The 83,495-nt window shown below is 57.3% G+C and carries 85 protein-coding genes, 4 tRNA genes and 1 other RNA gene (1 of these 90 only partly in view); 46 read left to right on the top strand and 44 right to left on the bottom strand.

The features are described 5' to 3' along the window. Positions 1 to 138 precede the first annotated feature (138 nt). The gene (gene lepA / locus DXY30_RS00760; protein WP_115092953.1) at positions 139 to 1,956 is read left to right on the top strand and encodes a translation elongation factor 4; all 1,818 of its coding nucleotides are present in this window, start codon (positions 139 to 141) and stop codon (positions 1,954 to 1,956) included. Positions 1,957 to 1,981: 25 nt separating this feature from the next. Here the strand turns inward: lepA and DXY30_RS13455 are convergent, their stop codons facing one another. From DXY30_RS13455 to DXY30_RS14625, 6 genes are all read right to left on the bottom strand, one after another. Continuing rightward, positions 1,982 to 3,754 carry a hypothetical protein gene (locus tag DXY30_RS13455; protein ID WP_206749514.1) on the bottom strand — a complete coding sequence of 591 codons (1,773 nt, stop codon included), beginning with the start codon at positions 3,752 to 3,754 and terminating at the stop codon, positions 1,982 to 1,984. Between the two features lie 170 nt (positions 3,755 to 3,924). Further along, positions 3,925 to 4,572: a Tfp pilus assembly protein FimT/FimU gene (locus tag DXY30_RS00750; protein WP_137006756.1), complete on the bottom strand. Its 648-nt coding sequence runs from the start codon at positions 4,570 to 4,572 to the stop codon at positions 3,925 to 3,927. Then, a complete protein-coding gene (locus tag DXY30_RS00745; protein ID WP_170951069.1) occupies positions 4,535 to 5,050 on the bottom strand; it encodes a hypothetical protein in 516 nt (171 codons plus the stop codon). The genes DXY30_RS00750 and DXY30_RS00745 overlap by 38 nt, the downstream gene beginning before the upstream one ends. A gap of 124 nt (positions 5,051 to 5,174) precedes the next feature. Further along, positions 5,175 to 6,827, bottom strand: coding sequence for a hypothetical protein (locus DXY30_RS00740; protein ID WP_115092949.1), 1,653 nt, complete (start codon positions 6,825 to 6,827; stop codon positions 5,175 to 5,177). Continuing rightward, positions 6,824 to 7,327, bottom strand: a complete 504-nt coding sequence (locus tag DXY30_RS00735) for a type IV pilin protein (RefSeq protein ID WP_115092948.1) — start codon at positions 7,325 to 7,327, stop codon at positions 6,824 to 6,826. Before DXY30_RS00735 ends, DXY30_RS00740 begins: the two co-directional genes overlap by 4 nt. 564 nt (positions 7,328 to 7,891) lie before the next feature. Beyond that, a complete protein-coding gene (locus DXY30_RS14625; protein WP_305791153.1) occupies positions 7,892 to 8,446 on the bottom strand; it encodes a type IV pilin protein in 555 nt (184 codons plus the stop codon). A 54-nt stretch (positions 8,447 to 8,500) separates the two neighbouring features. Between DXY30_RS14625 and DXY30_RS00725 the strand changes: the two genes are divergently transcribed. Next, positions 8,501 to 9,790, top strand: coding sequence for a sensor histidine kinase KdpD (locus tag DXY30_RS00725; RefSeq protein ID WP_115092946.1), 1,290 nt, complete (start codon positions 8,501 to 8,503; stop codon positions 9,788 to 9,790). On the opposite strand, the gene DXY30_RS00720 is transcribed toward DXY30_RS00725, so the two are convergent. Further along, complete coding sequence (locus DXY30_RS00720; RefSeq protein WP_115092945.1) at positions 9,759 to 10,472, bottom strand: response regulator transcription factor; 714 nt, start codon at positions 10,470 to 10,472, stop codon at positions 9,759 to 9,761. The genes DXY30_RS00725 and DXY30_RS00720 overlap by 32 nt on opposite strands. A gap of 117 nt (positions 10,473 to 10,589) precedes the next feature. Between DXY30_RS00720 and DXY30_RS00715 the strand changes: the two genes are divergently transcribed. Genes DXY30_RS00715 through DXY30_RS00700 form a run of 4 tightly spaced genes read left to right on the top strand, consistent with a single transcriptional unit; the run spans position 10,590 to position 12,420 of the window. After that, positions 10,590 to 10,961 carry a hypothetical protein gene (locus tag DXY30_RS00715; RefSeq protein WP_206749513.1) on the top strand — a complete coding sequence of 124 codons (372 nt, stop codon included), beginning with the start codon at positions 10,590 to 10,592 and terminating at the stop codon, positions 10,959 to 10,961. Further along, on the top strand, positions 10,958 to 11,365 hold the full coding sequence (locus DXY30_RS00710; RefSeq protein ID WP_115092943.1) for a hypothetical protein: 408 nt from the start codon (positions 10,958 to 10,960) through the stop codon (positions 11,363 to 11,365). Before DXY30_RS00715 ends, DXY30_RS00710 begins: the two co-directional genes overlap by 4 nt. Continuing rightward, the gene (locus DXY30_RS00705) at positions 11,355 to 11,882 is read left to right on the top strand and encodes a Tfp pilus assembly protein FimT/FimU (protein WP_115092942.1); all 528 of its coding nucleotides are present in this window, start codon (positions 11,355 to 11,357) and stop codon (positions 11,880 to 11,882) included. The genes DXY30_RS00710 and DXY30_RS00705 overlap by 11 nt, the downstream gene beginning before the upstream one ends. After that, a complete protein-coding gene (locus tag DXY30_RS00700; RefSeq protein ID WP_115092941.1) occupies positions 11,875 to 12,420 on the top strand; it encodes a prepilin-type cleavage/methylation domain-containing protein in 546 nt (181 codons plus the stop codon). Before DXY30_RS00705 ends, DXY30_RS00700 begins: the two co-directional genes overlap by 8 nt. Here the strand turns inward: DXY30_RS00700 and DXY30_RS00695 are convergent. Continuing rightward, the gene (locus tag DXY30_RS00695) at positions 12,417 to 12,770 is read right to left on the bottom strand and encodes a hypothetical protein (protein WP_115092940.1); all 354 of its coding nucleotides are present in this window, start codon (positions 12,768 to 12,770) and stop codon (positions 12,417 to 12,419) included. The two genes, DXY30_RS00700 and DXY30_RS00695, sit on opposite strands and share 4 nt — an antisense overlap. Further along, positions 12,767 to 14,224 (bottom strand): HAMP domain-containing sensor histidine kinase, encoded by a 1,458-nt coding sequence (locus DXY30_RS00690; protein WP_115092939.1) that lies wholly within the window; start codon positions 14,222 to 14,224, stop codon positions 12,767 to 12,769. Before DXY30_RS00690 ends, DXY30_RS00695 begins: the two co-directional genes overlap by 4 nt. 24 nt (positions 14,225 to 14,248) lie before the next feature. Between DXY30_RS00690 and DXY30_RS00685 the strand changes: the two genes are divergently transcribed. Further along, positions 14,249 to 15,070: an ABC transporter permease gene (locus DXY30_RS00685; RefSeq protein WP_115092964.1), complete on the top strand. Its 822-nt coding sequence runs from the start codon at positions 14,249 to 14,251 to the stop codon at positions 15,068 to 15,070. Positions 15,071 to 15,089: 19 nt separating this feature from the next. Continuing rightward, positions 15,090 to 15,305, top strand: coding sequence for a hypothetical protein (locus tag DXY30_RS00680; protein ID WP_115092938.1), 216 nt, complete (start codon positions 15,090 to 15,092; stop codon positions 15,303 to 15,305). A 2-nt stretch (positions 15,306 to 15,307) separates the two neighbouring features. Here DXY30_RS00680 and DXY30_RS13770 read toward each other — a convergent pair whose 3' ends face one another. Both DXY30_RS13770 and trmH read right to left on the bottom strand, forming a co-directional pair. Next, positions 15,308 to 15,481 carry a hypothetical protein gene (locus tag DXY30_RS13770; RefSeq protein WP_166016831.1) on the bottom strand — a complete coding sequence of 58 codons (174 nt, stop codon included), beginning with the start codon at positions 15,479 to 15,481 and terminating at the stop codon, positions 15,308 to 15,310. Between the two features lie 63 nt (positions 15,482 to 15,544). Next, positions 15,545 to 16,234, bottom strand: a complete 690-nt coding sequence (gene trmH, locus DXY30_RS00675) for a tRNA (guanosine(18)-2'-O)-methyltransferase TrmH (protein ID WP_115092937.1) — start codon at positions 16,232 to 16,234, stop codon at positions 15,545 to 15,547. Positions 16,235 to 16,432: 198 nt separating this feature from the next. Here trmH and DXY30_RS00670 point away from each other — a divergent pair, with 198 nt between their 5' ends. Together DXY30_RS00670 and DXY30_RS00665 are read left to right on the top strand one after the other, a co-directional pair. Further along, entirely contained in the window at positions 16,433 to 16,774 is a 342-nt protein-coding gene (locus DXY30_RS00670) for an MGMT family protein (RefSeq protein WP_115092936.1), read from the top strand. A 3-nt stretch (positions 16,775 to 16,777) separates the two neighbouring features. Continuing rightward, positions 16,778 to 18,115, top strand: a complete 1,338-nt coding sequence (locus DXY30_RS00665; protein ID WP_170951067.1) for a 16S rRNA (cytosine(967)-C(5))-methyltransferase — start codon at positions 16,778 to 16,780, stop codon at positions 18,113 to 18,115. Positions 18,116 to 18,124: 9 nt separating this feature from the next. On the opposite strand, the gene DXY30_RS00660 is transcribed toward DXY30_RS00665, so the two are convergent. From DXY30_RS00660 to DXY30_RS00650, 3 genes are read right to left on the bottom strand one after another with little or no spacing between them, the layout of a single operon-like run. Beyond that, positions 18,125 to 20,179, bottom strand: coding sequence for a transglycosylase domain-containing protein (locus tag DXY30_RS00660; protein WP_115092935.1), 2,055 nt, complete (start codon positions 20,177 to 20,179; stop codon positions 18,125 to 18,127). Next, positions 20,176 to 21,129 (bottom strand): chlorophyll synthase ChlG, encoded by a 954-nt coding sequence (chlG, locus tag DXY30_RS00655; protein WP_115092934.1) that lies wholly within the window; start codon positions 21,127 to 21,129, stop codon positions 20,176 to 20,178. The genes DXY30_RS00660 and chlG overlap by 4 nt, the downstream gene beginning before the upstream one ends. Before the next feature lie 11 nt (positions 21,130 to 21,140). Next, positions 21,141 to 21,356 carry a DUF2862 domain-containing protein gene (locus DXY30_RS00650; protein WP_115023814.1) on the bottom strand — a complete coding sequence of 72 codons (216 nt, stop codon included), beginning with the start codon at positions 21,354 to 21,356 and terminating at the stop codon, positions 21,141 to 21,143. A 56-nt stretch (positions 21,357 to 21,412) separates the two neighbouring features. Between DXY30_RS00650 and hisF the strand changes: the two genes are divergently transcribed. The 5 genes from hisF to DXY30_RS00625 all read left to right on the top strand — a co-directional run bounded on the left by hisF (position 21,413) and on the right by DXY30_RS00625 (position 25,201). Continuing rightward, positions 21,413 to 22,183: an imidazole glycerol phosphate synthase subunit HisF gene (gene hisF / locus DXY30_RS00645; protein ID WP_115092933.1), complete on the top strand. Its 771-nt coding sequence runs from the start codon at positions 21,413 to 21,415 to the stop codon at positions 22,181 to 22,183. Further along, complete coding sequence (ubiE, locus tag DXY30_RS00640; protein WP_115092932.1) at positions 22,180 to 22,881, top strand: bifunctional demethylmenaquinone methyltransferase/2-methoxy-6-polyprenyl-1,4-benzoquinol methylase UbiE; 702 nt, start codon at positions 22,180 to 22,182, stop codon at positions 22,879 to 22,881. Before hisF ends, ubiE begins: the two co-directional genes overlap by 4 nt. Positions 22,882 to 22,960: 79 nt before the next feature. Next, complete coding sequence (locus DXY30_RS00635) at positions 22,961 to 23,311, top strand: hypothetical protein (protein WP_115092931.1); 351 nt, start codon at positions 22,961 to 22,963, stop codon at positions 23,309 to 23,311. A 132-nt stretch (positions 23,312 to 23,443) separates the two neighbouring features. Continuing rightward, the gene (locus tag DXY30_RS00630) at positions 23,444 to 24,670 is read left to right on the top strand and encodes a site-specific integrase (RefSeq protein ID WP_115092930.1); all 1,227 of its coding nucleotides are present in this window, start codon (positions 23,444 to 23,446) and stop codon (positions 24,668 to 24,670) included. A 327-nt stretch (positions 24,671 to 24,997) separates the two neighbouring features. Beyond that, positions 24,998 to 25,201, top strand: coding sequence for a hypothetical protein (locus tag DXY30_RS00625; protein WP_115092929.1), 204 nt, complete (start codon positions 24,998 to 25,000; stop codon positions 25,199 to 25,201). Positions 25,202 to 26,017: 816 nt separating this feature from the next. Here the strand turns inward: DXY30_RS00625 and DXY30_RS00615 are convergent. Together DXY30_RS00615 and DXY30_RS13450 are read right to left on the bottom strand one after the other, a co-directional pair. Continuing rightward, positions 26,018 to 26,692 (bottom strand): hypothetical protein, encoded by a 675-nt coding sequence (locus tag DXY30_RS00615; RefSeq protein ID WP_115092927.1) that lies wholly within the window; start codon positions 26,690 to 26,692, stop codon positions 26,018 to 26,020. Positions 26,693 to 27,535: 843 nt separating this feature from the next. Then, positions 27,536 to 28,336: a dethiobiotin synthase gene (locus DXY30_RS13450; RefSeq protein ID WP_137006755.1), complete on the bottom strand. Its 801-nt coding sequence runs from the start codon at positions 28,334 to 28,336 to the stop codon at positions 27,536 to 27,538. A gap of 265 nt (positions 28,337 to 28,601) precedes the next feature. On the opposite strand from DXY30_RS13450, the gene serC reads away from it, so the two are divergent. From serC to DXY30_RS13445, 3 genes are all read left to right on the top strand, one after another. Next, positions 28,602 to 29,669: a 3-phosphoserine/phosphohydroxythreonine transaminase gene (serC, locus tag DXY30_RS00610; RefSeq protein ID WP_115092926.1), complete on the top strand. Its 1,068-nt coding sequence runs from the start codon at positions 28,602 to 28,604 to the stop codon at positions 29,667 to 29,669. A 1,804-nt stretch (positions 29,670 to 31,473) separates the two neighbouring features. Then, positions 31,474 to 31,776: a hypothetical protein gene (locus DXY30_RS13765; protein ID WP_115092924.1), complete on the top strand. Its 303-nt coding sequence runs from the start codon at positions 31,474 to 31,476 to the stop codon at positions 31,774 to 31,776. After that, positions 31,742 to 32,542, top strand: coding sequence for a hypothetical protein (locus DXY30_RS13445; protein ID WP_137006754.1), 801 nt, complete (start codon positions 31,742 to 31,744; stop codon positions 32,540 to 32,542). Before DXY30_RS13765 ends, DXY30_RS13445 begins: the two co-directional genes overlap by 35 nt. A gap of 386 nt (positions 32,543 to 32,928) precedes the next feature. Here the strand turns inward: DXY30_RS13445 and DXY30_RS00590 are convergent, their stop codons facing one another. Then, complete coding sequence (locus tag DXY30_RS00590) at positions 32,929 to 33,459, bottom strand: hypothetical protein (RefSeq protein WP_115092922.1); 531 nt, start codon at positions 33,457 to 33,459, stop codon at positions 32,929 to 32,931. A gap of 240 nt (positions 33,460 to 33,699) precedes the next feature. On the opposite strand from DXY30_RS00590, the gene glyQ reads away from it, so the two are divergent. The 3 genes from glyQ to DXY30_RS00575 all read left to right on the top strand — a co-directional run bounded on the left by glyQ (position 33,700) and on the right by DXY30_RS00575 (position 36,604). Next, complete coding sequence (glyQ, locus tag DXY30_RS00585) at positions 33,700 to 34,590, top strand: glycine--tRNA ligase subunit alpha (RefSeq protein ID WP_115092921.1); 891 nt, start codon at positions 33,700 to 33,702, stop codon at positions 34,588 to 34,590. A 60-nt stretch (positions 34,591 to 34,650) separates the two neighbouring features. Then, on the top strand, positions 34,651 to 36,492 hold the full coding sequence (locus tag DXY30_RS00580) for a ComEC/Rec2 family competence protein (RefSeq protein WP_244281182.1): 1,842 nt from the start codon (positions 34,651 to 34,653) through the stop codon (positions 36,490 to 36,492). A gap of 25 nt (positions 36,493 to 36,517) precedes the next feature. Then, positions 36,518 to 36,604, top strand: a tRNA-Ser gene (locus DXY30_RS00575). A gap of 66 nt (positions 36,605 to 36,670) precedes the next feature. Here DXY30_RS00575 and DXY30_RS00570 read toward each other — a convergent pair. Both DXY30_RS00570 and DXY30_RS00565 read right to left on the bottom strand, forming a co-directional pair. Further along, complete coding sequence (locus DXY30_RS00570) at positions 36,671 to 37,225, bottom strand: hypothetical protein (protein WP_137006753.1); 555 nt, start codon at positions 37,223 to 37,225, stop codon at positions 36,671 to 36,673. A 162-nt stretch (positions 37,226 to 37,387) separates the two neighbouring features. After that, complete coding sequence (locus tag DXY30_RS00565; RefSeq protein ID WP_115092962.1) at positions 37,388 to 37,663, bottom strand: hypothetical protein; 276 nt, start codon at positions 37,661 to 37,663, stop codon at positions 37,388 to 37,390. A gap of 65 nt (positions 37,664 to 37,728) precedes the next feature. Between DXY30_RS00565 and DXY30_RS00560 the strand changes: the two genes are divergently transcribed. Together DXY30_RS00560 and DXY30_RS00555 are read left to right on the top strand one after the other, a co-directional pair. Continuing rightward, complete coding sequence (locus DXY30_RS00560) at positions 37,729 to 38,958, top strand: glycosyltransferase (RefSeq protein WP_115092918.1); 1,230 nt, start codon at positions 37,729 to 37,731, stop codon at positions 38,956 to 38,958. Between the two features lie 31 nt (positions 38,959 to 38,989). Then, on the top strand, positions 38,990 to 39,748 hold the full coding sequence (locus DXY30_RS00555) for a sugar transferase (RefSeq protein WP_115092917.1): 759 nt from the start codon (positions 38,990 to 38,992) through the stop codon (positions 39,746 to 39,748). A 21-nt stretch (positions 39,749 to 39,769) separates the two neighbouring features. Here DXY30_RS00555 and cbiB read toward each other — a convergent pair whose 3' ends face one another. The 5 genes from cbiB to DXY30_RS00530 form a co-directional block, all read right to left on the bottom strand. Beyond that, positions 39,770 to 40,789, bottom strand: coding sequence for an adenosylcobinamide-phosphate synthase CbiB (cbiB, locus tag DXY30_RS00550; RefSeq protein ID WP_244281181.1), 1,020 nt, complete (start codon positions 40,787 to 40,789; stop codon positions 39,770 to 39,772). Between the two features lie 119 nt (positions 40,790 to 40,908). Further along, on the bottom strand, positions 40,909 to 41,904 hold the full coding sequence (gene ilvC, locus DXY30_RS00545) for a ketol-acid reductoisomerase (RefSeq protein ID WP_115023782.1): 996 nt from the start codon (positions 41,902 to 41,904) through the stop codon (positions 40,909 to 40,911). Between the two features lie 62 nt (positions 41,905 to 41,966). Next, the gene (locus tag DXY30_RS00540; RefSeq protein WP_115092915.1) at positions 41,967 to 42,569 is read right to left on the bottom strand and encodes an ATP-dependent Clp protease proteolytic subunit; all 603 of its coding nucleotides are present in this window, start codon (positions 42,567 to 42,569) and stop codon (positions 41,967 to 41,969) included. A gap of 67 nt (positions 42,570 to 42,636) precedes the next feature. Continuing rightward, on the bottom strand, positions 42,637 to 43,305 hold the full coding sequence (locus DXY30_RS00535; RefSeq protein WP_115024307.1) for an ATP-dependent Clp protease proteolytic subunit: 669 nt from the start codon (positions 43,303 to 43,305) through the stop codon (positions 42,637 to 42,639). A gap of 24 nt (positions 43,306 to 43,329) precedes the next feature. Further along, a complete protein-coding gene (locus DXY30_RS00530; RefSeq protein WP_115023779.1) occupies positions 43,330 to 44,487 on the bottom strand; it encodes a PIN/TRAM domain-containing protein in 1,158 nt (385 codons plus the stop codon). Between the two features lie 39 nt (positions 44,488 to 44,526). On the opposite strand from DXY30_RS00530, the gene hemW reads away from it, so the two are divergent. After that, complete coding sequence (hemW, locus tag DXY30_RS00525) at positions 44,527 to 45,738, top strand: radical SAM family heme chaperone HemW (RefSeq protein ID WP_115092914.1); 1,212 nt, start codon at positions 44,527 to 44,529, stop codon at positions 45,736 to 45,738. Positions 45,739 to 46,207: 469 nt separating this feature from the next. On the opposite strand, the gene DXY30_RS13760 is transcribed toward hemW, so the two are convergent. Next, a complete protein-coding gene (locus DXY30_RS13760; protein ID WP_170951066.1) occupies positions 46,208 to 46,366 on the bottom strand; it encodes a hypothetical protein in 159 nt (52 codons plus the stop codon). Between the two features lie 183 nt (positions 46,367 to 46,549). On the opposite strand from DXY30_RS13760, the gene DXY30_RS00520 reads away from it, so the two are divergent. Further along, positions 46,550 to 46,786, top strand: a complete 237-nt coding sequence (locus DXY30_RS00520) for a DUF3104 domain-containing protein (RefSeq protein WP_115092913.1) — start codon at positions 46,550 to 46,552, stop codon at positions 46,784 to 46,786. 482 nt (positions 46,787 to 47,268) lie between these two features. On the opposite strand, the gene panB is transcribed toward DXY30_RS00520, so the two are convergent. Further along, entirely contained in the window at positions 47,269 to 48,078 is an 810-nt protein-coding gene (gene panB, locus DXY30_RS00515) for a 3-methyl-2-oxobutanoate hydroxymethyltransferase (RefSeq protein ID WP_115092912.1), read from the bottom strand. A 43-nt stretch (positions 48,079 to 48,121) separates the two neighbouring features. On the opposite strand from panB, the gene ffs reads away from it, so the two are divergent. Further along, positions 48,122 to 48,218, top strand: an RNA gene (gene ffs / locus DXY30_RS00510) — signal recognition particle sRNA small type. A 42-nt stretch (positions 48,219 to 48,260) separates the two neighbouring features. Here ffs and ftsZ read toward each other — a convergent pair. The 5 genes from ftsZ to miaB all read right to left on the bottom strand — a co-directional run bounded on the left by ftsZ (position 48,261) and on the right by miaB (position 53,253). Then, complete coding sequence (ftsZ, locus tag DXY30_RS00505) at positions 48,261 to 49,370, bottom strand: cell division protein FtsZ (RefSeq protein WP_115092911.1); 1,110 nt, start codon at positions 49,368 to 49,370, stop codon at positions 48,261 to 48,263. A gap of 117 nt (positions 49,371 to 49,487) precedes the next feature. Beyond that, entirely contained in the window at positions 49,488 to 50,270 is a 783-nt protein-coding gene (locus tag DXY30_RS00500) for a cell division protein FtsQ/DivIB (protein WP_244281180.1), read from the bottom strand. Between the two features lie 50 nt (positions 50,271 to 50,320). Further along, positions 50,321 to 50,731 carry a hypothetical protein gene (locus DXY30_RS00495; RefSeq protein ID WP_115092909.1) on the bottom strand — a complete coding sequence of 137 codons (411 nt, stop codon included), beginning with the start codon at positions 50,729 to 50,731 and terminating at the stop codon, positions 50,321 to 50,323. Positions 50,732 to 50,754: 23 nt separating this feature from the next. Continuing rightward, positions 50,755 to 51,807: a D-alanine--D-alanine ligase family protein gene (locus DXY30_RS00490; RefSeq protein WP_115092908.1), complete on the bottom strand. Its 1,053-nt coding sequence runs from the start codon at positions 51,805 to 51,807 to the stop codon at positions 50,755 to 50,757. 51 nt (positions 51,808 to 51,858) lie between these two features. Continuing rightward, entirely contained in the window at positions 51,859 to 53,253 is a 1,395-nt protein-coding gene (miaB, locus tag DXY30_RS00485) for a tRNA (N6-isopentenyl adenosine(37)-C2)-methylthiotransferase MiaB (RefSeq protein ID WP_115092907.1), read from the bottom strand. 74 nt (positions 53,254 to 53,327) lie between these two features. On the opposite strand from miaB, the gene DXY30_RS00480 reads away from it, so the two are divergent. Further along, positions 53,328 to 54,413: a dipeptide epimerase gene (locus DXY30_RS00480; RefSeq protein ID WP_115092961.1), complete on the top strand. Its 1,086-nt coding sequence runs from the start codon at positions 53,328 to 53,330 to the stop codon at positions 54,411 to 54,413. Positions 54,414 to 54,453: 40 nt separating this feature from the next. Beyond that, positions 54,454 to 55,536, top strand: coding sequence for a DUF1611 domain-containing protein (locus tag DXY30_RS00475; protein ID WP_115092906.1), 1,083 nt, complete (start codon positions 54,454 to 54,456; stop codon positions 55,534 to 55,536). Between the two features lie 5 nt (positions 55,537 to 55,541). On the opposite strand, the gene DXY30_RS00470 is transcribed toward DXY30_RS00475, so the two are convergent. Next, a tRNA-His gene (locus DXY30_RS00470) sits at positions 55,542 to 55,614 on the bottom strand. 42 nt (positions 55,615 to 55,656) lie between these two features. On the opposite strand from DXY30_RS00470, the gene DXY30_RS00465 reads away from it, so the two are divergent. From DXY30_RS00465 to DXY30_RS00455, 3 genes are read left to right on the top strand one after another with little or no spacing between them, the layout of a single operon-like run. Further along, a complete protein-coding gene (locus DXY30_RS00465) occupies positions 55,657 to 56,088 on the top strand; it encodes a DUF4359 domain-containing protein (protein ID WP_371638449.1) in 432 nt (143 codons plus the stop codon). Further along, the gene (locus DXY30_RS00460) at positions 56,085 to 57,365 is read left to right on the top strand and encodes an amidohydrolase family protein (protein WP_115092905.1); all 1,281 of its coding nucleotides are present in this window, start codon (positions 56,085 to 56,087) and stop codon (positions 57,363 to 57,365) included. Before DXY30_RS00465 ends, DXY30_RS00460 begins: the two co-directional genes overlap by 4 nt. An 18-nt stretch (positions 57,366 to 57,383) precedes the next feature. Then, the gene (locus DXY30_RS00455) at positions 57,384 to 58,733 is read left to right on the top strand and encodes an FAD-binding oxidoreductase (RefSeq protein WP_115092904.1); all 1,350 of its coding nucleotides are present in this window, start codon (positions 57,384 to 57,386) and stop codon (positions 58,731 to 58,733) included. Positions 58,734 to 58,736: 3 nt separating this feature from the next. Here the strand turns inward: DXY30_RS00455 and DXY30_RS00450 are convergent, their stop codons facing one another. The 5 genes from DXY30_RS00450 to murA all read right to left on the bottom strand — a co-directional run bounded on the left by DXY30_RS00450 (position 58,737) and on the right by murA (position 63,106). Next, positions 58,737 to 59,225, bottom strand: coding sequence for a pentapeptide repeat-containing protein (locus DXY30_RS00450; protein ID WP_170951070.1), 489 nt, complete (start codon positions 59,223 to 59,225; stop codon positions 58,737 to 58,739). Between the two features lie 53 nt (positions 59,226 to 59,278). After that, positions 59,279 to 60,493 (bottom strand): folylpolyglutamate synthase/dihydrofolate synthase family protein, encoded by a 1,215-nt coding sequence (locus DXY30_RS00445; RefSeq protein WP_115092902.1) that lies wholly within the window; start codon positions 60,491 to 60,493, stop codon positions 59,279 to 59,281. Further along, on the bottom strand, positions 60,494 to 61,675 hold the full coding sequence (locus DXY30_RS00440) for an aspartate aminotransferase family protein (protein WP_115092901.1): 1,182 nt from the start codon (positions 61,673 to 61,675) through the stop codon (positions 60,494 to 60,496). Positions 61,676 to 61,688: 13 nt separating this feature from the next. Next, a tRNA-Leu gene (locus tag DXY30_RS00435) sits at positions 61,689 to 61,771 on the bottom strand. Between the two features lie 33 nt (positions 61,772 to 61,804). Further along, a complete protein-coding gene (gene murA / locus DXY30_RS00430) occupies positions 61,805 to 63,106 on the bottom strand; it encodes a UDP-N-acetylglucosamine 1-carboxyvinyltransferase (RefSeq protein ID WP_115092900.1) in 1,302 nt (433 codons plus the stop codon). A gap of 150 nt (positions 63,107 to 63,256) precedes the next feature. Here murA and DXY30_RS00425 point away from each other — a divergent pair. The 6 genes from DXY30_RS00425 (at position 63,257) to DXY30_RS00400 (ending at position 67,573) form a co-directional block, all read left to right on the top strand. Further along, positions 63,257 to 63,340, top strand: a tRNA-Leu gene (locus tag DXY30_RS00425). 35 nt (positions 63,341 to 63,375) lie between these two features. Continuing rightward, entirely contained in the window at positions 63,376 to 63,624 is a 249-nt protein-coding gene (locus tag DXY30_RS00420) for a hypothetical protein (RefSeq protein WP_115024300.1), read from the top strand. 71 nt (positions 63,625 to 63,695) lie between these two features. After that, on the top strand, positions 63,696 to 64,484 hold the full coding sequence (locus DXY30_RS00415) for an RNA methyltransferase (RefSeq protein WP_244281179.1): 789 nt from the start codon (positions 63,696 to 63,698) through the stop codon (positions 64,482 to 64,484). Beyond that, positions 64,481 to 65,923, top strand: coding sequence for a dihydrolipoyl dehydrogenase (gene lpdA, locus DXY30_RS00410; RefSeq protein WP_115092898.1), 1,443 nt, complete (start codon positions 64,481 to 64,483; stop codon positions 65,921 to 65,923). Before DXY30_RS00415 ends, lpdA begins: the two co-directional genes overlap by 4 nt. A gap of 40 nt (positions 65,924 to 65,963) precedes the next feature. Continuing rightward, a complete protein-coding gene (gene trpC, locus DXY30_RS00405) occupies positions 65,964 to 66,848 on the top strand; it encodes an indole-3-glycerol phosphate synthase TrpC (RefSeq protein WP_115092897.1) in 885 nt (294 codons plus the stop codon). A 56-nt stretch (positions 66,849 to 66,904) separates the two neighbouring features. Further along, the gene (locus tag DXY30_RS00400) at positions 66,905 to 67,573 is read left to right on the top strand and encodes a hydantoin utilization protein A (RefSeq protein WP_115092896.1); all 669 of its coding nucleotides are present in this window, start codon (positions 66,905 to 66,907) and stop codon (positions 67,571 to 67,573) included. Here the strand turns inward: DXY30_RS00400 and sodX are convergent. From sodX to DXY30_RS00380, 4 genes are read right to left on the bottom strand one after another with little or no spacing between them, the layout of a single operon-like run. Further along, complete coding sequence (gene sodX, locus DXY30_RS00395) at positions 67,556 to 67,888, bottom strand: nickel-type superoxide dismutase maturation protease (protein WP_115092895.1); 333 nt, start codon at positions 67,886 to 67,888, stop codon at positions 67,556 to 67,558. The two genes, DXY30_RS00400 and sodX, sit on opposite strands and share 18 nt — an antisense overlap. A gap of 50 nt (positions 67,889 to 67,938) precedes the next feature. Then, the gene (gene sodN, locus DXY30_RS00390; protein ID WP_115092894.1) at positions 67,939 to 68,412 is read right to left on the bottom strand and encodes a superoxide dismutase, Ni; all 474 of its coding nucleotides are present in this window, start codon (positions 68,410 to 68,412) and stop codon (positions 67,939 to 67,941) included. 42 nt (positions 68,413 to 68,454) lie between these two features. Then, positions 68,455 to 69,054 carry an FKBP-type peptidyl-prolyl cis-trans isomerase gene (locus DXY30_RS00385; RefSeq protein ID WP_115092893.1) on the bottom strand — a complete coding sequence of 200 codons (600 nt, stop codon included), beginning with the start codon at positions 69,052 to 69,054 and terminating at the stop codon, positions 68,455 to 68,457. Between the two features lie 51 nt (positions 69,055 to 69,105). Next, complete coding sequence (locus DXY30_RS00380) at positions 69,106 to 69,435, bottom strand: phasin family protein (protein ID WP_115023741.1); 330 nt, start codon at positions 69,433 to 69,435, stop codon at positions 69,106 to 69,108. 53 nt (positions 69,436 to 69,488) lie between these two features. Here DXY30_RS00380 and lnt point away from each other — a divergent pair, with 53 nt between their 5' ends. Beyond that, positions 69,489 to 70,904 carry an apolipoprotein N-acyltransferase gene (gene lnt / locus DXY30_RS00375; protein ID WP_115092892.1) on the top strand — a complete coding sequence of 472 codons (1,416 nt, stop codon included), beginning with the start codon at positions 69,489 to 69,491 and terminating at the stop codon, positions 70,902 to 70,904. Here the strand turns inward: lnt and mnmA are convergent. After that, a complete protein-coding gene (gene mnmA / locus DXY30_RS00370) occupies positions 70,856 to 72,007 on the bottom strand; it encodes a tRNA 2-thiouridine(34) synthase MnmA (RefSeq protein WP_115092891.1) in 1,152 nt (383 codons plus the stop codon). The two genes, lnt and mnmA, sit on opposite strands and share 49 nt — an antisense overlap. 51 nt (positions 72,008 to 72,058) lie before the next feature. On the opposite strand from mnmA, the gene DXY30_RS00365 reads away from it, so the two are divergent. Together DXY30_RS00365 and DXY30_RS00360 are read left to right on the top strand one after the other, a co-directional pair. Beyond that, positions 72,059 to 73,582 (top strand): NAD(P)H-hydrate epimerase, encoded by a 1,524-nt coding sequence (locus DXY30_RS00365; RefSeq protein WP_115092890.1) that lies wholly within the window; start codon positions 72,059 to 72,061, stop codon positions 73,580 to 73,582. A 174-nt stretch (positions 73,583 to 73,756) separates the two neighbouring features. Continuing rightward, positions 73,757 to 74,698 carry an RpoD/SigA family RNA polymerase sigma factor gene (locus DXY30_RS00360; protein WP_115023736.1) on the top strand — a complete coding sequence of 314 codons (942 nt, stop codon included), beginning with the start codon at positions 73,757 to 73,759 and terminating at the stop codon, positions 74,696 to 74,698. Between the two features lie 46 nt (positions 74,699 to 74,744). Here DXY30_RS00360 and pdhA read toward each other — a convergent pair whose 3' ends face one another. After that, the gene (gene pdhA, locus DXY30_RS00355; protein ID WP_115092889.1) at positions 74,745 to 75,830 is read right to left on the bottom strand and encodes a pyruvate dehydrogenase (acetyl-transferring) E1 component subunit alpha; all 1,086 of its coding nucleotides are present in this window, start codon (positions 75,828 to 75,830) and stop codon (positions 74,745 to 74,747) included. A gap of 101 nt (positions 75,831 to 75,931) precedes the next feature. Here pdhA and DXY30_RS00350 point away from each other — a divergent pair, with 101 nt between their 5' ends. The 6 genes from DXY30_RS00350 (at position 75,932) to DXY30_RS00325 (ending at position 83,288) form a co-directional block, all read left to right on the top strand. Next, positions 75,932 to 77,914 carry an ARC6/PARC6 family protein gene (locus DXY30_RS00350; protein WP_115092959.1) on the top strand — a complete coding sequence of 661 codons (1,983 nt, stop codon included), beginning with the start codon at positions 75,932 to 75,934 and terminating at the stop codon, positions 77,912 to 77,914. 55 nt (positions 77,915 to 77,969) lie between these two features. After that, positions 77,970 to 79,457 (top strand): signal recognition particle protein, encoded by a 1,488-nt coding sequence (ffh, locus tag DXY30_RS00345; protein ID WP_115092888.1) that lies wholly within the window; start codon positions 77,970 to 77,972, stop codon positions 79,455 to 79,457. A gap of 79 nt (positions 79,458 to 79,536) precedes the next feature. After that, complete coding sequence (gene rpsP / locus DXY30_RS00340) at positions 79,537 to 79,929, top strand: 30S ribosomal protein S16 (protein ID WP_115023731.1); 393 nt, start codon at positions 79,537 to 79,539, stop codon at positions 79,927 to 79,929. Positions 79,930 to 79,937: 8 nt separating this feature from the next. After that, positions 79,938 to 80,933 carry a PhoH family protein gene (locus DXY30_RS00335; protein ID WP_115092887.1) on the top strand — a complete coding sequence of 332 codons (996 nt, stop codon included), beginning with the start codon at positions 79,938 to 79,940 and terminating at the stop codon, positions 80,931 to 80,933. A gap of 68 nt (positions 80,934 to 81,001) precedes the next feature. Next, positions 81,002 to 81,733: a Bax inhibitor-1 family protein gene (locus DXY30_RS00330; RefSeq protein ID WP_115092958.1), complete on the top strand. Its 732-nt coding sequence runs from the start codon at positions 81,002 to 81,004 to the stop codon at positions 81,731 to 81,733. Positions 81,734 to 81,869: 136 nt separating this feature from the next. Further along, positions 81,870 to 83,288, top strand: coding sequence for a sugar porter family MFS transporter (locus DXY30_RS00325; RefSeq protein ID WP_371638463.1), 1,419 nt, complete (start codon positions 81,870 to 81,872; stop codon positions 83,286 to 83,288). A gap of 9 nt (positions 83,289 to 83,297) precedes the next feature. Here the strand turns inward: DXY30_RS00325 and DXY30_RS00320 are convergent, their stop codons facing one another. Beyond that, a protein-coding gene (locus tag DXY30_RS00320) for a hypothetical protein (RefSeq protein WP_115092885.1) crosses the window boundary here: on the bottom strand, positions 83,298 to 83,495 show its 3' end. It continues 324 nt past the right edge of the window; only the last 198 of its 522 coding nucleotides appear in the window; its start codon lies beyond the right edge, outside the window; the stop codon is at positions 83,298 to 83,300.

The following is an 83,495-nucleotide window of genomic DNA, read 5'->3' as shown; positions in this document are numbered from 1 at the left end:
GCAGACAAGAGGTGCCGATGACTTCGGCGCTGATTGCCAGCAGCAGCAACGTCCAGGGATTGCTCATGCGCACTGGTGCCGCTCCTTAGGATTGTGGCAACGACGCTTTCTGGACCCGAGACGGGATTCCGCCGCTGCATGACCGACGCCCCCGTCTCACGGATCCGCAACTTCTGCATCATTGCCCACATCGACCACGGCAAGTCGACCCTGGCCGACCGGTTGCTGCAAGACACGGGCACCGTGGCCAACAGGGATATGCAGGAGCAGTTCCTGGACAACATGGATCTGGAACGGGAGCGGGGGATCACGATCAAGCTTCAGGCCGCCCGGATGAATTACACCGCGGCTGATGGCGAGGAGTACGTCCTCAACTTGATCGACACCCCTGGCCACGTCGACTTCTCTTATGAGGTGAGCCGCAGCCTGCAGGCCTGCGAAGGTGCGTTGTTGGTGGTGGATGCCAGTCAGGGCGTGGAGGCCCAGACCCTGGCCAATGTCTATCTCGCGCTGGACAACGATCTCGAGATCATCCCGGTTCTCAACAAGATCGATCTTCCTGGTGCGGATCCCGATCGAATCAAGGAAGAGGTTGAGGCCATTATCGGCCTCGATTGCAGCAATGCCATCTCCTGCTCGGCCAAGACCGGCTTGGGTGTGCCCGAAATCCTGCAGGCCGTGGTCGACCGGGTGCCGCCGCCGAAGGATGCGGTGGAAGAACCCACCAAGGCCCTGATCTTCGATTCCTATTACGACCCCTATCGGGGTGTGATCGTTTATTTCCGGGTGATGAGTGGCCGGATCAACTGCAAAGACAAAGTGCTGTTGATGGCCAGCAAGAAGACCTATGAGCTCGATGAGATCGGGATCATGGCGCCGGATCAGAAGAAGGTGGATGAGCTCCACGCTGGTGAGGTGGGCTATCTCGCGGCCTCGATCAAGGCGGTGGCTGATGCCCGGGTCGGCGACACGATCACCCTGGTGAATGCGCCGGCGGATGAGGCCTTACCCGGATACACCGAGGCCAAGCCGATGGTGTTTTGCGGCCTGTTCCCCACTGAGGCGGATCAGTACCCAGACCTGCGTGATGCTCTCGACAAACTGCAGCTGTCTGATGCAGCGCTGAAGTACGAGCCTGAAACCAGCAGTGCCATGGGCTTCGGTTTCCGCTGCGGCTTCCTTGGCCTGCTCCACATGGAGATCGTGCAGGAGCGGCTTGAGCGCGAATACGACCTCGATCTGATCGTCACCGCGCCATCGGTGATCTACAAGGTGAACATGATCGATGGTTCAGAGGTGATGGTGGACAACCCCGCCACACTTCCCGATCCGCAAAAGCGTGAGTCGATCGAAGAGCCCTACGTGAAGATGGAGATCTATGCACCGAATGAATACAACGGTGCCTTGATGGGCCTCTGCCAGGAACGGCGCGGTGAGTACATCGATATGAAATACATCACCACCGATCGGGTGACGTTGATCTACGAGTTGCCGCTGGCGGAAGTGGTGACCGACTTCTTCGATCAGATGAAGACGCGTACCCAGGGCTATGCCTCGATGGAATACAGCTTGATTGGTTATCGCAAGAATCAGTTGGTGCGCCTTGATGTGCTGATCAATGGCGAGCGAGCTGACGCCCTCACCACGATCGTCCACCAAGACAAGGCCTACAACGTGGGCAAGGCATTGGTGGAGAAACTCAAGGAGCTGATTCCCCGCCAGCAGTTCAAGATTCCGATTCAGGCTTCCATTGGTAGCCGGATTATTGCCTCTACTAGCATCAGTGCCATCCGCAAGGATGTGCTTGCAAAGTGCTACGGCGGTGATATTTCACGGAAGAAGAAACTGCTGAAGAAGCAGGCCAAAGGCAAGAAGCGAATGAAGGCTATGGGCAAGGTGGATGTGCCGCAGGAGGCCTTCATGGCGGTGCTCAAGCTGAATGATGGTGGTAGCTAACATCTAATGCGTTAATCACAGTCAATCAAGACTTGTTTTCTAGATCCTGCTTGCAGTGATCGAATGTGGAACTTGGGTTTGATGAATCACAGCTATCAGTATTATTGCCATGCCCGTTGTTGCTCATTATTTTTTGGGTATCTACAAGGTTGTGTTTTCCTCCTGTTTCGCTAGATAGATGTTCCATCCAGTTTGATTCCAGGTCGATTGCAATGGTGTGAATTTTCATTTTATTGCGGCTTGGCCTCTCTTTGTTTTGGTTGATGTAGTAGGTAGCGATGCGGTCCCAGTCGTTATAACTTGTTTGTGTTGTAGTCCAGCATTTTTCTCCCCACCAACGTCTCGGCCAACGTGTGGAGTAATTGATTGGATCATCATTCTTCCACCATCGTGTTTTGCACCGATTGCCGGATATATCCCATGCTGCAAAGAGTTCTGGGTAAACCGATCTTCTACTTTCAGGTTTCGATTGATTGCTTACGTTGAATTTGGGCTCACCATCGGAGAGTAGGAATAGTGTTGTGGTCTCATGATCATCAAGAGCGTTATCCATTCCATCCCAAGGCTCAGTCCAGCCTTCTGGTTGAATGCTCTCGATCAGCATCTCTGCATCAGCTAGAGCTCCTTCTCTACCAATCACAACAAGTTGATTGTCATTCCCACTGTCTGTATCACCGTAAGTCCAAACCATGTGATTGCGGCCTTCACGGTGGCTAAAAAAGCTGATTCCTACTTTCGTGTATGGGGCAATATTTTTCAGGTCGGTTAAGATCTGTACGAGTTCGTTTTTTACTGACTCCATCCGTGTTTTTTTGCAAGCACCGTTGGCTGTAATCATGCATTCGCGCATTGAGCCAGATGCATCAACAACAAAACGTACAGTATTGCCAATCTTTGCATTGAAGTAAACCCCATTTAGAGTTAATCCATCGAGATTTTTGCGTACCAAACGCTTGTCTGCACGTGCAAATGCTGTCATGTAAATCTTTTGATTTGAATTCTTCGTGGCCATAAAACTCATGTCCACTAGATTGCCTGGATCTTCATCCTCTGTGCTTAGCGCAGGGTCTTCAAAGGCCAAGACTTTTCGATTATGGTCAGTTTTGAATCGAATTGCTGGTTCTTGGAATGTTCGATAAGGCGTAAAAGCATCTGGCTCTGATGAATTATTTGCTGATATAAAATCAACATCTAGATCAGCCAATATTTCTGCCTTTAATTTCATTCTTTCTTCTTTGGTGGCCTCGTCAACTGTCTTTAAGGCTTCGCAGCTGTTTTCATTTTTGAGGCAATATAGAGGGGCAATGTCATCTAAAACTAAACTGATATATGGTGATGCTGTCTTGTCATACTGTCCATTGATATCAAGTGGCAAGCCACAACGAACAAGCGCATATCCGTAACTATCTCCGCCACGAAGGCGTGAGTAGTTTGTGCTAAGTCCATAAACGATAGGATTCGCTAGTTCTACCATCTTAATTCCAAAAACAACCTTAAAAAATCTTCCATCTTCTGTCGCTTTGTTTTCGCAGTAGCTCACGATGCCATCATCAGGGGTAATCGTTCCCTCTAAATTACTGACGTGATTTGCTAAATTACTTTCAGGTAAATGACTTGGTGTCTCACCAAACACAAGCAGATTCATACTTCTCTCAACTTCTGATCGCAATAATTTAATTCCGTTGACTGAATTTTGTCTTGCATTGGCTTTCTCTGCTGAGTTACTAATAGCTCCAGACATGCTCCTCAGGGCGACACCACTGCCTGTTATGAGCAACGATCCTGCTAATACAGCCATCATAAATTCAGGCAGTGTAAAGCCTGAACTAGAATGATTCTTGGATTGTGCGACATGCTTCGCGGTGTGCATTGTCGGTACTTCCGTCTACTAATATTCTCTTTCCTCCCTTATTCTTGTATATAAGAAAAGGGAAGGAAATTGATTAGAATAATCTGAGGATGTATACATCAGCGTGTTTCGCAACGTCCACTCTCCCAGTCCCCCATCCTGCTTAGGCCATTGGGACTAAATTCAACACATCGTATTGGCAGCTCTGGTTGAAGCGAGGCATGTTGTTTCGCGCGAACTAGGATGACGAGGGACCCACCGTCATCGGATGTGCCTGGTGGTGAAATGCTGAATTGAGAGCGTGAGAATGAGAGTTCCACATACTCCGTGCCAGGACCTTGTTCGCTATCCAGGAATCTAAATCTTTGATTGATCATTGGGTCGTCCGAGCAGTTCAGACGGTCTTTCTTCTCATCTGTTGTGAGTTTTGCTACCTCGATTGTCGTTTCAGGAGATTTGAATTTGGATATTGATGTTGGCCCCACTGTTGTTAATGCATCGCTGGGAAAATTCATTTCGCAGCCTGTCTTCACAACTGCTTGCTTCATCCGTAGAGCTTGCAACCCTGCCTCTATACGCAGAACGTAGTTGTTCAATGATTGTCGTATGAGTTGTCTGCGTAAATTGGGAATGCTCCATCCAATGGCAACACTAATTAAGATGACTACAATCAAGCATTCAACCAAGGTAAAACCTTTGCTATGTTTATGGTGACTGTCTAAATTCATTTCAAGGCGATACTCCGAGGTCGAGACAGTCGGCAGCAAAAGTCGGATTCAACTCAAGGACTCTTCGTTCGATACCAACTGAATTCTCTGGCCCATCAAAGCCGTACTCTATTCTCATAATCCCTGGATTGATTGTCGATACACTTATTGTGCGATTGATACTCTTCGGTGGATCTACAAAATATTCCGTACTGTTGTTTTCTATTTGTTCTTTTGCATATTGGGCAGGATTACTGCAAGCCGTTTGTTGATCACCAAATATCTTGACAACTTCCCATGTAAGACGTGAGTCTTGCTGTTGTATTTTTTGCATATTATCCATGATTCTGCTCTCAAGTCTGTTTCGTAATTCTTGATTGCTTCCACTTGTCATGGCTGCCTGTGTAAAGCGCCCTACGGATGTCATGACAAACAGCAGTATCACGCCAGCTATCAAGACTTCGACGAGACCAAAGCCATCGGCTTCGATCATTGATAGATCACGTCTTGCAACTTTTGATGAGCTGTCCAATAACATCTCACGTCTCTACTGAGCTAATGTTCCTTCCTCTAGTATCTTTGATTTTTTTCTCCTTGGATGAGTGTTCCATGAGTCTCGCCAGTGAGTTATCAAAGTTTTTCGCAGGATATAAGTGTACTTTCTAGAATTTCTCGAACAGATCCATTCCGGACCCACGAATACCTCGAATTGTCTGTCGACCATTTCCACCCCATAAATTATTTTCTCGCCATTTCCAAGCTTTTTCGGTGTCTTGAATAACTTCTGCTGAATCAATGATCAATTTATTGTTGTTCCCACAAATATTCTGTGCCCAGATCAGTCCTCGTATAGATGCATCTTGGTCGATACTTACAGTCCCACTTTGGAGGGTAAGGAGTGCTGCAGGAAGATTCTGTCTGCCAAAGCTCAATCTGCCTTGCGTTGAACTACACCCATTCTGATAGTCTCCATCGTTTGGTCCATTTACGATGACTAGATGCTCTGCTTTATTATTGCATTCAGAAGAATTTGTGTTCACTCCGCAAAGCATGCTGCCATCTTTGAGTGCAATAGAGCCGGTGCTAATTGATGAAGGTGACGGTGCACTTGTGTTTGGGGAAAGCAGATGAATAACAATCGGTCGCTCTTCATTTTCGATTAAAAGTTTTGTGTTATTGAGGTTAAGATATTCGATATTGATATGACAAGGAGATCCTGGCTCGCCTTCATCGCATAGGCCATTCTCTTTTAAGATGATTGTGTTGTTGGAACTATCTTGAATGATAGAACCTGTCGAAGACGCACTGATAAAGCTGTCATTTGATGTTTGACTTTCCTTCCGAACGCAGGCAATTTCGGCACAATTGCTACCACGATCGAGAAGGCCAGAGTCATCAAAACTCCATACCCTGATTTCGTTGTCTACTGCATCGTCCTGCCGTTGCTGCTCATAAAGGACTGGGCCTGGAATACCCCTCTCTCTAACCGGCCAAATCAAAGGAGATGTAGAGCCATATACATTAAAAGCTATATCATTTTCTAATGATTGTTGGTTACAATTTTTTTCCCAAAACTCGCTCTTATTTACTAAAATAATTCCCTCTCCTTTGATTTCTAGTCTTTCGATATCTTTGAATAATGTAGCATTGACTATTGCCCAGTCTGCGTTGGTGGCGACAACAAACTTGATATCTAGTGAACGTGTCAGAAGTGTACGAGCTAAAACTGCATCCTCTCGTTTGATTAGCCCCTCAATGCTGAATACTCCAGTCGCTTGGTCGCTAGCAAAACTGCTGTCAAATTCTCTCAGTCTGTAGTAAGCCATAACAGGTTTGCTTCCGTCATCGCGTAGTGTGAATTCGGCATCTGAAGTGTTATTTGCTAAAGGTAGTAAATCAATTGGCCAAATCTTTCCTTTCTCTGGATGTTCGGGCAATGCGGCGCTTCCTAGGGTTGGTGTGCATATTTCTTCTAGTTCGATTGCCTTTGATGTTTCTGTATTGTTAATATTTATCCATTGCAGATCGCCTTTTGGGAAATTATCTACTTCGTAGAGATATCCTTTGTATTGTGTTGGGGAAGGATTATTGAGTTGGCTCAGGATATGGTTAAATCCACTGATCGCAGCATTTTCTGCCATTTGTTGATAGCTTGCAAATGCTCCCACCTTTCTCTCTACAAGTTTTCTTACCAAGAGTGCACTTGATCCTGTGATTAGTAGGAAGCCCATCAGTAGAACAAGTACTAATGCAATGCCTTGTTCGCCTTCTTGGTGCATCTGCATCAATTTTTTGAACGCTTGAGGATATTTCATTTGCAAATCAGATCGCTCGTTTCCACTTTGGTGGATGTCTTCGAATGAACGATCCCTAACTTGACATCGCTTGCTCCAGTGCTGAGGTCTATGCATCCAAGAACATTTCTTTCTGGGCTTTGTGACACAGTCGACTCGAGAATGAAATAGTTCTCATCCGTAAGATCGCCAATTCGTCTTGTAGAATAGTTTCCATCGGACAGAGCTATTTCTTTCTCAAGACTGCCTTCATCATCTGAAATGGGGCCTGATATTGTCATGATAACGGCTTGGTTGCTGAGGTCTTTCCATGTTTTAGGGGGTAAGCCAATTTCTTCTTTGGAGCTGATTATTCGTATCAAGAGTTGCTCCATGGACGCTGCCATGCTGTTTTGTTTGGTCCGCTCCATTTGGTTTGAATAATTTGGGATTGCTATCGCACTTAAAATGCCAACGATGCTCACAGCTGCCATAAGTTCGGTCAGGGAGAATCCGTTGATGTTTCTTTTAGGCGTCTTCATGACTTAGTTATGATCTTATTAGTCTGGCACCTTGTTGCTGGTTCTTCCTTGGAGATTAGTGAGTGTTGATTGAAGGATCTCTATATTTCTAAGTGTTGCGATTGGTAATTTTTTGCAAGTTGCATTGGAGTTTTTGATTTTGTTTCATTGCCTTCAGCTGGTGCCTGCCGCCCCATTTAGTATTGATAGTTTAAGTGAATTGTATGGAGTTTATGCTTTTATGGAGGTCTTGGATCTGTAATTTGTTTTTGACATGCAGGAATGGGGTCTTGAGTTCTGCGCCACGATTGTGAGGCTTTGATCTATTTGGACTGTTTTGGTAATTGATCCAATCCTTGTCTTTGAGAGTGAAGAGTCTTGCCAGTCTGGGAGTTCTTGGTTGTTCTGGACGCTGTTTTCTGCTTGTCGTGTTAGTTTATGCGGTAAAAATAATTATAATGATACATTCTTTCTTGGCTTAATTTTCCTAGTTTGTGCTTAATTTTTTGGTTTGAAGTCAGATCTTTGCTGGCATGAGAAAAGGCGGCTGCGAAGCCGCCTTTCTGTTTCTTGTTTTCCTATTTATTAGCAGGTTGGTGCAGTCGGCGCAGTGCCTGTCGTGCTTGTTGCTGCGCCCTTCTTGCCAGTGGCATAGTTCACGCAGAATGCTCCGTCGTATTTTCCTGCGAGGTCTGAGCCTGTTTTTCCTGTTGCGGTCAGCTTGTAGATATTCGACGATGCGTCTCCTCCTGACGTGAAATCACAGAGATCAGAGTTTGTATCCGCTTCAGTTACCAAAGCGGTTAAGGCTGCATTTCCAGCGGCTTCGCTCTGTAGGGCTTCTGCTGCAACAAGACCCATGATGTTACCGCCCTTGGTGGTGCATTCTGTTGCTTTGGCTTTTGCTGTTTGATTCAAGAAGTTTGGAAGTGCAACGGCTGATAGAACGCCAACAATCACGATGACGATCATCAGCTCCACAAGAGTGAAGCCCTTTTCGATTAGATTCCTGCCCTTCTTGCGATTGAGCAGTGCCAGCTGAAGCTTGGAATTGAGTGAAGTCATTGCTAGATGTTTTGATTGTTGATGTGCACCGTTGGTGCCGACATGACAACCATGACGCGTTCCGTTGGCGCGCAAAGAAGCCCTGGCTAAAGCTTCCCTAAGAACGCTCTTAGGTTTTCTCTCAGATTCGTGGCGTTGCGCTCTCTCCCTTCCTTGCGGGTTTGGTTGCAGTCCACCTCGTTGCTGGTGGTGGTGGCTGGATATGTGGCGCTTTTTGCTTTTGGCTCTTCTCTAGCGGAAGCGGAACGTTTGGACCGTCATCAGCGGCTTGTGGCCCAGATCCGCAGTGGCTTCCAAAACGGTTCGCTCTCGCTGCCCTTATCCCCGGGCCTCGGTGTTGAAGCTGCCTTGGTACCTGGGGAGTTAGGCCAAGAAGGTCCCACGCTTCATTTCATTGATGGGGCCTCTTGGCTGGCCAGCCGTAGCTCTCTGACGTCGCTTGCTTCAAGCTATGTGCTGTTGGAGGTGCGGCAAAACATCACTGCATCGGTTCAAAGCCAACGGCGCGATCAATTGCTGCTGATTGCCGCAGCGGGGATGTCGCTGTTGCTGGTGTCGTTGCTGTTTCGACTGGTGCTGTGGCGTGGCTTGATCAAGCCGTTGCAGTCGCTGACTGGTGATCTCTCGCGTCTGAGTGCCGATTCCCTTGGCCAACGGACGTTGGATCCTGTTGGACAGTCGCGCGAACTGCAGCCCATCGTCGAGGCCTTCAACCAACTGCAATCACGCCTGGCAGAAGCATGGCAGCGCGAACGTCGCTTTGTTGATGGTGTTGCCCATGAACTGCGCACGCCGATAACCGTGATCTTTGGTCATGCTCAAAGCTTGCAGCTTGAGCTACCCGCTGCGAGCCAGGCCAAGGTCGCCCTGATTGCGGCTGAAGCTGAGCGCCTTGGGGAGTTGGTCATGGTAATGCTCGATTTGGCCCGCTGTGATGCCGGTCGACTCACTCTTGAATTGGAAACCCTGGATCCCGAGCTTGTGGTGCTGGATGCCTATGAGCGCTTGCAAGCTTTGACTCCGGATCGGCTGCGTTTGGCACCGCCGTTAGAAGTCGAGATACCTCGTATTACGGCGGATGACGAACGGCTGCAGCAGTGCCTCGCAGCCCTTGTCGACAATGCCTTGCGTTACTCAAACGGTGCGGTGCAGCTGGCGGTCACGGCTTCAGTTGAAAGCGTGATTTTGCATGTCCGGGATCAAGGCCCCGGCATCCCAGAAGCTGAACGCGGCCAGGTGCTGCAGAGGTTTGTGCGCGGCAGCACCTCGATCGGCACTCGCGGTAGTGGCATTGGTCTTGCCACCGTGAATTTGCTGATGGAAGCCATGCATGGCGAGCTGCTGATCGGTGATGCCCCGGAGGATGGAGCCGACATGCAACTGTGCTTCAAGCTTTCGGCGCGCCCACCCGCGCCATGAAGCCAACGCCGCGCACGGTGTGCAGCAACTGCGCTTCCCCTTTGACTTCCACCTTTTTGCGCAGGTAACCCATGTAGACGTCAAGGGTGTTGGGATCGCCAACGAAGGGTGCACCCCATACGGCATCAAGAATCGTTTGGCGCGATTGCACCGCATCCGCATTCTTCACCAGGAACAGCAGCAGCTCAAATTCACGCTGGGAGAGGGCAATGCTGCGTTCTCCCCGTTGCACGCCGCGTTCGATCGGATCCAGCAGCAAATCACCGAGTTCAATGCCGCTGGCTTCGCCGCGTGCGTCTTGTTCGTAACCACCGCGGCGAAGCCGGGCCCGTACCCGGGCGTGCAGTTCCTTGAGGTTGAACGGCTTGGTCAGGTAGTCGTCCACCCCTGCGTCGAGGGCCTGAACCCGCTCGTCCACATCGTCGCGGGCGGTGAGCATCAACACCGGCGTGGTGTTGCCGCTGCTGCGCAGACGGCGGCACAGCTCCACACCAGAGAAGTCCGGCAGCGTCCAGTCGAGCACCACCAGATCGAACTGTTCTTGGCGCCAACGCAGCAGAGCGTCCTGGCCGTTGTCGCAGCCGGTGCAGTGGTGGCCGGCGTCGCTGAGTTCCTCCATGAGGAACCGCAGCAGTTCTGGGTCGTCATCGACGATCAGCAGCTGGCTCGCCTCCGGGCTCACGGGCTGGGTGCAATCACTTCAGGCTAAGTCGGCACACCAGAGGGGAATGCTTCATCCAACGTTTGTCGAGCTTGGATGCGATTGCCTGATCCACATCAGCAGGGTTTTGCCCTGCCCTTGGCGCTCACCACCTCGGCGCTGCTTCTGCTCAGCAGCTTGTCGTTGCAGACCTTCGCCATGCACACGCGTCAGCGCAGTCGTCAGGCGCTGGCCACCGTGCAGACCCGTGATGCCGAGCGTTCGGTGGCGATGGCCTTTCAACAGCAATCCGTTGGCGAAAATGCCTGCCTTTTGGCGATGCCTTCCGGTGCGTGGCCAGCCTCAGAGCATTGTTTTGGATCGAATCCTTCAGCCCTCAAATCAGGCCGCGTCGCTGATCGCGCCTGGCAGCTGTTGCATTGGCAACCGCTTGGCGCGATGGCTGGAACCCTGCAGCTGCGCTGGAGTGATGGCCGTCAGAGCCGTCTGGATCTGGAGCTTCTGCCATGACCCTCACGGAAGTTGTCGTCTCTGCTCTGATCCTGGGGATCTGCAGCCAGGTGTCGCTCCAGGGTTGGTCGCGTACCAATCAAGCCGCAGCCACGTCGGCCCGCACCGATCAGCAGGTGCGGTTGTTGGAGCAACGGCTCCTGGCTAGTCGTCGTGTTTTGTCCAGCGCTCCAATTGCTGATCAGGCCTGTCGTTGGGATCGTGATGCGGTGGTCGGGGTTCTGGAGGGCTTGTCCGAAGACTCCCATCCCGCGACATCATGGCGTTTTGACGCCGCGGGGGTTGGCCTCTGGCTCGATGTGGAACTGATGGGCTCGAAGGCTGCGCAGTCCATCAAGCGGAGTCAGTTGTTCACCCCGGCCGGACTGGGACATTGCCCGCGGGAGGCCAACGATGAGTTGTGATCTGATGTTCGGGGATCGGGATGGTGGCTTCAGCCTTGCAGAGTGTCTTGTGGTGGTGGCGCTGCTGGGGATCCTGGCGGGCTTGGTGATTCCCAGCTCCAGTGCCGTGCAACGGCGGCTGGCACTGGACAGCGGTCTGCGCCGATTGCGAGTGGGGCTCGACCGGGGTCGAATGGCCGCTGAACGGGACCGCCAGCCCTGTGCTCTGCATCTCAGTGCGAATGGTTGGCAACCGCCGCCGGCGGGTGATCTGCCGTCCTGCCGTGGGGGCCTGACGCTTTTGGCTGAGACCGGTGCAGGTGCATTGCAGGTTCGTAGCAACCTGCCAGACGCCGTTCGCTTCAGCAGCAATGGATTGGTGCTTGATGACGGTCTGGTGGTGTTGTCGCAACACAGCCAAGCCCAGGCCTTGTGCCTGGTGATCGGTTTGCCCCTGGGCATCAGCCGCAGCGGTGTCTATCGGGGTGATCCAGCCGCCTCCCTGAGCAGTGCCCTCTGCTTGCCCACTGATGCGTAGGCCCCGCCCTGCTCCAGGCTTCACGCTGGTCGAGTTATTGCTGGCAGCCCTTGTGGGCTGTCTGCTCTGCAGTGTGGTGGTTCAGCTTTTGTACGCCGAAACCTGCCATGGCGGTTCGTTGGCCGAAAGCTTCCAGCTGAAGCAATGGCAACGGCGCACGCTGGAGCTGCTGAAAGGCGATCTGGAGCGTGCATCCAGCTGGCAGATCGACCCAGATCCGTCCGGGAGTTGGCCCTGTGTGTTTGCCAACCGGCAACCCAAGCTCGCCATCACCCCAAGAGACGGCTCAGAACCTGTTGTGTACAGCCTCGGATCAGCGCCATCGGCGATCTGGCGTGGTGATGTGTTGATGCGCTGCGGCCCTGCCTTTGGCTTGCAGGGCGAGATCCGCAGCGGCAGCCGCTATCAGAACCGTGTTGTCTTGGATGGTGTGGACCGTTTTCAGCTTCATCAGCCCTCGGGTCTCCCGGTGCTGCAGATGCTGCTCGAGCAACGTACCTGCCGTGGAGGCAGGGTTCGCTCCCGGGGAGTGGGTTAGGTCTCGGTTATGGGCTCAGGTTCCGGAGCCATCAGGAAGAACATCGTCAGTGCCAGCTCTGATAGTGCGAGGAGCAGATGGTCCAACCAGCCCAGCTCGACTCCCATCCCCATGACAGTGATCCAGCTGTTCACAACAACCATCACCACGGCGAAGATCGCTAGCACCAGTGCCAGCAGCGGCTGCAGTGAGCGGCGTTGATTCCAGATTGCCCAGAGCAAGGGAATCAACACCACGGTGCAAACACCATGCAGGATTCTCATCGAGACTTCGCTGTGCATGTGTGGGGTGATTGCAGCCCAGATGTTGACCGGGACCAGCAGTGAGCACAACACCAGAAACGCGATCATGACTTCAGATGCACGGTGAAGCGGCTGCCTTCCCCAAGGCGGCTCGCCAACTCAATTCTGCCTCCCATTCCTTCAACAAACAGCTTGACCAAAGACAGCCCCAGCCCTGTTCCTGTTTTGTAGGGGGCATTGCTAGCGCGTTGGAAACGTTCAAACACTGTCTCCAGCTCTTCAGGGGGAATCCCGATGCCATGGTCAATAACATCGATGGCTGGACCTTCGGTGTCTTCGCGCAGCACGAGCTCGATCGGTGCTTCCTCCGGAGAGTACTTGTCAGCATTTTCGATGAGATCTAACAGCACTTGTTGAAGTCTTGCTGGATCGGCTTTTGCAATTAAACGCTTTCGTTCTGGAAATTTTATCCGGAATGTGCGAGGAATGGTGTTTCGAGCAAGCATGGCAACTCGCTCCAGCCTTTCACTCAAACATACGTCTTCATTGGTGATGGATAGTCTGTCTGAATCACTTCGAGATAGATCTAAAAGGTCATCAAGAAGGTTTCTCATCCGAATTGTTTCTTCGTTTGCTGTTTGTAAGCCTTTGATCTCTGCTTCTGTGAGATTTTTACTTCGCTTTATTGTGCGGTGAAGATAGCCCTGAACGATTGTTAGGGGCGTCCGCAATTCATGGCTAACGGCGCTGACAAACTGCTTTTGCTGGCTCCAGGATTGGGCTAAACGTTCGACAAGGGAATTAAAAGTGTCTTGTAGATCTTCGATTTCAGTCGGGGCTTGATTAAGTTGTAAGCGCGTGTCTGATAGGTTTTCGGCAGTCAGGTCGGCTGTGGCTAGGTTGAGTTGATTGAGCGGCTTGACGATTCTTCGTACCACCCAGCTGACAGTCAGCAAAGTAATAGAAAGGCAGCTTCCCCAGATCAGGATCATCATCGCCAAGTAATTGCTAAGAGCTTTCAGGCTGGCCTCTGTATTGCTCATCATCCATAGTCGTGCGCCAGAGGGGAATTCCTTGACCAGTTCAACGATGTGCTGAGAGTTGTTGACCTCAACAAAACTTTGAAGCCCAGCTTTTTTCTGAGGATTCGCTTCCATCGCTTTGTTGAAAACTTCTTCGCTAGCCGTGCCATGAATCTCTGCATAAAATAAATCTCCGTTTTTGTATTCGACCCAAAGTTGGTTGTTGATCCCTGAATGAAAGAGGAGTTCCTTTTCTAAGAGTCCAGGGTTTCCAGTCAGGCTCTCGATTGCGTGCTTACATTCTTCGACGTTGGCTCTGGCTAACCGGCGTTCATTGGAGAACACGTTGCGTTGACCCAAGTACAGGCCCACCGATGATGCTCCGGTGAAGCCAACAAAAACCACCAAATACGTTGCCAACTGCAGCTGCCCCTGCAGGCTGCCCAGCAAACGTTCTCGCCAGGGATGAGAGGAGCGCATGAGTCCATTCTCATCAGTTGGGCGGAGAATGCCATACGTATCAACCTGAATGTTTTCCATATGACCCGCAGCCTCTCCACCCGCATGGCCCGCTGGGGCCTGGTGATTGTGGGGATTTACCTGCTGGTGGCCTTGATCACGCCGTTGTTGGTGAGTGCTGGCATTCTTCCGGACGCCAATGCCGGCCTAGAGAACCCGATCTACTCCGGTCCCAGCTGGACTCATTGGTGCGGTACCGACCGTCTCGGCCGGGATGTGTGTGTGCGGACCATGGCCGGCAGTGGAGTGGCGCTTCAGGTGGTCTTGCTGGCGGTGGGCTTGGCCTTGGTGGTCGGTGTACCCCTCGGGATGGTGAGTGGTTACTTCGGTGGCGCTGTCGATCGTGTGATGGTCTTGTTGATGGACACGCTCTACACCCTGCCGGTGCTGTTGTTGTCAGTGGTGTTGGCGTTTCTGTTGGGCAAGGGAATTCCCAATGCCGCCGCCGCACTCTGTGTGGTGTACGTGCCGCAGTACTTCCGGGTGGTTCGAAACCAAACCGCCCAGGTGAAGAGCGAACTGTTTGTTGAAGCCGCCCAGAGCCTGGGGGCGGGGCCGCTCTGGATCCTGCGGCGTTATTTGTTCCGCAACGTGATCACTTCCGTGCCGGTGCTGCTCACCCTCAATGCCGCTGATGCGGTGCTGGTGCTGGGGGGGCTTGGGTTTCTCGGCCTGGGCCTGCCGGAGACCGTGCCCGAATGGGGCGGTGATCTCAATCTGGCGCTGGCTGCGGTGCCCACTGGGGTGTGGTGGACCGCGCTGTTCCCAGGCCTGGCGATGTTTGTTCTTGTGCTCGGTCTGTCCTTCCTTGGGGAAGGCATTGAGGCTTGGGTGAGCGGCGGCGAAGCCCGCCCCGCGTCAGACTGATCCCATCAGCTCGCATTTGATGGCCTGGTGGATCAGCCTGATTTTGCTGAGCATGGCAGCGCTGCTCTGGAAGAAGAGCTGCGACAGCATGGACGATGTGATCGCTTTGCTCGAGCGGATCTTGGCCACCACCTTGCTACTGGTGGTGGTGCTGGTCAGCCGCAATTTGCTGCTGGAGGCAGCGGTGTTAATCGCTGCGATTCAGTTGCCTGGAGTGCCGCGGCGGCCGCGTTGAACTCAGGCCTGTTTCGGGGCCTTCACCTCTCGAATCGAAATCCGGCAGGAGCTCGGGAAGATGGCATGGGCTGCTTCCACGGCATGGCTGAGATCATCGGACTGGAGCATTTCCTCGCCCCACTCGTGGCCGCAGTGATACGTGACCGCGTACTGGTGCAGCTGTTTGTTGTCCATTGCTGACAATCCGCTGCTTTGGTTATGGCCCAGGGTTCGCGGAGATACAAGTGTTTTGTCGGATCAGCAGCGCAGCTTCACAGTCCGAGGCAGCTCTTCCATCAGTTCGCCTTCCTCACTCAGGGCGGGGTAAGGCCGTTGCTGCTCTTGGCACCAGCGGGCCACCTCGGGATAAGACCATTCGAACAGCAATTGTTGGTACTGCTCCGGCTTAAGCCCTTCGCCTTGGGTCGGCGCCAGGCTGGCCACCTGGCGTTGGCGCAGCGCCTCAAACAGCAGGGTGGCGGTGGCGACCGAGACGTTCAACGACTGCACCATGCCGCGCATGGGGATGAACAGCGCTTCATCCATCAGATCCCTGGCCTGGTCGGTCAGCCCCCATTTCTCCGCGCCGAGCACGAAGGCGGTGGGTCCGGTGAAGTCGCACTCTCGATAGTCCTTGGCATTGACTCCGAGGTGGGTTCCGTAGAGACGGAACCCCCGCTCTTTTAAGCAGCGGATTGCTGTTTCGGTATCGGGGTGGTCGTGAAGAGGCACCCATTTCTGGCTGCCTTGGGCCGTGCTGTTAAAGGTGCGCGGACGCCCGTCGAAACTCACCGCGTGGGCTTCAAGCGCCCCGACGGCATCGCAACTGCGCAGGATGGCGGAGAGGTTGTGGGGTTTCTCCACGTGTTCGAGCAGCACCGTGAGGTCCGCCATGCGGTGGTTCAGCACGGATTTCAGCCGCTCAAATCGTCGCGGCAGCAGGGGCATGGGCGATGAATCGGGTTAGAGCAACAGTTGGGGGCCCTTCCATACTTGGAAGCCTGGCAAGACAATCAAGAAGTCTGTGCTTCTGTCGCCATCCAGATCCTGCTCAAGGATCCCTCTGTTGAACCGTACGTCTCCGGCGGCACCGGAGATCGTCTGGGTTCTGATGCATGAAAGCTCCCATCAAAGCCACGCAGATTGATGGAGACGTCCTCATCCACATTTAATCAGCGTGTCTGGAGCGAGGTGGCTCGTATCCCCCACGGTCGCTTGGCGACTTATGGCCAGATCGCTGATTTGATCGGTGCCTACGGCTGCGCGCGACAGGTTGGCTGGGCGCTGCGTCGCCTCAAGCTCCCATCCACCGTTCCCTGGCACCGCGTGGTGAATGCACAAGGGCGGATCGCGATGAGCCTCAGCCGTGAGGGAAGTGACTGGATGCAGCGGGATTTGCTGATGGCAGAAGGCATTCCGGTGGATGTGGAAGGACGCTTGCCCCTACGCCAGTTCCTCTGGCACCCGGAGACCCATGCTGGAGCTTGATGCGTGGTGTTCTTGTCTGATTCGGCTCCGATTGGACTGCTGCCGCGCCGCCTCGCCTGGGATGTGTTGCAGGCAGTTGCGGCTGGGGCCTATGCCGATGTGGCGCTGGAGCGGTTGCTGCGGGAGAGGGACCTCAAACCCTCGGATCGAGGCTTGGTGACCGAGCTGGCCTATGGCGCCATCCGTCAACGCCGCTACCTCGATGCCTGGCTGGATCGGCTGGGCAAAGTTCCCGCGTCGAAGCAGCCGCCCAAGCTGCGCTGGCTGTTGCACGTGGGTCTCTATCAACTGCTGCTGATGGAGCGGATTCCAGATTCAGCAGTGGTGAACACCGCCGTTGAATTGGCCAAAACCAGCAAGGGGCTGGCACGGCTGGCTCCCGTCGTGAATGGGGTTCTGCGGGCGGCGCTGCGGGCGCGGGATGCCGGCGAAACCCTTGAGCTGCCGAATGATGAGGCGGCTCAGCTGGCCCAGGCCCATTCCCTTCCAGATTGGTTCACCCAGCTGTTGCTCGACTGGCGCGGTTCGGAGGGAGCCGAGGCAGTGGCGAGCGCCTGCAACCGGGTGCCGGATCTGGATTTACGGGTGAATCGGCTGCGCTCGAGCCCGCAGCAGGTGCAGCAGGCCTTGGCAGCGGCAGGAATCAGCTGTGAACCCATCGTTGATTGTCCTGATGGCCTTCGCATTTCCGGTCACAGCGGCGACCTGCGCCACTGGCCCGGTTATGCGGAGGGCCATTGGTGTGTTCAGGATTGTTCGGCGCAATGGATTGCGCCTCTGCTGCAACCCCAGCCTGGGGACCGGATCCTCGATGCCTGCGCTGCCCCGGGCGGGAAAGCCACCCATTTGGCGGAATTGGTGGGAGATCAGGCTGAGATTTGGGCTGTGGATCGGTCTCCTGGACGGCTCAAGCGCGTCGCGGCCAATGCAGCTCGGCTAGGCCTTACTTCCATTAATGCGCTTGCAGCGGATGCCACCAACCTGTTGGAAGAGCATCCCCAATGGCGTGAATCTTTCCAGCGGATCCTGATCGATGCTCCCTGCTCTGGGCTTGGCACCTTGGCCCGTCACCCCGATGCCCGTTGGCGGGTGACGCCGCAATCCATCCGCGGCCTTCTGCCCCAACAACAGGCTCTCCTGGATGGGCTTGTGCCATTGCTGGCTCCCGCTGGATCGTTGGTTTATGCCACCTGCACCATTCATCCAGATGAAAATCATGCTCAGGTGCAGGCCTTGTTGAAGCGTCACCCCTCGCTGCGATTGGAGGAGGAAAGCCAGCGCTGGCCGGATCAAGCCAGCGGGGGGGATGGGTTCTATTCCGCTGTGCTTCAGCGGGTTTAGGCCGTTGGATTAATCCCGGGTCCAGCGGCGTCCTTGGCGATCAACGTTGTCGTCTTGCGAGCGGTTTCTCCATAGGTAAGGCGTCTGGCGACGCGGAGGTGCCACGGGAGTGGGGTTCAGCAGTTCCAGTTCCGTCTCTGCAGTCGGTTGAGGTGCTTCAGGCTCGGAGGTGGCCTTCGGCTCTTGTTTGGGTTTTGTCTTGGGCGGTTTGGCGATCGTTTTTGGATCGACCGCCAGACGCACTTTTCGTTTCAGCTTGGGTTTGTCAGGGAAGGCGCGGACGGGAATCTCGTCCTTGATCTGAAGCATGAATTGTTTCCAAGCCCATGCGGCCTCGCCGCTCGTACTTTTGGTGGCTCGATCGTCGTCGTATCCGAACCAAACACCAGTTGTGAGCTGAGGAATTGAGCCGATAAACCAGAGATCGCGGGTGTTCTCTGACGTTCCTGTCTTTCCGGCAACCTGCCGATCATCGAGTTTCGCGGCGATGCCTGTGCCGCCGGTCACGACCCGCTGCAGCATCCAGTTCATGGTGTCGGCGACATCACTATCAACAGCGCGTCGTCCTCTGTTTCCACTCAATCGCCGACTCCAAAGAAGCTCATTCTTGGGTCCGCGGATTTCCTCAAAGGGGCTTGGTGTGAAAAACACACCGCGATTGGCCATGCCTGCGTAGGCCGCAGTCATGTCGAGGATGGTTTGCTCGTAGGCCCCGATGGCCATGGGGTAGTACTTGCCGAGAGGACGCTCGGTGCCAATGTTGAACTTGTTCGCAATGTCAATGACGGCATCAAACCCAACGATGTCTTGCAGTTGAACTGCCACCGTGTTGAGTGAATTCTTCAGGGCATCGGCAAGGGAGATGTTTCCGTAGTACTTGTTCCCAAAATTTTTGGGGCAGTAGCCATTCCAGCAACGCTTTGCGTCAAACACCTTGGTTTCGGGTTTCATTCCCCGATCAATGGCTGCTGCATAAGGAAAAAGCTTGAAGGTTGAACCTGGAGAGCGCAGCGCCATGATGGTGCGGTTGAACTGACTCTTGGAGAAATCCTTTCCACCCACCATCACTCTCACCAGTCCGTTGCCGGGATCGATCGAAACCATTGCCCCTTCAGTGTCGAATGGTGCATTGGCTCGAACAACCTGTTGAGCTTTCTTTTGCCAATCGAGATTGAGGCTGGTGCGAACTTTGACCCCACCAACTTCAAGTTGTTCGGGAGTTAAAAGTTTGGGCAGTTCTTGGGCAATCCAAGTGGTGAAGTAGGGCGCTGCACTGTTGAAATATTTTGGTGTTGCAGGCTTAAGCCCCAGGGGGCTGTTGCGACCGCGCTCCGCTTCGCTGGTGGAGATGAACCCGGCCTGCGCCATCCGATCGAGAACGATCGAACGCTGTTCCCTCGCTAGATCAGGGTTGACCAGGGGGGAATAGATCGATGGTGCCGGGGGCAGCCCAGCGATCATCGCCGCTTCCGGAACCGTGAGCTGATCTGGGGTTTTAGAGAAATAGATCCAGGCCGCGTCGGCGACGCCATAGGCGCCGGATCCCAGGTAGACGTAATTGAGGTATTGCTCGAGGATCTGTTGCTTGCTCAGCTGGCGTTCCAGCTTCATCGCCAGAGCCGCTTCCTTAAGTTTGCGTGTGATGGTGCGGTCTTGGCTCAGGAAGACGGTTCGGGCCAGTTGCTGGGTGATGGTGCTCGCCCCTTCCCGGACAGCGCCCTGGCGGACATTGGTGACGATGGCGCGGGCAATGCCCCAGCCATCCACGCCGTCATGCTGATAGAAGCGCCGATCTTCCGCGGCGATGAAGGCTTCAGCCACCGTTTGCGGCATCGCACCGGGCTTAACCTTCTCGCGGGTCGCTGGCCCCAGCTTCTGGATCACCTGGCCGTTGGTGGACAGCAGGGTGATCGTTCCCGGCCGATTGAAGCTGGCAATTCCCCGGGCATCCGGAAGAGTTGCATCCACAAGCTCAGTCAGAGCTCGCGTGCCCAGTGCCGCTCCCACTCCCACCGCAGCTGCAGTGCCAGCGATCAGAGCCCATTGCAGGCGGGAACGGTTCACATCACCTGGGTCAGGGGGCTGTGGCCCACAGCCAAGGCGGTCACCAGCATTCCGAGCACCAGGAACGGTTGGGCGCTGGCTTGATATTTGACGTCAAAGGCCACGGGGTCTCTCAATAACCAGATGTCTTGGAAGGTGATCTGAGGAACGATCAAGAGAACCAACAGAACAGCTGCGAAATGTTGGCCGATCCCAATCAAGACGGCAACCATCGCCAGCTGAAAAATATCAATCATTCCGGCGCTGATCCAACTGGCACGTTCGATCCCGAAGACCACAGGCAAGGATTGAAGGCCGAGCTCGCGGTCGCCTTCGACGCTCTTGAAGTCGTTGACAACAGCAATGCCGAGACCAGCGAGGCTGTAGGCGAGGGTGAGGAGCGCTGTGCCCCAGGTGAGTTGACCGAACAGGGCCTGACCGGCCCACCAGGGAAGGGCGATGTAGCTGGCCCCAAGGGCGTAGTTGCCCAGCCAGCCGTTCTGTTTCAGCTTCAGCGGAGGTGCTGAGTAGATGTAGCTCACAAAAGAGCCACCAAGGGCAAGGAGAAACACCACTGGGGTGCTGTGCCCAGCCCAGCGGTCGAGTCCGTAAGAGACCCCCAGGCCTGCCAGCAGCAACACCCAGACCTGCAGCTTGACCTGGCCCAGAGGAATCGCTCCCGAAGGAATCGGCCGATAGGGCTCGTTGATCGCGTCGATCTCGCGGTCGTAGTAATCGTTGATGGTTTGGGTGAAGCCCGCCAGTAGGGGGCCGCTCATCAACATGCAGGCGAAGGCTGCAAGCATGTGATCCAAACGCCACTGATAGTTGCCGCTGGCGGCGGCGCCACAGATCACGCCCCAAATCAGAGGGATCCAGGTGACCGGTTTCATCAGCTGCAGTCGCAGCTTCCAGATGTTGGTGGTGCCGGAGGCACCTTTCATCCCAAGCAGCTGACGCGCGTCGCTCACGGAGACTGTCCTCAGGAGGCGGCGATTTCGTCTTCGAAGAACCAGCTGGTGGAACCATCACTGAGCTCGACCACCACACCGATTCCCTTGCCGTCGACGGTGCGGAAATCCTTCACTGTGCCGTTGGCGTCCTTCTTGAGAAGGTCCACCATCGCCTGTGGAATGCGATCCCGCACTCGGGTCACGCGAACCTTGGAGCCGATCGAGATGACGTCACCCTGGGACATGGCCTGCGAGGCTTGGATAGTGGCGCAACCTTAACAGTCGCTTTTGCGCCGAATCGATGGTTGCTCTGCGTCTGATTCCCTGCCTCGATGTCGCCCGCGGACGGGTGGTGAAAGGTGTCAATTTTGTTGGCCTGCGCGATGCCGGTGATCCGGTGGAACTCGCCTGCCGTTACAGCCGTGCAGGGGCTGATGAATTGGTTTTCCTCGATATCGCGGCCAGCCACGAAGGGCGTGGCACCCTGATCGACATGGTGCGTCGCACCGCTGAATCGGTCACGATTCCTTTCACAGTGGGCGGTGGGATCAGCACCGTTGAGGGGATCACCGAGCTGTTGCGGGCCGGTGCCGACAAGGTGAGCCTCAATTCTTCGGCGGTGCGTCGGCCTGAGTTGGTGCGGGAGGGGGCGGATCAGTTCGGCTGTCAGTGCATTGTTGTGGCTATTGATGCCCGTCGGCGCGATGCAGGTGGGTGGGATGTGTATGTGAAGGGAGGGCGTGAGAACACTGGTCTCGATGTTGTGGAGTGGGCGAAGAGGGTGGCGGTCCTCGGGGCCGGCGAGATCCTGCTCACGTCGATGGACGGCGACGGAACCCAGGCTGGATACGACCTCGCCTTGACCCGGGCCGTAGCCGATGCCATCCCAATCCCGGTGATCGCTTCCGGAGGAGCTGGTTGCATGGATCACATCGCTGAAGCTCTGGATGTGGGCTCCGAGGGAGGGCATGCCTCTGCAGCGTTATTGGCTTCTCTTTTGCACGATGGCGTTCTCACGGTGGAACAAATCAAGCAGGATCTGCTCTCCCGTGGCCTGACGATTCGTCCATGAAGCCTGGTGATCCCGCAGCGGTTGAACAGCTGTTTGATGCGGTGGCTCCGCGCTACGACCGCCTGAACGATGTGCTCAGTTTCGGGCTGCATCGTCAGTGGAAACGTCAGCTGGTGCGGGCCCTCAAGCCAGTTGCTGGTGAAGAGTGGCTGGACCTGTGCTGCGGAACAGGCGACCTGGCCTTGGAGCTGGGGCGCTGTGTGCGCCCTGGCGGCGCGGTGACCGGTTTGGATGCGGCCGCGGCTCCACTGGAGCGGGCCCGCCAGCGCCAACGGCAGCAGCCTTGGTTGCCGGTGTCCTTCCAGCAAGTGGATGCCCTGCAAACCGGATTGCCCAGTGCCTGTGCTGACGGCGCAGTAATGGCCTACGGGCTGCGCAATTTGGCGGACCCGTTGCAGGGGCTGAAGGAACTGCGACGGCTGCTGAAGCCAGGGGGACGCGCAGGGGTGCTGGATTTCAATCGATTGCCGGCGAGCGGAGCGGCGGCTGCCTTTCAGCGCTTCTATCTGCGTCGCCTGGTGGTGCCCGCCGCCGCTTCAGTGGGTTTGCGCGAGGAATACGCCTATCTGGAGAGAAGCCTTGAGCGCTTTCCTGATGGGCCTGAGCAGGAGCGCTTGGCACAGGAGGCGGGATTTGCTGAAGCGATCCATCGCTCTGTTGTGGGAAGACAGATGGGAGTTTTGACTCTCAGGGCGTGAATCTTTGGCTGTGTCGCTTGCAACGCACACCGTTGCTGGCCTAGAAAAGCTAAAGAGAAAGTTAAGGGGAGGGTCCGGTTTGGCGTTTCCGCTGCCGAAGCTGCTGCCCCGTATCGAAGAGCTGCTGCAAGAGGTGGAGTGGCTGGATGGTCTGATCCTGATCACAGATTCCGATCGAGCCTGTTTCGTCTCCTTCTCTCAGGTGGATCCGCTCTTGCGCCGCCTGCGTCAGCGACCAAAGGGCCAAGAAGTGGCCGAAAAACTCTGCATGTCCCTGCTCGATTGCCATGGAAAGGGAGGGGCAAAGCCTGTTCTGGTATTTCAAGGGGATGGCAGTTTCTGGCTCGGAATGATTGGCCCAAGCGGAAGCAATCCGCATCGCCATCACGCCATTGCGCACCTGCAGCGTTGCCTGGCCTTGGAGGGCTGACCGGTAACTGGGCAGAATCGGAACTCAGGTAGCCCCCGCCCAGTGCATTTTCAGCACAGAAGCCAAGCTTCAGTGCTGGAGTGCTGTTTGAGCCCTTGTTATAGCAACGTTGTTGCAAGGGCTGGCTTCTGAATGAGAACCACCGACATCACCAAGCTGATGGGCGGGGAGATTCAGATCTTCCGCTACGACACCAGGCCTGGTTGGTACGTCCGCTTCTGGAACAAAGAGAAGCGCCGGTATGTGGTGCGTTCATTGAAGACAGAGGACGCATCGCTGGCAACAGACCGAGCAATCCAGATCTGGAAGGAGCTGGTGCCCCTGATTAAGGCAGGTGTCCCGACTGAAACGCTGACCATCCAGGCAGCAGTCCATCAGTACCTGACTCACAAGGAAGCACGGGTTGAAGCAGGCGAAATCAAAGAGGGCGCACGCCGAGATACGGAGACCCAGCTGAATACCTTCCTCATCTTCTGCAAACTCGAAGGCATCACCCGTTTATCCGACGTTCAGTCCCACACGCTGGACGGATTCGTGGAATGGCGGCGAGATAAGTCCTTGAAGATCACGACAGGCAAGGACGGCACGCTCAAACGCACCTCACTTAACAAATCTATACGTGAGGTCCGTGCATTCTGGAAGTATCTGGGCAAGAAGCAGCTGGTTGAGGTGGAACTCTCCTTGATGGAGGTGAGCACCCGCCACGAAGAGCCACGAACTAGGAATGTCGCCTTCACAACAGAGCATTGGCACCTAATCGTGGGCGAACTGCTGCGTTTATCCAAGGAAACACAAGGCAAACGCCGTGAATTGCTGCCAAGTCAGCGGTATTTCCGCACGATGATGAAGGTATTGCTCCAAACGCTGTGTGATTCGGGGATGCGCCCCCAAGAAGCTACGAATTTGCTGGAGTGGAGGGACTTAACGCTGAATATCAAGGGAAAAACCAAAGATGAACGGCTCTGGTCCCCCGGATGTAGCCTAAAAATCCGCAATCCCACCGGTAAAGGCAGTCGTACCACCGTATGTGAGGCGGGAAATTACCTAAAGATATGGCGTTTGTATGTGAATGACTGGCGTAAAAGCGTTGGGCACCATCCTCTCAAACCAACAGACTTAATCTTCGGCAATCCTCTAACTGATGCGCCATATTCCTATAGCTTGTTGGGTAATTATTTCCGTAGTGTTCTTGAAACTCTTGATCTAAAAGGACTTGGCTACACTATTCGCAGCAGTCGTGGCTTCTGCGCCACACGGTTGCTCGCAATGGGACACCCTGCCTATCTCATCAGCAAGAACCTGGGGCATACAGAAGAAGATTGGCCAAGAACTATGAGCAATTGTCTGAAGCAGACTTGATTGAGCAGCTTTTCACCGGCTAACGCCTACAAATTCCCTCCGTCTTGAGCCGGTGATTTAGTACTACTTCGTATCCAATGCATGGAGGGCTGGCCCTTCGTTGATGACCGTGACCTCGTTAGCTTCCGTGGCATGCAGAGCTGTGCCACATGCCATCACTTCGGCTACGTCACCTTGTCTCAGTGCCAAGTCCTCGGTGGATGCCACCTCAAGCAAGGACTACTGGCACCTGGTGCTCATGCTTTGAAGCGTTGCAAGCGCTCGAGTTGCGCAACGCCCTGGGCAATGAAAGAGAAAGCACACACAAGCTGATGTCACTCATCCCTCATGCATCACAGTGCAGGTGTTCCACGGTCCGAGGACCCAGCGAGAGACCTCAACAACGAAATCGCCGAGCTTGAAGCACGAGTGGCTCATCCACTGCACTGGACCAACGGTGAACACCAGCTCAATCTCACCAAGCTTCAGCAGCTGATCCTGGAAAAGCAGTGTCGAGACAAGCCCGCAGCTTCAGGCAATCCACCTGCTTAAGACGTTGTTTTGAAAACAATCGAGCTGATTCGGTATCGCATCTGACGAATGACGCTAGTCACCCAATGGACACCCTGTAGGTTGTCACGACTTGCCTACTTGCCTTGAGCAGCAAGCAAATCATCACAGCTGCCTGGCAAACGCTTTTGCAGCTCATCACTCACACCTCAGCGGATACCGATATCCCTGCCCCTTGGGATGACCCACTGATGTGAGGCGCTTAGCCAAAGCCTTTTTAGGGAAAGCGCTGGGCCCTCGTTAAGCCCAGCACATTCATGGGCAAGCGCTCTGCAAGCCCGCCGGTAAGTATATATACGTATCTATTTGGTCTAGTTCGCATAGGCGTACTAATCCTTTGGCAATAGCTAAGCGATCGCTTTTTTACCTGTCACCTCACCTTCTGTACTTGAGAATTGAGAATAATTATCGTTCGGCCACGAGTGCTTTTGCTCGCGCTCGTTAGCCCCCTTTATCAAGTTCAGCAGAGCTGCGGGGGCTTTTTCTAATGCGAAGCGAAGCCACACCTCCTCGAACAGGGTGACCTCGCCGCTCCGTGAAGTGCAGATCAAGCAGAGCACCCATTTCGTAACCCTGTTGTTCGCAGGCTTTACGCATCACCTACTACGGAATCGATATCAGTCAGTAGGCCAGTGCTTCCACTTCATGGTCGAGCGAAACCACCGGCCAACGACCGAGCGATAGGTGGTTCCGCCGCCCCATTCGACTCTCGAATAACTGGGGCAACTACGTCGTAACCGTGTGCCTCGCAGGGGCAGCGCATCACTTACTACCTGCCGTCAAACAAAAATATGTCGCTTATCTGTTTCTTGGCTGCGTTTTGGATTGAGCGAACGAATCCAGTTCTTTTAGCATGGCATCGATTTGTATTTGGCACGAATGTGACCCCCGCGACTTGTACGACTCCAAACGGTGGCGATCTTTTGAAAGTCCGCGAATGCGCCAGTCGGGCTCAGCACGGTTACTCAATAGAGTGACGAATCTATTCCGACGAGTGAGATCGGCGGGGATCTTGATGACGCTCATTACCGAGCCGCCATCACTGAAGTCTTTGCGATTAAGTGCCAGCGTAATCCCATTGGCACAATCCGCTTTGATCAGCGCGCTCTTAATGCGAGCGCGGTTCTCTGCAAGGCGTTCCAGTGCCAAGCGCTGGTCCGACTCACGACGCTCTCGTGCCGACTCTTGCCCCTCAATAACAGTGAATGCGGCCGTAAACGAATAACCTAGCAACAGCAGGCTCCAGGCAATCCAGCGTGGACGGAGCAGCACCAGCACCGCTGATAAGACCGTGGCCCCTACAGCTAGGTACCACAATAGCGAATACAAACCTTCAAAATCCCGCCCGATTTCCATGCCGAGCCACGCCACGGCGAGCAAGAACATATGTATGCCGGCAAACGCCAGAAGCGTCAACACCAGCAGCCCCCCCAGAGGTGATACAGGCAGTAAGGACTTGACTTTGAAGCTCACGACATCAGTCCTTCATCTCCCTCCAGCTTCCTTGCGCAGGACCAAATGCACATCCCCCATCCGGGGGAAGAGCAGTACAGGCTGCTGGGTTTGGACCTGGGGGGTGAGCCTCTAACCAAATAGGGGATAAAGCACGCTGAATAAATCACTCAGATAGGGGAGGTGATTCCCAGCTGGAATGGAGATGTTCTGTTCACGGGGCGAGATCCTCACACATCACATGAATTAAATGAAAATCACCAAGTCATTTGCATTATTTTTCTTGCTAGCAATTTCAATATCTTCTGCCTTGGCAGAGACGAAAGGATGTTTTCTAGCGAAACATATTAATTTTCGGTAGAAAGGAGGTGTGAAGAAGGCATGATCTCTTGGGATAATGTTCTGCTTGAATCGCGCAACAAGAATATAGGAGAGCTTGTGAAGATTGTGTTTTCAACTCACCACACCAAGTGCCGTGATGGCATTTCTCCATGCAGGTTCCTTGGCTAGATATTCAACAGAGATGATTTGAGATTTTTTATCGATTATCAGCATGTTGTTGTTACTCAAAATGGTGCTGAGATATTCCGAGAGTCAATTATGTGAAAAGGCCTGCTCACAAGCAAATAACACTAAGACCAGTCATATTTGACCAATAACCCTGCTTCCGTTAAGTGCTTGCTGTCTGGCGGGGTGCATGACCTAGGGGAGCCCTTTATGAAGGTTTTTTTGCGGGACTGGTATAACTAAACATAACACAATAAAGCGCAAAACAAGATACACGGCTGGCACTATTGAGAGAGAAAAACTCAATGAATAGTAAAAGCTTGCTCAGCAATCAGAAAAATATTTTTTATAAGGATATTAACAATTTAAAAGTTTTTGAATTAGAGAATCAGAATAAGACTCTAATTGATCTGGCTGGACTTTATTGATAGGCAATGACAGAACCTTCTGTTGGGAAAAGTTAATTTGATTGACCAAATAAGCAAGTGGCATGATTCTATTGTCGCGCTGTTGTGCCCGGAAATTTATTCCTCTTATAAAATTTAATTTTCCCCGAGTTATGATTATGAGATGATTTGCAAAGATTGATGCTCCGTTATTCCTGCCCCAGACCGGAAGAAGGCGGCCCGCACCCTCAAAAACCATAGCGTTTGGCTCAAGCCTTAATAATGCTTGATAAGCAGCCTCAATCTGTTCACTAGAGTCAACTGTGTTGACATATTGTGCTCCCGTAATAGGCATAGAAGAGTTGCTAATGACTCTTCTGTGAGTATTATCCTTCATGCAATTATCGTAGTTTTCACCCTTGAAATAAGAGAAGTTCTCTAAATGCCTAGACCCTATGCGCCAAAACACTGGTCTTAAAGGGTGTTGCTTGAAAATTAAATAGTGCGGATTAACAATATCAACCATGTCACGGTTGGTGAGTGGTGATGCTTCGCATAACTTTCGCGAATCATTGCCACTAAGCTCAGAGTTATACTGAGAATATTTCTCAATAAAGCAATGGGCTTCAGACAATTCGCATCCGGCTACTGGCTTAAAACCAACCGCCGGGGTGCCAAGTAAATTTAGTGTTCTAATTAATGCAGTAGTTATAGTAGTTTTGCCAAAATTAGTTCCTGCAGCAATTACCCAATAGATTTCCGGATTTTTCAATGAAGACCATAGATAACCACTCAATTGAACTTAATGAACCAAAGAAGTAAATGTCAAGAGCCAGGCATGAATTACGTTTTGTTGCAAATAAGAGTTAGCGAAGGTGAATTATAAATAGTTTCTTCTGCAACTTGGCTATTCTGTTAACGCGTAATTGAATAGCAAAGATTGCTACAGAAGTTGCTCAATGATAATTCTACTTTTCTAAATAATAGAAAAACAAGTGCATGTTAATGTAGGGGTTTAGCTCCAACTAAATAATTCAATGTTCAAGAAATACAACTTTTCTGCTGGTCCAGGAAAGCTGCCTGAGTCAGTTTTAAAGCGCATGAAATTGGAATTAACGGACTACCATGGCCTTGGATTGTCGATCATGGAAATAAGTCATAGGGACCAGGTTGTTCTCGACCTAATAGATCAAACAAGCGAAAAAATAAAACAAATTCTCGAATTAGATGATGATAAAAGGGTGATCTTTCTGCAAGGTGGTGGAACCATGCAGTTTCATATGGTTCCTCTTAACTTATCAATAGAAAATGATTGCGTCGACTATGTTGATACAGGATATTGGGCTGAGAAGGCGATTAAAGTAGCCAAAGAACTAGGCAGAAACACTTATATATCAGGAAAAAGTCATACATCAATTCCAAAGAATTTGAAAATCAGAAGAAATGCCAAGTATTTACATCTATGTTCTAATAATACAGTAATGGGTACACAATGGAAGAGCTTTCCAGAAACAAATTGCCCGATCGTTGCAGACATGAGCTCCGATTTGCTAAGCAAAAGAATTAATGCAAATGATTTTGGTCTTATATACGCACATGCGCAGAAAATACTTGGTGCCGCTGGTGTAACGATTGTTATCGTATCGGACAAATTGTTGGAACATTCTTCACAACTAGTGCCTGATTTTTTCAGATACAACACCCATATATTGGCCAAATCTAACTATCATACTCCTCCAATTTTTGCAATCTATTCAATTGACTGCATGCTCGATTGGCTTCAGGACGAGGCTGGCGGAATCGAAGCGATCGAAGCAAATAATAGCATTAAGGCTTCAAAATTATATAATTTTCTTGATGACTCGAAAATATTTAATTCTCCTGTTGAAGAGCAATCACGCTCAAAGATGAATGTCATATTTCATGCCACTAATGATGATGCAGGCAAGAACTTCATGTGTTACGCAGAAAAAAATGGTTTTCTTGGGCTAAAAGGCCACAGATCGAGAGGCGGATTCAGGGCTAGCCTTTACAATGCTGTGACGATCAGCGATGTCAATGCTCTCATCGATTCAATGCATGAATTTGAAAGTAATTGTGGATAGCATGGTCCATGGTCACTTGCTCGAAACAATTTAAATTAGCATTTATTATCTAATTGCAATTGAAGAGCCTGCCTGGTGAGCGGTGAGCTTTACGATAATGTTTAAGGCAAATCAAAATTAACGTTTTCGCAAGTATCGCGGCCATAGATGGGTAACTTTTTCCTTTCTAAGGCTTGTTGATGAGTGCAAAGTTCTGACGATTCGATAGATTCAATTTTTTGCTTGTTTTGCCTTCTTGGGTTGTGAAATATTCGTTAGGTTTGGCGACGATTTGAATGCATTGATTCAATCTATTAATTCAATGGTTATCGGTTGCGAAGTATATTTTTTCTTCATGGGTTAATGCAACGTAAAACCCGCAAGGGAAAAGCAGGGGACGTTGATGCTGTCGCTATCTATCTTTCGGCTGAACATTCACTCCGTCAGGAATGGCGGGGTTTTTTAATTGTCTTCAGTCCGCAGGTCAATGTATCTAATCAGTTCTTATAGAAAGCAGACTAAACAATAGACAAGTTTCGATAAAGCGCATCCGAGAAAGAATTAAGTTACGAGAAGAGATGAAGAGCTATTCAGCTTTGCTATGGTGAGTATTCGCCTCAACGATAGATTCTCAGTAAGTTTCCAGTTTTTCGAAGAATGTCTATCTATATGGTGCTCAGTTATGCAGGCTTATTGCTTGTTGATAACAGTGGTTGCCTGTTGGAGGATTGTGAGTTGTCTATGTGCCAATTTTTATTGGTGTTTATGTCTTTTTAAGATTAATTGAGCGTAAGCTAAACAGTAAGAGCAGGGAAGGTGTTTCTTGATAAATTAGTTTTGCCTATGTCTTGTTTCTTTGAGTTTGGTTCACTTAATAGGCAATGTTTCCACTCAGCACCTTCGTGCATATCAGTGCTGCCTTCAGGTCCTTGGGTTCATCCCACGACACGGGCCACTGAGGCAGGCGGCAGGGCATGTTGTCGTAGTACTCACATCTGATGCCGCCAAGGGGTGTCCACTAACCCGTACCAACCAGCCATCCATTGCCCTGAGTCGGCTTCTAGTGGATTGCCCTTGAACCAGACCCAACACTTCTGTCCGCCATTTGCCACTAAGGAGTTTCTTCTGCAGCCAATGTCCTTCGTCTCAATCCGCAATTCAAGCGCTCAGGTCGTAAGGCCAGCGCCACAGCAGAACAAACCATTGCTTGAACTTCTTGCTCACCCTCTGGGTGCGGGCTTTTTTATTTCTTTTATGGCAGCCAAGCCGGAAAACCCCGCATTAATACTCTTGTATTGCCTCTTTGCTTGGTCTGCAATAAGTGGTGTCAAGGATCGTCTGTCCCTGCCTCTTAGCCGAGGCGGGGGCTTTTTTAGTTCTCTTGAGCCTGCTTGAACGAATCAGCCCCTGTTCGAGCGCCCAGCAAAATTCAAGCAGCGAAGTGAGACCCCAGTGCTGGACTAGGCTCGCCTTCGGCTGATTGCTCTCCGCTTGGCTTTGTTGTAGCAAAGTTAAAGCAGCTGATGTCTTCATCCTTTATCTCTGGCTTCCCTTTTAGGGGCTAGTCACATCAACGGTTTCAAGGTAATTTGCAGATGACAGGCAAGTCAGGCACATACTTCCAGGCCAGAAGTTGAGTGATGACTCAGGTCCTGTGTTTGCTGCGCTTTTGCCCCTGTCAGAAGGGTTGTGTCAACAGTGTGTCAACAGTGTGTCAACGATAGGTTGATGTTCTGGTAGGTCAAGGAACCGAGGACTTGGGACTCCACTTCCACTGCGTTGACACAACAGGGACCTGGTCCGTCTCTTGCAGAGAGGGGAACTGATGGGTGCTGTCGTTGAGAAGGTCCCGATGATGAACGGGAAGTTTGAGTTGGTGAGATTTGCTCACCGACCCAACAGTTGGTATTTCAGGTATTACGTTCCGTCCACAGGTTCACAAAAAAGAACTTACATAAAACGTTCACTCAAGACTGAAGACAAATCTCTTGCTGAGGAAAGAGGTCTAGAGGAATATCTGAAACTCAGAAATATTGAACAGGATGGGGGAAGTATTATTGCAAAGACTGTTCAGTGGTTGATGGACGACTGGATTGAAAAAAAGTTTTCAACGTGTCGTCACTGGTGAGATTAAAGAAGTGACCTGGAGAAGTAAACGGTCACTTTTTCAAAATGGTTTGAAAAACTACTTTGCAACCAAAGGTGTTAAAAAAATTACTGACCTTCAACCAGATACTTTTGATGAGTATCGGTTTTGGAGAATGACTGAGGGTTGGAAGTTCTATGGTGGTCCAAATGCAGGTCAAAGAAAACCACCAACAGATGGAACCGTTAATAGTGAGATTGGACTTATCAATGAATGGTATAATAACTATTTAATTCCTAAAGGGTATGTAACCCGAAAACCCCGCATCAAGACTAAGGTTCTGGAACTTGACGACCTGTCTGCAAACCCACCAATACCTTTCAAAGATTGGGAAAAGGTATGGAGATGGATGGAGCAGTGGTCTAAGAAAGATGCAAAGGGTGTTAACAGACCTTCTGTTCATTATTGGAGGATGTGTTTTCGTCACTATCTTCTGGTTGCATATAATTCAGGAGTGCGTCCTACAGAACTCTGTGGCAGGTATGACAAGAGGCAAGAGGTTATTGATAGAGGACTCACCTGGAATGATGTGGACATCGTTCCTCAGACCAGGTGGTCAGAGAGATTGAAGAAGGATGTAGAAGATGAACCCATTGCGATTTTGGATATTCGGAAAACAAAAACAAAGGTCCCTAGGGAGGTTCCTTGTCGGACTGCCAAGTTCCTTGAAAGGTGGAAACAGTTTGTCCTGCAGTGGAGGGAGGAAAACGGACTTCCAGCACCTGATGGAAGTGACCTTGTCCTCTAATCCTTTCCTGTACCTCTTGTCTCTCTTCTGAAGTTCCTTCAGCATCTCATACTCAACTTTGGTCAGTCGAATGGTGATATTCATCTGACTACCTCACTACGGTTGTTCTGAAACCATTCATAGTGAGTGATCAGGTAATCCAATGTTCCTATCCTGGATCGTCTGAGTTGATGGGATAAGGAGTCAAACTTTTGCAGAGTGGTCTGATTTTTTCCCAAAGAACGAATGATATTCCTTTGATCTGGTTTGGCGAGGGTCTTTATAGATATGTCTCTGGCGGGGAATAGTGTCTTTGTCTCGATTCGACCGATTCATTGTGTCGCGTGTATGTGTCTTCTGAGTCGCATTCCCTGTCTCAAATTCGTTGATCAGGTCCAAAGTCCCGTTCATCCGCGAACAATCCGACCACCAAGACATCGGTCAGAGATGGACCAGAACCCCGCAGAAGACTTGATGAGGTCTCTGTTCTCTCTGTAGGAACCAGGTGTTGATGGGTTTTCCCAGTACCAAAGTGCAGGTGCAAACCCGACAAACAGAACCCTGTTCGTCTCTGATGGACGTGGGATGCGTCGATGTGGGTTCCAGTGTTGATCGTCCTTGAAGAGGACTGAGGTTCCATATTTCTCGTTGGTCCCGTCCTCGAAGGACCACCAGACACTTCCGTACCCATTGGATTGACCTGTCTGGAATGTCCCCAGGGTCTTCCCGTCCTGGACCAACACTCCCTTGAGGGAGACATAAGTGCGTTCAGTCAAGAGAACCTTGATTGATGGGACCTCCTCACTGGTCAGTTCACAGCCCAGTGGGAGTGGTTCTGCATGGGTCTGTGGGATGGAGAAGAGGGCGATACCCAGTCCAATCCCGATAAACACCCTCATCACCGCACTCCCTTCCTTCTCGGGTGGTTCAAGGATCACCTCGTTTCCAGATCGACGACAAGTCCGTCTCTTCGGTTTCAGTCCAGAGATGTCGTGTCGGTTGAGGGTCCTACCCCGTTGACACGACCTCCATTTGGGAAAATGTCTGTTCATGGATGTTGCGTGTCAACGTCCGTGTCAACGACCCCCCAGAACCCCAGTGTTTTCGGTGGTGTGTCTACAAGGTGTCAACGCACCTAACCACCCAAAACCCAGTCAGTACGGGAACAGGAGTCACTAGTGCATTTCCAGGACATCATCAGCACGCTCAATCGGTTCTGGGCGGACCAGGGGTGTTTGCTGTTGCAGCCCTACGACACGGAGAAGGGGGCCGGCACCATGAGCCCCCACACGGTGCTTCGTGCCATTGGCCCCGAACCCTGGTCCGTGGCCTATCCCGAACCCTGTCGCCGCCCCACCGACGGCCGATATGGCGACAACCCCAACCGGGCTCAGCACTACTTCCAGTACCAGGTGCTGATCAAGCCGTCTCCTGATGGCATTCAGGAGATCTATCTGGCGTCGCTCGAGGCTCTGGGAATCAAGGCTGCTGATCACGACATCCGTTTCGTCGAAGACAACTGGGAATCCCCCACCCTCGGGGCATGGGGCGTGGGCTGGGAAGTCTGGCTCGATGGCATGGAGGTCACCCAGTTCACCTATTTCCAGCAATGCGGCGGCATTGACTGCAAGCCGGTTTCGATTGAGATCACCTACGGCCTGGAACGGCTGGCCATGTACCTCCAGGACGTTGAAAGCATCTGGGATCTGAGCTGGAACGGCAAGCGCAGCTATGGCGAAATCTGGTTGCCGTTTGAAAAGGGCCAGTGCCATTTCAACTTTGAGGCTTCCAACCCGGAGCGGCTAAAGCAGTTGTTTGCCATCTATGAGGCTGAAGCCGCCGATCTGATCGAGAAGGAGTTGCCGGCACCGGCTCTGGATTTCGTCCTGAAGTGCAGCCACACCTTCAACCTGCTGGAAGCCCGTGGCGTGATTTCCGTGACCGAACGCACGGCCACCATCGGTCGTATCCGCAACCTGGCCCGCAAGGTGGCCGAGGGCTGGCTGGCGGAACGGGAGGCCCTGGGCTTTCCGTTGTTGGAGGGGGGAACTCTCGAGACAGCGGCGTAATGGTTTCTGAGTCGACGTCTTTCCGTTGATGGCGTTGCCCTCTGCCTTCTGGTACTCCTCGTGCTTCGAGGAGTGCTGTGGGGAGCGCCGACGCCGAGTCCATCTGATCCGTCTCGCCTGATTCAGACGCCGCCAGCAGCGGTGGTGATCAGTGGTCGATTGGTCGCCGACGTGCGGCGTTTCAGCTGGGGGTGTGCTGTTCTGCTGGAGGTGGATCGGGTTGAGGGCCACCGGGCCAGGGGTCGCACTGAGTTGCAGCTCCCTAACTGCGCTTCTCCGTTGCTCCAGGGCTGGCACGTCCATGCAACTGGGGTTCTGCGGCGTCCGATACCTGGTGCGCACCCATTGTTGCCGGGATCGGCGGAGCGTCTGGCCCGCCAAGGCAGTTGGAGTCGACTCAGGCTCGACAGCATCGAGGTCCTGCGGCGTCCATCGACACCTTTGGTTGATCTGAGGCGTGATGTTGCCCAGCGGCTTCAGCAGGCCGTAGGGCCGTGGCGGGGCGGCTTCCTGTCCGCCCTGGTTCTAGGCAGCGCCCAGGTGCAGCTCCCCGAAGACGTGCGACAAGCGTTCCGCGTTGCCGGCTTGTCCCATGCGCTCGCTGCATCGGGTTTTCACTTGTCAGTGCTGCTGGGCAGTGTCCTGATGCTTGCCCGCCATTGGGCCCCTTGCCTGAGGCTTCCTTTGGCTGGCCTTTCGCTGCTGCTGTTTGTCTGTCTTGCCGGGGCCCAGCCATCAGTGGTGCGGGCGGTGCTGATGGCTGCGATCGCCTTGCTGATTCGCGAGTCAGGCCATCACAGCCGTCCGCTCGGCGTGCTTCTGCTGACACTCAGCGGCATGCTGCTGTTTCGGCCTGGCTGGGCCCTGTCAATCGGCTTTCAACTCAGTGCAGCAGCAACCGCTGGATTGATCCTTACGGCTCCACGCCTGGAGCAGGCTGTTCAAGGTTGCCTGCCTGATCACTGTCGCGGCGTGGCCTCGGCGCTCTCCATCCCCATCGCGGCTCTTCTCTGGACGCTGCCCCTGCAGTTGCTGCACTTCGGTGCGATGCCGCTTTACGCCTTGCTCGCCAATCTTCTGGTTGCTCCGCTGCTGGCACCTCTGACATTGCTGGCCATGTTGTCGGCGCTGTTGGCGTTGGTGTTGCCTCCGTCCGTTCTGCCCCTGCTGCTGTGGCCGGTGCAGCAGATGGCGGGGCTGGTGATGGCCATCTCGATTTGGATCAGTCAATGGCCTGGAGCCCAACTGCTCACTGGGCGCCCCCAGGGGTGGGTTGTTGCGCTGCTGGTTGTGGGCTTGTTGCCCTGGCTGCTGAGGGCAAGTGCTTGGAGCCGGCGCTGGGCCCTGCTCCCAATGGCAACTGCCTTGCTGGCCCACGGCTCGTTGCAGCTCTCCGATGGCCTCGTGGCGGTCGAGCATTTTGGTCGCCACTGGTTGCTGGCTCGACATCGCGGGCGTGCTGCTTTGGTGAGCACCCATGGCGATGATCGGAGTTGCCGGATGGCGCAACGGATGGCCACGGTGCATGGTCACTCCCGCCTGGATTGGGTGATGTTGTTGGATCCCGTGGCCACGGATGTGCTCCCCTGTTGGCAACAGCTGGCACACCGCGTCGAGGCTCCTCAGCAGGGTCGCCCTCCAATCGCTAAAGGCAAGATGCTGCGGAGTGATGGCTTGTCGGTGCACCGCTCGCAGCACCGCATTGGATCACTGGTGTTGCGGGCGGGATGGCAGCGCTGGCAGTTGCTGCCCAGGCCTCAGGCGTTGTGGGGTCAGCAGGGGCAACAGCGTTCAGGCCCCCAGCACGTTTTCACCGGCATATGGCTTGGCTTCAAGCCTTCTGCACCGCAGCGCCGTTGGCTTCTGCAGCATTGGGCTGGCTCGCGGTTCATTGGCCTTTAAAGTTCCTGCACGTCCTCGGACGTGTGGAGAGGTGGCAGAGTCCGGTTGATCGCGCACGACTCGAAATCGTGTAGGGGTAACACCCTCGTGGGTTCGAATCCCACCCTCTCCGTTTTTATTGGTTGTCGTAGAGCAGTTGTGAAATTTGTGAATCGCTCTATATCTTAAAAAATATTTTTCAATGAGGCGGTATGGATTCTAAAAGAGATTCTTCAAATGTATTGGCAATGCAGTTCATCTGGATGTCGTATTCTTGGATCGTTTTGAGCCACTTCTTGTATTCCCTGTGATACAAGAAATCAGATAAATTGCTGCTTAGTTTCCCTAAAAGAGCTATCAATGCTGCTCGCAAGGATGGCTCGTTATCGGTGTGGAGGCGATCAAGGATTCGTTGGCGCCATTCTTTGGGTGAGGTGTAGAGAGTGATGATGTCGAGGCGTTTGGCGCGCGTTGAAATCTGCCGCAATAGCTTCAAGTTGCTGTCGTGGTTAACGCTGGTCAGGTCGATGTGAAGCAGTAGGCAGTATTTCAACTTTCGTGTTTTTTGTTTCTTGAAATTGTCTGGATTCATCAGCCGCTGCATGCGTTCAACGGTGGAGCGTTTTAGGCGTTGATTTGGATCGCAGTCCAGGTGTTTCAGCACCTTTAAAGTGAATGGATCATGTGGCGGCTGGCTCATCTTTCGGATCAACTGCGTTTTGCCGGAGCCCGATGCACCTGCGATCACGATCACGTGACGAGCGCGCCGCCCCTTGGTCTTAGGTCTCATGGCGTCCTATGCCCTCTCGCCGGCTGCAATTCTGCATGTCTGAGGCTGTCTTTCCCTCTCTGAAGACTTCCGGTGAATTTGGCGTTGCTTTGCTGCAACTCCTCGAGATGGCTCCAGTTGGTCTTTCTAGGAGTGGAACAAGAGCACCAATCCCTGTTCCACTTGATGGAACTCTCGTTCCTCTCGGCTGAGATCGAGGCCCACATTGAGCCCCTCCTTGAGTGCATCCTCAAATGGGGGTGTTGATGGTGGAGCACTGTCAATGCAGAGCGCAGCGATCCCCACTGCTGTTGCATGCCAACGGAACCGGCTCGTCGTGCCGATGTCCGGTTCGTTCAACGCCTCCTCCAGGAGGATGTTGATGGTGAGGTTCGTGCTGGACCTGGACATGTGGACCAGCATCGTGACCTCGGCAGGGTCCTGCAATCAGCTGAGAGACTTCGTATCGTTCGCATCATTCCGGCTGGATGCCCTCGGCTTCAGACCAATTCCCGCAGCGGATCGCTCTGGTTCACGAGTGGTTCTCACCACGCTCGGTCGGTGGAGCTGAGCGTGTTGTTGAGGCGATCGATTCCCTGCTGCAAAGCCGCGGTTGCGAGCCACAGCTGGCCGCCCTCATTGATGCCGAATCCTGCCGGTCTGGCAGTTGGTTGCACGGCCGATCTGTCTTGACTAGCCCGATTCAAGGCCTTCCCTGGGGTCGCAGCCATGTGCAGCAGTACCTGCCTCTGTTGCCTTTTGCTGTGGAACAGATCGATCTCGGCGCAGCTGAGCTGGTGATCAGCAGCAGTCACCTGGTGGCCAAAGGTGTGCTGACCGGGCCGGAGCAGTTGCACATCAGTTATGTGCATACACCGGTTCGTTACGCCTGGGATCAGATGCACGCTTATCTGCAGCGCTCGGCGCTGGCGCGGCGCGGCCTCGGGCCCTTGATTCGCTGGCAGCTGCATGCCCTGCGCCAGTGGGATCAACTCAGTGCTCAGCGTGTGGATCACCTGATTGCCAATTCCCGTTTCACAGCACGCCGCATTCGCAAGTATTGGGGGCGGGAAGCCAGCGTGATCCATCCCCCCGTGGAGGTGAATCGTTTTCGCTGGGATGCAGCTCGGGACGATGTTTACCTCTGCTTGTGCCGTTTGGTCCCTTACAAGCGGGTGGATTTGGTGGTGGAAGCCTTTAACCGGTTGGGGCTGCCGCTCCTTGTGGTCGGGGACGGGCCGGAGCGTGCGCGGCTGGAGGCCCTGGCAGGGCCAACCGTCACCTTGCTGGGCCGCCAGTCCGGGCCACAGGTTGAGGAGCTCATGTCTCGATGTCGCGGGTTTGTCTATGCCGGGCTTGAGGATTTCGGTATTGCTCCTGTTGAAGCGATGGCCGCTGGCGCTCCGGTGATCGGCTTGGGGCGTGGTGGTTTGTTGGACACGGTGCGTTGTGCAGCGGCCGGGGTGAGGGAGCCCACAGGGGTGCTCTTCCCCGAGCAGACCGTCGAGTCGCTGGTAGAGGCCGTGGAATGGTTTGAGCAAGATCGGATCTGGCGTTCTCTCGATTCGGAAGCCATCCGTCAGTGGGCCGAGCGCTTTAGGCCAGAAGCATTCGCCGCACGTTTTGAATCTGCTCTGCAAACGGCCTGGCGGGCCCATCGACGTGGCTGTGACGTTGCAGCGAGTGACCCCGCGGAGATGCCAGGACTGCGCCTGTGACGTTGAGTGTGGTGAGTCCCAGGTTGAGCCTTTGACCTCGGCCTCTCGGCCCTCTTTGCTTCAGACAGCAGGACGTACTGCGCGCCGCGGCAAGTACAAGCCCCATCTTGCGCTGATCTCAGCTCCCCCCTCGGCTCTGCCGGCTGTCGCTCTGATTCGCCATCAGAACCGGTGGGGCCGAGTGTTCAAGCGCACTGGAGACATCGTTTTTTCTCTGGCCGTTCTCGGCCTTGGCTCCCCAGTGCTGCTGCTCCTGGCTGGCTTGGTCAAGCTCAGTTCGCCCGGCCCGGTGTTCTACACCCAGCGTCGGGTGGGCCGGGGTTACCAACGTTTCGGTTGCATCAAGTTCCGCACCATGCGCGCCGATGCCGATGCTGTTTTGGCCCGCGTTCTGGAGGCGGATCCATCGCTGCGGGCTGAGTTTGAGCGTGACTTCAAGCTGAAGCGTGATCCCCGGATTACTCCCTTGGGTCGTTTCCTGCGCCGTTCGAGTCTCGATGAGCTGCCGCAGTTTCTGAATGTCCTGTGCGGTGAGATGAGTGTGGTTGGCCCTCGCCCCATCGTTGATCAGGAACTCGGCCGTTATGGCCCATACATGGATGAAGTTGCTTCAGTTCGTCCAGGCTTGACGGGGCTGTGGCAGGTGAGCGGTCGTAACAATCTGAGCTACAAGAAACGCGTCAAGCTCGACCTTGCCTATGCGCGTGGTCGTTCGTTCAGCCTGGATCTCGCCATCATCCTGCGCACGTTTGGTGTGTTGCTTCTGCCGATGGATCGGGGCGCTTATTGATTGATTCCTGCTGAAAGGGGTTTAGAGAGTGATCACCAGCTGGCTGATCACAAAAGCACTCAGCCAGAGGGTTTCAAGACGCCCTGATGCGTTGAGCACACATCTGACGAGGTGCACCTTGGCCGTTGGCTGGCCAGCCCCAAGCACCGGTTTCAGAACCCGGCGCTCTCCATAACGGTTTTCCCCGCCAAGTTGGATCCCGATGCAGTGGGCATAAATCGCTTCTGAGCGACCTGCATTGGGTGATGGGTCTGCCGCTCCATCCAGTTCTGCTAACTGCACCCGTTGCGCCCAGCGCGTCCATGGAGGACAGACGAGGGGCAACGTCAGCATGACCAGACGGCAGGGCAGCCAGGTGAGCAGATCATCAAGGCGTGCGCCCGCCGTTCCCAGCCAGCGCAGGCGACCCGTGCGATAGCCGAGCATGGAATCGAGCGTGCTGCTGGCCTTGAAGGCCCAGGCCAGAGCAAGTGGTCCTGGGCCTGAGGGCATGCCCATCCAGAGCAACGCACCAATGCCCATCCAGAACAACGGTGCGAACACGCCATCCACCGCATTTTCTGAAGCTGTTTCGGCTGCAGCTCGGAGCAGCCCAGTTTGATCCAAGTTCTGCACGTCTCGTCCAACGATCCAGCCCAACTTCTGGCGTGCCGGTTCGAGGTTGCCATCTGCCGATGGCGGAAGGGCGTTCAGCACCGCCAGCACGCTGTCCGTCAGGCTGCGGGCCGCCAGGGCGCTGGCAAGGCTCAGGGTCACAACTGCGATGCCAAGCCACTGCCATGGGGAGGGAAGCCAGAGCAGGCGCTCCACGCACCAGCCCGCAAGGGCGCTGCCAGGCACCAGGATCAAGGTGATCAGTCCTCCCCCGAAGCGCAGCTTGATGGGATGCTCCCCCGCCCATTGCTCGACCCTGCACCGCAGCTGCCGGATGCACCAGCCCATCACAACCACGGGATGGAGCATCCGGCTCGGGTCACCGATCAGCTGATCCAAGAGGGCTGCCCCGAGGATCAGCAGGCTTCCCATCGCTCCTGAGTTCATTGGAGGGGACCGCTCAGGAGCCAACAAAAATCCCCGCTCACTACCGAAAAGGCAGCAGAGCGGGGGGTGTGGTGAGTGCTGGAGTGAGATCCCACCGGGCGTTCAGTGTTCGCGCTGAATCAGGCGTCCTTCAACCAGCTGAACATCGAGCGGAGTCCCTTGCCCACTTTCTCAATCGGATGCTGTGCATCACGGTCGCGCACCTTTTTCATTTCGGGCTTGCCGGCTTCGCACTCAGCCACGAAGTTCTTGGCGAAGGTGCCGTCCTGGATGTCAGCCAAAACGCGTTTCATCTCGGCTTTGGTGTCGGCGGTGATCAGCCGGGGGCCGCTGACGTAGTCGCCGTATTCCGCGGTGTTGGAGATCGAATCGCGCATGGAGGTCAGTCCTCCCTTCACCATCAGATCCACGATCAGCTTCACCTCGTGCATGCACTCGAAGTAAGCCAGTTCGGGCTGGTATCCAGCTTCCACAAGGGTTTCGAAGCCTGCCTTGACCAGCTCGGACAGACCGCCGCAGAGCACAGCCTGCTCACCGAACAAATCTGTTTCGGTCTCTTCCTTGAAGTTGGTTTCCAGGATGCCGGCACGGGTCCCGCCGATGCCTTTGGCGTAGGCCATGGCCAGGCCCCGTGCGTTACCGGACGCGTCTTGTTCGATCGCGAACAGGGCAGGAACGCCCTGACCGTTCTGATATTCCCAGCGCACGGTGTGTCCAGGGCCCTTCGGGGCGATCATCACCACGTCCACATCGGCAGGGGGTTTGATCAGCTCGAAGCGGATGTTGAAGCCGTGAGCGAAGCTAAGCACCTTGCCTGCATTGAGGTGGGGTGCGATTTCTTTCTCGTAGACGTCCTTCTGGAACTCGTCAGGCAGCAAGACCATGATCCAGTCGGCCTTGGCCGAGGCATCGGCCACGCTCAGAACCTCAAGTCCATCGGCTTTGGCTTTCTCGGCCGACCGGCTGCCGTCATAAAGGCCCACAACCACATCGACCCCTGAGTCCTTCAAGTTCAGGGCGTGGGCATGACCCTGGGAGCCATAACCAATGATGGCCACGGTCTTGCCGTTCAGCAGACCGAGATCGGCGTCGGAGTCGTAGAAAAGCTGGGCCATCCGGGGCGGGCTTGCGCAACAGTGCAGTGGACGAGCTTACGCAGCGGCCTGCCCCGTACCAATCAGGCTTCGTTGGGATGTGAGATCACGCGGTCGATGAGCCCGTACTCCTTGGCTTCCTCGGCGCTGAGGAAGTAGTCCCTGTCGGTATCTTTTTCGATTTTTTCGAAACTCTGCCCACTCATCTCGGCCAAGGATTGGTTGAGCATCTCCTTCATCCGCAGGATCTCGCGCGCCTCGATTTCGATGTCACTGGCCTGGCGCCGGCTGGTGCCGCCAAGGGGCTGGTGAATCATGATCCTGCTGTGGGGCAAAGCGACACGTTTGCCCTTCGTTCCGGCCGCCAGGAGGAAGGCACCCATGGATGCGGCGAGGCCGACGCAGATGGTGACGACTTCGCTTTTGACGTACTGAATGGTGTCGTAGATCGCTAGTCCAGCTGTGACGGAGCCGCCGGGGGAGTTGATGTACAGGTAAATCGGCTTGCTGCTGTCTTCCGAGTCGAGATAGAGCATCTGGGCCACGAGGCTGTTGGCGATGCCGTCATTGACTTCAGAGCCAAGGAAGAGGATCCGCTCCACCCCAAGACGGGTGTAAATGTCGACCCAGCGCTCCATCTGGCTGCCTGGGAGGCGGTAAGGAACGCTGGGAGTACCGATCGGCATGGTTCAGGACGTTGAAAAGAGAAGTGCAAGTGAGGCGGATCAGACGCCGCTGGTCAGACGCCGCTGGTTAGACGGAGGTATTGCCGGGCAGTTCTTTGCGGCTACTGAGCACGCGGTCGATGAGTCCGTACTCGACGGCTTGTTGGGGTGTCAGGTAGCTCATCCGGTCGGAGTCCTTACTCAGCTCCTCCACGGATCTTCCGGTGTTGGTGGAAAGGATTTCAAGCATGGCCTGCTTGTTGTGCAGCACTTCCTTGGCCCGGATCTGGATGTCCGTAGCTTGGCCGCGGGCACCGCTGCGGGGCTGGTGCAGAACGATGGAGGAGTGGGGCAGAGCAGCCCGTTGGCCTTTTGTTCCTGCTGAAAGGATCACCGCTGCCGTACCCATGGCTTGACCAATGCAGATGGTGTGCACCGGGGGTTTGACATAGCGGAGGGTGTCGCAGATGGCGAAGGCTTCGGTCTCAAAGCCGATCGCTTCTCCTGAGTACCAGCTGGTTCCCGTGGAGTTGATATAGAAGTAAATCGGTTTTTCTGGGTTGTCGAATTCCAGAAAGAGCAGCTGCGCAATGATCAGCTCAGTGACATCGATTCCCATCTGACGCTTCGCATCGTCGTCAGAGAACAAGGGCAAGCCCAAGTACACGATCCGCTCTTTGAGCAGGAGGGACGGAAGGTCGGGAGGTGGTGTGCGCATCACGGCGCTGTCGCCGTAGTACGGGGCCGAAGTTGTCATCTCCACCATCGCGGTGAGGCGAGCCTAGCCGGGGTCAGCGGGCTTGCGGTGGCTGGTTTTGGCCGGTTTTCCCTGACTTTTCGATTTGGTTGAAGTCTTGGTGTCGGTTGTTGCATCTTTGGAGTCCAGACGGGCGAACACCATCCGACCCGTTGGCGTTTGCAGGGCACCGGTCACCACCACAGGCTTGCGTTGGCCGATCAGCGATTTTGCATCGTTGACCACCACCATCGTTCCGTCGTCGAGGTAGCCGACGCCCTGGCTCTCCTCCTTGCCCTCACGCACGATCTTGAGTTTGAGTTCATCGCCGGGTTGCACCTCAGGCCGCAACGCGATCACCAGCTCACTCAGATTCATCACCTTCAGTTCTTTCACCTGGGCGACCTGCGCCAGGTTGAAGTCTGCGGTTACCAGGGTTCCGCCCGTGTCAGAGGCCAGTTGCAGCAGACGGTCGTCCGTTCCCTTCCCGTCGTAACGGGTGCTGTTGATCACAAGCCGTCGCCCGTAGGTCTCCCGTAGATCTTTCAGCAGCTTCAATCCGCGCCGGCCCTTGGCCCGTTTCTCAACATTGGTGGAATCCGACAGCTGCTGCATTTCATCGATGACTGATTCAGCGACGATCACCTGCCCTTCCAGCAAGCCGCACGCAAGCATTCCGCGGATCCGACCATCGATGATCACGCTGGTATCGAGGATCTTGGCCGTGGCTGGGGTGAGCACCCCATCGGCCACCAGCAGGGCTTCCGTGCTGGCGGGATTGAACAGGCGCAGCAGCGTGCGGCCATGCACCTCCGCCAGGTTGCTTCCCAGAATCCCGAAAAAGACATTGCTCACCACTGCTAGCAGCGGTTTGAGCAGGGCAATTCCCCCGGAGAACGGAAGCAGTAGAACGGGCAACAGCAGCAGATTGGCGACCAGTAGCCCGAGGATCAGGCCGACAGCCCGGCTCACCAAAAGATCGGTGGGCATGGTGCGCACTTGCTGCATCAAGCGCACCCGGAGCCTTTGAAACACCAAGCCGGCAATGACTCCGATGCCGCCTCCCGACCCGCTGAGAATCAGCCGGAGCCGTTCGGCATCAGTGGTTTCGGTGACCAGTCCGTCCGGAAGCAGATGAACTCCCATCCATCCGGCGGCTGCACCGGAGACCACAAACAGAAGAAGGATGAGCGGATCCACCATGGGTTCAGGTCGTGGTAGCTCAATCCAGATGCCAGAAGCATGCCCTATCCCATCCCTCCCCGCAGCGCCTATCTCCATATTCCCTTCTGCCACCGGCGCTGTTTCTACTGCGATTTCGCGGTTGTTCCCTTGGGGGATCAAGCCCGTGCCGACCAGGGGCCTGGCAGTCGCTCCATCCGCGAGTACCTGAGCCTTCTACATCGCGAAATCGCTTCTGCCCCAGTCGGTCCGCCCCTGTCCACGGTCTACATCGGTGGCGGGACGCCATCGCTCTTGTGTCCGGATCAGATCGCTGCATTGCTCGACGCCTTGGCGGAAAAGTTCGGGCTTCAGCCCGGTGCGGAAATCACCCTGGAAATGGATCCGGCCACCTTTGACTGCGCGCAGCTGTCTGCGGTTCTCTCCCTTGGGGTGAATCGCATCAGCTTGGGAGGGCAGAGCTTTGACGACTCGGTGCTCGAACAGCTGGGGCGGCGGCATCGGCAGCACGACCTTCAGGCGTCGATCGACTGGCTGGTGCAGGCCAGGCGCGACGGAGTCCTCCAGTCCTGGAGTCTCGACCTCATTCAGAACCTGCCAGGTCAGACCGTGGCCGCGTGGGAGGAGCAGTTGGATCAGGCCATTGCCAGTCAGGCCCCCCATCTCTCGATCTACGACCTTTCGGTGGAACCGGGCACCGTGTTTGATCGTCAACGCACGCTTGGCGCGCTGAAACTTCCGGATGACGACCTCGCCGTTGCGCTGATGGACCTAACCACGCATCGGCTGGCTGCTGCAGGCCTCAGCCGTTACGAGATTTCCAACCATGCCCGGCCTGGCCATGCCTCACGTCACAACCGGGTGTATTGGAGCGGTGCCGGTTGGTGGGGATTTGGAATGGGAGCGACATCAGCGCCCTGGGGGGAGCGCTTGGCGCGACCACGCACACGGGCTGCCTACGCGGCATGGCTCGACAGCGGTCCTGAGGAAAACGTCGCCGAGGTTGGTCTTCCACTGGATGACCAATTGTTGGTGGGGCTGCGGCGCCGGGAAGGGGTGACGCTGCATGGCTTTGATGCCGATGCACTGGTCCATCGCTGGCAGCCGTTCGTTGAGCGTGGATGGCTGCAGCAGCGGGCAGGGCGTTGGTGCCTCACCGATCCCGAAGGAATGGCTGTCAGCAATCAGGTGCTGATTGAGGTGATTCTGTGGTGGGAAGAGGTTTCGGAGAGGACTGCTAAGGCCAAAAGTCAGTCATATCCATTGAGCTGATGAACAAGAGGCTGCTGTCGCGACTGGTATCAGCGACTTGGGCGAGACACGTCTGAATGACAACTTCGCGGAGCATGCCAAAAAAAAGAGGTAGGCCCCTCAGCCCACCCCCAAACGACGTATTGAAGGCACCACTGCCTTCGAAACAATCTTCGCTGACAGGCGACCCCTCGCTGGGTATCAAATGCACCAAATTAGGCATTAATCACTAGCCAAATCTCCTCAAGTTGGCTGTGAAGATAAATGGGGCGCGAGCACCACTGCAAGCCCTTGGGAGACGGAATGTTCGCGGGTTCCCTCGCCCGCGTCTCCCCAAACGCTTAAGTCGGCCGAGCCAGGTCTCAATAGCAGTCTCATATCAGTGATAGGTGATCAGGTCGGGATCAACGAGAGTTGGTTCCACTAGAAAAAATTTCGACTAGTGCACATCTTTTGCCTGGCATTGCAATGCATCATCTGGTCAGGCAGATCAAGCTGGATCACCCATCAACTCTGAAATATTGGGCATGGGATCCGCCTTGCCGTCAGCAATTGCGCGAGCGCGAAGGTAAAACCAGCTCTCCGTATCGCCCTTGGCTTCCATGCTCTCCGCGATGGATATCCAATTGTTGATTTCAGCTTGATCCATGGGAAAGCAAATAAAAAATCTCCGGAACCCCTCAGAACCAGAGATGGTTCAACTGTCTGGTTGCAGCTCAGCTGTCAGACCCTTGGATCTTAAAAATCGAGAGCAGGCAACGGAGGTACGGATGACCGTTGCCACCGGCCCCATGAGTCGTGGCTGTTTGTATGGGCGTACTAAAGGGGTTCGGTGTTCGTGGATCCCAGCAACCTCGTCGTCAAGCTTGTAGCCCTCTTGCTCCGCGTCCTTCGCCGGCACTTCTTGCTCGTTGGCGGCGATCATGTTGAGCAGGGGGACTGGTGGATGGGGCGGCTGATCTTCCTGTTTCAGGAGGCTGATGTCGATACCAGCGTCATCACATGGATCAACGCCGATCAGGTGACAGATGTGATTTGGTCAATGGATTGCTGGTCCACTAGGCACTGAGGGCCTCAACCTTCAATGTCGATCCAGGGTTTGAAATGAGTCTTCTGACGGATAGGCCGGCTTGCATCTCCTGCCTATTAAGGAACAAGTTGCCACAAGATCATGGAAATGATGTTTTTCATTGGCATGAACATCGCTCTTCTCGGGTTGCTCGTCTATGGCCTCCTTACAGCCAGGGAGAAAATCAAGGCTGGCCGTAAAGAGATCATCTGAAGTGTCAGCCCACTGACTGATACTTCCCGGGCTCACAACACCTGACGTTCTTGCCGGCATCTATTCGTCCACAACGGCGTCGGTCCTGTACTTCACCATCGGTGCGGCACCCCCCCCCCAGCCGGCTGGCGGAACTGAAGCTGAACGAATGTCTCGTTTGCAACTCACTTGCAACCGCATCGATTCTTGTAATCACTCAGCCACTCATCTCCAGGCTTCGCATCAGTCGAAGCCCTTGTGGCGCGGGGCTTTTTAGGCTCTGATTGGAATTATTGATTGTCATGGGTGTTTCCTGTGATGGGTGGAGTTTGGTTCCGGGTCTGGTTGACCCACCCCTTCAACGCCTCAATGAACAGTTGGCGCCCATCCACAAGGGCCGGACTGAACGGAGGTTGTTTTGTTGTTAGGCCCAGCAGGTCTGCCGTGACGCGCACCTGGCCATCGCAGCTCTCACCAGCTCCGATGCCGATCACGGGAATGCTCAGGGCTTGTTGCACCTTGCTCGCCAGCTCCGACGGGACATGTTCCAGCACCAGAGAGAAGCAACCCTTCTGTTCCAGAGTGCGCGCATGATCCAGCAGGCGCTCTTGGCTGATGGCATCCGTGGCCTGACGGCGATAGCCCAGACGATGCACGGCCTGGGGGGTGAGGCCAAGGTGCCCCATCACGGGAATGCCCATCCGCACCAGTCGGTCGATCACGGTCACGACCTCAGGCTCCGCTCCCTCCAGCTTCACTGCGGCAGCACTGGACTCCTTCAGCAGTCGGCCTGCAGCCGCCACGGCACGGTCTTCTCCGCACTGGTAGCTGAGAAATGGGAGGTCGCAGACCAACAGGGGTTGATCGGCCGGCATGGCTGTCAATCCCCGCGCCACCGCCTGAGTGTGATGGAGCATCTGATCCAGGCTCACAGGGAGTGTTGTGGCATGGCCCAGCGCCACCATGGCCAGTGAGTCGCCAATCAACACCACATCGGCACCGGCTGCTTCTGCGAGAGACGCAGAGAGGCTGTCCCATGCGGTGAGCACGGCGATGGGGTGGCCCTTCTGCTTGAAGCGGGTCAGATCAGAAGGACGCATGCAGCTTCAGAACCCCTCGGGGGCTCATTGCTAGCATTCTGCCGACTCGGACCCATGCGGCTCCGACGCCCAAATCTGGTCAGAACCGGAAGGGAGCAGCCACACGGGATGCTCAGGGCAGGCGTGGATTCCGGGTCACCACTTTCAGACCGCTTGATTGAGAGTCAGATTCCTCAGGACTTTCAATCGGAGCTGTTGTTCTGCTGCTGACGGCGACGCAGGAATTCAGGGATTCTGGCGCCGTTCTCTTCGGGTTCCGTTTGGGTCGCCATGGCAGGCATGGAGCGGCTGCGCTCACTGCGGTAGGGCTGCTTGTTATCGAATCCTGTGGCGATCACAGTGACGTGAATCTCTCCTTCGAGAGCTTCATCCACCACGGCGCCCACGATGATGTTCGCCTCCGGATCAACGACGTCGTAGATGACTTCTGAAGCGGTGGTCATGTCCTCCAGGGTCATGTCCTTGCCGCCGCTGATGTTGATCACACAGCCTTTGGCCCCATCGATGCGCTCTGTTTCCAGCAGTGGACTTGCGATCGCAGCCTGGGCTGCCTCCACGGCTCTGGACCGGCCAGACCCGATGCCGATGCCCAGCAGTGCTGTACCTGCTTCGGTCATCACGGAGCGAACGTCCGCGAAGTCAACATTCACCAGGCCGGGACAAGTGATGATGTCACTGATGCCTTTGACGCCCATGCGCAGGACATCATCTGCACTGCGGAATGCCTCTTGAAGAGGTGCTCCGCCGATGGCTTCCCGCAGCCGGTCATTGGGAATCACGATCAGGGTGTCCACATGCTCTGCCAATCGTGTGATTCCTTCGTCGGCCTGACGCATGCGACGGCGGCCCTCGAAACTGAATGGCTTGGTGACGATGCCAACGGTGAGAGCCCCGACTTCCCGGGCCACCTCAGCTACCACAGGTGCGGCTCCAGTTCCGGTTCCACCGCCCATACCTGCGGCGATGAACACCAGATCTGCTCCCTGCAGTGCGTCGTGCAGATCAGTGCGGGATTCTTCGGCTGCCTTCTGACCGATGGTGGGGTTGCCCCCGGCGCCGAGTCCCCGGGTCAGAGTTTGCCCGAGCTGTAGCCGTTGCTGGGCTTGAGATTGGATCAGAGCCTGGGCATCCGTGTTCAGAACGCGATAGCCAACGCCCTCAAGATCGCTAAGGATCATGCGGTTGACAGCATTGCTGCCGCCCCCACCAACGCCAATGACCTCGATGCGGGCGGATTGGCTGGGCTGGATTCCAGCTGCCGTGTAGGACCCTGAGCCGCTCACCATCTCCATCGTCGAGGCTGAACCAGTTGGTTGCGTTGCATTATGTCCCTGAAGCCCTGTCCTGGCTTCAACAGATCACAAACCAGGCGCTGAGGTTGTGGTCTCCAGATTTTCAACGCTCTGGTCTCAGGGTTGCGATTTGGCGTTCTGGGGGACGGGTGGATTCGCTAATTGCAGTTCCGGACGGTCGGGATCGCTGAGATCAAGACTGCTTTTCCGGGCTTGGCGTAGATGCTCCGGCAACGTGTTGTTGAGGTGGATGATCGTCTCGATCTGGGTGTTGAGCAGGGCTGGTTCGCCTCCGAGATCAATCCTGCCCAGGCTCGTTGTGACAAGGCTGATGTCTCCATCAGGGTGAATCACGATAGTTTTCAACATCCCCTCGAAGCGATCCCGTTGTTGCAGCAGCTCAGCGACATAGCCGCGTTGCTGTTCGTTCCAACCGCGCACCAAGATTTTTGTGAGCGGTTGCGGTGATGCGTCATTCAGGCTCATCCACTGCCCTTTGGCATCTAACAAGCCTCGTTCCCGCCCAGCGGGACCCTGACGCACAGCCTGGGCGACTGGGATTTGTGGCTGCAGGTTGACGATGAGGCGAGCGGGCAGCATCTGGCGCTCCACCTGAGCGCTGCGCACCGGCAGGGAACGAATCAGCTGTTGTTCAAGCGTCCTGGGACTGACCTCCAGTAGGGGTTGGGGAAAGCGCAGATTGGCCGCCTCGACGACTTGGTCCGTCTCAAGGGCAGCGCCACCCTTCAGGATCACCGCCTCAGGGCCAGGAAGGGTCCAGCCATGGCGCAGCAGGATCCAAGCGAATCCTCCGCTCAGAACAAGCATGGCCACGAGGCGCCAAAACTGAACCAAAAGGGTGAGGCGCCGTTGACGGCGTAATTCCCTGCGACGGGCCATCTGGGCTGAGATGGGCCGTTCAGATGCTTTGTGTTTGCTTATGACCCGGCTCAAAGGTCGCACCGGGCCCGGGCCATTAATTGCTCACCCCAGCTGCGAGCGCGGTCGGCGTCGGAGAAGGGAACATCCATCTGGAGGTCTTTGCCGATGAGTCGCAGTCGACAGCGCCCCTGAGATTCATCCGTAAGGGGGGCATCACCGGAGGCAAGTGACATCAGTTCCACCAGCTCGAGCCGGCAGACATCAAACGAGCCCTGATTCTGAAACTTGCCAGCCTCAAAGCTGCTCCAGTGCAGTTCCCCGTCTTTCAGTCGGGCACCACCGCATCCGTCGAGCTTGGCCAGTTCCGAGCCTTCGGCCCAGGCACGAAACAGATTTTGGCGCCGCCGTTCCAGCCATCCAAGCGAGGCCAGCAGCACAAAGGCCAGCAGCAGAGGAAACCAGAGCAGTCCGTGGCTCATGGGTCAGGCGAAGGACGCTGCATTCATTCTCCTGCTGTTTGGATCAGTTGGTGAACCAACTGGTCGAGTGTTACGCCACTGGCCGCCCAGAGCATGGGGAACATGCTTTGCGCCGTGAAGCCGGGAAGGGTGTTGATTTCGTTGATCCACAACTGATCGGTTGCATCGTCGTAGAAGAAATCCACCCGTCCCATCCCGTTGACGCCAACGGCAGCGCAAGCCTGCAAGGCGTGAGCACGGATGCGGTCACTCACTTGATCGGACAGGGGAGCTGGGATCAACGTGGTGCTGCGCCCAGCGGTGTATTTCGTGTCGTAGTCGTACCAGTCCGCATCAAAACGAACCTCGCCGACCACCGACGCCTCGAGCGTGCGTCCCCCCAGTACGGCGCATTCCACTTCCCTGGCGTTGACGCCCTGCTCCACCACCAGCCTTGGATCGAGCGCTGCTGCCTGGTTGAGGCCAGCCTCTAGTTCCTTACGCGAACGGACCTTGCTGATGCCTACAGAGGAACCAAGATTGGCCGGCTTCACGAAGCAGGGGTAATTCAGTTCCGTTTCAATCCGATCCAGGAGAGCGGATCGGCTGTTGGGCTCCTCGAGCTCGGAAGCCAGCAGCGACACGTAGGGCACTTGAGACAGCCCGGCGCTGGCGAAAGCGGACTTCATCGCTTGTTTGTCCATGCTCACTGCTGAGCCAAGAACTCCGGCACCCACGAAGGGTTTGCCGGTCAGCTTGAACAACCCCTGAATGGTGCCGTCCTCTCCATTGGGACCATGCAGGACCGGATACCAGATGTCGACCGCATCGCAACCCTCCGGGAATCCTTGGAATCCTGAGGGAGGCAGCGGCGGTGTGAGCTCCGGAGCGGTTTCGGAGGCCAGGGTCGTCTCGGCGAGATCCGTTCCCCACCAGCGCCCATCACGGTCGATATAAATCGCCTGGACGACATAGCGATCTGTGTTGCGTCCGCTGCGCAAGCCGCGAACGACGGTCGCCGCAGATCGGATTGACACGTCGTGTTCTCCAGAGCGGCCTCCAAAGACGAGCCCGACCGTGATGGGACTGGACGGCATGGCTGCTGCGACCCCTGAGCAGTGGGAGCGCCAAAGGTATCAGCGTTGAGCTCAGCGGGGCAGGGGGCTACCGCTGAGTGAAAAGGAGCGAACGGCATCAATGCGTACTTGCACGAGATCGCCGGCGTTGTAGGCATGCCCATCCGACCCCGTGGCACTGAAGAAGGTCAGCCGATTGGTGCGGGTTCGCCCCATCAGTTGCGATGGATCCTTGGGGTTGATGCCTTCCGCCAGCACTTCTTCGGTGCGGCCTTCATAGCGGGCGTTGGCCTTGCGGGCGCAGCGTTCCACCAGGGCATTGATCTCGCGCAGGCGCTCCACCTTCACCTCCTCCGGCAGCTGGTTGTCCCAGTCGGCGGCTGGGGTGTTGGGCCGGGGTGAATAGGCCGCCGTGTTCACCTGGTCGAAGCCGATCTCATCGATCAGATCGAGGGTGCGGCGGTATTGCGCATCGGTTTCTCCGGGGAAGGCGACGATCACATCAGCGCTGAGGGAGGCATCGGGCATGCGCTCACGGATGCGGTCGATGATGCGCCTATAGCGCTCCACGGTGTACCCACGGGCCATGGCCTGGAGCACGTCGTTGTCGCCGCTCTGAAACGGAATGTGGAAGTGCTCGCAGAGCTTGGGCAGGTCGGCGCAGGCATCGATCAGCCGCTCGGTGAAGTAGCGCGGATGGCTGGTGGCAAAACGGATCCGTTCAAGGCCCTCCACGTCATGGACGTGGTGGAGCAGATCGGTGAGGGTGTGCTGGCGGCGACCTTCCGGGGTGATGCCCGGCAGATCCCGGCCGTAGGCATCTATGTTTTGCCCCAGCAGGGTGATCTCCTTGTAGCCCTGGGCAGCGAGCCCCTCCATCTCCAGCTTGATCGCCTGGGGCAGTCGCGATTGTTCTTTGCCTCGTACTGAAGGCACCACGCAGTAGGTGCAGCGTTCGTTGCAGCCGTAGATCACGTTCACCCAGCCGCAGACGCTGCTGTCCCGTCGCGCGGTGGTGATGTCTTCAAGGATGTGATGGTCCTCGGTGGCGACCACCTGCTGGCCGCTGTCCACCTGAAGCAGCAGGGTCTCGAGTCGATTCGCGTGCTGCGGACCCATCACCAGATCCAGCTCGGGCACCCGCCTGAGCAGTGATTCGCCCTCTTGCTGGGCGACACAGCCCGCCACCACCAGGGTGAGATTGGGATTGCTTCGCTTCCTCTGGGCTTGTCTGCCCAGGTAGCTGTAAACCTTCTGCTCGGCGTTATCGCGGATCGTGCAGGTGTTGTAGAGCACCAGGTCGGCATCGAGTTCGGCCGGTGCCTCCCGATAGCCCATCGATTCCAGAATTCCGGCCATCCGTTCGGAATCCGCCTTGTTCATCTGGCAGCCGAAGGTGGTGATCCAGTAGCTGCCCCGCTGGGAATTGGCGGTGGCGTCAGTGGTGAGGGGGGCGGAGGCGACCAAGACTCTGGCTCAAGCCTTCTCAGTGTGAGCCACAGCGGTGTTGTGTCAGTTTGGGGATTGGCGCTCGGGTGTTGATGGGCTGGGCCCTCAGGCGGTTTTCGCTCACCAAGGCTGTGCCCCTCACGATCAGCCGGGGCACCACAGCATCTGTGGTGCGCTTGGAGCTCAGGCTTGACCGGGATGGTCTGATCGGTCGCGGCGAGACGGGTGCATTCGAAACCGGTCATCGGGCCTTTGCGCTCGAGGCGGTGGAAGAGGAGCTGCTTGCGTTGCTGCCGCAATTGGATGCTTTGGATCCCGACCGTCCGCAACAGTTCGAGCCCCTGCTGGCGGCCTTGAGTCCGCCGGCCCGTTGTGCCATTGACCTGGCCCTGTGGGACTGGCATGGGCAACGGCTCGGCCACCCGTTGTGGCGGCTCTGGGGATTGGATGCGGCCGAGGGTGTTGCGACAAGCGTCACCCTGGGACTGGCCTCTGTGACTGCTGTGCTGGAGCGTCTGACGCGCTGGTGGACGCAGCTGCCGGCAACGCGGGTGAAGCTCAAACTGGGGAGCCCCGATGGGTTGGACCACGACCGGAGCCTGTTGAAGGCTGTGGCCCAGGCCATCACGGACCAAACCCAGCGGCAGGGCGTGGCGATCGAACTCCAGGTGGATGCCAACGGTGGTTGGACCCTGGATCAGACCAGGCGGATGCTTGAGCCTTTGGCATCACATCAGGTGGTGCTGCTGGAGCAACCCCTGGCTCCCGATCTGGACCCTGTGCGCGACACAGCAGGGTTCGCGGCGCTGCATCCGCACTGCCCGATGCCTCTTGTGGCGGATGAAAGCTGCTGGGATCTGGAGGATCTGCTGCGCCTGGCACCGGTGGTGGATGGTGTGAATCTCAAGCTTTTGAAGACTGGGGGGCTCAGTCAGGCCCTGCTGATGGCCCGGGTGGCGCAGCGGAAGGGGTTGGACCTGATGGTTGGCTGTTATTCCGACAGCTCACTGCTGAACGGTGCAGCGGCCCAGTTGCTGCCCCTGATTCGTTGGCCCGATCTCGACAGCCATCTCAACTTGGTTGACGATCCATTCGCTGGTCTGGTTCTGCAGGACGATCGCTTGCGACCTTCATCGACATCTGGATTGGGGATTCGACCCGCAGCAGTCAGGCCTTGAGCTGCGCTGCTATCGGTGTGCGTGAAAGCACAGCAGCTTTATGAGCGGGATTCAGGCGCCGCCAGGATTTCGAGAGATGCGCTTGGTGCTGCTCCAGCACGGCGGTTTGGCCAGTCTCACTGGCAAGACCGGTCTGGCCATGCTGCGCCACCGTGCCGGCCCGATCGTCGCGGTGATTGATCCAGACCATGCTGGCAAGCCCCAGCAGCAGGTCACCGGCATCGAGCGAGACGTGCCGGTGGTGGCGGATTTGGCCGCGGCGCTTCCGTATCACCCGGAGGCCGCTGTGGTTGGCTTGGCTCCCTCTGGTGGGCGGCTGCCGGATCCTGTTCGCCACGATGCCCTGGCGGCGTTGCGCGCAGGACTCCACCTTGCCAGTGGACTCCATACCTATCTGGCCGATGATCCGGCATTGGCAGAAGCCTGCTGGCCCAATCGCTGGATCTGGGATCTCCGACGGGAGCCTGAGGCTCTCGGCATCGGCCAAGCACGGGCTGCAGCGCTTTCCTGTCGACGCCTTTTGGCAGTTGGAACCGACATGGCGGTGGGCAAGATGAGCGCATGCCTGGCTCTGCTGGAAGCGGCCCAGCGATCAGGGATCCCCGCGCGATTTGTTGGGACGGGGCAGGCGGGAATTCTGATCAGTGGCGAAGGGGTTGCCCTTGATGCTGTTCGGGTGGATTACGCCGCGGGTGCAGTGGAGGCGGCGGTGCTTCGGGCGGCGGATGCTCTGCCCGAGCAGGGCCTTGTGCTTGTTGAGGGACAGGGGTCGTTGTGTCATCCCGCTTCAACCGCGACCCTGCCCCTGTTGCGCGGAACCCAGCCGACTGCCCTTTTGCTGGTGCATCGGGCCGGCCAGCAGAGCATCGATCGGCTGCCTGAGATTCCTCTCCCCGACCTTGCAACCTTGGTGACCACCACAGAGGCCTTAGCCAGTTGGGCACGGCCTGATGGCGCAGGCGCTTCAGCCAAGGTGGCTGCCGTCGCCCTCAATACGGCACGCCTTGATGAGCATCAGGCAACGGTCGAGATTGATCGGGTGAGTCAAGTTCTGGGTTTGCCCTGCACCGATCCCATTCGCTGGGGTGCCGAACCTCTGCTGAGAGCCCTGGTCGATCGTTGAAAAAGGGCGAGCGAGGGGATTCGAACCCCCGAATAGCGGCGCCACAAGCCGCTGCCTTAACCACTTGGCGACGCCCGCCGCGTCCGTGAGAATCTACCAACACGAGCCGCAGCCTGCCTGGTGTCCCCTTCATCGCGTCCGCAACGTGTGCCTGCACTGGCGCTGTTGACGGGGGGTGTCGCCATGGCCGGTGTGCTGTCGCTGGTGTTCTCCAATCCGTCCATGGACGATTACGAGGCCCATGCCGGAGCCCAGTTGGTCAAGTTGGGCACCCAGGAACTGTGCGAGGCGCCGAACCTGCCCATGGTGCTGCGTCTTTGGATTCGCAATTGCCCTGAGTTGATTGCCTCTCAGCAGGATGCTCTGGCGGTGCTGGCCGGTCAGTTCACCACCCGTCGCAACTTAGTGGTGGCCAGCTTGTATTCCACGCGCATGGAAGGGAAGGAGTTGTTGCCGGGGCTGCGTCTGCCCGGCTTCGATGTGCTGAGCCTTGGTGTGGCAGGTCGTTTTGTGATCCTCAGAACCGACGCCATCAACGGTGCAGAGGAGTGACGGACGCCCAGTCGCTCGAGTCACCGTCTGGGAATGGTGTCCTTGAGGCTTGGGTTCCCCTGGGGCTGCTTGATTTCGAACCTGCGACGCCCCTGCCAGCAATCCAGAAACAGGGGCTGACGGCTGTGCGGCTCGTCTGGCATCAGGGACGTCTGCTTGAGCCCAGGCCCCTAACGGCTGATCAATCGCCACCATCTCGGATGGTGCTGCCTCGATTGGTGGACTGCCATGTCCATTTGGACAAGGCCTACACCTGGCAGGAGCACCCCAACCTCAGCGGCAGCTATGGAGGTGCCCTGGACGCCAACCTGCAGGAGCACAACACCCGAACCGTGGCATCCGTTCTCCAGCGCGGGGAGCGTGCGTTGGAGAGGGCATTCGGCCATGGACTGCGTGCCATGCGTAGTCATGTCGACAGTGGTGGTCCCGGAGCCGAGCCCAGCTGGGAGGCACTGCTCACCCTTCAGCAGCGCTGGCGCAGCCGCATCGATCTTCAGCTGGTGGCGCTTGTTCCCCTGGAGTTCTGGTGTTCAGCTGAAGCGGAGGATTTGGCACGTCGCGTCGCCGCCAGTGGTGGCTGCCTCGGCGGTGTTCTGACCCCTCCCTGTGGATCGGCTGCGGTGACCCATCAGCTGGAGGAGTTGTTGCGCCTTGCCGATCGCCACAGTTGCGGCGTCGATTTGCATATTGATGAGGCCGGCCATGGCCCGGCCGAGGGCATGGTTCAGCTGCTGAAGGCTCTGCGGCGCGTGCCGGTCCAGGTTCCTGTCACCTGCAGCCATGCCAGCAGTCTTTCTCTGCTGCCGGCTGCACGCTTGGCGCGGTTGGTAGAGCGCATGGCGGCAGCACAGCTCCGCGTGATCGCACTACCCCTCACCAATGCCTGGTTGCTAGCGCGATCGGACGACGCCACCCCGCTTCAGCGTCCGCAAGCCCCGATCCGTCAGTTGCAACGCTATGGCGTCACGGTGGCGGTGGCGGGTGACAACGTGGCCGACCCGTGGTTCCCCGGAGGCGATTTCGATCCATTGGCCCTGCTGGCCGCGTCGATGCCGTTGACCCAGTTGTTGCCTTGGCAGCGCCTGGGCCTGGCCCCCTTCACGACGGCACCGTCGGCCATTCTTCAACTGGAATGGGATGGGGTGCTGCGGGCTGGTGCTCCTGCGGATCTGATTTGCATGGAGGGCCAGGGATGGTCGGATCTGATGCAATGTCCCCCGCAGCGCCAGGTTCTCGTGAACGGCCACTGGGTGTCGTCTCCGGGCGCTAGACCCTGACCAGAGTTCAGCACCATCATGGGTCGCGCCGAAGCCTTAATCGCCCTGCGGCAAGCCCTCAGCGCTGTCCCTGATCTTGAGCTGTTGGCCGAACCAGCAGACCTTCAGCGTTATTCCCGGGATGCCTTCGAGTACTCCCCGGTTTTGACACCACGACTGGAACCATGTCGTGCTGACTTGGTGGCCAGGCCTCGCACTGTGGAGGCCGTTGAACGGCTTGCCTCAGCCTGCGCCGAGCATCAGGTTCCCCTGACCCTGCGCGGCTCCGGTACGGGGAATTACGGCCAATGTGTGCCCCTGCAAGGAGGCGTGGTAATGCTCACCACATCCCTGCGTCAGATCCGATCAATTGATGCGGCGACGGGGGTGGTCACCGTGGAACCGGGGTGTGTGATGCGCGATCTGGATCAGGAGCTGCGCAGGCATGGGCGCCAGCTGCGCTTGATGCCGAGCACCTGGCGCAGCGCCACCATTGGTGGCTTCGTTGCTGGGGGCTCCGGTGGCATCGGTTCTTTGCGCTGGGGCTTTTTGCGGGATCCAGGGCATTTGCTCGGGATGGAGGTCGTACCGCTCCGTCCCGATGCCCAACGCCATCAGATCGGCGAGGTGGATGCCGAAGCGTTGAACCATGCCTACGGCACGAACGGCATCATTACGGCCCTCAGATTGGCCACCGCTCCAGTGGTCAACTGGCAAGAAGTGAGTGTGGACTGCGAGCGTTGGGAGCAGGCGATGGAGTTGATGCACAGGGTCGCGGCATCCGCCTTGGATCTTCATCTAGGAACCCTGCTTGAACAGCCGCTGCTGTCGCGGATGCCCAGTTGGGGAGGTCCTGCCGTATCTGCGCACAGGTTGCTGTTGCTCGTCGCGCCGGATGGGCTCACCAGCCTGCAACGGATGGTGCAGTCAGCCGGGGCCACCCTGCGGGATCTCGGGCCTGAAGATCTTTCAGGAGGCAATGGATTGCGTGAGCTGAGCTGGAATCACACCACCCTGCATGTGCTGGCCTCAGAGCAGGGATGGACCTACCTGCAGATGCTGTTGCCGCAGCCGGAGGCTCCAGCGATTGCCGCGTTGAGGCAGCGGTGGGGAGACGACCTGATCTGGCATCTCGAGCTTGTGCGCCAGCAGGGCTGTCCACGCTTGGCCGCCCTGCCGCTGGTGCGGTGGCGGGGGGCTGAGCAGCTGGCCCGATTGATGGACGACTGCAGGGCAGTGGGTGCCGTGCTGTTTAACCCGCATGTGATCACGGTGGAGGATGGCGGCCTTGGCGTCATCGACGCTGATCAGGTGGCGGCGAAGCACCGCTTTGATCCCGCTGGCCTGCTCAATCCAGGCAAGCTGCGGGGCTGGGAGGAGCGCCTCTGACGATCAGCATCCGAGGCTGTCGAAGGTGGCGACTCCGGTGCTGGGGTTGATGCCCTCCGCCTCCCGACAAAGTCGGCGTTGATCATCACGATCGAGCAGGGCGTCGGTGAAATCAGCCCCCTCGATCTGGGCATTACTGAAGCTGCTGCCTGACGCGATTATCCCCGTGAGCACAGCGTTGCGTAGATCGGTGTCCACGAAGTCGGCGCGATCCATCAATGCATCGGAGAGATCAGCATCGCGGAAATCAGCTTCGGAAAAGGCCCCCTGGGTGAGGATCGCCCCATGGAGGTTGGCGCCTTGGAAATTCGCGCTGCGGCCAACCGCTCCTGCAAAGGATGTGTTGGCCAGGTTCTGTCCCTGGAAATCTCCGTTGCTTTGGTTGGTGAGCGTGTAATCCACCTTTTCCTGGAACAAGGCCCTGTCCTGCAACCCCACCCCGGCGGAGGTGTCTAGGGCTTGGGCCGGAGCTCCCATCAACAGGAGGGGCATGAGAAGGCTCAGCAGCCAGGAAATTCGCAGCACAGTCCGCGCGCAAGCTGTGTTCACTCTGCCGTTACAACGCCGCGAGCGAACAGGTCCCCGATCAGATACAGCGATCCGGCAACAATTGGCATCGGCGTTGGCCATCCATCGCTGTTGAGTTGGTTCAGCACAGTTTCAAGGCTGTCGGCCTCTTGCAACTGGTTGCTGCGGTCTGGGAGTTCCTTGAGGAGGGCCGCCCGGCACCAGCTCTTGTGGCCCGGTACTGGAATGATCCAGGCTTGGTCCTGTGGCTGTAGCAAGGCCTGGAGCATGGCGGCAGCATCCTTGTGGGCCTGAATGGCCAGGATCCAGACCACACCTATGGATGCGTTGGTCCAATGAACGCGTTCCTCGGCCAGTTGCATCGCGGCGGGTGGATTGTGAGCTCCGTCAAGGCGAAGCCGGTGCTCCCTCCAACGCACGGTCTCCAGACGACCGGACCAGCGGGCTGTCGCGAACCCCTCACGGATCACTGCATCAGGCAGGGTCCAGCCCAAGCTCGATAGGGCTTGCAAGGCACCGAGGGCCACAGCGGCGTTGCTTCGCTGAATGGCGCCAGACAAGCCCAGTTGCCATGTTGAATCCAGGGGCTTCACCCACCGGAGCATGGCCTGCTGGGTCCGGCAGGTTTTCTCCAGGACCTTCTGCACCGCAGGGTCTTGGGCGCAACTGATCACGGTGGCGTACGGCGGGATCGCCGCCGCCTTCTCCATTGCGATGGCGGTGAGGTTGTTTCCCAGGTGCTCGCAGTGATCCAGTCCAATGCTCGCGACGGCAATCACGGGTCGGTGGGGATGCGCTGTGGTGGCGTCCAGCCGTCCCCCTAGGCCTACTTCCAGCACCAGGAGTTCACAGGCGTGCCGCTGAAATTCCAAGAATGCTGCGGTCACGAGCAGTTCAAAGGGGGTCAGCCGATGCCGTTCGTTGAGGGGTTGGAGAGCCTGCAACTGGGATCGCAGCGTTTCAACGGCAATCGGCTCTCCCTGGATCCGAATCCGTTCGCACCAGCTCACCAGGTGCGGGGAGGTGGTGACCCCGCAGCGGAGTCCTGCGGCACAGAGGGCTGATTCCAGAAAGCTGACTATGGACCCCTTCCCGTTGGTGCCAAGCACCTGAATCGCGGGAACCGCCTGACATGGATGGTCAAGGTCGTGGAGGGCCGCATGCATGCGATCCAACTGCAGATCCATTCCACGCAGGTCGAAGCGTGGGATCAGATCAGAGAGCTCATCCACTCAGCTGAGGCTGGAGAGGGTCGCCGCCAGACGGCGCAGCAGTTCGCGGATCTCACGCTGGTTGATGGTCAGGGGGGGCACCATGCGCAGCACGGAGGGCCCGGCCGCTACCAGCAGAAGGCCTTGATCAATGGCGGCTTGAGCCAGCTGAGGAGCCTTCCAGCTGCTGCTCTCACGGATCACGATGCCTTGCAGTAGGCCCCAACCCCGCACTGTTTCCAGGTGCTCTGGGAAACATTTCACCAGTTCTTGGAGTCCGTCGCGCAGCTGTTCACCGCGGGCTGTGACGTTGTTGAGTAGCCCCCGCCGTTCGATCTCGGTCGCCACCGTCAACCCGGCCCGGCACGCGAAGGGATTGCCGCCAAAAGTGCTGGCGTGGTCTCCGGGTTCGAACACGTCAGCTGATGCGTTCACCAGCAGGGCACCGATGGCATGGCCACCCCCCAGCCCCTTGGCCAGGGTGAAGGCGTCAGGGGTAATGCCCAGTTGTTCGTAGCCCCACAAGCGGCCGCTTCGTCCCATGCCCACCTGCACCTCGTCGAGGATCAGCAGGATGTTCCGTTGTGTGCAGATCTCGCGCAAGCGTGAAAAGAACGCGCGGTCTCCGGGATTGACGCCACCTTCCCCTTGGAGGGGTTCCACCAGCACAGCCGCGATGGAGGGGCCGGCTTGTTCGTAGCGGTTGATCAGGGCTTCTAGGGCCGAGAGATCGTTGTAGGGGAAGTAATCAAACCCGGTCACCATGGGTTCAAAACCCTTGTGGTATTTGGGTTGACCAGTGGCTGTAACAGCAGCGAGGGTGCGGCCATGGAAGCTGGCCGCCGCCGTGAGGATCACGGGCTGTTCAATGCCTCGACGTTGATGGCCATGTTTACGGGCCAGTTTGATGGCGGCTTCATTGGCTTCGGCGCCGGAATTGCAGAAGAACACGCTGTCGGCGCAGCTGTGGTTCACAAGCCAGCTCGCCAGCTGCTCCTGTTCAGGAATCTGATAGAGATTTGATACGTGCTGGAGTCTTCCAAGCTGTCTGCGCAGAGCGCGGTGCATTGCCCTGTCGCTGTGGCCCAGCGTGCAGGTCGCGATGCCAGCGACCGCATCGAGGTATCTCCGACCTTGCGTGTCTTTGACCCAACAACCCTTCCCTTTGGCCAAAGCCAGAGGAAAACGGCCGTAGGTGTTCATCACAGCGGATGGATGGGAGCCGGGGGACTTGAACCCCCAAGACCAGTGGCCGGCTGATTTTGAGTCAGCTGCGTCTACCAATTCCGCCAGGCTCCCGCACAGGAATTGTATTGATTGAAGGGCCCCGCTTCAGGGGATGTTGCGCTTCACCTCAGCACCCACATCACTGAGCTTGCTTTCGAGGTCGTCGTAACCCCGGTCGAGGTGTTTCAGGCCAGACACCTCGGTGATGCCTTTGGCTGAAAGGCCTGCCAGAACCATGGCAGCGGCTGCACGAAGGTCGGTGCCGGTGACGGGGGCCCCGCTGAGTTGGGCCACTCCCTCAACGATGGCAGTGCTGCCCTTGAGACGAATGGACGCTCCCATGCGCTGAAGTTCGGCCACATGCTGCAGACGGTTTTCGTAGATCTTTTCGCTGATCACACTTGTTCCTTTGGCCGTGCACATCAGGGCCATGAACGGTGCCTGAAGATCGGTTGGGAACCCTGGGAAAGGTTGGGTGGTGATGTCCACAGCGGTGATCTCACCTGGTGTGATCGTGACGGACCTCCCGTTGATATCGATGGAGCAGCCGCAGTCCCGGAGCTTCTGGATCACAGCGCTGAGATGCTCCGGAATAACGGGCTCCACCACCAGTTGTGAGCGAGTGATCGCTGCAGCCATCAGGAAAGTTCCTGCTTCGATCCTGTCGGGTATGACCGGATAGTTGCTGCATCCTCGGAGCTGTTCCACCCCTTCAATGGTGATCACCGGGCCACCGGCTCCGGTGACACGAGCTCCCATGGTGTTGAGCAGGTTGGCCAGGTCCTGCACTTCAGGCTCCTGGGCGGCGTTTTCAATTGTTGAGACCCCTTCCGCCAAAACTGCGGCCATCAAGATGGTTTCCGTGGCTCCGACGCTGGGACAGTCGAGAACGATCTGAGCCCCTGACAGGCGTTTTTTACTGCCCGGAACGGACGCCGTGACGATCCCATGCTCCACATTGACGATGGCGCCGAGGGCTTTCAATCCGCGGATGTGTTCGACGACAGGACGTGCTCCGATGCGGCATCCCCCTGGAAGGGGAACCCGGGCATGTCCCAGCCGTCCCAGCAGAGGTCCGATGCTGAAGAAACTGGCGCGCAGGCTATTGACCAGTTCGTAGGGCGGAGCTGAACCACTCAGTTCAGAGGCGGTAAGGCGAATGCGGTCAGAGGCTCGATCAACCTGCACTCCCAGCGATTCAAGGATGGCACTCATGCCATCGATGTCTGTCAGGGCAGGAATATTGGTGAGTTCAATGGTCTCTTTACTCAGGAGGCTGGCCGTCATCAGCACCAGCGCGGAGTTCTTCGCCCCGCTGACGCGAAGCGTGCCGTTCAGGTCGTGGCCGCCGCTGACGTTCAGGCGTTGCTTGAGACTCTCCTGAGACGCTTCTGCAACAGCCATCATCAATTGCCTGATCCCCGATGAGAGGATTTTGCCAATACTCTCTGAGACCGTCTAGACGGCCGGCGTTCAAACTGGACAGTTTGCTTCCAGGCTGTTCGATCTAGGGATCGGTGATGCCCTATGTTCATCCGGTCGAATCTCGACACGCCAGCGGATGTGGCGGAATTGGTAGACGCGCTAGTTTCAGGTACTAGTGGTGGCAACATCGTGGGAGTTCAAGTCTCCCCATCCGCACTAGTTTGTCGGAAGTCAAGCTTCTTCCGGCAACAATGATCGTTCTCAAGATCTCCAACGCCTCGGAGGTGGTTGCTTCCAAGGTTGGGAAGTTCATTGAGCTTCTAACCCCCGACTCCATCGACCACACGACTGTGGAAGATCAGGTCATTAAAAAGCTGATTGAAAATCTCGCGGCGGAAGGGATTAAGGGCGAAATCGCTGCCATTAATGGTCTTGAGCTCGAAGGCGAAAATCTCAGCGTTCATAAAGGCTTGAACGTGCGTAAACACGCAGAGTTCTGATTCGTTCTCTGGAATCCTCCTCCCCCCTGATCAGCAGCCGACGCAATCCCTTGGTCAAGCGTCTTAGAAGCTTGGCTACCCGTGTTGGGCGTGAGGCCGAAGGGCTGTTGCTCCTGGAGGGCACCCATCTCTTGCAAGAGCTTCTGGCGCGAGGCAAGGCGCCGGAGGAAATCATCGCAACGGAGCTCTGGCTGGAGCGTCATCCTGCGCTCGCCGAACGTTGTTCCCAGGCGCGATGGCGGATTGTCACCGATGAGGTGTTGCGGGCAGCGCTAACAACGGTCACACCCGATGGCGTCGCCTGCCTGAGCCCACTGAAGGCTTTGCCCACCGTTCCGTCAGTGTTGGACTACGTCCTGGTTCTGGATCGCATTCAGGATCCGGGCAATCTGGGCACGTTGTTGCGGACGGCGCTTGCCGCTGATGTGAACGCGGTCTGGATGGGCGGTGGTGTCGACCCCCTGGGAACGAAAGTCCTGCGGGCGTCTGCTGGTGCTCTGCTTCAACTGCCGCATCAACGCTTTGGCCCCAGCGAAGAGATGGCGATCCAGCTGCTTCAGCAACAACTCCAGCAGCTGGTGGCGTCGGGATTGCAGGTGGTAGCCACCCTGGTACCGGATCCGACGAAAGGTGATCCCCCATCTCCCTACTGGGATCTCGACTGGAGACGGCCGACGGCGCTAGTGCTGGGAACCGAGGGTGCAGGCCTGCATCCGGATTTGCAGGCCTGCTGTACCCATGCCGTCACGCTTCCCCACAGCTCACGCGTTGAATCCTTGAATGTGGCGTCTGCCGCGGTTCCTCTCCTCCTGGAGCGGCGAAGAGCGACAATGACCGCCACATCGCAGCAGTTCGGGTGAGCGACGCCAGCTTCGACTTCGACGTCATTGTTATTGGTGCCGGCTATGGCGGCTTCGATGCCGCCAAACATGCCGCCGACCATGGCCTGAAGACGGCGATTGTTGAATCCCGCGACATGGGAGGCACCTGTGTGAACAGGGGCTGCGTTCCCTCCAAAGCGTTGCTTGCCGCCAGCGGAAAGGTGCGGGAGCTGGCGGACGACAAGCACTTGTCGAGCTTTGGAATTCATGCCGCTCCTGTGCGTTTCGAGCGGCAAAAGATCGCTGATCACGCCAATCAGCTCGTTCAAACCATCCGGACCAATCTCACCAAGACCCTGGAACGGGCTGGGGTGACAATCCTCAGGGGCCATGGCCGTCTCGAGGGCAGCCAGAGAGTCGGGCTGCGGGAACCCAGCGGCGTCGACAGAGTGCTGACCGCCAAGGACGTCATCATCGCCACAGGATCGGACCCCTTTGTGCCGCCTGGAATCGAAACCGATGGCCGCACGGTCTTTACCAGTGACGAGGCCATCAATCTGGAGTGGCTACCCCGTTGGATTGCCATCATCGGCAGCGGTTACATCGGCCTTGAATTCGCTGATGTGTACACCGCTCTCGGTTGTGAAGTGTCGATGATTGAGGCGATGGACAAGGTGATGCCCACCTTTGATCCAGACATCGCCAAGATCGCTGGCCGTCATTTGATTGACGGACGCGATATCGATGCACGCTCCGGAGTCCTGGCCCGCAAGGTCACCCCGGGCTGTCCGGTCCAGATCGAACTGGCTGATTTCAACAGCCGTGAACTGGTGGAAACCCTTGAGGTGGATGCCGTTCTGGTGGCGACGGGGCGCGTTCCCAGCAGCAAGGGCCTCAACTTGGAGTCTCTCAATGTGGAGACGAACCGTGGCTTTGTTCCGATTGACGACGCCATGCGGGTGCTGGTCAACGGTGAGCCGCTGCCCCATCTCTGGGCCGTGGGTGATGTGACCGGCAAGCTGATGCTGGCGCACACCGCTGCTGCGCAGGGCACCGTTGCCGTGGACAACATCCTTGGCCACGCGCGCGAGATCGACTACCGCAGCATTCCTGCAGCCACCTTCACCCATCCCGAGATCAGCTCAGTGGGTCTGACCGAAGCGGATGCCAAAGCGCTGGCCGAGAAGGATGGGTTTCAGCTCGGGTCCGTGCGCAGCTATTTCAAAGCCAATTCCAAAGCTCTGGCTGAACTGGACAGTGACGGCCTGATGAAGCTGCTCTTCAACAAGTCGAGTGGTGAAGTGCTGGGGGCCCACATCTATGGGCTTCATGCCGCTGATCTGATCCAGGAGGTGGCCAATGCTGTCGCCCGGCGTCAGAGCGTTCGTCAGCTCGCCACTGAAGTGCACACACACCCCACCCTTAGTGAGGTGGTGGAAGTTGCTTACAAACAGGCTGCCGCCCAGTTGGCCGCCTGAGCCCACGCACCCGTTTCTCGTTCAAGCTTTGCCCTGATCCATGGAGTTCCGCCGTCGTCCCCCCAATCCCAAGGTGAGGGTTGCTCATCTCGAATATGCGGTGCCTCACGATGAAGAGGAGCCGCGTCACATCCTCGAGAAAATTGTCTGGGAAAAAGACCGTGAGATTGATGCGGCCCGCGACAAGGTCCCCCTGGACAAGCTGAAGCAGCAGATTGCCAAGCTGCCTCCTACGAAGGATTTTCTTGGAGCTCTTCAGGCTGCCGCCAAGAAACCGGCGGTGATTGCTGAGGTCAAAAAAGCGAGTCCCAGCAAAGGAGTGATTCGCGAGGATTTTGATCCGGTCGCGATTGCCAAGGCCTATGCCGCCGGCGGCGCGAGTTGTCTCTCGGTGCTCACCGACAAGACCTTTTTTCAGGGGGGCTTCGATGTTTTGGTGGAGGTTCGCCGGGCCGTCGACCTTCCTCTGCTCTGCAAGGAGTTTGTGCTCAGTCCGTATCAGCTGTTTCAGGCCAGGGCCGCGGGGGCTGATGCGGTGCTGCTGATCGCTGCCATCCTGTCGGACCAGGATCTTCGCTATCTGAACAAGGCCGCAGCGGCTCTGGACCTCACGGTGCTGATGGAAGTCCACGACGCCAGTGAACTGGACCGGGTGCTCAACATTGGCGGGTTCCCCTTGATCGGAATCAACAATCGCGATCTCACCAGCTTCGAGACGGATCTCGGTACGACTGAGCGGCTGCTCAACGAATTCGATGACCGCTTGAAGCAAGAGGAGGCGCTGCTTGTGAGTGAGTCGGGTCTGTTCAGCCGTGCTGATCTCGATCGGGTTCAGTCCGCCGGTGCAGGTGCGGTGCTTGTGGGGGAAGCTCTCATGCGGCAGCCGGATATTGAGGCGGGTCTGGTGCAACTAATCCAGGCTTGATAACGCCGGTGCCTTCTTCCTGCTGATGCAGAATTGAGACATTCAGGCGGTTCTTTGTGCTGATTAGCCTTTTGACCGGCATTGCCGCCGGGGCCGTGCATGTGGTGGGTGGTGCAGACCACCTGGTGGCGATGGCGCCCTTCTCCCTGAACAAGCCTTTGTCCGCCTTTCGGCATGCCATGGCCTGGGGGGCCGGTCACTCCGCCGGAGTCGTGGTTCTGGCCCTGATCGCCATCGGCCTCAAAGACCTGGCCCATGTGGAGGCCATGTCGTCTTGGGCGGAATTCCTTGTGGGTGTGGCCCTGCTGGTGGTGGGTGCTCTGGCGGTCCGCACCGCGTTCGGTCTTGAACTGCACTCCCATGATCATCTTCATGACGGTTCCCATGAGCATCGTCATCTCCACCTGCATGTGCGCGGTGCCAGTAACCACCGCCGTCACGTCCATGCATCCTCAGGGCTGGGCTTGCTGCATGGATTGGCGGGTGCCAGTCACCTGCTGGCGGTGATTCCTGCCCTGGCTCTGCCGCCTCACGCTGCTGTGGGCTATTTGGTGGCTTATCTGCTTGGATCCATCGGCGCCATGGTGGCCGTGGTTTCGGTGGTGTCCTTCCTCACCCTGCGCAGTGGTGCCCGGCTGATGCCTTTCCTTGTTGGTGGCACCGGAGCTCTTTCGATCATCACTGGGGCGATCTGGCTTCAGAAGACCTCACCGGTCTTGTTCTGAACCTCTGGTGGTGAGACGAGCCACCACCTCCCCGATCAGCAAGCTTGTCGCCACCGTCCCGAGTTGGCGGCTATCGGTGCTTTCGGCTTGGTGATCTCCCAGCAACCACAACCCGTTGGGTTCAATTCTGTTCAGGCGTTTGATCAGACGAATGTCCGATCGCTGAGGATGCCATGTCACGAGCACGGATCCCAAATGCAGGGTCGAGTTCGAGCCCAGACGCCTGACCAGGACACGATCTCCCGGTTCAAGGGTGGGCTGCATCGATCGTCCTTCGATGCGTAGCAGTAGCCGACGCCCACAAAAAAGCAGCAACAGATCCCGAAGGCCTGCTGCTGCGATAGGGGCATTGGACCTGTTCGAACTCAGGATGCGGTGACCCAGGCGTCGGAACGACCCTTGGACTGCCAGAACATGCCGTGGATTTTTTCAACGGCGGCCATCAGCTCCTCTGCCTTGGCCTGATCGATGTTCACCTTGCAGGCGCTGCAGAGCTTGGCTGCTTTCCAGAAGGTGTCGTGCAGATCAGGGAAGGTGGCCAGGTGGTCGGGCTTGAAGTAGTCGGTCCAGAGGATCAACAACTCTTTCTTGGTCTTCTGTGCTTCCTCTTCCTTAATGGCGACGTAGCGACCGAAGGTGTTATTGTAGGCGGCCAAGGCAGCCGCGTCACCAGCGGCGGGGGCCTCAAGGCCCTTCAGCTTCTTGGTCATGGACAGCACTGCTTCGGCTGCCACACGAGCGGAAGCCGGGTCGTAAACACCACAAGGACCGTCGCAATGGGCTTCTGCCACGGGGGCAGGAAGGGCATATGCAATGGCGGAAAGGGCCGTGCGCAGCATCGGTTCAGAGCGGAATTGGCTTGGATTGAGCCTAGCTTCCGCTCACTTCTTCACGTCGAGCAGTTCCACCTCGAAAATCAAGGTTGCATTGGGAGGAATCACCCCACCGGCGCCTCGGGTGCCATAGGCCAGGTCGGAGGGGATCACCAGCTTGCGTTTTCCGCCCACTTTCATTCCAGCGACACCTTCATCCCATCCTTTGATCACCCGGCCAGCACCAAGGGGGAAGCTGAAGGGGGTGCCCCGGTCGTAGCTGGCATCGAACTGCTGTCCGTCCTCCAGGGTGCCGCGGTAGTGCACCACCACCGTCTGGCCTGGACTTGCCTCCTCACCTGTGCCCACCTCCAGCTCAGTGATTTTCAGACCACTGGCTGTGATGGTGGTGTCAGGGGCATCGAGCGGGCCGCCGAGGGCCGAAGCGTCGGCGCGAGCGGAATCGTTGGCCATGGCAAACAGGGTCGGATTGGGGTCGTCGGGGTCGAGTTCGAAGCTCAAGGCCCGTTGTGGTTTCGAAGCCTCGGACCGCACGGCAGCTGGCTGTACGGGGGCGGCGTCAACAGTTGAGGGGGCCACGATCTGGCTGACCAAGGCCAGGAGAAGGCAGGCCACGCAGACCGTTGTGCTGATGATGATGTCGCGCACGGAAAGGCTTCTGTTGCTCTAATTCTGGCCTCTGGTCCGCATCGCCGGTGTTCACTCAGGCCGGTTCATCTGCCGCAGCTGCTGCTCAAGCCGATCAATGCGTCCTCGCAGTTCATCCACTTCCTTCTGACTGGGAACGCCAAAATCCTGGAGCAGGTTGTCGCGATTTCTTTCCAGGTTGCGCCCCATCTGCTGCTCCAGTTCGGGCGTTTCACCGCGGAGTGCCTTGAGCACGTCATCCACCAGGGCGGAGGCTTCATTCGGATCAAGCCGGCCACTGCTGACCCAGTTCTGGGTGACGCCTCGTAGACGTTCAGCTACGAGGGTGGTCGTCCCCAGGCCGCGGAGCAGCAACTGCTGAAGAGGATTCGCGGGATCCATAGCGACAGGCGGGCGGGTCCGATCCAGGATGCCCCCGGCCGGGACTGCTGACCATGGGCAATCACCAACTGCATCCCGGATGGCGCGCTCTGCTCGGGGGCGTTCTGGCTGGAGTGGCTCCATCCCTGGGCGGGCCACTGCTGATGGTTCCTGCTCTGGCGCTGCTCTGGTCCGTGGCTGAGCGCCCCCGTTGGTCGGCTTTTTGGGCTCTGCTGGCCGTTTTGATCAGCCACGGCTGGTTGCTAGCCCTGCATCCGCTCACCTGGATGGGAGTCCCCACCGCGCTCAGCCTGCCTGTGGCGCTGTCCCTCTGGCTGGCCTGCGGCATCCTTGCCGCTCTGCTCGTCGCCGGCTGGTCTGTGCTGGCGGGGCGGCTGCCTCGCCGCTGGCCGCGTCCCGTGCGGTTGATGCTGCTGGCTGGGCTCTGGGCCCTGGCCGAGCTGGTGCTGTCGGGGGCACCGCTGTTCTGGATCGGCGTCGGCGGCACCACCCTGCCGTGGGACCGCCCCTTGGCGGGGGTGGCCCGCTGGTTCGGCTCCGGAGGGTTGACGTTGCTGCAGTTGTGGTGGGGCTGTTGCCTGCTGGCGCTGTTCGAGCAACCCGCGGCTTGGCGTCGCTGGGGCTTGCTCGGATTGGCCAGTGTGCTTCTGGCCCATGGGTTGGGGAGCCTGCTGTTGTGGGCGACGCCGCCGTCGGTCGGGTCCGTCGCAATGGGGGTCTGGCAACCCGCCGTCCCTACACGAGAAAAATTCGAGCTGGAGCGTCAACAGGCTCTTCCAATGGCTCTGGTGGATGCGATGCGTCAGCTGGAGAAGAACGACGTTGTCGCTGTGGTGGCTCCGGAAGGGGCTCTGCCTGCGAATTTTCTGGTGCCGCCGGAGGCTCCAGACATTCCCCTGATCAGTGGTGGATTTCGTTGGGTGCGAGGTCAGCAACGCAGTTCTCTGTTGCTGTACGAGCCACCGGACCGGTTTCCCGTTCCCCTGGCGGATAAGCATCGTTTGGTGCCGATCGGGGAATGGATGCCCCCGCTGCCGGCCGGCCTGACGGCGGGATTGTCTGCGGTGGGTGGCTTGGCCCCTGGCCCGGCTCCCCGCACGATGGCCGTGGTTGAGCCCCCGGCTGCTGTGGCCATTTGTTATGAGATTGCTGATGGCCTGGCACTGGCACGTGCCGCTGCAAATGGCGCGACCTGGCTCCTCGCGATTGCCAACCTCGACCCTTATCCCCGTCAGTTGCAGAAGCAGTTCCTGGCTCTGGCGCAGTTAAGGGCGATCGAGAGCGGACGCGATTTGCTCAGCGTTGGCAACACCGGTCCGAGTGCGCTGATTTCGGCTGATGGAAGGGTGGAATGGTTGCTTCCACCTGAGGCTCCCGGCGTGGCGCAGACCGTCATTCAGGTTCGTAAGCGCGCCACGGCTTACTCCCGTTGGATCAGCCCTCCACCGAGCACGACTTCACCGTCGTAGAAGACCGCAGCTTGTCCTGGGGTGATGGAGAACTGCTCCTCTTCAAAGGTCAAACGGCAGCGGTGAGGCCGCTCCCGTTGCTGATCCGCCTCGGTGGCCTCCAGGGGGACCAGCTCTGCACGCACCGGTGCACTGCGATAACGCACCTGAACCTCAATGTTTTGTGGGGCCTGGATGGGGTCGATTGAGACCCAGTTCACCGCGCCCACCACGCAGCTGTCTCGGCCCGCTTCGGCGCGAGGAGCGACGACCACCCGATTCAGCGCAGCGTCTAGGCGGATGACGTGAAGCGGCTCTCGCCAGGCCACACCCAGCCCCTTGCGCTGACCAATGGTGAAGTGTTCGATGCCGTCGTGCTCGCCCACAACGGTTCCATCGGCCAGCACGATCTCCCCTTGGCGGGGTGGCAGATAGGCATCCAGGAAAGCCCGCATGGATCCGTGGTGGTCCGCCAGGCAGAGATCCTGGCTTTCTGGTTTTTCTGCAGTACGTAGACCGTGTCGGGCGGCTTCGAGCCGCGTGTCGGGCTTCGTTAGTTCTCCCAAGGGAAAAACGATGCGTCCCAAGACCTCTTGGGGAAGGTCGTAGAGGAAATAGCTCTGGTCCTTGCGACCGTCGAGGCCTCGCAGCAACTGATGACGCTGTTGATCGCCCCCATGACGGATCCGGGCGTAGTGGCCGGTGGCGATGCGGGGCAGGTTCCGCTCTTGGAGGGCCCAATTGAGCATCGGTCCAAATTTCACCGACCGATTGCATTGGGAGCAGGGCAGTGGCGTGATCCCATCGCGGTAGCCGTCCACCAGCCGTTGGACGATCTCCTGTTGGAACGTCTCCCGCGTGTCCACCACGTGGTGGGGAATGCCCAGCTGTTCACAGATGCCGGCCGCATCCACCAGTCCTTCAGCGCAACAGGCACCTTTGCCGCTCATTAGCCAAAGGGTCAGGCCTTCCACCTGCCAACCCGCTTCCACCAGCAGCGCCGCTGTTAGGGAACTGTCGACACCGCCGGAGAGACCAACGGCCACGCGATGCTCTCCAGGCCATTGCCTGAGACGCTCAAGAGCGGCCTCACCAGCGCGGTTTGTGGTGGATCCGATGGCCATGGGCGGCGCAGGGAGTTCTCTCCATAGTGAGGTCCCGGCAACCTGCGAGTGGTGTGGCCTCCCGCTGATTCCGATCATCTGCTCGTGGATGCCTCGTCCATGCGGGGTCTGGAACAGAGCCTGTTCGACAGCGGAATGCCCGTCGCCGCATTGATGGAGAAGGTGGGGCTTGCGATGGCTTCTTGGCTGCTGAAGCGCCGGGATCTGCTGCGGAATGGCGTGTTGGTTTTGGTCGGGCCGGGCCACAACGGTGGCGATGGCCTTGTGGTGGCGAGGGAGTTGCATCTGGCTGGCATTGAGGTCTCGCTGTGGTGTCCCCTTGCCATTCGCAAGCAACTCACCGCTGATCATCTGCGCCATGGGGAGTGGCTCGGTCTTCGGCGCCTGCGTCAAGACCCGGATCCAGCCGACGCAGCGCTGTGGCTGGACGCGATCTTCGGGCTTGGCCAGAGCAGGGCGCTGCCCGACTGCTTGGCAGATCTGTTTCGGCGCCGACAGCAGATGCAGCCTGGTGCTCTGATCAGCCTGGATATGCCGTCAGGTCTTTGTTCGGACCACGGAACTGTGTTGGGGGAGCAGGCGGCCTGTGCTTCGGTCACCCTCAGCGTTGGCTGGTTGAAGCGCGGGTTGTGTCTGGACCCAGCCCGTCCTTGGGTTGGGGCGTTGGTGCGGATTGATCTGGGGTTGCCGCCTGCGGTGATGGGCAACGCCGCTGCGGTCTTGCCACGCCGCCTGCCGGTGGGAGAGGCCTGTGCGGCCCCGTTACCAGCGCTGCCGCCCATAGCGATGAAGTACGAACGGGGCCGCTGTCTGGTGGTGGCGGGCAGTGATCGCTACCCCGGTGCAGCACATCTCGCGCTGCGGGTGGCTATGGCCAGTGGCTGCGGCTGCGTTCAGGCCGTTGTGCCGCCCTGTCTTCAATCGAATTTGTGGCAGGTGTTGCCGGAGGTGATGCAACTGGAGGAGGGGGTGATTCCAGACCGGCTGGATGCGGTGTTGGTCGGTCCCGGGCTTGGCAACCCCTCTCGGTGGTGGAACCCGTGGTCGGAGCAACTGCGCACCGTCGCTGGTTTGCTGGTGCTCGATGCAGATGGGATCAATGCCCTGGCGTCCAGTCCGGAGGGGTGGCGCTGGCTGTTGCAGCGTCAGGGTCCAACCTGGCTGACACCCCACGCTGCTGAGTTCGCGCGTTTGTTTCCTGAATGTGGCGAGGGTGATGCGCTGGAGAGGGTGATCGCAGCAGCACGCTGCAGCCGTTGTTGCATTTTGCTGAAGGGTGCGCATTCGGTGCTGGCGGATTCGTCGGGTGCGGCGGTTGTGCTGACAGGCACGTCTCCTCGGGTTGCTCGCACTGGACTAGGCGACCTGCTGGCCGGTTTTGTGACTGGTTGGGGTGCCCAGGTCATCGCGGCACAGCAGCAGCCAGGGCTTGAAAGCTTTGTTGCTAGCACGGCTTTGCATGGTTTGGCGGCACGTCGTGCTCAATCAAGTGATGCTTCGGCGATTGCGGATTGTTTGAAAATCCTTGCAGCGCGGTGTCAGAAAAAGCAAACAACGATGTTCAACAAAGTCTGAACAAATGACTCTTTTTGTTCACTCGGCTTGCTTGTGTCCAAAGAGCTTTTGCTGGTTTTAAATCTTTCGCGAATCTGAAATGTTTCGATTTGCTGTTCTGAATCTGAAGGGTTGCTGAAAACACATCGACATTCTTTCTGTTCGTAGGAAAGTCATCTCACTTCCGCAGCACCCATGGTGTCCACCGCATCCAAGCCGCTGGAGACTCAACGTCGGCGCAGCAGCGACCCTGTCAGTTGGTACCTCGCCACCATTGGCAGAATCCCTCTTCTCACACCAGCTGAGGAAATCGAGCTGGGCAATCAGGTGCAAGCCATGATGGCCCTCACCGAAGACGGCTCCCGCGAGTTTGCGGATGGAGAACTCACTACGGCGCAGCGTCGTCTCCTGAGGATCGGTCGGCGCGCCAAAGAGCGGATGATGAAGGCCAACCTTCGTTTAGTTGTCAGTGTTGCCAAGAAATATCAGGGCAAGGGTCTTGAATTGCTCGATCTGATTCAGGAGGGATCCCTCGGGCTGGAGCGTGCTGTTGAAAAATTTGATCCAACCCGGGGTTACAAATTTTCCACTTATGCCTTCTGGTGGATCCGCCAGAGCATGACCCGAGCCATTGCTTGTCAGTCGCGCACGATTCGACTGCCGGTTCACCTGAGTGAGCGGCTCACCACGATCCGTAAGGTCAGCCTTGATCTCGCCCACAAGCTCGGCGCCATGCCCAGCCGCGTGGAGATCGCTGAAGCCATGGATATTCCCTTGGATGAGCTCGATTCGCTGCTGCGCCAAGCCCTCACCACCAGCAGCCTGGATGCTCCAGTCAACGGCGAGGAGGGTCGCAGCTTCCTCGGTGATCTGATCGCTGATTCATCCCTCGATGAACCTCTCGACATCGTGGAGCAGCGGATTCATCACGAACAACTGGGTCGCTGGCTGAGTCACTTGAGCGAGCAGGAGCAGCACGTTTTACGCATGCGCTTCGGGCTTGAGGGCAATGAACGTCACACCCTCGCTGAAATCGGACGTCTCATGGAAGTGTCCAGGGAGCGTGTCCGTCAAGTTGAACTGAAGGCCTTGCGGAAGCTGCGCAATCTCACCCGTCGACTTCCGAGCGGCATCTGAGCCGGCTCGGAGCCGGCTTCTTTAAAACGGAACCAGTTCAGCTGAATCAGTCTTCAGCCCAGATGTAGCGCGTGAGTTCCGATGGGTCCGGTTCTGGTGCTGAGAGGGCGAAGTCAACACAGTCCTGAACGATTCCGTCGATGTCCTTCTCGATCGCGCGTAGTTCATCGCTGTTGACCAGGCCTGCGTCTGTCAGATCCCGCTCCAGAGCCTTGAGGGGATCACGCTTGGCCCAGAACTGCTTTTCCTCCTCCGCGCGCAGTTCGTCTGGATCAGCGAGGGAGTGCCCACGGAAGCGATAGGTCAAGCATTCCAACAGGGTCGGACCTTCTCCGGCCCTGGCCCGTTCCACGGCCCGTTGGGCTGCTGCCCGCACCGCCAGAACGTCCATTCCATCCACTTCCTCGCCGGCCATCCCGAAGGAGCTTGCCTTGCGCCAGATCTCTGGATCACTGGTTGCCCGGTCGTGGGACATGCCGATGGCCCACTTGTTGTTTTCGACCACGAAAATGATCGGCAGCTTCCACAACTGCGCCATGTTCATGCACTCGAAAAACTGACCGTTATTGCAGGTTCCATCGCCGAAGAACGCAGCAGTCACTGCGTTGCTGGATGCATCGCCGAGGGCATCGCGTTTGTACCGGCTGGTGAAGGCCGACCCGAGCGCCACGGGGATCCCTTCAGCGATGAAGGCAAAACCACCAAGCAGGTGATGCTCCTTGGAAAAAAGGTGCATCGAACCGCCTCGACCTTTGCTGCAACCGGTCTCTTTGCCGAAGAGTTCACTCATGACCTCGCGGGCGGGGACGCCGGCGCTCAAGGCATGGACGTGATCGCGGTATGTGCTGCAGAACCAGTCGTGCTGACGCTTCATGGCACCAATCACACCGGTGCTGACAGCTTCCTGACCGTTGTACAGATGAACAAAGCCGAACATCTTGCCGCGGTAGTACATCTCGGCGCATTTGTCCTCGAAGCGCCTGCCCAGGGTCATGTCCCTGTAGAGATCAAGGCCGGTGTTCCGGTCCACGCTGGCCCGTTGTGCTGTGACCAGTTTTGAGAGCCGTTCGGCGTGGGGACCAGCAGTCGCAGTGCCAATCGGAGCGGAATCGACAGCGAGGTCCTGACCCATGTCCACCTAATGGTTTGGAGTCAACTTTAAGGGCCAGCCGATGAGCGATGGGCAAAACCCCAGACACTGACTAAGATCCGCGTCTCCTCGCAGCGTTGCTGTTGGATCTGCCCATTGATCATTTCCGACTCCTGGGCGTCAGTCCATCGGCAGAGCCAGAAGCGATTCTGCGCCGGTTGCAAACCCGTTGCGACAGTCCGCCGGACCAGGGATTCACCCACGAAGCCCTGCTCCAGCGGGCCGACCTCCTTCGTCGATCCGCCGACCTGCTGACCGACCCCTCCGATAGGGCTGACTACGAAGCTGCCTTGCTACGCCTCAGTGAATCCCATCCGAACGGAACGGTGGGGTTGGATCTCCCGACCAGCAGCGAGGTGGCCGGTCTGATTCTGCTCTGGGAGGCCCACGGAGCTGTTGAGGCTTTTCAACTGGCACGGCAGGGGCTCCAGCCTCCTCAGGCACCAGCCCTTGGCAGCGGCCGTGAAGCGGATCTGACTCTCCTGGCTGCCCTGGCATGTCGCGATGCAGCGCTGGAGGAGCAGGACCAACGTCGCTATGAGTCGGCCGCTCAACTGCTGATCGACGGCATCCAGCTGCAACAGCGGATGGGCAAGCTGCCCGATCAGCAGCGCCTGCTGGAAGACGCGTTGCAGGCGCTCACACCCTTCCGGATTCTGGATCTGCTCAGCCGTGATCTTGGTGATCAGGACTCACACCAACGGGGCTTGACCCTGCTGGATGAGTTGGTCGTGGCCCGTGGTGGTCTGGAGGCTACCGACGTTGATAGCGATCACCAAGGAAGCCTGACTCAGGCCGATTTCGAATCGTTTTTTCACCAGATCCGTCGCTTTTTGACGGTTCAGGAGCAGATCGATCTGTTCAGTCGCTGGTTTGAGGGAGGCGCTGCTGATGCTGGTTTCCTCACGGTTCTGGCGCTGACCGCCGCTGGTTTCTCGCGGCGTAAGCCCGAGTTCCTCGAGCAGGCCCGCGAGCTGATACAAACGCTTGCCAATGCCGACCTCGACCCCATGCCGCTGATGGGCTGTCTGGATCTGCTGTTGGGCAACGTCAAGGATGCTGAGCGGCACTTCGCTGTTCTGCGTGATGCAGACCTGCAGGCCTGGTTCCTGAATCATCCCGGTGACCGGCTGGCTGCCCAATGTGAGTACTGCCGAGCCTGGCTTGAGCGCGATGTCTTGCCCGGTTATCGCGATGTCGACGCATCGGTTGCTGACCTGGATGCCTGGTTTGCCGATCGTGATGTGCAGGGTTACGTCGATCGTCTTGATCGCAAGGCCTCGCGCCAGCCCCTTACCGAAGAGGTGCCCCTGGACTGGTCAACAGCAGGGACGGCATCACTCGATTCCTCGTTCGACCTGGGTGAACCGGATCCGGATGCTGAGTCCGACGACGTGTCCGTGCGGCTGCCGTTCTGGCAGCAACGCTGGGTTCGTCCTGCTGCTGCGGCTCTTGCTCTGCTCGGGATCGCCGTTGGAGGCCTCGCCCTCGTCAGACGCAATTTGGATTACGCGCCACTGGTACCGGAAACGGCTTCAGAAACCACGGAGGTTGAAGAGGAGGTTGAAGAGAACGAGGTTGAAGAGCAAGTAAGGATCGGCGCTTCTCCAGCGCAGCCGGCCGATGAGCCCGTCGCGAGCCTGAAGCCGGCCCTCCGGCCCTCCGCTCCCTCAAAACCGCTCATGAGCGATGCGCCGACGGAAGCGGAGCTGCAGGCTTTGGTGCAGGGATGGCTCGATGCCAAGGCATTGGCTTTGTCCGGTCAGCCGGCGGACCTCTCCGTCGTGGCGAGGGACCCCCTGTTGAAGCGCGTGGAGCGTGAACGGGCCGTTGACGCGGCCGCAGGGCGGTCTAAGTCGATTGATGCCTCAATTACCAGCATCGAGGTGTTGGACAGAAAACCTCTGAGAATTGAGCTGCGGGCCCAGGTGGCCTACAGCGATCGTCTCCAGGGTGCTGATGGTGCGGTCATCGAAGAGACAGCACCGAGTGATTTCAGCGTGACCTATGTGCTCGGCAGGGACGGCACCCAATGGCGTTTGCATGACTACATGCCGGGATCCTGAGTAGCAGGACCGTCGCTTTTTACGATCACTTCATTGATCCAGGGGCTTTACGCCGATGTTCGACGAGCTTTCAGCCCGTTTTGAGGATGCGGTCAAGGGGCTGCGGGGACAGGACACGATCAGCGAGAGCAATGTCGATGGGGCGCTGAAGGACGTCCGTCGGGCGTTGCTTGAAGCGGATGTGAGCCTGCCGGTGGTGAAGGACTTCGTCGCTGAGGTCCGCGATAAAGCGGTCGGCGCTGAAGTGGTGCGAGGGGTCAACCCGGATCAAAAGTTCATCCAGGTGGTCCATGAGCAGCTGGTAGAGGTCATGGGGGGTGATAACGCTCCTCTGGCCAAGGCGGCCGAGGCTCCCACCGTCGTGCTGATGGCTGGCCTCCAAGGTGCGGGCAAGACCACCGCCACGGCCAAGCTGGGTCTGCACCTCAAGGACCAGGGACGTCGAGCCCTGATGGTGGGTGCCGACGTCTATCGACCAGCGGCTATCGAGCAGCTCAAGACGTTGGGTGCCCAGATCGATGTGGAGGTGTTCAGCCTCGGAGCTGAAGCCAAGCCGGAGGACATTGCAGCCGCTGGCTTGGCCAAAGCGAAGCAGGAGGGGTTCGACACCCTCCTGGTGGACACCGCCGGCCGTCTCCAGATCGACACCGAGATGATGGAGGAGATGGTGCGGATCCGTTCCGCCGTGCAGCCCGATGAGGTGCTGCTGGTGGTGGATTCGATGATTGGCCAGGAGGCGGCCGAGCTCACCCGTGCCTTCCACGATCAGGTGGGCATTACTGGAGCAGTTCTCACCAAACTCGACGGTGATTCCCGCGGCGGTGCGGCCCTCTCGATCCGCAAGGTGAGCGGTCAGCCGATCAAGTTCATCGGCACTGGCGAGAAGGTGGAGGCGCTGCAGCCGTTCCATCCCGAACGGATGGCCAGTCGCATCCTCGGCATGGGTGATGTGCTGACGCTGGTGGAGAAGGCCCAGAAGGAGGTCGAACTTGCCGACGTCGAGAAGATGCAGAAGAAGCTTCAGGAGGCGACGTTTGACTTTTCGGACTTCGTGAAGCAGATGCGCTTGATCAAGCGCATGGGTTCGCTCGGTGGCCTGATGAAAATGATCCCGGGCATGAACAAAATCGATGACGGCATGCTCAAGCAGGGAGAGCAGCAGTTGAAGCGCATCGAGGCCATGATCGGCTCGATGACACAGCAGGAGCGGGAAAACCCCGACTTGCTGGCGAGTCAACCCTCAAGACGTCGGCGGATTGCCAGCGGCAGCGGTCATCAGCCCGCTGATGTGGACAAGGTGCTGGCCGACTTCCAAAAAATGCGTGGCTTCATGCAGCAGATGAGTCAGGGCGGTATGCCAGGAATGGGTGGCATGCCCGGGATGGGCGGTATGCCTGGAATGCCAGGGATGGGTGGGATGCCGGGGATGGGTGGAATGCCAGGAATGGGTGGAATGCCTGCTGGCGGTGGCCGCCCCGGTCGCGGCGGACCGCCCAAGCGGCAGCGACCGGCCAAGAAGAAGAAGGGCTTCGGGGATCTGTGAAGGCGGAACGGTATGGTGGTTGTTTGGCGGGCGTTTAGGCGCCGCCGGACCACCACTTTTCCTTCATTCCAGGGCCACGATGATCAAGCTCCGCCTGAAGCGGTTTGGCAAGAAGCGGGAAGCGAGCTTCCGCCTCGTGGCCTGTAACAGCACCTCTCGTCGGGACGGTCGTCCCCTCCAGGAGCTGGGCTTCTACAACCCGCGGACGAAGGAAACGCGTCTCGATACCGAGGCCATCCGTGAGCGTTTGGGGCAGGGTGCCCAGCCCACCGATGTCGTGCGCACGCTGCTCGAGCGCGGCGGTCTTCTTGAAAAGACCGTGCGTTCTGCAGAAACTGTCGGTAAGGCCAAGCAAGCGGCCAAGCGTGAGGCTGATGCCAAGCAGGCCGCTAAGGATGCTGCTGATGCCAAGGCTGCTGAAGCTGAAGCGGCTGCTTCCGATTCCGCTGAAGCCGAATCCACCGAGGGCTGATCATTCCGGTGTCTGACGACGGCGAACGCGGCCGTTTCGTTCTCGACTTGCCTGATCCCGATGCTGCATTGGCTTTGGCCGGTGAAGCAGAAACAACCCTGCATCGCCTCGAAGCTCTGACAGGAGCCTCCATGGTGTTGCGGGGTCTTCAGTTGGTCATCACTGGGCGGCCGACGCAGATTGAACGGGCTGCTGCGGTTGTGGAACTGGTGCGCCCGATCTGGCAGGAGGGGCAGTCGGTCTCTCCGGTGGATCTTCAATCGGCTCTTGGAGCGCTCAACACCGGCCGCGGCGATGACCATGCCGCCATGGGGGAGCAGGTGTTGGCAAAGAGCCAAAAGGGCAATCTGCTGCGCCCGCGCACCCTGCGACAGAAGAAATATGTGGATGCCATGGAGCGCCACGACCTCACCTTTGCGCTCGGGCCTGCGGGCACAGGAAAAACCTTCTTGGCCACCGTTCTTGCTGTTCGGATGCTCACCGAACGCAAGGTGGAGCGTTTGATTCTCACCAGGCCAGCTGTCGAGGCTGGGGAGCGCCTGGGCTTCCTGCCGGGCGACCTTCAGCAGAAGGTGGATCCCTATCTGCGCCCGCTCTATGACGCCTTGCATTCCCTTCTTGGAGCGGAGAAAACAAGCGTGCTGTTGGAGAAGGGGGTGATTGAGGTCGCTCCGCTGGCCTACATGCGGGGCCGCACCCTCAGCGATGCCTTTGTGATCCTTGATGAAGCTCAGAACACCACGCCTGCCCAGATGCGCATGGTGCTCACCCGTCTGGGAGAGCGTTCTCGGATGGTGGTGACGGGCGACATCACACAAGTGGACCTTCCAGCCACCGTGCAGAGCGGTTTGGTGGAGGCCTCCGACGTTTTGGATGGTGTGGAAGGCGTGTCTGTCTGTCGTCTCACCTCGGCCGATGTGGTGCGCCACCCCCTTGTCCAGCGGGTGGTCGAGGCCTATGCCCGACGGGACGAACGCAAAACAGCCAAGCCTCAGCGTCGATAGGGACATCCACACTCCACCCCCTTGCCATCGCTGGCAGGATGTGTGGACTCTTTGGTGACCTGGTCGACATGCCAGCAAGCAGCAATTTCCAGGAGGCGATCCGCCAGGCGCAATCCAGCGCCCTTGTCGGGCCCAACGTTGTCAATAAAGCGCTGCCCTACGTCGGTGGCGGCATGGTGCTCACCTCTATCGGGGTGATTGGTGGTCTTTCGATGATGGCCACCCCGCTGTTCATGCCCCTGTTCTGGGTGGCAGTGATCGGCAACCTGGTTCTGTTCTTCGTCGCGCAGAACGTCGCGATGAAGGGGAACAACGCGACAGCCTTGCCGCTGTTGTCGATCTACAGCCTGATCACCGGATTCACCCTGAGCGGTCTCGTGGCCTTCGCTGGAGCCGTCGCCGGTATCGGTGCGGTTGGCACCGCTGCCCTGGCCACCGGCATCACCTTTGTGATTGCGTCGATCGTTGGTCGTCGCATGAGCGATTCCGTTGGTCAGGCCCTCTCCGGCGTGGTTGGCCTCGGCTTGATCGGCCTGATTCTGGCGATGGTCGTCCAGTTCATTGGCGGGATCTTTGCCCCCACCATCTTCCATGGCACCAGCTTTGAGTTGATGATCGCCGGCTTCGGCACCGTGCTGTTCGTTGGCGCTGCTTTCGTCGACTTCTACACGATGCCCCGCTCCTACCGGGATGACCAATACCTGGCAGGTGCCCTGAGCATGTACCTCACCTACATCAACCTGTTCATCTTCATCCTGCGCCTGATCATCGTGCTCAACGGCGGTGGTCGTCGCGATTGACGCTCGCCCTGAATGAATCCCTTGCCCCGGCCAGTTCGGGGCTTTTTTGTGTCCGACGATCCGGTGTCGATTCCTTGCGGAGCAGCTGACAGCAAGTCATCAGATCGCTGCATTGGAGATAGCCCTGCGGTTGACTTTGGATCCTTCGGCCTCTGCTCCCGAGCTGAAGCGGCAAAGGCGGCGCTTGCGCTTCATCCTTCAGATCGCTATTTCAGCGGCCCTTGGCGGTTTTCTGTTCGGCTATGACACCGCGGTGATCAATGGAGCTGTTGGTGCCATTGGCGAGGTGTTTCAGGTTTCGTCGGGCGACTTGGGTCGTGCGGTGGCATCGGCATTGATCGGTTCGGCTATCGGTGCCTTTGTCGCGGGCTGGTTGTCCGACAGGATCGGTCGCCGTCACAGCATGGTGGTGGCCGCCGCTTTGTTCCTGGTCAGTGCCATCGGCTCCGCCTTGGCGCAGACTCTGACCGGCCTGATCGTCTGGCGGGTGATCGGTGGCCTTGGGGTCGGTTTCGCCAGCGTGTTGGCACCGGCTTACATCGCCGAGGTGTCACCTGCTGAGCAGCGTGGTCGTCTGGGATCACTGCAGCAGCTGGCGATCGTGGTGGGAATTTTTCTGGCCCTGCTGTTCGACTACGCGATCGTGCTGTTCACGCCGGATCGCAATCCGGTGTCAGCCGTTGGTCCTTTGGCCGCATGGCGCTGGATGCTGTTGTCGGAGGTGTTGCCCGCAACGCTATATGGGGTGCTGGTGCTGGGGATTCCGGAAAGTCCGCGCTACCTCGTGCAGAAAGGCTTGCCTGAGCGGGCCCGTTTGGTGATTGAACGAACGTTGCACGAGCCGGCTCAACAGGTGATCGCCAGGATCCAGCACAGTTTGGAGAACACCGATCACGGACGTTGGACGGATCTGCTCGACGCGAGGAATCTGCTGTTACCGGTGGTCTGGACCGGCGTGATGCTGGCGATCTTTCAACAGTTTGTTGGCATCAACGTCATCTTTTACTACTCCAGTGTTCTCTGGCAGGCGGTGGGCTTCAGCACCACCGACAGTCTGATTGTCACCGTGATTACGTCGGTCACCAATGTGGTGACCACCTTCGTGGCGATTCTGTTTATTGATCGCATCGGCCGTAAACCTCTGCTGCTGATCGGTTCCGTGGTGATGGCCCTCAGCCTGGGCTCGATGAGCTGGGTCTTTGCTGGGGCTGCTGTGGTGAACGGCGCTCCTCAGCTTGCGGGCATGGCAGCTGGTGTGGCGTTATTGGCCGCAAACCTATTCGTCTTCGCTTTCGGCTTCTCCTGGGGACCCGTGATGTGGGTGATGCTCGGCGAGATCTTCAATAACCGCATTCGTGCCGTCGCGCTCGGTCTCTGCGCGATGGTCAACTGGATCGCGAACTGGTTCATCGCCCGAACCTTCCCGCCGTTGTTGGAGGCGTCTGGGCCTGCCCTTGCCTATGGGTTTTACGCCACGGCTGCTGCAATCTCCTTTTTTCTGGTGCTGTTCTTCGTTCGGGAAACCAGTGGCAAGGAATTGGAAGACATGGCCTGAGCTCTCCGCTCAGCCCTCTGCCACGGCATAAACGCTGTCTCCGATGGCTTGCTTCTGCTCGGCGTCATATCCCCACTTCTTGAGGAAGGGGACATCCTCGCCGCGGTTGTCGAGGGCTGCGGCCAGCAGTTGCTCCAGGCGCTCTTTCACGTCTGCCGGCTCCAGCAACCTGAGCAGTTCGATGCAGCGGCTGGTGACCCGCTCCGA

This window comes from Synechococcus sp. UW106 (genome assembly GCF_900474015.1).
Classification (GTDB): Bacteria; Cyanobacteriota; Cyanobacteriia; order PCC-6307; family Cyanobiaceae; genus Parasynechococcus.
This window is presented reverse-complemented; position numbering and strand designations above follow the sequence as displayed.

Excerpts from the sequence above, each read along its gene's own strand:
- DXY30_RS00695 (WP_115092940.1), bottom strand. The coding sequence starts at position 12,770 with ATGATCGCGTTTCTGGTGTTGTGCTCACTGCTGGTCCCGGTCAACATC.
- serC (WP_115092926.1), top strand. The coding sequence starts at position 28,602 with ATGTTCAAGAAATACAACTTTTCTGCTGGTCCAGGAAAGCTGCCTGAG.
- DXY30_RS00500 (WP_244281180.1), bottom strand. The coding sequence starts at position 50,270 with ATGGCCCGTCGCAGGGAATTACGCCGTCAACGGCGCCTCACCCTTTTG.
- mnmA (WP_115092891.1), bottom strand. The coding sequence starts at position 72,007 with ATGGCCATCGGATCCACCACAAACCGCGCTGGTGAGGCCGCTCTTGAG.
- murA (WP_115092900.1), bottom strand. The coding sequence starts at position 63,106 with ATGATGGCTGTTGCAGAAGCGTCTCAGGAGAGTCTCAAGCAACGCCTG.
- sodN (WP_115092894.1), bottom strand. The coding sequence starts at position 68,412 with ATGCTGCGCACGGCCCTTTCCGCCATTGCATATGCCCTTCCTGCCCCC.
- DXY30_RS00360 (WP_115023736.1), top strand. The coding sequence starts at position 73,757 with ATGGTGTCCACCGCATCCAAGCCGCTGGAGACTCAACGTCGGCGCAGC.
- DXY30_RS00745 (WP_170951069.1), bottom strand. The coding sequence starts at position 5,050 with ATGTTATTGGACAGCTCATCAAAAGTTGCAAGACGTGATCTATCAATG.
- DXY30_RS00650 (WP_115023814.1), bottom strand. The coding sequence starts at position 21,356 with ATGTCCCAGGGTGACGTCATCTCGATCGGCTCCAAGGTTCGCGTGACC.
- DXY30_RS00630 (WP_115092930.1), top strand. The coding sequence starts at position 23,444 with ATGAGAACCACCGACATCACCAAGCTGATGGGCGGGGAGATTCAGATC.
- panB (WP_115092912.1), bottom strand. The coding sequence starts at position 48,078 with ATGCGTCCTTCTGATCTGACCCGCTTCAAGCAGAAGGGCCACCCCATC.
- DXY30_RS00560 (WP_115092918.1), top strand. The coding sequence starts at position 37,729 with ATGCCCTCGGCTTCAGACCAATTCCCGCAGCGGATCGCTCTGGTTCAC.
- cbiB (WP_244281181.1), bottom strand. The coding sequence starts at position 40,789 with ATGAACTCAGGAGCGATGGGAAGCCTGCTGATCCTCGGGGCAGCCCTC.
- rpsP (WP_115023731.1), top strand. The coding sequence starts at position 79,537 with ATGATCAAGCTCCGCCTGAAGCGGTTTGGCAAGAAGCGGGAAGCGAGC.
- ffh (WP_115092888.1), top strand. The coding sequence starts at position 77,970 with ATGTTCGACGAGCTTTCAGCCCGTTTTGAGGATGCGGTCAAGGGGCTG.
- DXY30_RS00625 (WP_115092929.1), top strand. The coding sequence starts at position 24,998 with ATGCATCACAGTGCAGGTGTTCCACGGTCCGAGGACCCAGCGAGAGAC.
- trpC (WP_115092897.1), top strand. The coding sequence starts at position 65,964 with ATGGAGTTCCGCCGTCGTCCCCCCAATCCCAAGGTGAGGGTTGCTCAT.
- DXY30_RS13765 (WP_115092924.1), top strand. The coding sequence starts at position 31,474 with ATGGGTGCTGTCGTTGAGAAGGTCCCGATGATGAACGGGAAGTTTGAG.
- DXY30_RS00700 (WP_115092941.1), top strand. The coding sequence starts at position 11,875 with ATGCGTAGGCCCCGCCCTGCTCCAGGCTTCACGCTGGTCGAGTTATTG.
- DXY30_RS00330 (WP_115092958.1), top strand. The coding sequence starts at position 81,002 with ATGCCAGCAAGCAGCAATTTCCAGGAGGCGATCCGCCAGGCGCAATCC.
- DXY30_RS13760 (WP_170951066.1), bottom strand. The coding sequence starts at position 46,366 with ATGGATCAAGCTGAAATCAACAATTGGATATCCATCGCGGAGAGCATG.
- DXY30_RS00480 (WP_115092961.1), top strand. The coding sequence starts at position 53,328 with ATGGGCTGGGCCCTCAGGCGGTTTTCGCTCACCAAGGCTGTGCCCCTC.
- DXY30_RS00670 (WP_115092936.1), top strand. The coding sequence starts at position 16,433 with ATGGAGACGTCCTCATCCACATTTAATCAGCGTGTCTGGAGCGAGGTG.
- DXY30_RS13770 (WP_166016831.1), bottom strand. The coding sequence starts at position 15,481 with ATGGACAACAAACAGCTGCACCAGTACGCGGTCACGTATCACTGCGGC.
- DXY30_RS00685 (WP_115092964.1), top strand. The coding sequence starts at position 14,249 with ATGGCCCGCTGGGGCCTGGTGATTGTGGGGATTTACCTGCTGGTGGCC.
- ubiE (WP_115092932.1), top strand. The coding sequence starts at position 22,180 with ATGAAGCCTGGTGATCCCGCAGCGGTTGAACAGCTGTTTGATGCGGTG.
- ilvC (WP_115023782.1), bottom strand. The coding sequence starts at position 41,904 with ATGGCCCAGCTTTTCTACGACTCCGACGCCGATCTCGGTCTGCTGAAC.
- DXY30_RS00490 (WP_115092908.1), bottom strand. The coding sequence starts at position 51,807 with ATGCCGTCCAGTCCCATCACGGTCGGGCTCGTCTTTGGAGGCCGCTCT.
- DXY30_RS00420 (WP_115024300.1), top strand. The coding sequence starts at position 63,376 with ATGATCGTTCTCAAGATCTCCAACGCCTCGGAGGTGGTTGCTTCCAAG.
- DXY30_RS00740 (WP_115092949.1), bottom strand. The coding sequence starts at position 6,827 with ATGAAATATCCTCAAGCGTTCAAAAAATTGATGCAGATGCACCAAGAA.
- lnt (WP_115092892.1), top strand. The coding sequence starts at position 69,489 with ATGGGCAATCACCAACTGCATCCCGGATGGCGCGCTCTGCTCGGGGGC.
- DXY30_RS00495 (WP_115092909.1), bottom strand. The coding sequence starts at position 50,731 with ATGAGCCACGGACTGCTCTGGTTTCCTCTGCTGCTGGCCTTTGTGCTG.
- DXY30_RS00450 (WP_170951070.1), bottom strand. The coding sequence starts at position 59,225 with ATGCCCCTCCTGTTGATGGGAGCTCCGGCCCAAGCCCTAGACACCTCC.
- pdhA (WP_115092889.1), bottom strand. The coding sequence starts at position 75,830 with ATGGGTCAGGACCTCGCTGTCGATTCCGCTCCGATTGGCACTGCGACT.
- hisF (WP_115092933.1), top strand. The coding sequence starts at position 21,413 with ATGGTTGCTCTGCGTCTGATTCCCTGCCTCGATGTCGCCCGCGGACGG.
- ftsZ (WP_115092911.1), bottom strand. The coding sequence starts at position 49,370 with ATGGAGATGGTGAGCGGCTCAGGGTCCTACACGGCAGCTGGAATCCAG.
- DXY30_RS13455 (WP_206749514.1), bottom strand. The coding sequence starts at position 3,754 with ATGGCTGTATTAGCAGGATCGTTGCTCATAACAGGCAGTGGTGTCGCC.
- DXY30_RS00530 (WP_115023779.1), bottom strand. The coding sequence starts at position 44,487 with ATGGTGGATCCGCTCATCCTTCTTCTGTTTGTGGTCTCCGGTGCAGCC.
- DXY30_RS00565 (WP_115092962.1), bottom strand. The coding sequence starts at position 37,663 with ATGCTGGTCCACATGTCCAGGTCCAGCACGAACCTCACCATCAACATC.
- trmH (WP_115092937.1), bottom strand. The coding sequence starts at position 16,234 with ATGCCCCTGCTGCCGCGACGATTTGAGCGGCTGAAATCCGTGCTGAAC.
- DXY30_RS00455 (WP_115092904.1), top strand. The coding sequence starts at position 57,384 with ATGGGTCGCGCCGAAGCCTTAATCGCCCTGCGGCAAGCCCTCAGCGCT.
- DXY30_RS00690 (WP_115092939.1), bottom strand. The coding sequence starts at position 14,224 with ATGGAAAACATTCAGGTTGATACGTATGGCATTCTCCGCCCAACTGAT.
- DXY30_RS00475 (WP_115092906.1), top strand. The coding sequence starts at position 54,454 with ATGAGCGGGATTCAGGCGCCGCCAGGATTTCGAGAGATGCGCTTGGTG.
- DXY30_RS00540 (WP_115092915.1), bottom strand. The coding sequence starts at position 42,569 with ATGCCGATCGGTACTCCCAGCGTTCCTTACCGCCTCCCAGGCAGCCAG.
- lepA (WP_115092953.1), top strand. The coding sequence starts at position 139 with ATGACCGACGCCCCCGTCTCACGGATCCGCAACTTCTGCATCATTGCC.
- DXY30_RS00705 (WP_115092942.1), top strand. The coding sequence starts at position 11,355 with ATGAGTTGTGATCTGATGTTCGGGGATCGGGATGGTGGCTTCAGCCTT.
- DXY30_RS00440 (WP_115092901.1), bottom strand. The coding sequence starts at position 61,675 with ATGAACACCTACGGCCGTTTTCCTCTGGCTTTGGCCAAAGGGAAGGGT.
- DXY30_RS00735 (WP_115092948.1), bottom strand. The coding sequence starts at position 7,327 with ATGAAGACGCCTAAAAGAAACATCAACGGATTCTCCCTGACCGAACTT.
- DXY30_RS00535 (WP_115024307.1), bottom strand. The coding sequence starts at position 43,305 with ATGACAACTTCGGCCCCGTACTACGGCGACAGCGCCGTGATGCGCACA.
- DXY30_RS00380 (WP_115023741.1), bottom strand. The coding sequence starts at position 69,435 with ATGGATCCCGCGAATCCTCTTCAGCAGTTGCTGCTCCGCGGCCTGGGG.
- DXY30_RS00680 (WP_115092938.1), top strand. The coding sequence starts at position 15,090 with ATGGCCTGGTGGATCAGCCTGATTTTGCTGAGCATGGCAGCGCTGCTC.
- hemW (WP_115092914.1), top strand. The coding sequence starts at position 44,527 with ATGCCCTATCCCATCCCTCCCCGCAGCGCCTATCTCCATATTCCCTTC.
- DXY30_RS00710 (WP_115092943.1), top strand. The coding sequence starts at position 10,958 with ATGACCCTCACGGAAGTTGTCGTCTCTGCTCTGATCCTGGGGATCTGC.